The sequence below is a fragment of the Aliiroseovarius sp. genome (genome assembly GCF_030148435.1).
Classification (GTDB): domain Bacteria; phylum Pseudomonadota; class Alphaproteobacteria; order Rhodobacterales; family Rhodobacteraceae; genus JASBTN01.
On the sequence record NZ_JASBTN010000024.1, the window covers coordinates 1 to 101,351 of the forward strand.

Annotated in this window: 101 protein-coding genes; 36 read left to right on the plus strand and 65 right to left on the minus strand. The window is 63.5% G+C overall.

Features of this window, described 5'->3' with window-relative positions; genetic code table 11:
* The coding region (locus tag Q1V43_RS04050) for a heavy metal translocating P-type ATPase (protein ID WP_300514195.1) at positions 1 to 2,481 on the minus strand (2,481 nt) is incomplete at its 3' end.
* A gap of 150 nt (positions 2,482 to 2,631) precedes the next feature.
* On the opposite strand from Q1V43_RS04050, the gene Q1V43_RS04055 reads away from it, so the two are divergent.
* Positions 2,632 to 2,832: a heavy-metal-associated domain-containing protein gene (locus Q1V43_RS04055; RefSeq protein WP_300514198.1), complete on the plus strand. Its 201-nt coding sequence runs from the start codon at positions 2,632 to 2,634 to the stop codon at positions 2,830 to 2,832.
* A 237-nt stretch (positions 2,833 to 3,069) separates the two neighbouring features.
* On the opposite strand, the gene Q1V43_RS04060 is transcribed toward Q1V43_RS04055, so the two are convergent.
* The 8 genes from Q1V43_RS04060 to Q1V43_RS04095 form a co-directional block, all read right to left on the minus strand.
* The gene (locus tag Q1V43_RS04060; protein WP_300514459.1) at positions 3,070 to 3,489 is read right to left on the minus strand and encodes a DUF411 domain-containing protein; all 420 of its coding nucleotides are present in this window, start codon (positions 3,487 to 3,489) and stop codon (positions 3,070 to 3,072) included.
* Between the two features lie 145 nt (positions 3,490 to 3,634).
* Positions 3,635 to 4,114 carry a cytochrome c gene (locus Q1V43_RS04065; protein WP_300514201.1) on the minus strand — a complete coding sequence of 160 codons (480 nt, stop codon included), beginning with the start codon at positions 4,112 to 4,114 and terminating at the stop codon, positions 3,635 to 3,637.
* Positions 4,115 to 4,336: 222 nt separating this feature from the next.
* Positions 4,337 to 4,996 (minus strand): DsbA family protein, encoded by a 660-nt coding sequence (locus tag Q1V43_RS04070; protein ID WP_300514462.1) that lies wholly within the window; start codon positions 4,994 to 4,996, stop codon positions 4,337 to 4,339.
* A gap of 98 nt (positions 4,997 to 5,094) precedes the next feature.
* Positions 5,095 to 6,492 carry a multicopper oxidase family protein gene (locus tag Q1V43_RS04075; RefSeq protein WP_300514203.1) on the minus strand — a complete coding sequence of 466 codons (1,398 nt, stop codon included), beginning with the start codon at positions 6,490 to 6,492 and terminating at the stop codon, positions 5,095 to 5,097.
* A gap of 59 nt (positions 6,493 to 6,551) precedes the next feature.
* Entirely contained in the window at positions 6,552 to 7,451 is a 900-nt protein-coding gene (locus Q1V43_RS04080; protein ID WP_300514206.1) for a cytochrome c, read from the minus strand.
* A 1-nt stretch (position 7,452) separates the two neighbouring features.
* Positions 7,453 to 8,019: a cytochrome c gene (locus Q1V43_RS04085; RefSeq protein ID WP_300514209.1), complete on the minus strand. Its 567-nt coding sequence runs from the start codon at positions 8,017 to 8,019 to the stop codon at positions 7,453 to 7,455.
* A 390-nt stretch (positions 8,020 to 8,409) separates the two neighbouring features.
* Complete coding sequence (locus Q1V43_RS04090; RefSeq protein WP_300514212.1) at positions 8,410 to 8,868, minus strand: cytochrome c; 459 nt, start codon at positions 8,866 to 8,868, stop codon at positions 8,410 to 8,412.
* 36 nt (positions 8,869 to 8,904) lie between these two features.
* Positions 8,905 to 9,486: a L,D-transpeptidase gene (locus tag Q1V43_RS04095; protein WP_300514215.1), complete on the minus strand. Its 582-nt coding sequence runs from the start codon at positions 9,484 to 9,486 to the stop codon at positions 8,905 to 8,907.
* A 164-nt stretch (positions 9,487 to 9,650) separates the two neighbouring features.
* Between Q1V43_RS04095 and Q1V43_RS04100 the strand changes: the two genes are divergently transcribed.
* The 3 genes from Q1V43_RS04100 to Q1V43_RS04110 all read left to right on the plus strand — a co-directional run bounded on the left by Q1V43_RS04100 (position 9,651) and on the right by Q1V43_RS04110 (position 13,297).
* Positions 9,651 to 9,968, plus strand: a complete 318-nt coding sequence (locus Q1V43_RS04100; protein WP_300514217.1) for a DUF2933 domain-containing protein — start codon at positions 9,651 to 9,653, stop codon at positions 9,966 to 9,968.
* Between the two features lie 326 nt (positions 9,969 to 10,294).
* Positions 10,295 to 12,403: a protein-disulfide reductase DsbD domain-containing protein gene (locus tag Q1V43_RS04105; protein ID WP_300514219.1), complete on the plus strand. Its 2,109-nt coding sequence runs from the start codon at positions 10,295 to 10,297 to the stop codon at positions 12,401 to 12,403.
* A 228-nt stretch (positions 12,404 to 12,631) separates the two neighbouring features.
* Positions 12,632 to 13,297: a L,D-transpeptidase gene (locus Q1V43_RS04110; RefSeq protein WP_300514222.1), complete on the plus strand. Its 666-nt coding sequence runs from the start codon at positions 12,632 to 12,634 to the stop codon at positions 13,295 to 13,297.
* A gap of 27 nt (positions 13,298 to 13,324) precedes the next feature.
* On the opposite strand, the gene Q1V43_RS04115 is transcribed toward Q1V43_RS04110, so the two are convergent.
* The 8 genes from Q1V43_RS04115 to Q1V43_RS04150 all read right to left on the minus strand — a co-directional run bounded on the left by Q1V43_RS04115 (position 13,325) and on the right by Q1V43_RS04150 (position 20,427).
* The gene (locus Q1V43_RS04115; protein WP_300514225.1) at positions 13,325 to 13,555 is read right to left on the minus strand and encodes a hypothetical protein; all 231 of its coding nucleotides are present in this window, start codon (positions 13,553 to 13,555) and stop codon (positions 13,325 to 13,327) included.
* A 143-nt stretch (positions 13,556 to 13,698) separates the two neighbouring features.
* Positions 13,699 to 14,859: a c-type cytochrome biogenesis protein CcmI gene (gene ccmI / locus Q1V43_RS04120; RefSeq protein WP_300514228.1), complete on the minus strand. Its 1,161-nt coding sequence runs from the start codon at positions 14,857 to 14,859 to the stop codon at positions 13,699 to 13,701.
* The gene (locus tag Q1V43_RS04125) at positions 14,856 to 15,335 is read right to left on the minus strand and encodes a cytochrome c-type biogenesis protein (protein ID WP_300514231.1); all 480 of its coding nucleotides are present in this window, start codon (positions 15,333 to 15,335) and stop codon (positions 14,856 to 14,858) included. Before Q1V43_RS04125 ends, ccmI begins: the two co-directional genes overlap by 4 nt.
* Complete coding sequence (locus Q1V43_RS04130) at positions 15,335 to 15,898, minus strand: DsbE family thiol:disulfide interchange protein (RefSeq protein WP_300514233.1); 564 nt, start codon at positions 15,896 to 15,898, stop codon at positions 15,335 to 15,337. The genes Q1V43_RS04125 and Q1V43_RS04130 overlap by 1 nt, the downstream gene beginning before the upstream one ends.
* Before the next feature lie 3 nt (positions 15,899 to 15,901).
* Positions 15,902 to 17,902: a heme lyase CcmF/NrfE family subunit gene (locus tag Q1V43_RS04135; RefSeq protein WP_300514235.1), complete on the minus strand. Its 2,001-nt coding sequence runs from the start codon at positions 17,900 to 17,902 to the stop codon at positions 15,902 to 15,904.
* Between the two features lie 80 nt (positions 17,903 to 17,982).
* Positions 17,983 to 18,303: an SHOCT domain-containing protein gene (locus Q1V43_RS04140; protein WP_300514238.1), complete on the minus strand. Its 321-nt coding sequence runs from the start codon at positions 18,301 to 18,303 to the stop codon at positions 17,983 to 17,985.
* Position 18,304: 1 nt separating this feature from the next.
* The gene (locus Q1V43_RS04145) at positions 18,305 to 19,708 is read right to left on the minus strand and encodes an ATP-binding protein (RefSeq protein WP_300514241.1); all 1,404 of its coding nucleotides are present in this window, start codon (positions 19,706 to 19,708) and stop codon (positions 18,305 to 18,307) included.
* A complete protein-coding gene (locus Q1V43_RS04150; protein ID WP_300514244.1) occupies positions 19,705 to 20,427 on the minus strand; it encodes a response regulator in 723 nt (240 codons plus the stop codon). Before Q1V43_RS04150 ends, Q1V43_RS04145 begins: the two co-directional genes overlap by 4 nt.
* Positions 20,428 to 20,593: 166 nt before the next feature.
* Between Q1V43_RS04150 and Q1V43_RS04155 the strand changes: the two genes are divergently transcribed.
* From Q1V43_RS04155 to lgt, 5 genes are all read left to right on the plus strand, one after another.
* A complete protein-coding gene (locus Q1V43_RS04155; RefSeq protein WP_300514247.1) occupies positions 20,594 to 21,427 on the plus strand; it encodes a hypothetical protein in 834 nt (277 codons plus the stop codon).
* A 105-nt stretch (positions 21,428 to 21,532) separates the two neighbouring features.
* Positions 21,533 to 21,919 carry a DUF302 domain-containing protein gene (locus Q1V43_RS04160; RefSeq protein ID WP_300514250.1) on the plus strand — a complete coding sequence of 129 codons (387 nt, stop codon included), beginning with the start codon at positions 21,533 to 21,535 and terminating at the stop codon, positions 21,917 to 21,919.
* A 22-nt stretch (positions 21,920 to 21,941) separates the two neighbouring features.
* On the plus strand, positions 21,942 to 22,412 hold the full coding sequence (locus tag Q1V43_RS04165; RefSeq protein WP_300514253.1) for a rhodanese-like domain-containing protein: 471 nt from the start codon (positions 21,942 to 21,944) through the stop codon (positions 22,410 to 22,412).
* Between the two features lie 339 nt (positions 22,413 to 22,751).
* Positions 22,752 to 23,459, plus strand: coding sequence for a TVP38/TMEM64 family protein (locus Q1V43_RS04170; RefSeq protein WP_300514256.1), 708 nt, complete (start codon positions 22,752 to 22,754; stop codon positions 23,457 to 23,459).
* Positions 23,456 to 24,379: a prolipoprotein diacylglyceryl transferase gene (gene lgt, locus Q1V43_RS04175; protein WP_300514259.1), complete on the plus strand. Its 924-nt coding sequence runs from the start codon at positions 23,456 to 23,458 to the stop codon at positions 24,377 to 24,379. The genes Q1V43_RS04170 and lgt overlap by 4 nt, the downstream gene beginning before the upstream one ends.
* 58 nt (positions 24,380 to 24,437) lie before the next feature.
* Here lgt and Q1V43_RS04180 read toward each other — a convergent pair whose 3' ends face one another.
* Together Q1V43_RS04180 and Q1V43_RS04185 are read right to left on the minus strand one after the other, a co-directional pair.
* Entirely contained in the window at positions 24,438 to 24,692 is a 255-nt protein-coding gene (locus tag Q1V43_RS04180; protein ID WP_300514262.1) for a hypothetical protein, read from the minus strand.
* Positions 24,693 to 24,761: 69 nt separating this feature from the next.
* Complete coding sequence (locus Q1V43_RS04185) at positions 24,762 to 26,582, minus strand: Na/Pi symporter (RefSeq protein WP_300514265.1); 1,821 nt, start codon at positions 26,580 to 26,582, stop codon at positions 24,762 to 24,764.
* Positions 26,583 to 26,848: 266 nt separating this feature from the next.
* Here Q1V43_RS04185 and Q1V43_RS04190 point away from each other — a divergent pair, with 266 nt between their 5' ends.
* On the plus strand, positions 26,849 to 28,249 hold the full coding sequence (locus Q1V43_RS04190) for a Glu/Leu/Phe/Val dehydrogenase (RefSeq protein WP_300514267.1): 1,401 nt from the start codon (positions 26,849 to 26,851) through the stop codon (positions 28,247 to 28,249).
* 11 nt (positions 28,250 to 28,260) lie between these two features.
* Positions 28,261 to 29,163, plus strand: coding sequence for a LysR family transcriptional regulator (locus Q1V43_RS04195; protein WP_300514269.1), 903 nt, complete (start codon positions 28,261 to 28,263; stop codon positions 29,161 to 29,163).
* Between the two features lie 95 nt (positions 29,164 to 29,258).
* Here the strand turns inward: Q1V43_RS04195 and Q1V43_RS04200 are convergent, their stop codons facing one another.
* The 3 genes from Q1V43_RS04200 to Q1V43_RS04210 are packed head-to-tail and all read right to left on the minus strand — an operon-like array spanning position 29,259 to position 31,535.
* Positions 29,259 to 30,224, minus strand: a complete 966-nt coding sequence (locus Q1V43_RS04200) for a glutathione S-transferase family protein (RefSeq protein ID WP_300514272.1) — start codon at positions 30,222 to 30,224, stop codon at positions 29,259 to 29,261.
* A 14-nt stretch (positions 30,225 to 30,238) separates the two neighbouring features.
* Positions 30,239 to 31,060, minus strand: coding sequence for a 4,5-DOPA dioxygenase extradiol (ygiD, locus tag Q1V43_RS04205; RefSeq protein ID WP_300514275.1), 822 nt, complete (start codon positions 31,058 to 31,060; stop codon positions 30,239 to 30,241).
* A gap of 52 nt (positions 31,061 to 31,112) precedes the next feature.
* Positions 31,113 to 31,535: a DoxX family protein gene (locus tag Q1V43_RS04210; RefSeq protein WP_300514278.1), complete on the minus strand. Its 423-nt coding sequence runs from the start codon at positions 31,533 to 31,535 to the stop codon at positions 31,113 to 31,115.
* 148 nt (positions 31,536 to 31,683) lie between these two features.
* Between Q1V43_RS04210 and Q1V43_RS04215 the strand changes: the two genes are divergently transcribed.
* Complete coding sequence (locus Q1V43_RS04215) at positions 31,684 to 32,625, plus strand: LysR family transcriptional regulator (protein WP_300514280.1); 942 nt, start codon at positions 31,684 to 31,686, stop codon at positions 32,623 to 32,625.
* Positions 32,626 to 32,682: 57 nt separating this feature from the next.
* On the opposite strand, the gene Q1V43_RS04220 is transcribed toward Q1V43_RS04215, so the two are convergent.
* Positions 32,683 to 33,147 carry an Lrp/AsnC family transcriptional regulator gene (locus Q1V43_RS04220; protein WP_300514283.1) on the minus strand — a complete coding sequence of 155 codons (465 nt, stop codon included), beginning with the start codon at positions 33,145 to 33,147 and terminating at the stop codon, positions 32,683 to 32,685.
* A gap of 216 nt (positions 33,148 to 33,363) precedes the next feature.
* Between Q1V43_RS04220 and Q1V43_RS04225 the strand changes: the two genes are divergently transcribed.
* From Q1V43_RS04225 to Q1V43_RS04245, 5 genes are all read left to right on the plus strand, one after another.
* Positions 33,364 to 34,599: a 3-methyl-2-oxobutanoate dehydrogenase (2-methylpropanoyl-transferring) subunit alpha gene (locus Q1V43_RS04225; protein ID WP_300514286.1), complete on the plus strand. Its 1,236-nt coding sequence runs from the start codon at positions 33,364 to 33,366 to the stop codon at positions 34,597 to 34,599.
* 3 nt (positions 34,600 to 34,602) lie between these two features.
* Positions 34,603 to 35,616, plus strand: coding sequence for an alpha-ketoacid dehydrogenase subunit beta (locus Q1V43_RS04230; protein ID WP_300514288.1), 1,014 nt, complete (start codon positions 34,603 to 34,605; stop codon positions 35,614 to 35,616).
* Between the two features lie 3 nt (positions 35,617 to 35,619).
* Positions 35,620 to 36,882 carry a dihydrolipoamide acetyltransferase family protein gene (locus Q1V43_RS04235; RefSeq protein ID WP_300514291.1) on the plus strand — a complete coding sequence of 421 codons (1,263 nt, stop codon included), beginning with the start codon at positions 35,620 to 35,622 and terminating at the stop codon, positions 36,880 to 36,882.
* Positions 36,883 to 38,241, plus strand: a complete 1,359-nt coding sequence (lpdA, locus tag Q1V43_RS04240; protein WP_300514294.1) for a dihydrolipoyl dehydrogenase — start codon at positions 36,883 to 36,885, stop codon at positions 38,239 to 38,241.
* 77 nt (positions 38,242 to 38,318) lie between these two features.
* Positions 38,319 to 39,518: an anaerobic sulfatase maturase gene (locus Q1V43_RS04245; protein ID WP_300514297.1), complete on the plus strand. Its 1,200-nt coding sequence runs from the start codon at positions 38,319 to 38,321 to the stop codon at positions 39,516 to 39,518.
* Between the two features lie 30 nt (positions 39,519 to 39,548).
* On the opposite strand, the gene Q1V43_RS04250 is transcribed toward Q1V43_RS04245, so the two are convergent.
* The 6 genes from Q1V43_RS04250 to Q1V43_RS04275 form a co-directional block, all read right to left on the minus strand.
* A complete protein-coding gene (locus tag Q1V43_RS04250) occupies positions 39,549 to 39,917 on the minus strand; it encodes a hypothetical protein (protein ID WP_300514300.1) in 369 nt (122 codons plus the stop codon).
* 22 nt (positions 39,918 to 39,939) lie between these two features.
* Positions 39,940 to 40,245, minus strand: a complete 306-nt coding sequence (locus Q1V43_RS04255; RefSeq protein ID WP_300514303.1) for a hypothetical protein — start codon at positions 40,243 to 40,245, stop codon at positions 39,940 to 39,942.
* A 12-nt stretch (positions 40,246 to 40,257) separates the two neighbouring features.
* Positions 40,258 to 40,671 carry a PH domain-containing protein gene (locus Q1V43_RS04260; RefSeq protein ID WP_300514306.1) on the minus strand — a complete coding sequence of 138 codons (414 nt, stop codon included), beginning with the start codon at positions 40,669 to 40,671 and terminating at the stop codon, positions 40,258 to 40,260.
* A 69-nt stretch (positions 40,672 to 40,740) separates the two neighbouring features.
* Positions 40,741 to 41,727, minus strand: coding sequence for a hypothetical protein (locus Q1V43_RS04265; RefSeq protein ID WP_300514308.1), 987 nt, complete (start codon positions 41,725 to 41,727; stop codon positions 40,741 to 40,743).
* Complete coding sequence (locus Q1V43_RS04270; RefSeq protein ID WP_300514311.1) at positions 41,724 to 44,087, minus strand: RyR domain-containing protein; 2,364 nt, start codon at positions 44,085 to 44,087, stop codon at positions 41,724 to 41,726. The genes Q1V43_RS04265 and Q1V43_RS04270 overlap by 4 nt, the downstream gene beginning before the upstream one ends.
* Before the next feature lie 171 nt (positions 44,088 to 44,258).
* Positions 44,259 to 45,161 (minus strand): LysR family transcriptional regulator, encoded by a 903-nt coding sequence (locus tag Q1V43_RS04275; protein WP_300514314.1) that lies wholly within the window; start codon positions 45,159 to 45,161, stop codon positions 44,259 to 44,261.
* Positions 45,162 to 45,251: 90 nt separating this feature from the next.
* Here Q1V43_RS04275 and Q1V43_RS04280 point away from each other — a divergent pair, with 90 nt between their 5' ends.
* Together Q1V43_RS04280 and Q1V43_RS04285 are read left to right on the plus strand one after the other, a co-directional pair.
* A complete protein-coding gene (locus Q1V43_RS04280; RefSeq protein ID WP_300514317.1) occupies positions 45,252 to 45,719 on the plus strand; it encodes a cytochrome c in 468 nt (155 codons plus the stop codon).
* A 12-nt stretch (positions 45,720 to 45,731) separates the two neighbouring features.
* Positions 45,732 to 46,622 (plus strand): c-type cytochrome, encoded by an 891-nt coding sequence (locus Q1V43_RS04285; RefSeq protein WP_300514321.1) that lies wholly within the window; start codon positions 45,732 to 45,734, stop codon positions 46,620 to 46,622.
* A gap of 65 nt (positions 46,623 to 46,687) precedes the next feature.
* On the opposite strand, the gene Q1V43_RS04290 is transcribed toward Q1V43_RS04285, so the two are convergent.
* The 5 genes from Q1V43_RS04290 to Q1V43_RS04310 form a co-directional block, all read right to left on the minus strand.
* A complete protein-coding gene (locus Q1V43_RS04290; RefSeq protein WP_300514324.1) occupies positions 46,688 to 48,694 on the minus strand; it encodes a hydantoinase/oxoprolinase family protein in 2,007 nt (668 codons plus the stop codon).
* 95 nt (positions 48,695 to 48,789) lie between these two features.
* Positions 48,790 to 49,878 carry a molybdenum ABC transporter ATP-binding protein gene (gene modC, locus Q1V43_RS04295; RefSeq protein WP_300514326.1) on the minus strand — a complete coding sequence of 363 codons (1,089 nt, stop codon included), beginning with the start codon at positions 49,876 to 49,878 and terminating at the stop codon, positions 48,790 to 48,792.
* A complete protein-coding gene (gene modB, locus Q1V43_RS04300; protein WP_300514330.1) occupies positions 49,875 to 50,570 on the minus strand; it encodes a molybdate ABC transporter permease subunit in 696 nt (231 codons plus the stop codon). Before modB ends, modC begins: the two co-directional genes overlap by 4 nt.
* The gene (gene modA / locus Q1V43_RS04305; RefSeq protein ID WP_300514333.1) at positions 50,567 to 51,313 is read right to left on the minus strand and encodes a molybdate ABC transporter substrate-binding protein; all 747 of its coding nucleotides are present in this window, start codon (positions 51,311 to 51,313) and stop codon (positions 50,567 to 50,569) included. The genes modB and modA overlap by 4 nt, the downstream gene beginning before the upstream one ends.
* Positions 51,314 to 51,369: 56 nt before the next feature.
* Positions 51,370 to 51,738 (minus strand): LysR family transcriptional regulator, encoded by a 369-nt coding sequence (locus Q1V43_RS04310; RefSeq protein ID WP_300514336.1) that lies wholly within the window; start codon positions 51,736 to 51,738, stop codon positions 51,370 to 51,372.
* Positions 51,739 to 51,956: 218 nt separating this feature from the next.
* On the opposite strand from Q1V43_RS04310, the gene Q1V43_RS04315 reads away from it, so the two are divergent.
* Both Q1V43_RS04315 and Q1V43_RS04320 read left to right on the plus strand, forming a co-directional pair.
* Positions 51,957 to 52,286: a TfoX/Sxy family protein gene (locus Q1V43_RS04315; protein ID WP_300514339.1), complete on the plus strand. Its 330-nt coding sequence runs from the start codon at positions 51,957 to 51,959 to the stop codon at positions 52,284 to 52,286.
* 48 nt (positions 52,287 to 52,334) lie between these two features.
* Entirely contained in the window at positions 52,335 to 52,754 is a 420-nt protein-coding gene (locus tag Q1V43_RS04320) for a DUF4112 domain-containing protein (RefSeq protein ID WP_300514342.1), read from the plus strand.
* Here the strand turns inward: Q1V43_RS04320 and ndk are convergent.
* The gene (ndk, locus tag Q1V43_RS04325) at positions 52,751 to 53,173 is read right to left on the minus strand and encodes a nucleoside-diphosphate kinase (RefSeq protein WP_300514345.1); all 423 of its coding nucleotides are present in this window, start codon (positions 53,171 to 53,173) and stop codon (positions 52,751 to 52,753) included. The two genes, Q1V43_RS04320 and ndk, sit on opposite strands and share 4 nt — an antisense overlap.
* A gap of 296 nt (positions 53,174 to 53,469) precedes the next feature.
* Here ndk and Q1V43_RS04330 point away from each other — a divergent pair, with 296 nt between their 5' ends.
* From Q1V43_RS04330 to Q1V43_RS04345, 4 genes are all read left to right on the plus strand, one after another.
* Positions 53,470 to 53,718, plus strand: coding sequence for a hypothetical protein (locus tag Q1V43_RS04330; RefSeq protein WP_300514348.1), 249 nt, complete (start codon positions 53,470 to 53,472; stop codon positions 53,716 to 53,718).
* Positions 53,719 to 53,780: 62 nt separating this feature from the next.
* Entirely contained in the window at positions 53,781 to 55,631 is a 1,851-nt protein-coding gene (locus Q1V43_RS04335; RefSeq protein ID WP_300514351.1) for an ABC-F family ATP-binding cassette domain-containing protein, read from the plus strand.
* 95 nt (positions 55,632 to 55,726) lie between these two features.
* Positions 55,727 to 56,356 carry a MarC family protein gene (locus Q1V43_RS04340; RefSeq protein WP_300514354.1) on the plus strand — a complete coding sequence of 210 codons (630 nt, stop codon included), beginning with the start codon at positions 55,727 to 55,729 and terminating at the stop codon, positions 56,354 to 56,356.
* A 74-nt stretch (positions 56,357 to 56,430) separates the two neighbouring features.
* Complete coding sequence (locus tag Q1V43_RS04345) at positions 56,431 to 57,009, plus strand: TIGR02281 family clan AA aspartic protease (protein ID WP_300514357.1); 579 nt, start codon at positions 56,431 to 56,433, stop codon at positions 57,007 to 57,009.
* A 265-nt stretch (positions 57,010 to 57,274) separates the two neighbouring features.
* Here the strand turns inward: Q1V43_RS04345 and Q1V43_RS04350 are convergent, their stop codons facing one another.
* Together Q1V43_RS04350 and Q1V43_RS04355 are read right to left on the minus strand one after the other, a co-directional pair.
* Positions 57,275 to 57,736: a DNA polymerase III subunit chi gene (locus Q1V43_RS04350; protein WP_300514360.1), complete on the minus strand. Its 462-nt coding sequence runs from the start codon at positions 57,734 to 57,736 to the stop codon at positions 57,275 to 57,277.
* A gap of 10 nt (positions 57,737 to 57,746) precedes the next feature.
* Positions 57,747 to 59,222: a leucyl aminopeptidase gene (locus Q1V43_RS04355; protein ID WP_300514363.1), complete on the minus strand. Its 1,476-nt coding sequence runs from the start codon at positions 59,220 to 59,222 to the stop codon at positions 57,747 to 57,749.
* 253 nt (positions 59,223 to 59,475) lie between these two features.
* Here Q1V43_RS04355 and lptF point away from each other — a divergent pair, with 253 nt between their 5' ends.
* The 6 genes from lptF to rsmA are packed head-to-tail and all read left to right on the plus strand — an operon-like array spanning position 59,476 to position 66,978.
* Positions 59,476 to 60,621: an LPS export ABC transporter permease LptF gene (lptF, locus tag Q1V43_RS04360; RefSeq protein ID WP_300514366.1), complete on the plus strand. Its 1,146-nt coding sequence runs from the start codon at positions 59,476 to 59,478 to the stop codon at positions 60,619 to 60,621.
* Positions 60,618 to 61,712, plus strand: coding sequence for an LPS export ABC transporter permease LptG (gene lptG / locus Q1V43_RS04365; protein ID WP_300514368.1), 1,095 nt, complete (start codon positions 60,618 to 60,620; stop codon positions 61,710 to 61,712). Before lptF ends, lptG begins: the two co-directional genes overlap by 4 nt.
* Positions 61,712 to 63,850 (plus strand): LPS assembly protein LptD, encoded by a 2,139-nt coding sequence (gene lptD, locus Q1V43_RS04370; RefSeq protein ID WP_300514371.1) that lies wholly within the window; start codon positions 61,712 to 61,714, stop codon positions 63,848 to 63,850. The genes lptG and lptD overlap by 1 nt, the downstream gene beginning before the upstream one ends.
* Positions 63,851 to 63,866: 16 nt before the next feature.
* Positions 63,867 to 65,150 (plus strand): peptidylprolyl isomerase, encoded by a 1,284-nt coding sequence (locus Q1V43_RS04375; protein ID WP_300514373.1) that lies wholly within the window; start codon positions 63,867 to 63,869, stop codon positions 65,148 to 65,150.
* Between the two features lie 2 nt (positions 65,151 to 65,152).
* On the plus strand, positions 65,153 to 66,142 hold the full coding sequence (gene pdxA / locus Q1V43_RS04380) for a 4-hydroxythreonine-4-phosphate dehydrogenase PdxA (RefSeq protein ID WP_300514465.1): 990 nt from the start codon (positions 65,153 to 65,155) through the stop codon (positions 66,140 to 66,142).
* Positions 66,139 to 66,978 (plus strand): 16S rRNA (adenine(1518)-N(6)/adenine(1519)-N(6))-dimethyltransferase RsmA, encoded by an 840-nt coding sequence (gene rsmA, locus Q1V43_RS04385; protein WP_300514375.1) that lies wholly within the window; start codon positions 66,139 to 66,141, stop codon positions 66,976 to 66,978. The genes pdxA and rsmA overlap by 4 nt, the downstream gene beginning before the upstream one ends.
* Before the next feature lie 120 nt (positions 66,979 to 67,098).
* Here rsmA and Q1V43_RS04390 read toward each other — a convergent pair whose 3' ends face one another.
* Complete coding sequence (locus tag Q1V43_RS04390; protein WP_300514377.1) at positions 67,099 to 68,787, minus strand: chloride channel protein; 1,689 nt, start codon at positions 68,785 to 68,787, stop codon at positions 67,099 to 67,101.
* Between the two features lie 78 nt (positions 68,788 to 68,865).
* On the opposite strand from Q1V43_RS04390, the gene Q1V43_RS04395 reads away from it, so the two are divergent.
* Positions 68,866 to 70,239: an FAD-linked oxidase C-terminal domain-containing protein gene (locus Q1V43_RS04395; RefSeq protein ID WP_300514380.1), complete on the plus strand. Its 1,374-nt coding sequence runs from the start codon at positions 68,866 to 68,868 to the stop codon at positions 70,237 to 70,239.
* The gene (locus Q1V43_RS04400) at positions 70,229 to 70,462 is read left to right on the plus strand and encodes a hypothetical protein (protein WP_300514382.1); all 234 of its coding nucleotides are present in this window, start codon (positions 70,229 to 70,231) and stop codon (positions 70,460 to 70,462) included. Before Q1V43_RS04395 ends, Q1V43_RS04400 begins: the two co-directional genes overlap by 11 nt.
* Before the next feature lie 21 nt (positions 70,463 to 70,483).
* Here Q1V43_RS04400 and recN read toward each other — a convergent pair whose 3' ends face one another.
* From recN to Q1V43_RS04475, 15 genes are all read right to left on the minus strand, one after another.
* Positions 70,484 to 72,136, minus strand: coding sequence for a DNA repair protein RecN (gene recN / locus Q1V43_RS04405; protein ID WP_300514384.1), 1,653 nt, complete (start codon positions 72,134 to 72,136; stop codon positions 70,484 to 70,486).
* A gap of 6 nt (positions 72,137 to 72,142) precedes the next feature.
* Positions 72,143 to 73,066, minus strand: coding sequence for an outer membrane protein assembly factor BamD (locus Q1V43_RS04410; RefSeq protein ID WP_300514386.1), 924 nt, complete (start codon positions 73,064 to 73,066; stop codon positions 72,143 to 72,145).
* A gap of 144 nt (positions 73,067 to 73,210) precedes the next feature.
* The gene (gene lpxC, locus Q1V43_RS04415; RefSeq protein ID WP_300514388.1) at positions 73,211 to 74,134 is read right to left on the minus strand and encodes a UDP-3-O-acyl-N-acetylglucosamine deacetylase; all 924 of its coding nucleotides are present in this window, start codon (positions 74,132 to 74,134) and stop codon (positions 73,211 to 73,213) included.
* 232 nt (positions 74,135 to 74,366) lie between these two features.
* Positions 74,367 to 76,007: a cell division protein FtsZ gene (gene ftsZ, locus Q1V43_RS04420; protein ID WP_300514390.1), complete on the minus strand. Its 1,641-nt coding sequence runs from the start codon at positions 76,005 to 76,007 to the stop codon at positions 74,367 to 74,369.
* A 273-nt stretch (positions 76,008 to 76,280) separates the two neighbouring features.
* Positions 76,281 to 77,615: a cell division protein FtsA gene (ftsA, locus tag Q1V43_RS04425; RefSeq protein WP_300514392.1), complete on the minus strand. Its 1,335-nt coding sequence runs from the start codon at positions 77,613 to 77,615 to the stop codon at positions 76,281 to 76,283.
* A complete protein-coding gene (locus tag Q1V43_RS04430) occupies positions 77,612 to 78,514 on the minus strand; it encodes a cell division protein FtsQ/DivIB (protein ID WP_300514394.1) in 903 nt (300 codons plus the stop codon). The genes ftsA and Q1V43_RS04430 overlap by 4 nt, the downstream gene beginning before the upstream one ends.
* Positions 78,502 to 79,422: a D-alanine--D-alanine ligase gene (locus Q1V43_RS04435; RefSeq protein WP_300514397.1), complete on the minus strand. Its 921-nt coding sequence runs from the start codon at positions 79,420 to 79,422 to the stop codon at positions 78,502 to 78,504. The genes Q1V43_RS04430 and Q1V43_RS04435 overlap by 13 nt, the downstream gene beginning before the upstream one ends.
* Before the next feature lie 136 nt (positions 79,423 to 79,558).
* Complete coding sequence (gene murB / locus Q1V43_RS04440; protein ID WP_300514400.1) at positions 79,559 to 80,488, minus strand: UDP-N-acetylmuramate dehydrogenase; 930 nt, start codon at positions 80,486 to 80,488, stop codon at positions 79,559 to 79,561.
* A gap of 113 nt (positions 80,489 to 80,601) precedes the next feature.
* Positions 80,602 to 80,850, minus strand: a complete 249-nt coding sequence (locus Q1V43_RS04445; protein ID WP_300514403.1) for a DUF2484 family protein — start codon at positions 80,848 to 80,850, stop codon at positions 80,602 to 80,604.
* Complete coding sequence (locus tag Q1V43_RS04450) at positions 80,847 to 81,101, minus strand: DUF2484 family protein (RefSeq protein WP_300514406.1); 255 nt, start codon at positions 81,099 to 81,101, stop codon at positions 80,847 to 80,849. The genes Q1V43_RS04445 and Q1V43_RS04450 overlap by 4 nt, the downstream gene beginning before the upstream one ends.
* A complete protein-coding gene (locus tag Q1V43_RS04455; RefSeq protein ID WP_300514409.1) occupies positions 81,098 to 82,288 on the minus strand; it encodes an APC family permease in 1,191 nt (396 codons plus the stop codon). The genes Q1V43_RS04450 and Q1V43_RS04455 overlap by 4 nt, the downstream gene beginning before the upstream one ends.
* 81 nt (positions 82,289 to 82,369) lie before the next feature.
* Complete coding sequence (gene murC, locus Q1V43_RS04460; protein WP_300514411.1) at positions 82,370 to 83,767, minus strand: UDP-N-acetylmuramate--L-alanine ligase; 1,398 nt, start codon at positions 83,765 to 83,767, stop codon at positions 82,370 to 82,372.
* The gene (locus tag Q1V43_RS04465) at positions 83,768 to 84,874 is read right to left on the minus strand and encodes a UDP-N-acetylglucosamine--N-acetylmuramyl-(pentapeptide) pyrophosphoryl-undecaprenol N-acetylglucosamine transferase (protein ID WP_300514413.1); all 1,107 of its coding nucleotides are present in this window, start codon (positions 84,872 to 84,874) and stop codon (positions 83,768 to 83,770) included.
* On the minus strand, positions 84,871 to 86,040 hold the full coding sequence (gene ftsW, locus Q1V43_RS04470) for a putative lipid II flippase FtsW (RefSeq protein WP_300514416.1): 1,170 nt from the start codon (positions 86,038 to 86,040) through the stop codon (positions 84,871 to 84,873). The genes Q1V43_RS04465 and ftsW overlap by 4 nt, the downstream gene beginning before the upstream one ends.
* Positions 86,041 to 86,197: 157 nt before the next feature.
* A complete protein-coding gene (locus Q1V43_RS04475; protein ID WP_300514419.1) occupies positions 86,198 to 87,124 on the minus strand; it encodes a DMT family transporter in 927 nt (308 codons plus the stop codon).
* A gap of 92 nt (positions 87,125 to 87,216) precedes the next feature.
* On the opposite strand from Q1V43_RS04475, the gene Q1V43_RS04480 reads away from it, so the two are divergent.
* Positions 87,217 to 87,876 carry a pseudouridine synthase gene (locus Q1V43_RS04480; RefSeq protein WP_300514422.1) on the plus strand — a complete coding sequence of 220 codons (660 nt, stop codon included), beginning with the start codon at positions 87,217 to 87,219 and terminating at the stop codon, positions 87,874 to 87,876.
* Positions 87,877 to 87,934: 58 nt separating this feature from the next.
* On the opposite strand, the gene Q1V43_RS04485 is transcribed toward Q1V43_RS04480, so the two are convergent.
* The 3 genes from Q1V43_RS04485 to Q1V43_RS04495 all read right to left on the minus strand — a co-directional run bounded on the left by Q1V43_RS04485 (position 87,935) and on the right by Q1V43_RS04495 (position 91,618).
* Positions 87,935 to 89,392 (minus strand): NAD(P)(+) transhydrogenase (Re/Si-specific) subunit beta, encoded by a 1,458-nt coding sequence (locus Q1V43_RS04485; protein WP_300514425.1) that lies wholly within the window; start codon positions 89,390 to 89,392, stop codon positions 87,935 to 87,937.
* Positions 89,393 to 89,405: 13 nt separating this feature from the next.
* The gene (locus Q1V43_RS04490; protein WP_300514429.1) at positions 89,406 to 90,980 is read right to left on the minus strand and encodes a Re/Si-specific NAD(P)(+) transhydrogenase subunit alpha; all 1,575 of its coding nucleotides are present in this window, start codon (positions 90,978 to 90,980) and stop codon (positions 89,406 to 89,408) included.
* A 179-nt stretch (positions 90,981 to 91,159) separates the two neighbouring features.
* Complete coding sequence (locus tag Q1V43_RS04495) at positions 91,160 to 91,618, minus strand: isoprenylcysteine carboxylmethyltransferase family protein (protein ID WP_300514468.1); 459 nt, start codon at positions 91,616 to 91,618, stop codon at positions 91,160 to 91,162.
* A gap of 184 nt (positions 91,619 to 91,802) precedes the next feature.
* On the opposite strand from Q1V43_RS04495, the gene kynU reads away from it, so the two are divergent.
* Positions 91,803 to 92,993, plus strand: coding sequence for a kynureninase (gene kynU, locus Q1V43_RS04500; protein WP_300514432.1), 1,191 nt, complete (start codon positions 91,803 to 91,805; stop codon positions 92,991 to 92,993).
* Between the two features lie 161 nt (positions 92,994 to 93,154).
* Here the strand turns inward: kynU and Q1V43_RS04505 are convergent, their stop codons facing one another.
* The 9 genes from Q1V43_RS04505 to Q1V43_RS04545 form a co-directional block, all read right to left on the minus strand.
* Positions 93,155 to 93,922 (minus strand): hypothetical protein, encoded by a 768-nt coding sequence (locus tag Q1V43_RS04505; protein WP_300514435.1) that lies wholly within the window; start codon positions 93,920 to 93,922, stop codon positions 93,155 to 93,157.
* Positions 93,916 to 94,740: a sulfite exporter TauE/SafE family protein gene (locus Q1V43_RS04510; protein ID WP_300514438.1), complete on the minus strand. Its 825-nt coding sequence runs from the start codon at positions 94,738 to 94,740 to the stop codon at positions 93,916 to 93,918. The genes Q1V43_RS04505 and Q1V43_RS04510 overlap by 7 nt, the downstream gene beginning before the upstream one ends.
* Before the next feature lie 48 nt (positions 94,741 to 94,788).
* Positions 94,789 to 95,793 (minus strand): tRNA dihydrouridine(20/20a) synthase DusA, encoded by a 1,005-nt coding sequence (dusA, locus tag Q1V43_RS04515; RefSeq protein WP_300514441.1) that lies wholly within the window; start codon positions 95,791 to 95,793, stop codon positions 94,789 to 94,791.
* Positions 95,794 to 96,076: 283 nt separating this feature from the next.
* Entirely contained in the window at positions 96,077 to 96,457 is a 381-nt protein-coding gene (locus Q1V43_RS04520) for a hypothetical protein (RefSeq protein ID WP_300514444.1), read from the minus strand.
* 263 nt (positions 96,458 to 96,720) lie between these two features.
* Entirely contained in the window at positions 96,721 to 97,317 is a 597-nt protein-coding gene (locus Q1V43_RS04525; protein WP_366146204.1) for a PQQ-dependent sugar dehydrogenase, read from the minus strand.
* Positions 97,310 to 98,079, minus strand: a protein-coding gene (locus Q1V43_RS04530; RefSeq protein ID WP_300514447.1) for an IS5 family transposase whose coding sequence is annotated in 2 segments (ribosomal slippage) — positions 97,310 to 97,758 and positions 97,758 to 98,079 — 771 coding nt in all. Because the reading frame shifts where the segments join, the coding sequence is not laid out codon by codon here. Before Q1V43_RS04530 ends, Q1V43_RS04525 begins: the two co-directional genes overlap by 8 nt.
* Positions 98,080 to 98,115: 36 nt before the next feature.
* On the minus strand, positions 98,116 to 99,471 hold the full coding sequence (locus Q1V43_RS04535; protein ID WP_300514450.1) for a PQQ-dependent sugar dehydrogenase: 1,356 nt from the start codon (positions 99,469 to 99,471) through the stop codon (positions 98,116 to 98,118).
* Complete coding sequence (locus tag Q1V43_RS04540) at positions 99,464 to 99,727, minus strand: ribbon-helix-helix domain-containing protein (RefSeq protein WP_300514453.1); 264 nt, start codon at positions 99,725 to 99,727, stop codon at positions 99,464 to 99,466. Before Q1V43_RS04540 ends, Q1V43_RS04535 begins: the two co-directional genes overlap by 8 nt.
* Positions 99,720 to 100,334, minus strand: coding sequence for a ParA family protein (locus tag Q1V43_RS04545; protein ID WP_300514456.1), 615 nt, complete (start codon positions 100,332 to 100,334; stop codon positions 99,720 to 99,722). Before Q1V43_RS04545 ends, Q1V43_RS04540 begins: the two co-directional genes overlap by 8 nt.
* Positions 100,335 to 100,982: 648 nt before the next feature.
* Between Q1V43_RS04545 and Q1V43_RS16610 the strand changes: the two genes are divergently transcribed.
* Entirely contained in the window at positions 100,983 to 101,141 is a 159-nt protein-coding gene (locus tag Q1V43_RS16610) for a pyocin activator PrtN family protein (RefSeq protein ID WP_366146203.1), read from the plus strand.
* Positions 101,142 to 101,351 lie beyond the last annotated feature (210 nt).

Below are 101,351 nucleotides of genomic sequence, written 5' to 3' on the forward strand. Positions count from 1 at the left end.
TGCCGGGCTCTGCTCCGCTGACGCCCCCCCGATGCTGATTACCGGACGGACCCAGCGCAGGCGCAAGGCATTCGACAGGACGAACACGCTGGACAGCGCCATGGCACCCGCGGCCAGCACCGGCGACAGCAGCAGACCGAACGCGGGATAGAGCACCCCGGCGGCCACCGGGATCAGCAGCGTATTGTAGCTGAAGGCCCAGAACAGGTTCTGGTGGATGTTGCGCATGGTCTTTCCCGAGATGTCGAAGGCGTTGACAACGCCGGTGAGCTCGCCGGACATCAGCACCACATCGGCGGCTTCGATGGCCACATCCGTTCCCGTGCCGATGGCAATCCCCACGTCTGCGGTGGCAAGTGCGGGTGCATCGTTGATCCCGTCCCCGACAAAGGCCAGCTTGCCGTGTTCGCGCAGGTTTTCAAGCGCCGCGACCTTGCCCTCGGGCAACACCTCGGCGACGACGTGGTCGATGCCCAGCTCGCGCGCGATGGCATTGGCGGTTCCCTGGTTATCCCCGGTGATCATGGCAACTTTCAGCCCCAGATCGTGCAAGGCGGAAATGGCGGCAGGCGTCGCCGGCTTGATCGGATCCGATACCGCGATCACAGCCGCGATCTTGCCGTCGATGGCGGCATAAAGCGGCGTGCGCCCCTTCTGGCCCAGTTCGGACCCGGTCTCGGCGAAATCACCCATCGCGATCCCCTCGCGGTCCATCAGGCGGTCTGCACCGATCAGAACCTGATGCCCGTCGACCGTGGCCGAAACACCGAAACCGGTGATCGAGGCAAAATCCTCCACCTTTGGCAGGGACAGCCCCCGACCTTCGGCCGCGCGCATGATGGCCTCGGCGATCGGGTGCTCCGATCCGGCTTCGACAGCGGCGACAAGGCGCAGGACCTCCTCGCGATCGAATTCATCGGCCACGATCAGGTCGGTCAGCTCGGGCCGGCCGGCGGTCAGCGTGCCGGTCTTGTCCAGCGCGACAACCTGCGTTTCGCCCAGCATTTGCAGCGCATCGCCTTTGCGGAACAACACCCCCAGCTCGGCGGCGCGGCCCGTGCCGACCATGATCGAGGTTGGCGTGGCCAGGCCCATGGCGCAGGGGCAGGCAATGATCAGCACGGCGACGCCAGCCACAAGAGCATAGCTCAGCGCCGGATCGGGGCCGATGAGGAACCAGGTGGCCACGGTCAGCGCGGCGATGCACATGACCACCGGGACGAACCATGCGGTGATCTTGTCCACCAGACCCTGGATCGGAAGCTTGGCGCCCTGGGCCTGTTCAACCATCTGGATGATCTGCGCAAGCATTGTATCCGCACCCACCTTGGTCGCCCGGAAACGAAGCCCCCCCGTGCCGTTCACCGTGGCGCCGACAACATGGGCGCCTTCGGTTTTCTCAACCGGAATGGGCTCGCCGGTGATCATGCTTTCATCCACATAGGAGCTGCCCGAAATCACCTCGCCATCCACCGCGATCTTTTCGCCGGGGCGCACATGGATCACATCCCCGACAACGATGGAGTCAATCGCAACCTCGGCGACATCGTCCCCCCGCTCGACCCTTGCGGTCTTGGCCTGAAGCCCGACCAGTTTGCGGATCGCTTCGCCGGTGCGCCCCTTGGCGCGCGCCTCCAGAAAGCGGCCCAGCAGGATCAGAACCACGATCACGGCGGCCGCTTCATAGTAGACGTTCACCGTACCTTCCGGCAGCACTTTCGGGGTGAAGGTGGACACCAATGAGAATCCATAGGCGGCTCCGGTGCCCAGCGCGACCAGAGAGTTCATGTCCGGCGCACCCTTGAAGAGGGCCGGAAACCCTTTCGTGTAAAACCTCAGACCGGGGCCAAACAGCACGATGGAGGTCAGCACGAATTGCAGCAGGCGGCTGTTCTGCAAACCGAAGCTGTTCTCGATCCACATGTGCATGGCCGGGATCAGGTGGCCGCCCATTTCGATCACGAAGACCGGCAAGGCCAGGACCGCAGCCATCAGGGTCAACCGTCCCAGGTGTTTGATCTCTGCCAGTTTCCGGGCCGCCTTATCCGGATCGCTGCCGGCCTTGACCTTGGCGGGATAGCCCAGATCGGTCGCAACGCGCGCCAGGTCGGCGGGGGTCACGGCACCCTCCGCATAACTCACCTGTGCGGTCTCTGTCGCCAGGTTGACCTGCGCACTCAGCACGCCGGGCGTGGCCGAGAGCGCCCGTTCGACGCGGCCAACGCAACTGGCGCAGGTCATTGCCTCGACCTCCAGAGTGACCTCGGCCTGCCGTGCGGGATATCCCGTCTGGCCCAGCGTGTCCGTCAACACGTTCAGCGTCACGGGGTCGGTAAACGTAACCTCGGCGCTTTCGGTCGCCAGGTTGACGGCGGCGCCATCGACGCCCGGCAGTGCCTTCAAGGCCTTTTCGACACGCCCCACGCAGGAGGCACAGGACATGCCGTCAACGGACAGGCGGATTTGCGATTGTTTGGACATACAGTCCTCCACGATTCTCATTCTCGGAACATGGTTGAAGGGTTCCAGTATGGGTAGGGTCAAGCGCGAAATTTCACGCATTGTTGAATATTGACCTTCCCCCATGGGAAGCCATACCTGTGTTGCCGAAATCACAAAAGGACCAGTCCAATGAGCACCTTCAACGTCCCCGACATGAGCTGCGGCCACTGCAAGGCCGCGATCGAAAAGGCCGTCCTGGCAGAAGACTCGCAGGCGCAGCTGGGTTTTGACCTCGAATCACGCACGGTCAACGTGACCAGCCGCCTCGAAGATACCGACCTGATCGCGCTTCTCGCCAAGGAAGGTTATCCGGCGACGGTATCCGCATAAGTCGGGGCGCCGTCGCCCCCGTTGCCAGCCCTGGATGACGGGGCTGGTGACGGTTTCAAACCGTCATCGGACCTTCGGCATGGGTGCGCAAGATCGCCCATGTCGGTCCGGCGCTGTCACGGGACCGCAATGCTGACCGCTGTCCGCTCCGTCGCGGAATCTACCCGCAAATTTGTTTTGGTCTCGAACGGGCGGGGTGAATGCCCCGCCCGTCTTTTGTGGGCTGCAAGGCCCTGATCAGGCCGCTTCGTATTGGCTGAACACCTCGGTGCTGCCATCCTTGCGGATCAGAAAGACCGTATAGGCATCCCGTTCGTTTTCCGGCCCCATTCCCGGCGCGCCATAGGGCATGCCGGGTGTCGCCAGACCGACCGCGTCGGGGCGTTCGTCCAGAAGGCGGCGGATATCGGCCGCGGGCACGTGGCCCTCGACGAAATAGCCGTCAACCAGGCCGGTGTGGCAGGACACCATCTCGTCCGGGATACCGTTCGTGGCCTTGTAGCGAGACAGGTTCTCCCAGGTGGTGTCCTGCACCGTCAACTCGAACCCCTCGCGTTGCATGATCTCGATCCAGCCGCCACAGCAGCCGCAGTCGGGATCCTTGAGGACCTCTATCAAGGGCTTAGCGGTGGCCAGGGCCGGGGTTGCCAGGCCCATGCCCGAGGCGCCCAGACCAGCCAAGAAGAGGCGGCGGCGAAGTACGGGGTTGGTCATATCCTTGCCTTTCCATGTAAACTCGGAGGATATGGCTTCTGTGCCAGAAATCCCGCGCCCGTGTCATGACATGGGTCAAGCCCGGGGGTCAGGAGCCGCCCTGCATCTGTTCCGCCTCGGTGCGCGTGGCCTGCATTTCGCGGATACGCTCGGGCCAGTTGGACTTGATGAACGCGAGGATGTCCCAGATCTCCTGATCGGTCAGGCTGTCGCCAAATCCCGGCATCCCGCTGGTAAACCCGCTCACACCGCGCGCTTCCAGGGCTGTCTGGCCGCCCTGCTTGGTGTAGTCGAACAACAGGCCATCACCATGGTGCCAGGTATGGCCGGCCTCGTTGTGGGGCGGTGCGGGCAAGACTCCATCCTCATTTATGGAGCGCCAATCGGCCTGACCTTCCAGATTGGCCCCGTGGCAGGAGGCGCAGGCTTCGGCATACAGGGCCTCGCCCGCCGCGACGTCGGAGTTCTCGGGTTGTTTCGGCGGTTCGGCATTTGCCGGCACCGAGCTTAAAAGAACGGCAACCGCCACGGCTGCGAGACTGGCAGCGGAAGTTTGTTTTCTGGTCATAGGTTGGCTCTCCTTTTTCGGATGCGTAGGGATCTTCTTGTCATGATACTCCAACCCGGGTCGCCATGCCGCCCGCACCGTGGCCGGGCATGTGGCCGAGCATGTGGCCGTGCGCCCTGCCCCGGCACCGGGAAACAGCCGGACCGGCATCCAACGTCCGGGCCTTCGCTTCCTTCCCGGCCAGTCGCGCCAATTCATGTAACGCAGGGCGCAGGCCAGGGATCACTCCGCCGCCTTCCGGTTCGTTTCGACGAGTTCGATCAGTTGGGACTGTTCCACGAAGCCGGGGACAAGGTCGTCTCCGATCACGAAGGAGGGCGTGCCGTTGAACCCGAGCGACTTGGACAGGTCCATTGATGTGACCAGGTGCTCCTGGACCTCGGGCGCTTCCATGTCCCGGCGCAACTGGCCGACATCCAGGCCGATCTCAGCCGCGATGCGCATGACGCTTGCCTCTTCGGCACGGCCGGACATGCCCATCATCGCCCAGTGGAACTCCTCGTACTTACCCTGTTTGCGCGACGCCAGCGCCGCCTTGGCCGCAAACACGGACCCTTCGCCGAGAATCGGCCATTCCCGGTAGACCAGGCGCACGTTCGGGTCGGCCTCGAGAAGCCCCTGAACCTCATCCATGGCCCGGCGGCAGTAGGGACAGTTGTAGTCGAAGAACTCCACGACCGTAACGTCGCCTTCGGGATTTCCCAGAACCGGCGCATTCGGATCCTTTTCCAGGATGTCCCGATTGTTGGACAGCAGATCGGCGCGCGCCAGCTCTGCCGCCGCGACCTGGCGCTGCTCAAGGATGGCGACAGCCTCCATCACGATTCCGGGGTTTTCACGGATGGTTTCGAGCACAAGCTCCTTGATCCTGCTTTCTTCCATGCCATCCGCCAAAGCGGCAAACGGCAGCACGGCGCATGCGGCGAAGGCCCAAGTCGTGCGTTTCAGGTTCATGACGATCTCCTTGTGGTGTTTCATGATCAGGTCACTTCAATCCAGGTTGCCATGCCGGACGCGGTATGCCCCAACATGTGACAGTGGAAAATCCATTTTCCGGCCCCCCCCGCGACGAAGGCGATTTCGCGCACCTCGTCCCCGAACAACAAAAAGGTATCCCTGAGCGGGCCCAGTTCGCCGCCGTCCAGCACTTCGCGGAAGTGCATGCCGTGCAGGTGCATCGCGTGGGGGAACGCCGTGTCGTTGCGTATTTCAACCCTGACGGTTTCCCCGGAGGTCACGGAGGCAAGCGGCGTTTCGGTCATCCCGACGATACCGTTGAACGACCAGAACTGGTTGGCCTCGGCAAGCTGGCGGGAGCTCATCTGCCCGCCTTCGAATTCGGCTGATTGCAACCGCCCCATCGCCCCACCTTCCATGTGGAGCTCGATCCGCCGGGCCTGTTCGATCCCGGGAACCGCCATGTCCGGGTTCGGCGGCAAGGCAACCGGCATGTCGCGGCGCTTGCCGGTCGGGTGCTCGCCGTCGACAGGAAACGCGGCCTGAGAGTAGCCCTCTTCGTCCTCGATCTTGATCAGGTGGGCGACCTCGCCCTCGGCGGCGGTGACGTCCACGAACAGATCCACCCGCTGGCCCGGGGCCAGAAGAAACACATCTTCAACCGTTTGCGGCACATCCAGGGGCATGCCGTCAAAGGCCATGATCCAGCCCTCCAGCCCCGACAGCACCAGTTGGAAGATCCGGGCATTGGCCGCATTGATCAAACGCAGGCGCAGACGCTCGTGCCGCTTGACCGGCAGTTCGGTTTCCGGGGATCCGTTCGTCGCAATATAATTCCCGCGGCGCCCGGCATGGCTGCGGTCGCGCTGGGAGGCAAAGTCCGGATCCAGCTGCACCGTTTCGGGGTTCAGGAGCCAGTCATCAAGGATCAGGATTTCGTCGCGGTCCACATCGACGGGTTCGCTTTCCTCGACGATCAACGGCCCGTAGAGGCCGCGCGCAACCTGTTCCATGGACTTGGTGTGCGCATGGTACCAATAGGTTCCGGCGTCGCGGGCAACAAAGTCGTAGTCGAAGGTCTCACCGGGGGCAACGGCCTGCTGGGTCAACCCTGCCACCCCGTCCATCGCGTTTTCGATACGCATCCCATGCCAATGCACCGAACTTGCCTGGGGCAGCTCGTTCACGAACCGACGGGTGATCCGTTCCCCCTGACGCACACGGATCAAAGTGCCCGGCATCTTGCCGTCATAGCCCCAGATATTCGTCTTCGGGTAGCCCTCCGGCACCAGTTGGACACTCGAGGGTTTCGCCGTGAGCAGAACAGGATCAGCAACGCTTGCGCGCAGCCTGGCAGGCGCCAGAACGCCAAAGCCGAAAGCGGCGCTTGTTCCCAGCATCTCTCGTCGGGTCAGGTTCATGTCTGGTCCTCGTTGCGGGAGGGGGGGGAAGCCCCCCTCCGTTTTGGTTTCATTTCGGCTTAGCCACCCATGTGTTCATCCATGAGGTAGGTTGCCATGGCGCGCCTGTCGGCGTCGGACAGGAAGCTCGTGCCGTACATGACAACTTTTCCCATCGACTCGCCAAAGGCGTCACCGTCGGGTTTGATGCCCGTGCGAAGCGCATAGGCCAGGCTCTCCACCGTCCAGCCGCGCATCTGAAGGGTATCATAGTCGATGCCCGGGGCCTTGCCCCCGCCCGGAAGCGAAGCGCTGCCTTTGAAGTGCTCGGTGTCGGATTTCCGCGCCCCGGCGAGATTGCGCCCGGTGTGGCAAGCCGCGCAATGCGCGGCCCCCTCGACCAGCTCCCGTCCGCGGTTCCAGACAGCGTCGTTTCCTTCCACCGGTTCTGTGCTCGGCGGAGACAGGAACGCCGCCCGCCAGAGTTTCAGCCCCCAACGCTGGTTGAAGGGGAAGGCCATCTCCTGGTCTCTGGAGGGTTCCGCCACGGCGGGAACCGTCTGGAAGGCCGCCCAGAGATCGGCAATGTCCTGATCCGTGAAATTGCTGTAGAAAGGATAGGTGAAGGCCGGATAGTAGGCCTCGCCGCTTGGCGAAATGCCTTGCCGCACGGCCTTGGCGAACTCGTCGATCGTCCAGTCACCGATCCCATGTTCCGGATCCGTGGTGAGGTTGGGCGAATAGAGGGCGCCGAACGGCGTATCCAGCTTGACGCCCCCTGCGAGGGGAACGCCTCCTTCTTCGACGTTGGTATGGCAGGCGATGCACCCGCTTGCGCGGGCCAGGTAGCCCCCCCGGTTCACGTCGCCCGTCAGGGTGATCGACCCGTCAACCTGGCTGATCGGCCATGCGACAAGCGCCCCGACCACACCGGTCCCGAACACCGACGCGACCAGAGCCGTTCTCAATACCCCGCGCATGTTATTTGCCCTCCGCACGGAACTGCGTGTGGCAGGCGGTACAGGCAAAGGCGAGCATCATGTAGGCACCATCCGCCGGCATTTCCGCGATTTGTTCCGCAGTCATACCGCCGCCCATCATGCCGGCACCGCCCCCCATCATGTCTGGGCTGCCACCCATCATCGAGCCCGCGGACATCGTGTCGCCAGCGCCCATCAAGCCGTTGTCTGCCGCCCCGGCCAGCCCTTCGGCGTAAACGCCAAGCTGATCGGCCAACTCCGAAAACTCTTCCCACCTGGTCCAGACCGTCGCCCTGGCCTCTGACGGCGCGCCGCCGGTGCCCTCGGGAAACAGCTCTGTCATTCTCTCGCCTGCATGGCGCGAGAATGTGGCAGCGGCCCGTCGAACGGCATCAGCGTCATAGGCTACCTCGCCGCGCATCATCGGGGTGATGGCCTTGACCGCCTTGCCCATGTCGGCCATGGCATCCATGCGGTCCTTGACGACACCGTTCGCCCCGCCATGGGCGATGGCCGCACCGGCCGTGGAGGTGGCGATTGCTGCCGCAATAATCGTGATCTTCTTCACAGTTCATTCCTTGATCTATCTTTTGTCTTTCTTGCCTAAATCAGGAATGGAGTCGCGGAGGCGGGATTGTCGAAAGGGGTTTCCTGCCCTCGCGTTGAAGGGAGGCAACCGGCACGGCCTTCTGCCTGACATACACCGGTTCCGGGAAAACCGGTGACATGAGGAAAGCGTTGGCGGTAAAGCAATCCAGCGCCGGGTCGCAGTGCCCGGTGATCTCCGCAGACCGATCACCGTGATATTCTGCGATCACAAGGGAGAATTCGGAGCTCTGGGTTTCATGAGCGCCCGAAGTCGCGCGGGCAGATTCGGGAAACACTCCGATGATCACGAACAGGCCGATGACAGCAACGAAGAGAAGTCGAATCGAAAAAGACCCGCGCGTTGCCCGCATCAATTGATCCCGTTCGCGCGCTGCAATTCACGTACATAGCGGGCGATGTATTGAACGTCCCCGCGCGTCAGGCCAGGAACCGGAGGCATGTTTCCAAAATTCCAATGGTGCGCAACAACGCCGCTTTGTGCAGCACGCTGAAACGCCTCGTCGGAATGGTGGCCGGGTTCGTAGATCTTGAGCACCAGAGGCGGAGCCACCCCGTTCTGGCCCGCCGCGTTTTGACCGTGACACGCGGCGCATTTGGCCTCGAAGATCCCCTTCCCGATGGTTCCGTCCGGGGTCAGGCTTGCGGGCAGGATTACCTGCTTGATCGGATCACCCATGGCAATGCCGCTGGTGTCGGGGGGCTCCATGGAGTGCCCTTGCTGTGCCGCCCGGGGCTGAAATGCCTGCCACCCGGCGACGGCAACCCCCGCCAGCAATACGCCACCGACAAAAAGTCCCCAATTGCTCATGTTCTCATCCTCTGGGTTGAGTGGGTCACACTATTCTCAGATCAGCTTGACCTGTGCGCCAACCGGAACACGGTCATAGACTTCTTCGATCTGAACATTGTAAAGGCCGATGCAGCCGTTGGAAGACCGGCGGCCGATCTTGCGCGTGTCCTGGGTGCCGTGAAAGCGATAATACTGCCAGGAAAGGTAAAGGGCACGTGTCCCGAGCGGGTTGGCCGGATCTCCGCCCTTGATATAGGCTGGCCACTCGGGATTGCGCTTGCGCATGGCCGGGGTCGGCGCCCAACCCGGGTTCTTTCGTTTCTCCACGACTTCGGTATAGCCACGACGCGTCAGCTCGTCGCTCAACGGCACCGAGGTCGGATAGATCCGCATCTCGCCATCCGCGGTCCAGTGTTGAAGAACCTTGGTGTTGGTATCGGAAAGAAGGATGCCCCGTCCCAGCCTGTCGAAATGGTCCTGCCATTGGTGCAGGACGAAGGAAGATATGTTGCGGCGCACGATCGGCTCGTCGATATTCGACGGAACCTCCTGGGCCCGGACAATCGCCGGGGTTGCCAAATAGGCCGTCGCTCCGGCCATCATCATGCGTCTGTTGATCGCGTACTTGCCTGCCATGTCGCCTCTCCGTTTTGGTATCGGGCGGATTTGCCAATGCTTACTGGCCCGAAGCGGTGATAGCATCAACCGTTTTCAGGTCCAATAATTGTATCGAAATGTATCCTTGACCTTTGCCAATATGGGGGCTGCATATGGGGACACATTCTGCAAGGGAACTGCCGATGTACGACGATAACGAAACCCAAGCCGACCCGAAACCCAAATCCGGTCACAGTGGTGCGCATCTGGCCATGATGGCCTGCTGCGTTATCATGCTGGTGCCTGTTGCAGGCTTTTTCCTTGCCGGCGGCAAGCTCGGCGCGAGCAGCGCCAACCTGATCGCCTTCGCCCCGTTGCTTCTGTGTGTGGGGTTGCATTTCGTGATGCACAAGTTCATGGGTAAAAGCTGCCATTCCACTGACAAAAAAGAAGAAAACACGACGGATGAACAACCGGTCCAGGACGTGGCATCGACGGTGCCAAGCGTAAGTCGGGGCTGAAACTATGGCAAGGGTCCGCGCCATCCCGGTTCTTCTTGCCGGAGGAATACTCAGCGGATGTGCAACGGTCCCCAGGCAGTGCGAGATACCGGACCAGACAAGCTATGCTTTCAATGGGACAACCGTCACCGCCCCGGAGGGTTGCAGGTTTGTCGGCGGAGAATCCGGCGCCGTTCGGACGCTTTCCTGCGAGGACGGGCGACAGGGTCTGGCAATTGCCGACGTAGCGGGTGTCTCCATCCCGCCCGGTTCGTGATGCCTTGGCTGGCGTCCCGACACACATAAAGGTAGAAACGGCCATGAAGTGCTTCTTTCACCGCGCAGGTATGATCCTGACATTCGTGCTCGCCTGGGTGCTGTTCAACTCCGGGAGCGGTCTCGCGGCATCTTCGGAGGAATTCACGTCAAAGCCCGTCGCGGCGAGGATCATTACGGCCCAGGACGGGGTTCCGCCCGGCGCCGAGACGCTGTCGGCAGGGCTCAGCCTGAAGCTCGCGGACGGCTGGAAGACCTATTGGCGTTCACCGGGCGAAGTCGGCATTCCGCCCAAAATCGACTGGGCCGGCTCCGAAAATGTTGCCGATGTCGAGATGCTCTGGCCGGCGCCCGAGCGGTTCACGGCCTTTGGAATCGAGAACTTCGGCTACCACGAAGAGGTCGTCTTCCCGCTGAATATCACGCTGGAGGAACCCGGCAAACCCGTTGATCTGGCGGGCGCGGTCAAGTTGCTGGTCTGCTCGGAAGTCTGCGTGCCACAGAACTTCGATCTGTCCCTTTCGCTGCCCCTGGGAACGTCGATCGACAGCCTGTCAGCCGGTCGCATCAGCGATTTTCTCGCACGCGTGCCCCTTGAAGGGGATCAGACCGGGATCACCAGGGCCATCGCCTCGGTGGATGTAGATCAGACCGCCCTCACCCTCGAAATGGAAAGCACGACCGCCTTCGAAGCGCCGGATGTCTTTGCCGAACTTGGCGAGGGTACGGCCCTGGGCAAGCCCGACATTCGCCTCGGGGATGGAGGCCGTCGCCTTTGGGCACAGATCCCGATCCTGACCGTGCTCGAGGAAAAGTATCATGACCCGGTCCTGACGGTGACGGACGGACCCGGGCGGGCGCTGACCCTGACGCCACAGCTGGATCCCGTCCCGCCAAAGCCGCCGTTCAATCTGGAACAGCTGGTGCCCGGACTGGACCAGCTGGCCTGGATTGCGATCATCGCCTTTCTGGGCGGGATGATCCTGAATATTATGCCCTGTGTGCTGCCGGTTCTTTCGATAAAACTGTCGTCCGCAATCAAGGCGCACGGCCGCGATACCGGATCCGTGCGCCGCGGTTTTCTGGTCGCCGCAGCCGGGGTCATGGTTTTCATGTGGGCTTTGGCCGCCATTCTCTTTGTCCTGCAACAGTTCGGTTTCGCGGTTGGCTGGGGCCTTCAGTTCCAGAACCCGATTTTCCTGACCCTGATGTTCCTGGTTCTGGCGGTGTTTTCCGCAAACCTGTTCGGCTTGTTCGAGTTTCGCCTGCCTTCCGGTCTGCAGTCGCGGCTTGCCGGTGCGGGCGGATCGTCCGGCTACGGGGCCGATTTTGCGACCGGCTTCTTCGGCGCGGTTCTCGCCACCCCGTGTTCCGCCCCGTTCCTCGGGACGGCAATCGCCTTTGCTCTGGCCGGACGCGGTGTCGATATCCTGATCGTGTTCACTGCCCTTGGTCTGGGGCTGGCAGCCCCCTACCTGTTGGTTGCCGCCTTACCGCGGCTTGTCACGCTGCTGCCCAAACCCGGCCGCTGGATGATCTGGCTGAAACTGGTTTTGGGTTTGCTTCTTCTCGGGACGTCCCTGTGGCTGGCGTGGGTCCTGGTCGGGGTTGCCGGCCCTCAGGCGGCCGCTGCCGTTATCGGTTCCACATTCATCCTGATGGTGATCCTGAGCTCCCGGCCGTCCCCTTCCCTCATGCGCCGGGCGTCCGTGCTTCTGTTCATCGCGCTCCCGCTGCTTTCTGCCGCCTATCTGTCGCGTACCGCTCAACCCGCACAGTCGATTGCGGACAGCGTGATAAACTGGGTCGTGTTTGACCGTGGAGATATCGCCAGAAGGGTCTCGCGCGGGGAGGTGGTGTTCCTTGATGTTACCGCCGACTGGTGCCTGACCTGCAAGGCGAACAAGGCGCTGGTCCTGGAACGCGATCCTGTTCTGACCGCCCTGCGCGGCGATCGAACCGTGGCCATGCAGGCGGACTGGACCCAACCCGATGAGCGCATTGCACGTTTTCTGGAAGCGAACAACCGCTACGGTATTCCGTTCAATGCGGTGTACGGCCCCGGAGCACCGAACGGCATCGTCCTGTCTGAAATCCTGTCTTCACAGGAAGTACTGGCGGCCCTGGAGACCGCGCGCGGATCCGGTGTGCAATCCAGCACGCTTTCGCTCGGACAGTGAAACCGAAGGGCGGTGCCAATATGGACGAGGCGGTATCGGGCGGTTTCAAGCCTACCGACACGGCACCTGCACAGATCTTTTCCAAGGCTTCAGGCCGTGCAAATATGCCATCATCGGATGTCTACCTGCCCGATTCACAAGGATGTGAGCCACTTGTGACGAATTCAGTCGTATCATGGCAGAACTGCCTCAACCATTTGAATGATAAGAAGTGAGGATCTTATACCCATGCTGACCAGACGCCATTTCGTAACCACCGCGACTGCGCTTTTCTCTGCGCCGCTCCCAATGGCCCTCCAGGCGGCGCCAGTATCCAACAGATCGATGTGGTCGACCTGGGATGCCCAGGTGACTCCGGAAAACTATGATCCGGCCACGTCAAATCCCTGGGGGTTGAACCCGCGCTTCCTGCCGCGCCTGGTCGAGGCAAACCCCGACCTGATCCCGGGAGACATCCACGTCGATGCGGTCGCGAGATACCTGTATCACGTCCGCGATGACGGCACCGCGATGCGTTATGGCGTGGCGATTGCGCGCGGAAACCTGTACGAACCCGGAACCTATACGATCAGGCGCAAGACAAAATGGCCCACCTGGACGCCGACGGCTGCGATGATCAAACGGGATCCGGAGCTTTACGAAGAGCATGCTGAAGGCGTGGACGGCGGCCCCACGAACCCGCTGGGATCGCGCGCCTTTTATCTGTTTGTAGGCAACCGGGACACCTATTTGCGCATCCACGGATCCCCCGCGCCCCAGTCGATCGGCGGGCGGGCCAGCTCGGGCTGCGTTCGCATGGTCATGGCGCACATCATCGACCTCTACGAGTTTGTCTCGATAGGGTCGACGGCCTACCTTTATCCCCCGGAAGACGCGATTGCACCCCACAGCTGACCATGGGGTGCGGGCCGGGAGCTACGTTCAGCTTGACGTGCTCCCGGTGCTCCCGGTGCCCTCGACCTCGGCGCGCTGAGTGCAGATCGGTCGTCCGCGTTTCGATCGGAGCGGCAGGAAGGTTGTCTCCACCGGCCCAACGTGACGGTAGACGTAGCACCCGTCCTCCGGGTCAATCCGAACCGCCGTCAAATCCTGATTTGGGGCAACGATCTCCAGCACCGGTTCAGGCAGCTCCATGATAAAGCCGCCGGACATGCTCCCTGCCCCATTCTCGAAATTCTGGCATGAAGCGAGAACTATTCCCGCTCCAACCACGATTGCAGTCTTATTCACCATTCGCTACTTTCCCTCCTGAGCCGTCCAACACGAGACCAACCTGGCCTGCTTCCCACCATTGCCTATTTTTCCATCTCTGACAATGCCTTAGCGACGGCATCACGCCGCGGGTCGTCCGGGCTGAGCGACGCCAGCAATGTCTCGGCCTGCTTCAGGGCAGAGACGGCGTTGGCCTCTTCGCCCAGAACCGAATAGGCGTTCGCCAATCGCAACCAGCCATCCAGATCCTCCGGGTTCTCCTCCAACCGGACGGCCAAACGGTCCACCATGGAACGGATGAACTCGGCCCGATCCTCTACGCTCATTTCACCGGCTGCCGCGACGTCTGCGGCCGTCGGGCCCGCCCCTGCGCCACCAACCTCAGCGAAGTCAGCAACGGTCACGGCATCACGCCCCAGCTTTTCCCCGATCTGGTTGGCCTGGGCGATGAACGTATCCATCCAGGGTGCATAACCCGGTGCCCCATTCAGCATGGACAGCAGCAGATCATGCGCCGTGGCTTCCTCGCCTCTTTGGGCCAATGCCATGGATTTGTAGAAGGACCCGGCCAGGTTGTCCGGATCCAGTTCGACCGCGCGGTCGATTGCTGCCTCCGCCCTGGGTGTCACGATGCCCTGTTCGGCACTGATCAAAGCCTCCGCAAGCATCGAAAACGTCGCAGACCTCGCATCCTCGCGCGCCGTGACGGTTTCATAGGCGGCAATGGCCCGCTCGTACTCGCCCAGGCGGTAAAGGGTCTGTCCCAGCAGCTCCCAGCCTTCCGATGCGCCCCCATCCGGTTCGGCCATCAACCGCGCGTAGAGCTTTTCAGTCAGATCATAGATTTTCTGCTGCTCGGCGCGCTCGGCTTGCCTGTCCGCGTAGGCGAGGCTTGAAATCTCAGGTGAGCCCATGAGCATATAGTATCCGATCGCCAGGACCGGGACGAACAGACCGGCGGCCAACATCAAGCCGTTCCCCTTCCCGGTGGCCGCAGTCTCCTCCGCCGGGGACCGCCTGGACGCCGCCAGGATACGACGTTTGATTTCCAGTTTCGCGGCAGTGGCCTCCGACGCCGAAATGAGCTTTCGGTCGAGGTCACGCTGCACCTCATTCAACTGATCAATTAGAACTGCGGGCGTGGTATCGGCCGCAACCGGCGCGCCATGTCCCCCTCTGATCAGGGGAAACACGACAAAGCCGACGGCGATCACCAGCAGCAGGCCCATCCATGCGAAGATCATGAGATATCTCCCGATTTCTGTTGTTTGATGAACTGTTTGATTTCCTGTTCCTCGGTGTCGCTCAAGGCCGTCACCTCGGATTTCTTCCGTCGGCCGATCACGGTCGCGCCTCCAATGCCCAGGGCTGCCAGCAGCAGGGCCACCGGCGCCAGCCACAGAACATAGGTCTTTCCGTTGAGAGGGGGCTTCAACAGGACATAGTCCCCATAGCGTGCCCGGATGAAGTCGACAGCTTCTTTGTCGCTGTCCCCCGCCACCAGACGTTCGCGGAGCAGAATTCGCAGATCACGCGCCACACCGGCATTGGAACTGTCGATATCCTGGTTGAGGCACACCACGCAGCGAAGCCCCTTCGATATTTCACGCGCCCTTGCCTCCAAAACGGGATCATCGAGCATTTCATCCGGCTCGACCGCAAGTGCGGGCAGCGGCAGCGCAAGCGCCAGAACAAGGCTCAAAACGAAGTTCCGCAACATCACACACCCTCCTGTTTCAGAGCACCGGCCTGGGTCAGCGCCTCGCGGAATTTCGCGACGGCCACCTCACCCACAACCGGGCCCACGTAGCGATAGAGGACCGTTCCATCCGTTCCCACGATGAAAGTTTCCGGCACGCCGGAAAGGCCCCATTCGATCCCGGCACGCCCCGACAGGTCGGATCCGATCCGGGCATATGGGTTGCCGAGTTCGGCAAGCCAACGCGCCGCATCATCCGGCTCGTCCTTGTAGTTGATGCCGAACAGCACAATGCCATCACGCTCCACAAGGCTGGTCAGAACCGCGTGTTCCGCGCGACATGGCACGCACCAGGACGCAAAGACATTCACGACGACCGGTGTCTCGTTTCCAACGAGGTCCGCGCGCGACAACCCGGGGGTTTCAAGTCCGGCCACCGGCTCCAGAGCGAACTCGGGCGCAGGCTGCGAGATCAGAACGGAGGGAACTTCGTTCGGATCCCGTTCGGGGTTCAACCCCCAAAGGAAGAAGCCCCCGAACACCACGGCCACCAGAAGCGGCAGCAAAGCCAACATGCGTGTCATGATCTACTCCGCCGGTGCCGCAACCGCGGGGATTGCGCTTTTTCGTTTCGGTGCACCAATCCGCAACCGTCTGTCGGTCATGGACAGCGCCCCGCCAAGCATCAGCATCGCGGAACCGATCCAGATGAAGTTGACGAGAGGTTCGTAGAGAATACGAAGGGTCCACGCGCCGCTGAGTTCGGCATCTTCCGAAGCCGGTTCCGCGATCGACGCATAGAGGTCGCCGGCCAGTGTGGACCGGATGGCACTTTCGGTCGTCGAGCTTTCGGCGATCGGGTAATATCGCCGTTCGGGATACAGGGTCGTGACGGGCTCACCGTCGCGCATCACCGCCAATGATCCCCGATCTGCGAAGTAGTTGGCCCCCTTGACGCGTTCCACGCCTTCGAATGTCACATCGAACCCCGCAATCTCGATCACGGTCCCGGGGGCGACAAACACGACTTCCTCGGTCTTCCAGGCGCTGGATCCGATGAACCCGAACATTGCCACCGCCATGCCGGCATGTGCAAGCGTCATGCCATGTGCCGCACGCGGCAGGTTGCGAGCGCGCCGCAGCGACTGGGCAAGCGGGATGTCAAACAGGCGGATGCGCATTGTCCACTCGCGCAGGGTGGCAAGGAGCAGCCAGACGGCCAGCAGCACGGAGATATACGCCAGAAGCGGCCCACGTTCCAGCAGGTACCAGACGACCAGCGTGGCGAAGACCGACAGTCCGATGACGAACTTAACCCGTTGCAGCACCCCGGAAAGATCAGCCCGTTTCCAGCTCAGGAAGGGGCCGGCGCCCATCAGCAAAATCAGGGGGAACGCCATCGGAATGAACGTGGCGTTGAAGAAGGGTGCGCCGACCGAGATCTTCTCGCCGGTGACAGCTTCAAGGAACAGCGGATACAAGGTGCCGAACAGAACTGTCCCGGTGGCCGCCCCCAGGATCAGGTTGTTGACCAGAAGCCCGGCCTCGCGGCTGATGGGCCTGAACACGCCGCCGGGTTCCATCAACGGCGCGCGCCAGGCAAAAAGTCCCAGCGATCCGCCGATTGACAGCGTCAGCAGCCCCAGAATGTAAAGCCCCCGTTCAGGATCGACAGCGAAGGCATGAACCGACGTCAGCAGACCGGAACGCACCACGAAAGTGCCCAGAAGGGACAGCGAGAAAGTCAGGATCGCAAGCAAAATGGTCCAGCTTTTGAACGCATCGCGCTTTTCGGTGACGATCGCGGAGTGCAGCAGAGCCGTGCCGAGAAGCCAGGGCATGAAGCTGGAATTCTCGACCGGATCCCAGAACCACCAGCCCCCCCAGCCAAGCTCGTAATAGGCCCACCACGACCCCAGGACGATACCGGCGGTCAGGAACATCCAGGCCGCCAGCGTCCAGGGACGGACCCACCGCGCCCAGGCCGCATCAACCCGACCTTCGAGCAGGGCCGCGACGGCAAAGGAAAACACGATCGAGAAACCGACATAGCCCAGATACAGGAACGGCGGGTGCAGCGCGAGCCCGACATCCTGCAGAAGCGGGTTCAGGTCATTGCCATCGGCAGGCGCAGGGAACACGCGGTCGAAAGGGTTGGAAGTGAACAGCATGAACGAGATGAAGCCGACGCTGATCCAGGCCTGCACGGCCAGGGTACGTGCCTTCATCGATTCGGCAATGTTCGACCCGAAGACAGAGACACCGGCACCGAACAGGGTAAGGATGAGGACCCAGAGAAGCAGCGAGCCCTCGTGGCTACCCCAGGCGCCCGCGACCTTGAAGAGCATCGGTTTGAGCGAATGGGAGTTTGCCGCGACATTGATGACGGTGAAGTCACTGACGACAAAGCTTCTTACAAGAGCGGCAAAGCCGATCGAAACCAGCAGAATCTGGCCGATGGATGTGGTCCTTGCCGAACGCATCCAAAGCAGCTTGCCGCGGTTGGCGCCCACAAGGGGAACAACGCTTTGGATCAGGGCCAGCGCAAGAGCGAGCGCCAGTGCGAAATGTCCTATTTCGGGTATCATGGTATGGTCCAGTCAGTTATCCGAGTGGGGGCGCCAAGACCGCTCCCGCCCGACGGTCGGGTGAGAGCAGATTGGCGGGTTCAGTCTTCGAGTGCAGCCTTGCGTTTGCGGAACTCTTCTTCGTCAAGTTCCCCTCTGGCAAAGCGGGATTTGAGGATGTCCATCGCCTCCGTGGATTTTCCTCGGCCTTGTCCGTCGCCGGACAACCAGCGGACGGCTATCACGATCAGGGCGATGATCACACCCCAAAACACCAGCATCATGAGTCCGCCGAATATTCCGTAGCCTGCGCCCCAGCCCATATGGCCATATCCCCGGCTCCAATCGCTCGCCGGATCAGCATATGCGATTGTTGAACCCAGAAGCACAGCGGCACCGGTTATTGCGAGTCTCAACGCCATATCAGTCTCCTTTCAGTGACTGGCTGTCGGCGAAGGGGATCACGATTGTCGCGCGCAGCCCCCCTTCGCCTCGGTTGGACAGAGATATTTCTCCGCCATGAGCCCGAATGATCGTCCGGGCGATAGAAAGACCGAGGCCATGCCCCCCCGTTTCCAGGGAGCGTGACTTTTCAAGGCGAAAGAACGGATCGAACACCCGCTCGAGCTCGGGTGCCGGGATGCCGGGGCCTTCGTCCTCAACGGAAATCACGAACTCGTCCCTGCGCGCGCGGTGCGCGACCAGGGTGGCCCCGCCGTACCGATGGGCATTCTCGATCACGTTCCGCAAGGCACGGCGCAGGGCTTTGGGGCGAATTCGGGCCTCGTATGAGTTTTCACCCTCGAGCTGAAAGGGAACGACCATGTCGGATTTCAGCTCTTCCAGGAAGTCTCCGACGTTCAGAACCTCGGGTTCCTCCGAACCCGCCAGGCCACGCGCGAAAGTCAGTGTGGCTTCGACCATCGACTGCATTTCCTCGACCGACGCGACGAGGCTTTCACGCGTCTCGTCGTCGTCCACCATTTCCGCGCGGACGCGCATCGCGGTAAGGGGGGATCGTATATCATGTCCAAGCGCGGCAAGCAACCGGGTTCTATCGGCCACAAACCGCGTCAAGCGGTCCTGCATCCGGTTGAACGTCGATGTCAAATCCCTCACCTCGGCCGGTCCGATCATTGGCAAAGCCGCGACATCCTCGCCGCGCCCCAATCGGTCGGCCGCTCCGACCAGTCGACGTAACGGGCCGGTCAATCGGGTCAACAGGAACCAGAAAACGACGATCAGGATGGCGGCGGCCGACAGGGCAAAGGTCAGCATCGAATAGAGCGGCCACTGTATGGGGGGGCGTTCGAACCGTGTCCCGACGTTCAGCCAGCGGCTTCCCTTGACGGCAATCGACAGGTTCATCTCCAATGCCGAAAGCCCGCCCTGCATCATGGCCAAATGCAGATCGGCCATTTCCTGGGACAGGTACGGCAGAGGCAGGATCTGCTCTTCGATCTCATGCAACTCGACCCGGATATCACGGCTGAAATTGTCATTCAGCAGCGTCCGTATGTGGGATTCCACCAGCCCGCCGTCGGAATGGTTCGTTTGTTCCACGTTCGCGACTTCGGACAAATCGAACCGAACAAGAGGGGAATTTGCGGCGCGCAGGATGGACGGGTGAAGCTCGTCCGGCGCTTCCTCGATCAGCCTGGCAACATTGGCCGCCCGACCTGCCGCCTCGAACCCAAGCGCGGCGCGAACGGCCAGGCTGCGTTCATCGGCAAAAAGCCACAGGCTGATCATCTGCGCCGCAGCAAGGGCTGCCACGGTCAACAGCACCAGCTGGAACCGCAAAGTGCCAAGAACTGGCAGAGTCATCCCGTCACCTCCACGTCCACCGAAAGGCAATAGCCCCCGTTTCGGATCGTCTTGATGATTTTCGGGCGTAGGATATCGGGTTCGATCTTGCGCCGCAGACGGCTGATCTGGTTGTCGATGGTTCGGTCGAGCGGACCTGCCGACCGACCCGCTGCAAGGTCCAGAAGCTCGTCGCGGCTGAGAACCACCCGGGGCCGTTCGAGCAGGACGACCAGCAGCTTGAAGTCCGCATTGGTCAAGGCCGTTTCGCTTCCGTCTTCACAGACCAGCACCTGCCGGTCTGCGTCCAGCACGAGATGGGCGAAACGGACATGCTTGCCGGCAAAGTCACCGGCCACGGTTTCCGACTGGGGAATACGCCGCAGCACGGCCTTGATACGGGCGAGCAGCTCCCGCGGGTTGAACGGTTTTGCAAGATAATCGTCCGCGCCGATCTCGAGCCCGACAATGCGGTCGGTTTCCTCGCCGAGCGCCGTCAACATGATGATCGGCATGACCTTCTCTGCCGACAGGCGCTGGCATACGGACAGACCGCTTTCGCCGGGCATCATCACATCCAGAACCATCAGGTCGAAATGCCCCTTGGCCAGTTTCGCATCCATGTCGGTCGCGTCCTTGGCCGATGTCGCGCGCAGCCCGTTCTTCTCGAGGAAGCGGGTCACGCTGTCACGAATCTGCTGGTGATCGTCAACAACAAGGATATGCGGCGGGTTCGTCATGATTTCTTTCTATGTCAACTCCAGGGGGCGGTCAGACCCATTTTTGTCACCGATTGTATCAAGCTCCGGGGATTGCGACACACGGATACAAACCGCCGGATGCGCGCTCTTCCGTTCCGGTTTCTTATGCCGATGTGTATGACGCAACGAAACACGGAGAGCCATAATGTCCAGAACACTCAATACCACACTTGCCCTCGTCCTGTCGGTCGGTACGGCAGGCATTGCGCAGGCGGATGCCGGGCATCAGGGCGCAAAACCCTCCGATAGTTCCGAGGCGCCCGCGCATAGACAGACCGACGGGGCCAACGCGGGCCGGATGGGCGGGCAGGCTGGCATGATGGGCCAGTCGGGCATGATGGGCGGCTCCGGCATGATGGGCCACCCGGGCACGAAGGGTGGCGCTGGAATGATGGGTGGCGCTGGAATGATGGGCGGCTCAGGCATGATGGGTGGCTCCGGCATGATGGGCGGCTCAGGCATGATGGGCCAGCCCGGTATGAAGGGCGGCGCTGGAATGATGGGCGGCGGCCATCCCGCCATGATGCAGGGCATGATGAAGATGATGATGCAGATGCACGGGGGCATGATGGGCGGCGGCATGGGCATGGCTGGTGCCCCGGCGCGAATGGGCATGATGGATAAAGACATATTGAGCCTCATGCGCCGGTCGATGATGGGCGCCCCCGACGCCGACATGAACGGTGATGGAACGGTTTCACCCGACGAGGCACAGGGGCGCATGCAGGCACTGCACGCCGACGCCGACGCGGACGGTGACGGGACGCTCTCGCTGGCCGAATTCGAAGCCCTCCATACCCGGCTGATCCGCGACATTATCGTGGACCGGTTCCAGCATCTGGACGAAGATGGAGATGGCCAGGTCACGCTTGGAGAAATGACCGCACCGGCTGACCGCATGCAAATGCGCCCGACCAGCCCGACGAGCCCGATGAGCCCCGGCATGATGAACACCGACGCGGGCGCCCAGGACAACTGAACCATTCGAATGGACGCGGGTTCTCACCGTAAGCGTCCGTGCCCCGACCGGAAACAAACCATCCCCGGGAACCGGTCGGGGCCATCAGACACGAGGATATTGACTATGAGTTACACCCACAACCGCATGCTTTCCGGGGTTTCCCTGGACGATGCAGACGCGCGCGTCCGCAGCGCACTTGGGGAACACGGTTTTGGGGTTCTGACCGAAATTGACGTGTCGGCGACCATGAAACAGAAGATCGACGTCGACATGGACGGCTACCGCATTCTCGGAGCCTGCAACCCGAACATGGCGCATCAGGCGATCGGCCTTGAGCCGCGCATCGGTGCGATGCTACCGTGCAATGTGATCCTGCGCCAGGTGGAGGGCGGGACCGAGGTCAGCGCGATCGACCCCGTCGCGTCAATGGCGGCGGTTGACAACGACGCGCTGCACATGGTGGCCGGCGAGGTACGCGACATGTTGCGCGCCGCGATCGATACTGCATGAGACCAACACAGGAGCCTCTGAAATGACACTCGACCGACGACACATCCTGGCCCTTCTCGCCGCCCTTCCGGCCCAGGTCATGGCGAACTCGGCCCTTGCGGCCAGCGATGACGTCTGGTCCGCAACCCGGGCATTCGATGCCCTGTTGCAGGATCGCCTGCGGATGCTCGACATCCGTACCCCCGAGGAATGGCGCGAAACCGGTGTCGCACAAGGGGCATGGCCCGTGAACCTTTATGACGAGCGTTTTCCCGAGCGTCTGTTCAAGGCCCGCGAGCTGGCCGAAGGCCGCCCGGTAGCGCTGATATGCCGGACCGGTGGCCGTTCCGGCGGCGTGATGGCAAGCCTGCGCGAGTCTGGCTTTCCGGGTTTCGTCGACGTGTCCGAAGGAATGCTCGGTTCGGCCGCGGGGCCGGGATGGATCAAGACGGGGCTGCCGGTCGTCACGGCGCAAGAAGCCCTGTCCTCCCTGCCCGAGGCCCTGAAAACCTGAGGGGCACGCGATGAACCGTCGCCCTTTCCCGGATGGCCCGGCAACCACGGCTTCTGCGGAAGGGCCCGCGTCCCCGGCGCTTGCGCTGACCGGTATCCAGCCACGTGCGACGCCGGGATATCTGGCTGGCGCGTCATTCGGGAGCGAGTTTCCAAAGGCGCAGACAGGGCGAACAGGCTTGCCTGGTCCGTCCCGCGCCGATGCATGACAACCCGGTCGACCTGACCGCCCCGCACCGAAAAGGCCCACGGGTTCGGAAGGAAGACGATTGGGGTATGCAAGGACAGATTTATGCCCGTTGAAAACCTTCGCCCCTTGCACGGCGACGGGAGTGTCGAGATGAGCCAGGGAAACAATGCCCGAAGGGCCAGGCGAATTCTGGCGGTCGGGGGGGGGCTCCTCCTGTTTCTTGTTGCCGTCTATTGGTTTGCCCCGATGCCGGACTGGGCCCGATTGGACCCTGAAAAGCTCACCCCCTGGATCGCCGGGCTGGGTCCGATCGGCCCCCTCGCGGTCATCGGCCTGATGACCCTTGCCGTGGTTGCCAGCCCGATCCCGAGTGCTCCGATCGCAATCGCCGCCGGGGCCGCGTTCGGACAGGTTGCCGGGTCGATCTACGTGGCCATCGGGGCGGAAACCGGTGCCCTCGTTGCCTTCATGATTGCCCGGAAAGGCGGACGCCGGGCCGTCGAGCGAATGCTGGCAGGCCGCGCGACATCCGGTCTGCTGGGCTCGCAGAATGCGCTGACCCTGGTGGTCTTTGTAAGCCGCCTTATGCCGTTCATTTCCTTCGATGCGATCAGCTACGCCGCCGGGCTGAGCCGCATTCACCTGTGGCGGTTCCTGCTGGCAACGCTTGCAGGCATTCTTCCCGCCAGTTTCGTGCTTGCATTTCTGGGGGCCGAGGCCATGGCGGGCCGGTTCGGCATGGCCGCCTGGGTTGCGATCGGCCTGGGACTAATGACTGCCATTCCGCTTCTGGCTGCGGCTCTGCGCCCCAGGTCCGGCCCCTCCAACCTCCCCCCTTCCGAGAAGGATCCAGAATGATTCTCGCCGCCCTCCCCTTCCCGAACATCTCTCCCGAGCTCTTTTCGATCGAGCTTGGCTCCTTCACCTTTGCCCTGCGCTGGTATGCGCTTGCCTATATCGCGGGTTTCCTCCTGGGATGGCGTCTTTGCACCTGGCTGATCGGACAACCGCGTCTTTGGGCCGGGCAGGCGCCGCCGGCGTCCCCGCGGCAGATAGAAGACCTGCTGACCTGGCTCGTTGTCGGTGTGATCCTTGGCGGGCGTCTGGGCTACGTGGCCTTCTATCAGCCCGGCTACTATGTCGCGAACCCCTGGGAAATCCTGAAGGTCTGGCAAGGCGGCATGTCCTTCCACGGCGGCTTTCTGGGGGTTGTCGTCGCGACTGCGGTATTTGGCAGCTATCACCGGCTTTCCTTGCCGGGTCTGGCCGACCTCCTGGCTCTGGCGGCACCGATCGGGCTGTTCCTGGGGCGGATCGCAAACTTCATCAATGGCGAGCTCTGGGGCCGGCCGACCACCCTTCCCTGGGGCGTGATTTTCCCCGGCGATGCGGCGCAGGCCTGCGCAGGTCTCGTCGGACCCTGTGCACGGCATCCGTCGCAGCTGTACGAAGCCCTGCTCGAAGGACTGCTTTTGGGAACCGTCCTGCTGATCCTTGCGCTGCGGCGGGGCTGGCTCCGCACGCCCTGGGCGATTACAGGCACTTTTCTTGTGGGCTACGGCCTCGCCCGCGGCATCGTCGAGTTCTTCCGCCAACCCGACCTGCAATTCGTCACCGAAGCAAATCCCATCGGCCATGCCCTGCATTTCAATGGCATGGGGCTGACCATGGGACAGCTTCTGTCCCTGCCAATGATCCTGACCGGGGCAGCACTGATCTGGTGGGCACGGAAGGGTCGTGCCGACGCAAAAACGGCAGCCGGCCCCGAAACGCCGTGACCCGCCCCTGCGAACGGCCGGCCCGCCGCCGGGACGGCCTCGTCGCAGGTTTTTCGGGCTAGGACTTGTCGATCTCACTCAACAACCAACGCGCGCGTTCCTGTTGCTCACGAACAAGTTTCAGCTTTCCTTCAAGGCGCTGTTTCTTCTCTGGTTTTTCGGTGTCCGCCAGATCGGCCTGCAAGCTCTGCGCCTTCGCTTCCAGCTTCCCGACAATCTTGTCGACATGGGACGGCTTGATTTTTCGGGCCTTTCCCATCTTGAGGCGCTGGAAATACTTGTCGAGCTTCCCGGTCGCGCTTTCAAGTCCCATGACTTCCCCTTTTCTCCGATGGCACAAGATGCATCGTGGTTGTATTTGCATTATGACATAATCGGCGGGTCACGGCTGCTTTCTCGTAGCTGATCGCGGCGCCAGTTCTTCCAGTTCCTCGTCCTCAAGTGTCAGAATGCGCTCGACCTCGGCCATCGCATCACCGCTTTCGATGTAGTAGGCGCGCGCCGCTTCCAGCAGGTCGCGCATCGCCGCGTAGGCATAGCTGGAGTCGTTCAGGAAAGAGGTCGCGCTTCTGGCGTCGATTTCGCGTTCGCGGATCAGCACGTCGATGCGATTGTTGGTCGCCTGTGCGTCACTGATAACCTGAAGCCGTTCCTGATCAAGCCACAGGCTGGAGCGGTCCTCGGGGTCGGTCAGGTCGAGCTTGTTGATTTCGACCAGAATCCGCGCGACCTCCGTGCGCAGCTGGTCGTACAGGTCGGTGATCTTTCCCTGCGGCGTCTGGGTGTAGCGCGTCGCATTGCGCCTGAGGTGCTTGATCGATTTCACCGCGCGCACGATCCGGTCCGACACATCGCGCAGGGCGTAGATGTTGTCCATGACCCGTTCAGGCATGTCCTGTGGGCCGATCCGCGTGGAGAACTCGACAATCGCGGAATACAGCGTTTTCACCCGCGCCTCGTAGCGTTCGTCGATATCGAACTCGACAGGTTGCCGGCTGCTGGCAACCGTGGCTGCGATGTCCCTGCTTGCAAATAGGTCATGGCGGTGCAGATTGAGGCCGTGCACGATCAACTCGACGGCGTTGTCGTAAAGGTGTTTCACCTCCTGTCGCATGGCATGTTCAACGGTTTGCGGAAAGGCATCCACCGCGATCGAAAGGTAGCGCGGTTTGCTCAGGTCTTCTTCCGGTTGGGCAATGGCGCGTTCGAGAAAGGCGATCAGGCGCTTCATCAGGGGAAGCATGATCACCACCCCCAGGGTGTTGAAGATCGTGTGGAAAACCGCAAGCTTCAGCGCATAGTCGTTGTCGGGGATGCCCACGCTGCCCGAGATAACGTCGACAGCCACCCGTAATGGTCCGATGAAGACCAAGGCCACGCCGGCGGTTATCACGTTGAAGACCAGATGCGCCAGTGCCAGGCGCTTTCCCTGAAAATTGGCCGTTACCGCCCCGATGATCGCCGTGATTGTCGTGCCGATATTCGCGCCGATCGCCAGGGCAAGCGCGTTTTCATACGAGATTTGTCCAGCGGCCAGCGCCGTGATGATCAGTGTCAGCGTGGCGTGGCTCGATTGCATGACCACGGTGGCGGCCGCACCAATCAACGTGTAGACAACCAACCCGGTCACTCCGGTCATCGCGAAACGGCTGAGATCGAACTGGTCGTTGAAGGCTTCAAAGCCTTCTTTCATGTGGTGGATGCCAAGAAACAGAAAGCCAAGCCCTGCCAGGACAAGCCCCGCGCCGCGCAGGTATTTGTTCCTCTGAAAGACCAGAACGATCGAAAAGGCCAGCATCGGCAGCGCGTAGGCGGAGATATTGACCTTCAACCCGAAACCCGCGACCAGCCAGGCCCCGGTCGTGGTGCCGATATTGGCGCCGAAAATGATCCCGACCCCGGCCAGAAGGGACACCAGCCCCGCAGAGAGGAACGAGATGGTGATCACCGACACGAGGGAGCTGGACTGCATGATCGTGGTGGTCAGGATGCCGAACCCAAGGGACTTCGCCACCGAGCCGGTGGCCTTTTCCAGCAGGGATTCAAGAAATCCGCCGCTGAACAACCGGAACCCGTCTTCCAGCATCAGCATGCCGAACAGGAAGATGGCGACACCCGCCGCGATCTCCTGAAAATCCTTGCTGGCCCAGAACCCGAGGGTCAGGATCAACAGGATAACCGGCAGAAGAAGTTTTTTCATCATCGGTCAACAGGGGCAAAGTGGGCGCCGGAATGGAAGAATTCCCGCAATAAGAAGAGGATGGCGGCTCCCGGGCACAAGATCAACATGTATGAAGCAGTCATTGTGAAACGGCGGCAACAGGAACTCACCGGCGCTGCATGGGCGAAAAACCTCTCGCCCTTTGCCATTGGCATGACCGATGCAATATCCGCATTGGACTGTCCCGCCGCAATGGCGTTTCCCTGCGCCCATGTCCCGGCTGGCGGGACGCAAGGAATGAAAGAGACATGAAACAGCAAGAGTTTCTCGACAGTGTCGAACACTTCATCGACACCGCAGCCGCACGCGTGGACCTGCCCGAAGGGCTGGCCGAGCGGATCGCCCAGTGCAACTCGACCTACTCCGTACGATTCGGCGTCAAGCTGCGCGGTCGGGTGCACAGTTTCGAAGGCTGGCGTTCGGTGCACAGCGAACACATCGAACCGGTCAAGGGCGGTATCCGCTACGCCCCCGACGCCAGCCTGGACGAGGTCGAGGCGCTGGCCACGTTGATGAGCCTGAAATGCGCTCTGGTGAACGTGCCCTTCGGCGGCTCCAAGGGGGCGCTGAAGATCAACCCGGCGGATTGGACCGAAGACGAGTTGGAGCGTATCACCCGCCGTTTCACCCAGGAACTGTCGCGCCGTGACCTGATCCATCCGGGCCGCAACGTGCCCGCCCCAGACATGGGCACCGGTGAACGCGAAATGGCCTGGATGGCGGACGAGTTTCGCAAGACAGGGCGTTCGGATGCGATCAACCAGGCCGCCTGTGTGACCGGCAAGCCAGTGGCGCGCGGCGGCATCGAAGGCCGGGTCGAGGCCACCGGGCGCGGCGTGCAATACGCGCTGAACGCTTACCTGACCCACCCCGACACCGCACCGATTGCCGGCCAGAAATCCGTGAAGGGCCTGACCATCGTTGTCCAGGGGTTCGGCAACGTGGGCTTCCACGCCGCCAAGTTCCTGGCCGAGGACGGCGCCCTGATCACCGGCATCGTGGAACACGACTGCGCCATTTTCGATCCCGCGGGCCTTGAGGTCGAAGCGGTCGCCGCCTGGCGTGTGGAAACCGGATCCATCGCCGAATTCCCCGGCGCCGAAACCGTGCCCAGCGACCTGGGGCTGACCCATACGGCTGCGGATGTGCTGATCCCGGCCGCCAAGGAAAACGCCATCACCGCGCAGAACTGCGAGGACATGAAATACGAGCTGATCGTCGAGGCCGCCAACGGTCCGGTCACGGCCGAGGCCGAGGACTGCCTGACCCGGCGGGGCATCGTGGTTCTGCCCGACCTCTACGTGAACGCGGGCGGGGTCGTCGTTTCCTATTTCGAATGGGTCAAGAACATCACCCACCTGCCCTTCGGCCTGATGGACCGGCGCCGCAACGCCAATGCGGGCACGGCGGTTCTTTCCGCGCTGGAGGAAATCGCCGGGCGCCCCCTGAAAGACGATCAGCGCGCCGAGATTGCCCGCTCGACCAGCGAGATCGACCTGGTGCGGTCGGGGCTGGAAGAGATCATGATCCGCGCCTTCGAGGACATCATGGACCGCAAGGCAAACCTCCCCGACGCCACTTTGCGCGTCGCCGCCTATGTGGTAACGATCGCGCGTATTGCCGACTACTACAGGGCCATTGGCCTCTAGGGAGACACAACATGGACGTTCGGTGGCTCGAGGATTTCCTGGCTCTCGTGGAGCTGAGAAATTTCACCCGGGCCGCCGACTTCCGGAATGTCAGCCAGGCCGCGTTTTCCCGGCGCATTCAATCGCTGGAGCAATGGGTGGGCACCGATCTTGTCGTCAAGGGGGCGGTGCCCGTGCGTCTGACCGAGGCCGGTGAACAATTTCGCGAGGACGCCAAGATCGCCGTCGATCGCCTGTTCGAGGCGCGCAGTTCGATCCGTTCGAACCAGTTCGACGTCATGTCCCAGGCGCGCATCGCCATGCCGCAGGTGCTGGCGCGTTCGGAATTCAAACGCGTTCTGGACGTGATCGGGCAGAAGCATAAAAGCTCCTTCTCGGTCATCGTCGGCAATACAAATGACGTGGTGGCCCGGTATCTTGCGGGTGATGCGGACATCCTCTTTTCCCATGACTGCGCGGCGATCCCGACCCATGACAAGCTGGACCGGCACGACCGCCTCGTGATCCGGCAGGACCGGTTCATGCCCTATGCAACCCGTGACCCGGTCAAACGCGAAAAATTCGGATTTCCAGGGCAGCAGAAATCCCCATTCCCCCTGATCGCCTATTCCCAGCGGGCCTATTTCTCGCGCCTGTTCGAACATGTTCTGGAACGCGCAGGACACCCCCTGCCCTACAAGCTGCGGGTGCAATGCGACATGTCCGACGTGCTGAAAGAGGTGATCGTGGCGGGCTATGGCGTGGGCTGGCTGCCACGAAGCGCCGTCGATCGGGCCGCAGCCGAAGAAATTTCTCCCGTCGGCGGGCCGGAATGGGGGATGGACATCGACATCTGTGCCTTCCGCCCTTCGGGCCGGGACGATCCGAAGATCACCGCGATCTGGAAAGCTCTGGCCCCTGCCTCCGCGTCCTGACCGGGCCACTGGCCCGCGCCGCCTTGGCGAATATCATTGAGACGTTGCACCAGAACCGGGGCGCGGAGGCGGCCAGCGGGCATTCCCGCGATCCTTCAGACAACCGATGCCAATAACGCCTTGACATGCGCCGGGCCCTCCGGCCGAATTCCGTTCGGGTTCAGGGCTTTGATCGAGTAGTAACCACGTGTGATATGGTCCATGTTCACCGTGCCGGCAATCCCGGGCAGATGGAAGATACGCCGCATGTAGGCCGATAGGCGCGGGTAGTCTGCAATCTGGCGGCGGTTGGTCTTGAACAACCCGTGGTAGGCCGCATCGAACCGGATCAGGGTAACGAATGTTCGAATGTCCGTCTCGGTCAAACGATCGCCGAACAGGTAATCTCCGGTCAGACGTTCTTCCAACGCGTCCAACGTGGTGAATACACCCTCGACGGCCTCGTCATGGGCCGCCTGTGTCGTGGCGAAACCCGCGCGGTAGACACCGTTGTTGAGCGTCTCGTAGATCCACGCATTCAACGCATCGATTTGAGGTGTCAGATCGGCGGGGCACAGGCGAAGGCTGGACGGGACAATCCCTTCAAAGGCAGTGTCCAGCATCCGCAGGATGTCGGCGCTTTCGTTGTTCACCATCACATTCCGTTTCATGTCCCACAGAACCGGCACGGTCGCGCGGCCGGTATAGGAGGCATCGGCGCGGGTATACAGCTCATGCAGGTAGCGGGCACCGAACAGTTGATCCTCGTCCGCGCCCGGATACCCCCCAAAGGTCCAGCCCTGGTCCGTCAGTTCCGGATTGACAACCGTCACCGGGAGGAGTTTGTCCAACCCTTTCAGCTTGCGGACCATCAAAGTGCGCGAGGCCCAGGGGCAGATCAGCGCGACATAGAGGCGATAGCGCCCCGCCTCGGCCCTGAAGCCCGCGTCACCGGTCGGCCCGGCGCTGCCATCGGGTGTGATCCAGTTGCGAAACTCCGAAACCTGGCGGACGAACCGGCCCGCTTCGTCGGCTTTCTGAACCGGCTGCCAGTCATCAGCCCATTTTCCGTTCACAAGCATGGTGTTGCCCTTTCTCAGGTGTGAAAGACGAAGGACCGCATCGAGACGGAGCCCAGATCAAAACTGTCGTTCAGGAAGCTCAGCGCGTCCCGGTCGTCGGAGGCCCCGGCAATGGTCAGGGCTGGCACGTAATGTTCTGCGGTCGGATGTGCCTGGCGCAGCAGGCTGCCCATGCGCTTTCGATCAGTCAGAGCCCCGAAGTCGCGTTCCGTCAGACGGTCGGTGAACATCGTGTCAAACGCCTGTGCAAAATCGGGTGGCGGGCCTGCCGGGCGCAAGGCATGCAGGTTGTGCACGATGTTGCCCGACCCCAGGATCAGCACCCCGCGGTCGCGCAGCTCCGACAGGGTCCGGCCGATCTCCAGGTGCCACTCGAAATCCTGCGTCATGTCGATCGACAGCTGGAACACGGGCACATCCGCTTTGGGAAACAGGAACTTCAGGACCGTCCATGAGCCATGATCCAGCCCCCAGGTCTCATCCTCCTGCGCCTTGTGGCTGGACAGCAGCGACACCACCTCGCGCGCGACCCCGGGGGCCCCCGACGCAGGGTAGTCCTGATCATAGAGCGCCTTCGGGAACCCGTAGAAATCGTGAATGACCGAGGGCAGATCCGAGACATCGACCAGGGTCGTGCCGCTTGTCACCCAATGGGCCGACACCACCAGGATCGCCTGCGGGCGCGGCAACTGGCGGCCAAGTTCGGTCCAGCCGCGGCTGTAAGCGGTATCCTCGATGGCATTCATCGGGGATCCATGTCCCAGAAAGACGAGCGGCATCCGTGCGGAAGCGGCAAAGCGGTCACGCAGGGACTGGAGGGAACTTAGGGCTTTCATCTCGCGGCTCCTGAAAGGGACGGGGTGCCGCCCAAAGGCGGCACTGGTTTGGTCAGGCGTATTGGCCCAGGGCTTTGTCGACAAACGGCAGTTTCAGCGCGAAGGCACCATTGCCGAGCAGCATAAGCGAGGCTTGTGCAATGGCCCAGAACAGCGGGAACTCCCAGCCGCCGCCTTCATTCGTGAACATCCAGCCTGCACCGGAATGGGCCCAGATGGCGCCCAGCAGCACCGGCAGCACCGCCAGCGACACCAGGCGGGTGGCGACACCCAGGATCAGGGCAACACCGCCACCGATCTCGGCAATGATGGTCAGGTAGGCGAGTATGGCGGGCAGGCCCAGGCTTTCGAAGAAGCCGACGGTGCCGGGGATGGTGAACACCAGCAACTTGGTCAGCCCATGAGCCAGGAACAGGCCGCCGGTCACAAGGCGCAGCGCAAGGGCGGCATAGGGAGCAGTTTTTTGGTCGATCATGGTCTTGGTCCTTTGGTCGGATGCTCCTTTGGTCTCTGCCATCGGAGCTGTTGTTTCGATGGGTACAATCTAGGACTTGCCAACAATCAACAAAATGGCGAATTTATGGAATGACTACCCACACAACGTTCCTAATGGAAAGTCCCGCATGGACCTGATCGATGGGTTGAGAGCCTTTGTAGCCACCGCCCAGACCGGCTCTTTTACCGCTGCAGCAGAGCAGATGGGCATATCGAACCGGCTGACTTCGAAATATGTTGCTGCACTTGAGGATCATTTGGGCGTGCGGCTGTTCCAGCGCACCACGCGCAAGGTCGGGCTTACGGCGGCGGGTGCGGACCTGATCGCCCGCGCGCCTGGCCTGATGGACGAGCTGGAGGACATGCTGGCTGAAGTGACCGAGGACAGGCGCGGCTTTTCCGGAACCATCCGCATCTCGGCGCCCGTGACCTTTGGCGAAATCTACGTGAATGGCATGCTGGGCCGTTTCGCCGCGCGCCACCCGGACCTGTCCATTGACCTGCGCCTGACCGACAGCTTCTCGGACCTCGCCTCCGACGGGATTGACCTGGCTTTTCGCATCGGCAAGTCGGACCGGCTTTCCGTGAAAACACGCAAACTTGGGGCCTTTCCAACCTACGCGGCGGCAAGCCCGGCGTATCTGGCCGACCACGGCCTGCCGCAGCACCCGCAAGATCTTGACCGGCACATCTGTATCCTGGACACCAACCGCCGGGCCGCCAACCGCTGGGTATTCCGCAAGGATGGTGCCGAAGAGGTCGTGAATGTCTCCGGGCGGTTCATGGTCAATTCGGCCCGGGCCGCCTGCGAACTGGCTGCCGCCGGCCACGGGATTGTCTACGGTCCGGGATTTGCCCTGAATGACGCGATTGCCGACGGCAGGCTGATCCGCCTGCTGGCGGGATATGAGGGGGAGGAAAGCCCGATCTCGGCCGTCTACCTCGAAGGTCGCAGCCTGCCCCGCAAGCTGCGTAGCCTGATCGACTTCGCGCAGCAGGATATGAGCCGGGCAAACCTTCACCAGGCGAAAGAGCCAGGGCCGGTCGCCCCCCGACAGTCCACCGCCTGAAAACAATTCCGCAATATCCGGGTTTGTCTGCGGTTTCCCAACCGGACCCGGCGCCCCTCAAGGCAATCGGTGGCGATTGATGAACTTGCGCAGCGCAAACCGGGATTTGACATTCCTGAGCCCCGCGAAGCGCATCAGTTTCGTTTGCAGAAAGGCGTCAAACTCCTCAAGGCTTTCCACCGCGACTTCAAGAAGAAAATCCTGTGCACCGGTCATGAGCGTTCCGGCAACCACCTCGTCGAACAGGGCGACATGGCGTTGGAAATCCGCGATCTGATCGGCGCTGGTGCGGTCCAGCTCGACAGAGACAAAGGCGGTGATGCCAAACCCGGCGACGCTTCGGTCGATGGCAACCGAATAGCCCGAGATCAAACCGGTCTCCTGAAGCCGTGCCACGCGACGCTTGCATGGCGTCGCCGAAAGACCAATCCGCTCGGACAGCTGCACCAGCGAAATGCGACTGTCCTCCTCCAATGCCCGCAAAATCTCCCGATCCAGATGATCAATGGTGATTGAAGCCAAGAAAAACCCCTATCCGTAGTGTATTTCGCTAATTTGGGTCAAATTAGCTGCCAAATCGGGATTAAGCAACTCCCACCTTTCTGATAGTCTGGAAGACATTGAAGCCGCCGCACCGCAGGTCACACGGCGCCCCGATTGGAAGCGATCCGGACCGTCGCGCCTGTGTCCCGGCCCCGCCTGTGTGACCCGCACAGCCCATGCAAAAAAGGGGATCTCATGACCTCTGCCTATGAGCCGCTTTCGCTGAATGTCCCGGAACCAGGTTGCCGCCCGGGTGACACACCTGATTTCTCCGACTTCGAAATCCCGCGCGCAGGGGATGTGAAACGACCGCCGGTGGATGTGGACCCGGACGCGATCCGCGACATGGCATTTTCCATCGTGCGCGTGTTGAACAAGGAAGGCGAAGCCGTGGGCGATTGGGCCGGCGACATGAGCGCCGCGGAGCTGCGTGAGGGCCTGCGCCACATGATGGTCCTGCGCACATTCGATGCGCGCATGCTCACCGCACAGCGCCAGGGCAAGACCAGCTTTTACATGCAGCATCTGGGCGAAGAGGCGGTCAGCTGTGCCTTCGCCCGCGCGCTACAGCCAGGGGACATGAACTTTCCGACCTACCGTCAGGCCGGGCTTCTGGTGGCCAGCGGCTATCCGATGCTGACCATGATGAACCAGATCTATTCCAACGCCGAGGATCCGCTGCACGGGCGCCAGCTGCCGATCCTGTATTCGTCGAAGGAACACGGGTTCTTTTCGGTTTCCGGAAATCTGGGTACGCAGTTCGTGCAGTCGGTCGGCTGGGCCATGGCCTCGGCGATCTCGGGGGATACGAAGATCGCGACCGGATGGATCGGCGACGGGTCAACGGCAGAGAACGATTTCCACGCGGCCATGGTCTTTGCCTCGACCTACAAGGCGCCGGTTGTTCTGAACATCGTCAACAACCAATGGGCCATTTCGACGTTTCAGGGCATTGCGCGCGGCGGCGTCGGAACCTTCGCGGCGCGCGGCCACGGGTTCGGCATCGCGTCGCTGCGGGTTGACGGAAACGACTACCTTGCCGTGCACGCGGTGGCAAAATGGGCCGCCGAACGGGCCCGCCGTGGCTGTGGCCCAACCCTGATCGAACATGTGACCTACCGGGCCGGGGGGCATTCGACCTCGGATGATCCCTCTGTTTATCGGTCCAGACGCGAGGCCGCTGCCTGGCCGCTGGGCGACCCGCTGGAGCGCCTGAAAACCCATCTGATCACCATCGGTGAATGGTCCGAGGAACGCCACGCCCAGGCCGAGGCCGAAATCCTGGCCGAGGTGACGGCGGTGCAGAAACAGGCCGAAGCCGTGGGGACACTGGGCGATGGCAAGGCGCCCAGCCCGCGCGACATGTTTGAAGGGGTCTACGAGACCATGCCGCCGCACCTGGTCCGGCAGCGCCAGGAAGCGGGGTACTGAGCCATGGCACATATGACAATGATCGAAGCCATCCGCGACGCCCATGACGTGGCCATGGCCGCCGATGACCGGGTTGTGGTCTTTGGCGAGGATGTGGGCTTTTTCGGCGGCGTGTTCCGCTGCACCGCAGGCCTGCAGGAAAAATACGGCAAGAGCCGCTGCTTTGACGCACCGATCAATGAAAGCGGTATCGTCGGCACCGCCATTGGCATGGCCGCCTACGGTCTGAAACCGGTGATCGAGATTCAGTTCGCTGATTACGTGTATCCGGCCTATGACCAGATCGCCTCCGAGGCCGCCCGGTTGCGGCACCGCTCCAACGGTGATTTCACCTGCCCGCTGGTCATCCGCATGCCCACCGGCGGCGGAATTTTCGGCGGCCAGACCCACAGCCAGAGCCCCGAGGCTCTGTTCACCCATGTGTCGGGCCTAAAGGTCGTGCTGCCCTCCAACCCGATCGATGCCAAGGGGCTGCTGCTGTCCGCCGTGGCCGATCCCGATCCGGTGATCTTTCTGGAACCCAAGCGCCTGTACAATGGCCCCTTTGACGGTCATCACGACAAGCCGTTGACCTCGTGGAAAAACCACCCGCTGGGGGATGTGCCTGACGGTGACAATGCGATCCCGCTTGGCAAGGCGACGATCACCCGGGACGGCGCAGACGTCACCGTGCTGGCCTATGGCACCATGGTCTATGTGGCCGAAGCCGCCGCAGAAGAAACAGGCGTCGACGCCGAGATCATCGACCTGCGCAGCCTGCTGCCGCTGGATCTGGACGCAATCAGCGCCTCGGTCCGGAAAACCGGCCGCTGCGTGATCGTGCACGAGGCCACCCGCACCAGCGGTTTCGGAGCCGAACTGATGAGCCTGGTGCAGGAAACCTGTTTCTATCACCTGGAGGCGCCGGTCATCCGAGTCACTGGATGGGACACGCCCTACCCGCACGCCCAGGAATGGGAGTATTTCCCCGGCCCCGCCCGCGTTGGCGAAGCGCTGAAAAAAGTCATGGAGGATTGACCCATGGGCATTCACGCAATCCGCCTGCCCGACATCGGCGAGGGCATCACCGAAGCCGAACTGACCGAATGGACGGTCAAGCCCGGCGACATCGTCAAAGAAGACGACGTTCTGGCCATCGTGATGACCGACAAGGCCGCGGTCGAAGTGCCGTCGTCGGTTGACGGAAAGGTCATCGAACTGGGAGGCGAAATCGGCACTTTGATGGCGGTCGGTGCGGTGCTGATCCGCATCGAAGTCGAGGGTGAGGGCAATGAGGCGCAAGCCCCCGTCGACACACCCGCCCCCAAGACCGCAGCGGAGCCGGAGGCCGAGCTTGCCCCGCCCGTTGCCCCTGCCCCGGGGCCGGTCGCCCCATCGGATCCCACCCCCGTACCCGTTGCGCGGACCCTGGGCAGCAAGCCGCTGGCCGCGCCCTCGGTCCGGGCCCGGGCCCGCGAAGAGGGGATCGATCTGCGTCAGGTCCCCGGCTCCGGCCCCGCCGGAAGGATCAGCCACACGGATCTGGATCACTGGGTTGCTTCCGGTGGCATCCAGCAGGGCGGCGTCACCCGCGCAGCCAATACCGGCATCGAGGAAATCCGCGTCATCGGGATGCGCCGCAAGATCGCAGAAAAGATGCAGCTGTCCAAACGCCAGATCCCGCATATCACCATCGTCGAAGAGGTCGAGATGGAGGCGTTGGAGTCTCTGCGCGCCGCGCTGAACGCCAAACACATGGGCGAGCGCCCCAAGCTGACGCTCCTGCCATTTCTGATGCGGGCAATCGTCGAGGCAGTGCGGGAACAGCCCGGGCTGAACGCGCGCTATGACGACGAAGCCGGCGTGATCCACCGCCATGGCGGGGTGCATGTCGGCATCGCCACCCAAACCCCGAACGGCTTGAACGTCCCGGTGGTCCGCCACGCCGAAGCGGGCAGCCTTTGGGACAATGCCGCCGAACTCTCCCGTCTGGCCGAAGCCGCGCGGGAAGGCACGATCCGGATAGACGAACTGCAAGGTGGCACGATCACGATCACCTCTCTGGGGCCGCTCGGGGCCCTGGCCACCACGCCGATCATCAACCACCCGCAGGTGGCCATAGTTGGCGTCAACAAGATGCAGGTGCGCCCGGTCTGGGATGGACAGCAGTTCCGGCCACGCAAGATGATGAACATCTCCTGTTCCTTTGACCACCGGGTGATCGATGGCTGGGACGCGGCGGTGTTCGTGCAGAAACTGAAAACCCTGCTGGAGTCACCGGCCATGCTGTTTGTGGAGGACTAAATGACCGATCTGACCTGCAAGTTGCTGATTATCGGTGCCGGTCCCGGCGGCTATGTCTGCGCCATTCGCGCGGGCCAATTGGGCATAGACACCATCGTGGTGGACGAGGCCGCGCCCGGCGGCACGTGCCTGAATATCGGCTGCATCCCCTCCAAGGCGCTGATCCATGCCGCCGAGGAATTCCACCGCATCGCCACCGTCGCCGATGGACCGCTGGGCATTTCCGCGGCGCAGCCCAGCCTCGACCTGGCCAAAACCGTTGCGTGGAAAGACGGTATCGTCACCCGTCTGACAGGCGGTGTCGCAGGCCTGATGAAACGGGCGGGCGCGCGCTTCGTCGAAGGGCGCGCGCGGTTTATCGACGGCAAGACCATCTCGGTTTCGAAGGGTGAGGAAGTGCTGGAAATCCGCGCCGAACATGTGGTGATCGCCTCGGGTTCGGCGCCGGTGGAGCTGCCCTTCCTGCCCTTTGGCGGCGATATCCTGTCCTCGACCGAGGCGCTATCGCTGACCGAGCTGCCGAAAAGCCTCGCCGTCATCGGCGGTGGCTACATCGGATTGGAGCTGGGCACGGCATTTGCCAAGATGGGAAGCAAGGTGACTGTCGTCGAGGCGACCGATCGCATCCTGCCGACCTACGACAAGGCCTTGACTACACCGGTCGCCGACCACCTGTCGACACTTGGCGTAACGGTCATGACCGATACGACGGCGCAGGGTTTCGAGGCAGGCCGTCTTGCAACCGACAAGGGGCGTATCGACGCCGAAAAGGTGCTGGTCACGGTTGGCCGCCGCCCCCGCACCCATGGCATCGGTGTCGAGGAACTGGCCCTGACCCTGGACGGGCCGTTCATCCGCATAGATCACACCTGCCAGACCTCGATGCGCGGCATCTATGCAATCGGCGATGTGACCGGAGACCCGATGCTGGCCCATCGCGCCATGGCGCAGGGTGAGCTGGTGGCCGAACATGTCGCGGGTCACGCGGTCGAATGGGACAAGCGTGCCATACCGGCGGTCTGTTTCACGGACCCTGAAATCGTCACCTGCGGAGCCCTTCCCGGTGAGGTCGAAGGGACCAAGGCAAGCGACTTTCCTTTCCTGGCCAATGGCCGTGCCATGACCTGCGCGCGCGAAGATGGGTTTGTTCGCGTGGTTTACCGGGAAAGCGACCGGGCCGTTGTCGGGCTGCAAGCGGTCGGGGCCGGCGTTTCGGAACTCTCCGCCGCCTTCTCGCTGGCAATTGAAATGGGCGCCTGCCTGGACGATATCGGCGCGACCATCCATGCCCATCCAACCCAGTCGGAAGCCTTGCAGGAGGCCTGCCTCAGAGCGCTGGGGCATGCGCTCCATATCTAGGCCAGGGCCATCCGGGGCAATTGCATTCCGCGTCGAAACCGGGGCAGAAAGGGGGCAGCACCACCCGGAGACCCCCCATGCAGCCGCAGCCTTTCAACATCATGACCAAACCCATCGGGCCGCGCTGCAATATCGACTGCACCTATTGCTACTACCTTGAAAAGGAAAAGCTCTACCCGTCCGAGAAGAAGTTCCGCATGTCGGATGAGGTGCTTGAAAGCTACATTCGCCAGACAATCGATGCGTCGATCGAGGCCGGGATGCCCGAGGTGAATTTTGCCTGGCAAGGGGGCGAGCCGACCATGTTGGGCGTCGACTATTTCCGCAAGATCGTGTCCTTGCAAACGCAGATGGCACCGGCAGGTACGCGGGTGACAAACGCCTTTCAGACCAACGGGATCCTGCTGGATGATAACTGGGGGGCCTTTTTGGCCGACAACGGGTTCCTGGTCGGGATCAGCATCGATGGCCCCAAGGCGGTTCACGACCGCTATCGCATTGATCGGGCCGGGCGCCCGACCTTTGACGCGGTGATGCGCGGGCTGGAGGTGTTGAAACGCCACGACGTGGAGCATAACGCCCTGACCACGGTTCACCGCGCCAATGGCGGCAAGGGGCGCGAGGTCTACAGGTTCCTCAAACAGCAGGGATTCGAGTTCATCCAGTTCATCCCGATTGCCGAACGCAGCGGCATTGATGGCTTGGCCGGGGCGCCACAGGTGGACATGGCCCCGGGCAATTCGGTCACGGAATGGAGCGTCGCCCCACGCGCCTATGGCAAGTTTCTGTGCGATGTGTTCGACGCCTGGTTCAAATCGGACATCGGCCGCGTTTTCGTGCAGCATTTCGACGTGCAGGTTGCCCTGTGGATGGGGCGCCCGTCACCGCTGTGCGTGTTCGCCGAGACCTGCGGAATGGGGCTCGCGCTGGAACATGACGGCAGCCTTTACAGCTGCGACCACTACGTATACCCGGAATACCGCCTTGGAAACATTACCGAAACCCCGCTGCGCGAGATGCTATGGACGGATCGGCAAGCCGAGTTCGGCCAAGACAAGCTGACCGGCCTGACCGCACAGTGCCAAGCCTGCCAGTTCCGGTTCGCCTGCAACGGGGGCTGCCCGAAACACCGCTTCGCCAAGGCGCGTGACGGCGAGGCCGGGCACAATTACTTCTGCGAAAGCTACACGATGTTCTTCCATCACGCCGGTGCGCGTGTGCGCGAAATGGCCCGGCTGGTGGCACAGGGACGCCCCGCAACCGACGCCATGCGCTGACCTGCCGCGCACGTGCCGGAAACAGGCGCGTCAGCGCCGCGCGAAGGCCCGGATGATGCCGTAGATTATCAGACCGAAGACGAGGTAGAGCAGAACGGCAAGCGGCTCAAACGGGTCGATCGGGCCCATGTTCGGTTCCAGGAAATTGACGATCACGAAGCCGGCAGCCGCGAACCCGGCGGCCAGGGAGACGATCATCGTCAAAAGCTTGGCGAATACGGACCCGCCCCTGGGCTTGTCGTCGGACTGGCCGGTTTCGATGCGAATGTCCTCGTCATTGTTGACGATGACGATCCGGGTGCCCTCGTCGTCACGCTTGCGGCGACGGCGTGCACCATTTCCGAAAATCCCCAGAACGGCGACCGCGACGACCATGATGACGATGACTTCGATGGACATGTTTCGTGCCTTTCAGAAAACCTCAGAAAACCCAGGCGATCAGCACCCAGATCAGGAGGAAGAAGACGAAGAAGGCCGGCAGGGTGAACTGGATCTCTCCGATCAGCCCGTCACCGGCGGTGAGCATCAGCACGACGATCACCACCAGCGTCACCAGGAATGCCGAGATCGCCGCCCCCTTCAGCCCCACCCCGGGCGCCAGGGCGGCGGATACGGACGGGGCAACAAAGACCAGAAGGACCACCACCAGCGCTACGACGACGATCGCAATGATCAGGAACAGCCGGGTCGTTGACTTGCGCTCTTCCAGGTCTCTGTTCGATGGCATGGCGATTGGCTCCTACCCGTCAACGATTTCGCGGATGAGATGCGGATCCGGCATGCCCGCAACGCGGATTTCCGGCTGGTCGCCAGCCGAATAGAACGCGACCTCCGCCACCCCCAGAATCCTCTGAAGAAAGCTCTGGTCGATGCGAATGGACCGGATCGAGGCGAGGCTCATTTCGGTACGGTCCTTCGCCAGCAAACCGTTTACATAGCGCACTTCGTTATCCGTGATCGTCAGGCGGTGTGCCTTTGACAGGACAAAAAGAACGAGCCACCCGAGGATGAGCAAAGCCAGAACCAGCAGGATCAGCTGCGGGGCCTGCCCCGACAGGATCAGCGCCAGCGCGACCGCTATGACGCTGATCACGAAGACCGCGGGATTGTTGCGCAGCACCGGCGGATTCGCGTCATACCTGACCGATTGCATCGTGCGATTACCCCCATTGCTTCCCTGATCGAATGCTACCCGATTTCGTGCGGGTTTCAAAACTCCGCGTCAGAATGGCCACCAGTCGGGCTCGACAATCCAGAACGGGCCTTCCTGGTTGTCAAAGCCCAACATGCCATTGGCCCAGTAAACGTAGCCGAAAAGCCCGACAACAGCAGCGACGATCAGGATGAGAAACAGGTAGAAACGCAAGATCTTGAAGTAAATCAGCGTGACGGACCGACGCGGCCGTTCCACATTCACTCCCAGATCGCCGTAGATTTCCGACAGGGCCACTGCGCTCTGAGCGGCCGTATCGGACGCGGCCAGCCCGGCCCCCACGGCACGGGTGGTCTTCTTGGGAAGGGGTTTGAAATACGGATTCCACTGATTGTCGAAGAACAGAAAACCGACCACCCCCGGGGAGGCGTAGCGCGCCAGGCGGCCCGTCGGCATCGGTGGCAGGTTGAGATCGGCGTTCTCTTGGGCAAGGGCACGAAACCGCTCCCAGGCCTCCGGATCATTGGGCACCATGATCGTCAGGCGGCTGGGGTGCAGGCGGTCACGCACCTGGCGGAGCTCCCAGCCCAGCCCGGGTGTATCGCCACCATAGATCAGGACCAGCCGGGCTTGCCCCAGCAGATCCAGAACGCATTCATGCCAGTTGTCGTCCTCGAGATAGAGCCGCGCCGCGCCAAGCGGAGGCAGCCGTTCGCCTGGCTGACCGATTGCGACAAGCGGTCCGGTGGGGGCGAACATGTCGGCAAATCCCCGTTCCTCGTCGAAAACCGCGGCCTCGTTGGTAAAAGACCTCAGATAGAGGATCGGCGGGCGGGGGTCGTTGGCCATGACCTCCTGGGCCAGAGGCTGCAGATGCCGGCTGCCCCAGCCCCAGAACCAGAACGCCAGCAAGGCCCCAAGGAGCAGAGCGGCCCGCCCCGCGTTGTCGCTGTTCGGGTAGAATTCCTGGGCGGCCACGAAGATCGCGAAACCCGATACGATCCCGACCACACGCAGGAAATACCCGAAGGCTCTGCTTTGTCGCGGTTGCGTCACGTGGCCCTCCCCGCTTCCCGAGTGTTTTGCGAAATCGTCCTGTTGCGCTCGAAGGGCAGGACATGCGCCTGCGCGCGCACAGCGCCGGTCCCGGCCCAGCGGTATTCTTGCGGGACCGATCCGCGCCTGGCCCATGCGGCGACATCGCCTGTTCCGCCCGGCCCGGCAGCAGGCGCACCGTCCCAGACAAGGACAATGTGGTCACAATGCTGCAAAAGCCACGCCCCCAGCGCCGAGAACTGTCGCTGACGTCCTGTTTCTGTCTGGTTGGCGGGATCGAGAAGCGGCAGCTCAAAGACCTGTTCGGCCTCGTTCAACAACTCGTGAAACTCTTTCAGAGAGTTTCGCCGAGCAGGGTCCGCGGCTGCATTGGCTGGCGGAAGGAAATCCGCGCGGTAGATATCGAGCGCAAAGGGCAGCGGCACGATCAAACGCGCGCCCAGGCGCGACATGGACCGTTGCGCCACCACCCTGTCCGCCCCTTCCGCAAGCGGCGAGACCAGTTCGAACACATGTCCCGGGTGGGTGCGGCGGATCTCGTCCAGCGTGGCGTCAATCTTCGAGACCAGCGCCCGGTTCTTCAGCGAAATCCCCGTGTCGCGATGACCGGAAACGCCCAGCCGTGTCACCCGGGCGATCCGCTTGCCCACGCTTTCCACCAGCGCCGGGATTGCCCGGACAAGCGCCATGTCATAGGCCCGGACGGCCTCGGGAAGATCCTGCCATGGCAGAAGGTCCGGGTGGAGCTTGCGTTGATCGTCGCGTGATTCGTCAGGCTGCCACCCCAGGACCAGACGTTCGGCCACCCAGCGATCGTGCTCTGCCCGGGCCATCAGCGCGAACTCGTCCTCCGAAAGCTCCGCAGGCGCATGCGCGGCATTTTCGGACAGGGTGCAGCCGATCAGGTCCAGCTTGGCGCTGATGTGATCGACAAAGGACCTGTTGGAATAGCGGTACTGTTCACCAAGGTCGGCCCAGGGCCGGGCAGCAGGCTTTGACATGGTATCCGGCGAACCGGATCGGGACGCCTCGGCGACATAGGTCTGATGGTTGATGCGCGCCATCCTGTCCTGTTGCTGAGCGACAACCTGGTGCCAGCCAAGCACATTGGGGGAGACGCCGAATGCGGTCACGAGGGTAGATGGATAGGGCCGCGCCGACCCGGCCGTTTCGCTCCATGTCCACCCCATCATCTGCGGGGAGCAGAAGATGGGGGCACAGCCGCCGGGGCGTGACCTGGTGGCCTCGCGCAGCCGCAGGACGAAATCCACGGCCACCCAGTCGTCCTCCATGCAAACGACATATTGGCTGAACGGTTCCGCGCCCGCCACAAGGGTATCCGCGAACGCCGTCTCACCGCGAAAATCGGCAGGGACATGGCCAATCTCGCAAACGGATGCCAGCCGTTCGGCAATCGGAGCAACCCAGGCGGCGTTTTCACAAATCACCGAGATCGCGGGGATCGGTCCGTCGACGGTTTGCGCGTGAATGGCGATCTGATGAATGATCTCCCTTGCAAGAGGCCCCTCCCCGAACAGGGCGATATTGGGCCGATGGCGTCCAAGCCATTTCGCATATCGCCAAGGCGGAAAGCGCAGCACAAACTGCCGCGCGGCCGCCTCTTCCGGGCTGTAGAATTCGATCTTCGGGGCGGGATCTACCGCCAGGGACTGATCTTCGATGACCTGATCGCGAAAGTGCGACGCATTGGCATGGCAAATGATCCGCGGCTGTTTCGCCGTGGCGGAAACGTCCGCTCCGATCTGCGCGGAGATCAGACGCGAGATCGCGATATTCTCGTGATCCCCGCCACAGAACACAATGATTTCCGACGCTCTGGCTGCGCCGGCCTGCCGCAGGGGTTCCGCTGCCCCGGCGTCTCCACCAACGAAGAAAAACCGTCGTGGCCGCGGCACGAACACCCGCGCCATGGTTTCGCCCCGGTCAATCGCAACCACCCGCTTGCCCTGCGCCAGGCTGTCACGGATCAGCGCCTGGCCGCGCGCGCCCATGCCGACCACCACGGTGTGCCCCCTGACCAGACGGCGATGAAAGAAGCGGCTGGCAGCGTCGGCAAGATCACTCCAAACGAGCTGAAGGAACGCAAATATCGTGACAACCGGCGCAAGGAATGCCGCGCTCAACAACGCCCAATGCGCAGAGCCCGGACCACCGGGCAGTTGTTCCAACACGCGCCCCTCGACCACGAACAGCTGAACCACGCCGTAAAGGTCATCCACGAATTCCCTGTCGCCGATGAAGTCGGTCCAGCTGCGCGCGCCTTTCAGCCCGAACAGAGCCATGCCGCTGACAAAGCAGAACAGCAGGATAAGCCATAGCCAGACCGGAAATCTCCGCATCGCCCCTCCCCGCAGGTCCGAACCCTTCGGCCCTATAGCCGATAAACTCACATTATCAGCTTCCTGGCGGACGGTTGAAAATTTTTCCCGGACGGAAACGGGGCGGACCGGTGGGCCGGCTTGAAGCGAAATCGGGACGGCGGTACGCCGGTTGGAAAGGCGATCTCCGGTTCACCGATTGTCCGGCGACCCATTCCCCCGGGAGGGCTCGGAGGACCGACGCTGTTTCAGCCGCTCGAACGCGGATTGCATTTCCTCGGCGATGAAGTTCTGAACCATCTGGATGCGGACATTTCGGCCAACCTCTTCCTGGATGGCGCTCCAGATCGGAACCGAAAGCGCTGGCACGTCTTCGCGAACGCTCTGAATTCGACTGTCCGGGTCTCCCAGGAACCTTGGCAGGAAGGCCCTTCCCAACCCGGCGGCAACCATCTCGCGGACCACAAGAAAACTGTCGGCTTCACAGAGAATACGGCTGTTCGGTATGTTTCTGCCCATCCATTTGGCCGCTGCCGACCGGGTCAGGCCGGCACCAAGACCTATCCACACCTCGGTCCGGGGATCGGCGGTATAGACGCCGAATTCCAGGTCCCCCGCGAAAACGCCAAGCATCCCCTCTTCCAGGCGTGGCGTCGGCCGGATCGCGACATCCGCCGCCAACCGGGACAGGTCATGGTGGGTATTCGCGCTCAACAGGCGGAGTGACAGTTCGGGATAGGTTGCCCGGATTGTCTTCAGAATCGGCGGCAGCACGACCTGAGAAATACTGTCCGTGGACGTAATACGCACCGTTCCCGACAGGGTCTCGTCAGAGCCAAGCACGGCACGATCCACGGAATACACCGCGTCCTCGACATTGCGCGCGGCCAGCAGGATCGCTTCCGCTTCGGGCAGGACGCTATAGCCGGACTGCGACTTGCGAAACACGGGCCGCCCGCAGCGCTGTTCGAAAGCCGCGACACGGCGCATCACCGTCGCATGGGTGACGCCCAGCCGACGCGCGGTCGCGTTCAGCGATCCCTCGTCCGCGACCGCCAGTACGAACTTGATATCATCCCAGTTGCTCTTGTTCATTTTTTAACAGATATCCAAAATTTTCTGCCAGTTGAACGAAAAATTGGGCGTGCTAGGCTCGGCTGCAGTTTTCGTACCAAGGAGTTCTTCATGAAAACCTCTGCCATCCTGTCCGCCGTGAGCCTCGCCGCAACCCTTGTCGCCGGGACCGCTTTTGCCGACGACAGCCGCCACGCGGCCGTAAAGGCCCGCACGGCCATCATGGGGCTCTATGCCAACAACCTTGGCCAGCTCGGCGCCATGGCGAAGGGCGAAGCCGACTACAATGCCGAAGCCGCAACCAAGGCCGCCAACAACCTGGCGCTTCTGGTGCAGCTCGACCAGTCCACCCTGTGGCCACAGGGCTCTGACAACGGCGCCATGGACGGAACACGCGCCCTGCCCGACCTGTGGCAGAATTTCCCCGACGTGATGGCGAAGGGCGAAGCCCTTGGCAAAGCCGTGACCACGATGCAGGGCGCGGCGGGCACCGATCTGGCCTCGCTTCAGGCGGCCATGGGCGGACTCGGCGGAGCATGCAGCGCCTGCCACAAGGCCTACCGCGCGCCCGAGAACTGATCCGGTCCGGTCATGCGTAGATTTTTAGGGGTGGTCCTGATTGCCGGGGCCATCTCCGCAATCACCGGATGGGTTCTCACCGCCCCGGTATCCCTGGATAAAACGGCCCTTGCCGGAATTACGCCCGACCCCGAACGAGGGCGTGCAGTGTTCTTTGCCGGGGGCTGTGCCGCGTGCCATTCCGCCCCCGAAGCCAGCGGAGAGGACAGGCTGCTCCTGGGTGGCGGACGCGGTTTCGCCACGGATTTCGGCACGTTCTATGCGCCCAACATCTCCCCCCACCCGGAAGCGGGGATCGGCCAATGGTCCGTTCTGGAGCTGGCCAATGCGCTGTTGTACGGCACCAGCCCGAACGGGCAGCATTATTATCCCGCCTTTCCCTACACATCCTATGCGCAGATGACGCTTGAAGACGCGGTTTCGCTGCATGCCTTCCTGGGCACCCTGCCCCTGGTCGATACACCGAACCGACCGCATGACGTCAGTTTTCCCTTCAACATCCGGCGCACGCTGGGGGGGTGGAAGCTGCTGTTCAACCGGGGGGGATGGGTCGTGGAAGGCGAACTGACCGAACAGCAGGCGCGCGGGCGCTACCTGGTCGAGGGGCTTGGACATTGCGGTGAGTGCCACACCGCGCGCAACCTGTTGGGAGGGGTCCGTCTTGGCGCCTGGCTGGCCGGTGCACCAAACCCCAATGGCAAAGGGCGCATTCCGGATATCACCGCTGCCGGGCTCGACTGGTCCGAGAGCGACATCGCCGAGTATCTCAAATCCGGCTTCACCCCCGAATTCGATACCGCAGGCGGCGAAATGACCGATGTGATCGAGAACACAAGCCAACTGACCGATGAGGACCGCGCGGCCATTGCAGCCTATCTGAAACGCGTGCCCGGGCTGCCCTGACAAGGCCGCAATACCGGCTGCCCTGTAACGGAGCTGCCGACGTGTGCCGACCGCGGCCGGTGGGCTCAATGCGCGATGCGTGGACGCCCGGCGGCTTCGACATCGACGCGCGCGTCGATGAACATTTCCGCGCCCTCGATCTCTGTCAGTCGCACATCGCGGTCGGCGCGGACGCGGATGCCTTCGGCTCCGGCAGCGCGCGCCTCGAGCTCGGCCTGGCCGCGCAGCGCCGTTTCCAACCTGTCCAGCGCCGGATCAAGCGCCGGGAAATCCTCGGGGCCCTCCTCCAGATGCACCCGGTAAACACCGTTCGAAGGGCTTGTGACCGTGCCCGAATGGCGGATCGTGACCCGCCCCACCACGGCCCCGATCGCATTGGCGACACCGGCATGTTCGGGCAGTTTCATCGGGCAGTGCAGCCTCTCCCCAATCGCCGGGTAATAGGTCGGAGCCGATGCGCCCAGGCCGATCACCGCCAGGTCAAGCCCGGCGTCCAGGCGCATCAGGCCGCGATGCCCGGCAAGCCCCTGCCAGGTCAGAACATGACGGGCAAGCTCCTCGGGGGGCAGGCCGAACCGGTCCTCTGGCTCGGCGGCAAAGGCGGCTTCCAGCAGGGCGACGGCGGTCTGCTTGGTCAGCTGGTCGATCACCTTGCGCGCCATTTCACTGGCACCTGTCGCCAGGAGATGCCCGGATCCCGTACGCTGGTTTGCAAACAATTCCAAGGCCTTGCGCGCAGCTTCGGCGTCCCAACTGTCGCTAAGCCCCAATGCATGCGCCGCGTCCGAGGGCGTTACCCCCGAGACCTGGACCAGCCCGCGGTCCACCAGCCGCGCCAGGGCCAGACGGTCCAGCCGCGTGGTCAACACCGCGCCAAGCGGACGCAGATCGCCTCCGATGCGCTCCAACAGCGCCAGGTCCCGCCCACTGACCCCATGGCGCGCCAGACCCGGCACCGCCTGCACGAAACGTGCATGGTTCTCGTCCCAGATGCCGGTGCGCAACTGATGGTCCAGCACGTCATGCACGACTTCGCGCGCCTGGGCCGCAACCAGAGACACCGGCAGCACCCGGCGCGGACCAAGGCGAATGCTGCCCTCCAGCCCGGCGGCCTCGAAATGCAGCTCGCTGTCGCCGCCCAGACCCGTGGTGCGCATTGCCACGGCCTCGACCATGGTGCGGAACGGGCCGACCCGGGCACCGTCGGGATCAATCGCTGGCCGCCCGTCGCGCAGCACGGCCACATCGGTCGTGGTGCCACCGATATCGCTGACCAGCGCATCGCTCGCCCCGGTCATCCAGCGCGCCCCGACGATCGAGGCCGCCGGGCCGCTCAGGATGGTTTCGATCGGCCGCTCCAGCGCGAAGTCGGCCGAGATCAGCGCACCATCCCCGCGCACCACCATCAGGGGCGCATGCACACCGAGCTCCCCCAGACGGGTTTGCGCGCGTGTGATCAGACGGTTGATCATGCCGATGAGCCGCGCGTTCAGGATCGCCGTGATCGCCCGCTTCGGCCCGTTCAGCTTGGCCGACAGGTGATGCGAGGCACTGACCGGGCGGGCGGTGGCCCGGTGAATGATCTCGGCCACGCGGCGTTCATGTGCGGCGTTGCGGGTGGCGAATTGCGCGGCGACGGCGAAACCCGAGACCTCGCCGCCATGGGCATTGAGCCATGTGCGCAGGCTGTCTTCGTCCAGCGGGTGTTTCTGTTGTCCGGCGTGATCATGACCGCCCGCAATGCAGAGCACCGGATCCCCCGCCATCGCCTCGTCCAGCCCGTGTTTCGCCAGGTCTGCTTCGGAAAAGCCCACCAGCACCAGCGCGACGCGCTCCCCCTGCCCCTCGATCAGCGCGTTGGTCGCAAGCGTGGTGGAGAGCGACGCAAGCGTGACCTCCCCGGGATCGACCATTGCCTCTTCCAGAACCGCCTCGACCGCGCGACCGATGCCCAGCGCCAGATCCTGGCGGGTCGTCAGGGATTTGGCGGAGGCGATCACAACCTCCTCGTCACGGATCAGCACCGCATCCGTATAGGTCCCGCCGGTATCCACCCCAAGCGAAAGCGTCATGTCGTCATCCTCCTGTCGCGCCTGACAGAGGTAAACACCCCGCGCAGACGCCGCCCACCTGTTTTCGACCTGACCATGTCGCTTTCACGCGAATGTCACGCCCCGCCGCCCACATCCCCCGGCGCGATCGAGACCGTCTTGACGATGGCGTGGCAGGCCAGCCCCGGCTTGAGATCCAGCGCGGCAACGGATCGACGCGTCACCCGCGCCAGAACCCGGCCCGCGGGCGTTTTCATCGCAACAACCGCGCCCGGCCCATCCCCGGCCTGCACCTCGTCCACGGTCCCTGACAACACGTTCAGCGCCGAAATCCGACCCGGTGCATCCAGCGACAAGGTCACATCCTGCGCGGCAATACGGACACGAATGGGATGACCCGGCGGTTCGGAAATATGCGGCAGGAACAGGGGCACACCCCCTGCGTCCAGTTCGGTCAGACCGTCGTCGTGATGCAGCCTGACCCGCGCCTCCAGAACCGCACCGATGGCCCGGGGTCCGGCGGGGCGAAACCCCGGATCACTGAACAGTTCGCCCGGCGTCGCCATGCGCGCGACCCGCCCGCGCTCCAGGGCCACGACAGTGGTTGCCAGGCGGGCCACCTCGGCGGGAGAGTGGCTGACATAGAGGATCGGAATGCCCGCCTCGTCCCTGAGACGTTCGAAATAGGGCAGGATCTCTGCCTTGCGCGCCTCGTCCAGCGCCGCCAGGGGCTCGTCCGCCAGGATCAGTCGTGGCTTGGCCAGCAGGGCGCGGCCAATGGCAACCCGCTGCTTTTCCCCGCCCGAAAGCGCCCCCGGGCGGCGGTTCAGCAGCGCGCCGATCCCCAGCATCTCGACCACGCGCGCCATGTCCTCGCCGGGGCCGTGACGACGGGTGAACCAGGCGCCGTAGTGCAGGTTCTGGCGCACGGTCAGATGGGGAAACAAGCGCCCCTCCTGGAAAATGTAGCCAAGGCGTCGTTTGTGTGGCGGCAGGTGCAGGCGCTGCCCGGTATCGCACAGCGCCCAGTCGCCCACCGCGATCCGCGCCCGGTCGGGGCGCGACAGGCCCGCGACCGCATTGACGACCGAGGTCTTGCCGGTCCCCGAAGCGCCGAACAGCGCGGTCAGACCGGGCGGCGCGTCAAAATCGACCTCCAGGTCGAACCCTTCCAGACGCTGGCGTATGTGGACGGACAGGCTCATGCCCCACCCACCCGTTTCGCCAGCCGCCGCGCCAGCAGCTCCGAGGCCAGAAGCGCGCCCATCGCCACCACGACCGAGATCAGCACAAGGCGCAGCGCCGCCCCCTCGCCGCCCGGGACCTGAAGGAAGGCATAGATGGCCGAAGGAAGCGTCTGGGTCTGTCCGGGGATGTTCGAGACAAAGGTGATCGTCGCGCCAAACTCGCCCATCGCCTTGGCAAAGCCCAGAATCGCGCCCGCCAACACGCCGGGCAGGATCAGCGGCAGGGTCACGGTGAAAAAGACCCAGATGCGAGAGGCGCCAAGCGTGGCGGCGGCCTGTTCCAGCTTCGGGTCCACCGCCTCGATCGACAGGCGCATCGCGCGCACCATCAGCGGAAAGCCCATGACACCCGCCGCCAGCGCCGCGCCGGTCCAGCGGAAGGCGAATGTTATGCCGATGGCGTTCAATGCGTCCCCCACAGGCGCTGTCGGATTGAAGGTGAGCAGAAGCAGATAGCCCGTGACCACCGGCGGCAGGACCAATGGCAGATGCACAAGGCCGTTCAGGATCTGCTTGCCGGGAAACTGCCAGCGCGCCAGTGCATGGGCCACGAAGAGCCCCAGGGGCAAAGCCGCCAGCGTCGCCCAGGTTGCGACCTTCAGGGACAGGGCCAGGGCCTGCCATTCCTCGGGGCCGAGCCAGCCGCTCATTCGGGCACCTCGGTAAAGCCTTCTTCGCGCAGGATGGCCCGCGCTTCCGGGGATTGCAGCCAGGCAAGGAACGCCGCTGCCTCGGGACCGGCATTGGTGGTCAGTGCGGCCGGATAGGTGATCGGCGGATGGCTGTCCGCCGGAAAGGTCGCGATCACGTTGACCCGAGGATCGGCCATGGCGTCGGTCGCATAGACCAGGCCCAGGGGAGCGGCGCCCGCTGCAACCAAGGCCAGCGCCGTGCGCGCATTGTCGCTTTGCGCGACCTGCGGGGCGACCGTGTCCCAGAGCCCCAGCCGTTCCAACGCCGCCTTGCCATAGATACCGACCGGAACGGCCTTGACCAGAGCCATGGCGAGGCGGCCATCGCCAAGCCGGGTCAGAAGGTCGAATTCCGGGGAGATTTCAACAGGTTCCCCTGCAACTCGCCCGACCAGAACCAGGCGATTGCCGACCAGGTCGAACCGGCTTTCCGCATCGATCAACCCGCCCTTTTCCAGCGCATCCATCCATCCGGGATTGGCCGAGATGAAGACATCCGCCGGTGCGCCCAACTGTATTTGCCGGGCAAGCACCGAGCTGCCCGCGTGGGAGCGCGTCACACGATGGCCCGTGGCCGTTTCGAACCCGCCCGAGAGGCGATCCAGCGCGGTTTTCATCGAGGCGGCGGCGAAGACCGTGATCTCTCCCGCCCAGAGAGGCGTGGCGAGGCAGATCAGCAGAAGGGCGAGCAGGTTACGCATGGCAGGTCCGTTATTCCCCACAGGACATAACGGACAGGCTCGGGGGCATGCAAGCGTTATTCCCCATCGGAAATATCGCCCAGCATCTGTTGCAGCCGCGCAATATGGTCGGCGCCTGCCTCCTGCGCCACCTCCTCCAGGGCCCGGAACTCGGTCAGCACCACCTGGCCCTCGTCCGTCACCACCGCGCCGCCGCCCCTGGCCCCACCACGGCTGGAGACCACCAGCGGCACGCGGAACATGGCGTTCATTGCCTCGACCAACTGCCAGGCGCGCTTGTAGCTCATGCCCATCTCGCGCCCAGCCGCGGCGATCGAGCCGGTGCGGTCGATACGCTCCAAAAGCTCGGCCTTTCCCGGACCCATCCAGTCGTCGGGGCCGAACACCAGGCGCAGGCGGAAACGGGGATCGGGGGGCGTGCTCATGGGTCGACTGTGCCCTGTGCGCCCGCTGATCTCAAGCGCCACTTCGCGGGCGTTCAGCATGGTTCTGGCGGCAATTGAGTCCCCTACCGGGGATCACGGGCAAGCCGCGACGAAAGCCACCCCTGCGGGCCAAAGCCCGGGCGCCCGCCGCGAACAAGCATAGGCCAGAACGGTTCCGGGGCTGGGCGCGCATGCGGGCCTGCGCTAGACTGAGGGCCATGAGCGCCCCGGTTTCCTCCATCCGCAATCTCGGCCCTGCCTCCGATACAGCCTTTGCCCGCGCCGGCATCCACACGGCCGAAGAGCTGCGTGCACTGGGGGCGGACAAGGCCTATGCCCGCCTGCTGGAAACCGGCACGCGCCCGCATTTCATCGGGTATTACGTGCTGGTCATGGGGCTGCAGGGGCGGCCGTGGAACGACTGCAAGGGCAAGGAAAAGGCCGCGCTGCGGGTAAAGTTCGACGCGCTGAAGGTGGCGCACCAACCCGCGCAAAAGCCTGATTTTGAACGAATACTCGACGAGATTGGCATTCGCGCGGCCGAATAGGCCCTCGCTGGCCTTCCCATTTTCCGCGACTATCCCCATATCAATGTTATGGATGTTAACATTGAAGCCCGCCTGCAGAGGCTCGAAACGCTGGCCTACAGGCTGGAGAACCTGCTGCCCATACCAGGCACGGATCTGCGCTTTGGCGTGGATGCGATATTGGGGTTGGTTCCGGTGGTGGGCGACGTCGTGGCGGTGATCCCGGGCGCCTATATCATGGTCACAGCCCATGACATGGGGGCACCGCGCCGGTTGCTGATCCGCATGGGGCTGAACCTGGCCGTGGACGTGGCGATCGGTCTGGTCCCCGCGATCGGTGATCTGTTCGACATTGCCTGGAATGCAAACACACGCAACGTGGCGCTCCTGCGCCGTCACCTTGAAACGCAAACCGCCCACGCCGAATGGGCGCGGGCGGCAGTAACTTTCGATCCGGCCCCCGTTCGGGACGCCGAAGGGGCGGTTTAGCCCACCAGCTCGAGGCCGGAGAAGAAGAAGGCGATTTCCACGGCGGCGGTTTCCGGGGCGTCGGACCCGTGCACCGAGTTCTCGCCGATCGACAGGGCGAACTCCTTGCGGATGGTGCCCTCGGCGGCTTCAGCCGGGTTGGTGGCGCCCATCACTTCGCGGTTTTTCGCGATGGCGTCTTCACCTTCCAGAACCTGAACCACGATCGGCTCCGAGATCATGAACTCGCACAGTTCGTCGAAGAAGGGACGTTCCTTGTGCACGCCGTAGAATTCCTGCGCCTGGGCCAGGGTCAGCTGGATACGCTTGGAGGCGACGATACGCAGGCCGGCCTCTTCGAATTTTGAAGCGATGACGCCGGTCAGGTTACGCTTGGTGGCGTCGGGTTTGATGATCGAGAAGGTGCGTTGAATGGCCATTTGGGCCTCCTGTCTAGCATGTGTCGTTGGGTTCAGAATTTGGCGCCCCACTAACACGCGTCCACTGTTTTGAAAAGCATCGATTGCATCATGACGACGGCAGCCTTGCCCTCCGCTTCGCAGGGCGTTGGGGCTGGCCGCCTGATGGCACATTAGTATCCGATTATTTTTGTCAGCTTTTTTGGTTGAAGTTTATTCCGAGTCTTTTTATAGGCCTTTACAGACTCAACCTGCCAACTCGGAGCTTCACGATGACCCCTCACTTTTTACACGCAACCGCGTTGACCTTGGGAACCTTGTTCGCAACATCCGCCGCACTGGCGGAGCCGGCCGGATTTCCGTTCACCTACGAAATGTTCGAGCACTCGGTTTCGCACCTGGATCTCGAAGCCTGCCCGGACAGCCTGCCACAGAAAGACACATTCTGCCGAGCCGCCATCCAAAACGAGCAGTTCCATGTTTTCGCCTTTTCCTACGAGGGCGACAGCCCAATGGTGGGCTTTGCGACATTCGAGGCCGAAGGGCTCGACACCCTCCTGAAATAGGCCAGTGGGCGCCGGACGGTTGCTTCTGGCGCCACGCCTGCAGCTCTGGTATGCGCAGGCCCATGTTGCGCATATCCGATATCACCTACGCGGTCGAAGGCCGCCCGCTGTTCGAAGGCGCCGGCGCCACCATCCCCGACGGGCACAAGGTCGGCCTGGTCGGCCGCAACGGCACCGGCAAGACCACGCTCTTTCGCCTGATCCGGGGGGAGCTCAGCCTGGAATCGGGCGATATCACGGTCCCGAAAGGCGCGCGGATCGGCGGCGTGGCGCAAGAGGTGCCGGCCTCCGAGACCTCGCTTCTGGACACGGTGCTGGCCGCCGACACGGAACGCGCCTCGCTGATGGCCGAAGCCGACACCGCCACCGATCCCGCCCGCATTGCCGATATCCAGACGCGGCTGGCCGATATCGACGCCTGGTCGGCGGAGGCGCGCGCCTCCTCGATCCTGAAGGGTCTGGGCTTCGACGACGAACAACACGCCATGCCCTGTTCCGCCTTCTCGGGCGGATGGCGCATGCGGGTCGCCCTGGCCGCCGTTCTGTTCGCGCAGCCCGACCTGTTGCTGCTGGACGAGCCGACCAACTACCTCGACCTGGAGGGGGCGGTGTGGCTGGAACAGTATCTGGTGCGCTACCCGCACACGGTCATCATCATCTCGCACGACCGGGGCCTGCTGAACCGGTCCGTGGGCGCGATCCTGCATTTGGAAGACCGCAAGCTGACGCTCTACCAGGGGCGCTATGACACTTTCGCCGAAACCCGCGCCGCCCGGCTGGCGGTGGCGGAGGCCGAGAACAAGTGTATCGAGGCCCGCCGCGCCCATCTGCAAAGCTTTGTCGACCGGTTCCGCTACAAGGCCTCCAAGGCGGTGCAGGCGCAGTCACGCCTGAAGATGATCGAGCGGTTGAAGCCGATCACCACCCCACAGGAAGCTGCGTTGAGAGCGTTCTCCTTCCCCTCGCCCGAAGAACTGTCGCCGCCGATCATTGCCATCGAAAGCGCGGCGACGGGCTATGACGGAACGCCGGTGCTCTCACGCATGACCCTGCGCATCGACCAGGACGACCGCATCGCACTTCTGGGCAAGAACGGTCAGGGAAAATCCACCCTTTCCAAGATGTTGTCCGGCCGCCTTGAAGTGCTTTCCAGCGGCATGACAACCGCGTCGAAGCTGCGCATCGGGTATTTCGCCCAGCACCAGATGGACGAGCTCTACCCGGATGAAACGCCCATCGACCACCTGCGACGCCTGCGCCCCGGCGAGACCCCCGCCCAGCTGCGCTCGCGCCTGTCGGGCTTCGGGTTGAACGCGGATCAGGCGGAAACGCTGGTCGCGAAACTCTCGGGCGGGCAGAAGGCGCGGCTGACGCTGCTGATCGCCACGATCGACGCGCCGCACCTCTTGATCCTCGACGAACCGACCAACCATCTGGACATGGAAAGCCGCGAGGCGCTGGTCGAGGCGCTGACCGCCTATTCCGGCGCGGTCGTTCTGGTCAGCCACGACATGCACCTGCTGTCGCTTGTGGCCGACCGTCTGTGGCTGGTGAACAAGGGTCGTGTGACACCCTATGAACAGGATCTCGAGGCCTACCGCGCCGAGCTGCTGACCCGGGACGCGGCGGACAAACCGGCCAAGCCCGCCGCTCCCAGGGCAAAACGCCCCGACCGCGACAGGATCCTTGCCCTGCGCGCCGATCTGCGCAAATGCGAAGCCCGGGTCGAGAAGCTGACCGAGATGCGCGAGAAGCTGGATGCGAAACTGGCGGACCCGGCGCTCTATGAGCCCGGCAAGGCAGGCGAAATCGCCCAATGGCAGAAGAAACATGCCGAGGTGATGGAAGGGCTGGACCGCGCCGAAACCCTGTGGATGGATGCCCAGGAGAAGCTGGACGCGGCGGAGGCCTAGCCCCTCGCGGCGAAACCCCGGCGAGGGATTAATTCTGTCGGTGGCTCGCCTCACCGCCTCTTGCCCTGGCCCGCGGCTCCCGCTAACCAGCGCCCATGACCGATCTGCCCGCCCTCATCTCGGCTTTTGCCACGCTTTTCGTAATTATTGACCCGATCGGGCTGATGCCGATCTTCGTGGCCCTGACCAAGGGGGCGACACCCCGGCACCGCCGCACGATCGCCATCCGCGCGCTGGGTATTGCCGCCCTGCTGCTCACGCTCTTCGGCCTGTTGGGTGAGGCGGTGCTGGGCTTTCTCGGCATCTCCATGCCCGCCTTCCGCATCGCCGGCGGGCTGCTTCTGTTCCTGACCGCGCTCGACATGCTGTTCGAACGGCGCACCCAGCGCCGCAAGGACCAGTCCGAGACCGCCATGGATCCCGCCGACGACCCGTCGGTCTTCCCCTTGTCGACCCCGCTGATCGCCGGGCCCGGGGCAATTGCGGCGATGATCCTGCTGACCGGCCAGGCCGAGGGCGCGCTGGGGTTGGCGGCGGTTCTGGGCGTCATGCTGGCGGTGCTGGCCGTGGTCATGGTGTTTTTCCTTGCCGCCGGCGTGCTGGAACGACTATTGCGCGAGACCGGGATCAACGTGCTGACCCGCCTTCTGGGCATGCTGCTGGCGGCCCTCGCCGTCCAGTTCGTACTGGATGGTCTGGCGGATTTCGGCTTCATCACCGGGTAAACCCGTGACATGCCACCGCATTGTAGCAATCCCCTCCTGAACCCCTATATCCTTGTCAGAACACGGGAGTTTCCATGAGCGGCAACGACTACGGACAATTGATCTACCTTGCACTGCTGGGGGCAGCCATTGTCGGATACTTCATCGCCGACAACCGGCAATCGCTGGGCAAGAACCTCCGCATGGCGATCGTCTGGGGGCTGCTGTTTCTGGGGCTGATCGCTGCCTATGGGCTGTGGGACGGTATCAGGTCCGAGGTAATGCCGCGCCAGACCCTGACCTCTTCGGGCCAGATCGAAGTTCCCCGCGGTCTCGGCGGCCATTTCTACCTGGTCCTGCGCCTGAATGGCGAACCGGTCGAATTCATTGTCGACACCGGCGCTTCGGACGTGGTGCTGAGCCGCCAGGACGCTCTGCGTGCCGGCATTGACCTGAACAGCCTTGCCTATCTGGGCCGCGCCTATACTGCAAATGGAGAGGTCCGCACGGCCCCGGCCCGCATCGACACCGTCGAGCTTGGGAATTTCACAGACCATGACCTGCGCGTGGTGGTGAACGAGGGTGAGATGGAGGGATCGCTCCTGGGCATGACCTACCTGCGCCGTTTCGAAAGCCTGGAGATCCGGGGCGACCGGCTGATCCTGACCCGGTAGACGCAGGTCATATCGGGACCGGCACCCGGACGCGGATTAAGTTGGGGGCCAGCCCCCAAACCCCCGGGATATTTCAGGAAAGATGAAAAAAAGGCAGGCACGAGGCCCGCCGGGGCCACAACCTGCCCTTACCTGCGAAAATGTATCCAGCTTTCAGCTTTCCGCAAATATCCCGGGGGAGCGGGTGAAACCCGCGGGGGCAGCGCCCCCACGCGAGCACATCAAGCGTCGCGCAGCGACACAACCTGGCAACACCGGGGGCCATTCACCTGCTTTCGGCCTTCATTTCCCAGTGTCCGCTTTCCTGGCTCCAGTACTTGGCCTTCACGCCCGCCCCGGTGAGTGCCTTCCACTGGGCCCGTGCGTGATCCACAGCCTGGGGATCATTGCCGTCGAACAGGATCATCGCCCGGGTCAGCCCCGCGAGTTCCTCGGCGGTCACATCGGCACCATCAATCGACACCAAGGCCGCCGCGTCATTGGGCAGCGCATCATCTGTGGTCAACAGGATGGGCTGATCCAGGTCATGCGGACCGCCCGCGCGGCCGTGTGGCAGGAACCCCTCTTCGGGCCCAAGCCACAGCTTCTCGTCCAACCAGGCGATGCGCCGCGCCTCCCGCCCCCGAACCACCACCTGCCAGCCGGCCTCCAGCGACTTGCCCAGAAGAAAGGGCAATGTCGCCTCCAGCGGCGCGTGGGTCATGTGGTAGAAGAAAACTTCACTCATCGCCCGATTTTCAGCCTTCCTGCAGGTCGGCGATCAGCCGGTTCAGTGCCAGCACGCCCCAGCCGGTGGCGCCCTTTGGCGCCAGCGGCGTACCCGAGGCCGCCGTGGCGGTGCCAGCGATGTCGAGGTGGATCCAGGGCGTGCCCTCCTTGACGAAGCGCTGCAGGAACTGCGCCGCGGTGATCGACCCGGCCGTCCGGCCGCCCACGTTCTTCATATCCGCCTTGTCCGATTTCAAGAGCTTGTCATAAGCCGCCCCCAACGGCATGCGCCAGGCGCCCTCGCCCTCGACTTCGGCGGCCTTGAGGAAGCTCTTGCACAGCGTGTCGTCGTTCGAAAAGACTCCGGTGTTCTCGTTGCCGAGGCCAATGATGATCGCACCTGTCAGGGTGGCCAGGTCGATCATGCCGGTCGGGTCGAATTTCTCCTGCGCGTACCACATGATGTCACAGAGCACCAAGCGGCCCTCGGCATCGGTATTGATCACCTCGATCGTGTCGCCCTTCATCGAGGCGACGATATCACCGGGACGCTGGGCGCGGCCGTCGGGCATGTTCTCGACCAGGCCAACGATGCCGACCACATTGGCCTTGGCCTTGCGCAGGGCAAGCGCCTTCATTGCCCCGGAAACGGTGCCCGCGCCGCCCATATCCATCGTCATGTCTTCCATGCCGCCCGCCGGTTTCAGGCTGATGCCGCCGGTGTCGAAGACCACCCCCTTGCCGATCAGCGCAAAAGGCCGCGCGCCTTCCTCGCCGCCCTTCCATTCCATCACCACGACTTTGGACGGGCTTTCCGAGCCCTGCCCCACACCCAAAAGCGCACGCATGCCCAGCGCTTCCAGCTCTGGTTCATCCATCACGGTGACGTCCAGCCCGATCGCCTCCATCTCCTTGAGACGGCGGGAAAATTCCGTAGTAGTCAGCACGTTCGACGGTTCGTTTACCAAGTCGCGGGTCATGAATACACCTTCGGCCAGCGCGGCCAGGGTGTCGGCCTTTGCGCTGGCCTCCTCGGGCTTGTTGACGGCCAGGGTCAGGCTGCCCTCCTTGACCTCGCCCGCCTCGCCGGTGCGGTGCGGATTGAACCTGTAGGCGCGCAGCATGGCGCCCAGGGCGAGTTCCTCGCCATGGCGGATGGTGTTGGCAACGACCAGCACCGGTTTGCCCGCCCCCGCCTTGCCGATCACGCCGCCCGCCTTGCGCGCGTCCAGCACCGAGGCGCGGCGATCCAGGCGCACCACCTGCACCGCTTCGGCGGCCATGCCCGACGGCCAGGGCAGTTCGACCGCGTCGCCCGGCTTCATCTTGGCGAAGCCCTCGCTGTCGCGCACCCGCTCCAGCGCGCCGCGGGTCAGCCGGTTCACCCGGCGCGCGCCCTTGTCCAGAGGACCGTCGCCTGACAGGAACACCACCACGCGCCCGGGGGCGGTGGCCAGTGCCTCCAGGTCCAGCTCGACAAACTTGGCTTGGGTCACGGTGGTCATGAATACTCTCCTGTCAGACGGGTCTGCCGCCATTGGTAGCGGTCACGGGCGGATTTGACCAGATGCGCCGGGCGGCCCGGCGGTCGGCAATTTGTCGCCCAGCACCGGGGGCTTTGACACACCTGTTTTGCAAGGAACAACGCCGCCCGGGCAAAATGCCCCGCATATCGGGGGAATTCCGGGCAAAAGCAGTTTTCCCCACACCGTCGATCCGCTAGAACCGAAACACTGCAAAAGCGCTTTGGGGGAAGCATTGGCCAGATTCGACAGATACCTGCTGTCTCAACTGACGGTGCTGTTCGGCTTCTTTGCGCTGGTGCTGGTGCTGATTTACTGGGTGAACCGGGCCGTGCGCCTGTTTGACCAGCTGGTCGCGAATGGTGAGAGCATTCTGGTTTTCCTTGAGTTCACGGCCCTGACCCTGCCGTCGATGATTGCAGCCGTCGTGCCCTTTGCCGCCCTTGCCGCCGCGGTTTTCGTCACCAATCGGCTGAGTTCGGAAAGTGAACTGGTTGTGGTCGAAGCGGCGGGATATTCCCCCTTCCGCCTGGCCCGCCCGGTGCTGGCCTTTGGCCTGATCGCCGGGTTGTTCGTGGCGCTTCTGACCCATGTGCTGGTGCCCTCAAGCCAGCAACGGCTGGCCGAACGCCAGGCCGAGATCGCCCAGAACATTACCGCGCGCTTCCTGTCCCAGGGATCGTTCGAGCACCCGGCGAACGGGATCACGCTCTACATCCGCGAGATTACCCCCGAGGGCGAGCTGCGCGACCTGTTCCTGACCGATACGCGCGACGTCGCACGACATGTGACCTATACCGCCCAGCGCGCCCTTGTCGTGCGGTCCGAAACCGGGCCGAAACTGGTCATGTTCGACGGGCTTGCCCAGGTCCTTTCGACCGGTGACAGCGACCTGATCACCACCACATTCGAGGATTTCACCTATGACCTCGGCGCGCTGATCGATCAGGGCATGATACCGGCGTTGACGCTGCGCACCCTCTCGACCGCAGATCTGTTGGCCGCCACACCGGCGATGCAGCGCGTGCTGAACGCGCCGCGCGCGGTCTTTCTGGCCGAGGCGCATGAGCGCACCGGCCAGGCCGCCATGGTGGTGGTCGCGTCCCTGGTCGGCTTTTCGGTCCTGATGCTTGGCAGCTTCAGCCGGTTCGGACTTTGGCGCCAGATGCTGGGCGCCGCGGTGCTGTTCATCCTGCTTCTGACACTCGACAATACGATGGTGGACACGGCCCGGAGCGATGACAGGGGCTGGGTGTTGATCTATCTGACACCGCTTGTCGGGCTGGTGGTCTGCGCCGCCGTTCTTTGGGTTTCGGCCCGCCCCGCACTGTTTGCCCGCCGAAGCAAGCTGCCCGCTCCCCCCGTGGAGGTGCCGGCATGACGCTGCATTTCTACATTGCGCGCAGGTTCCTGCGGTCATTCGTGATCACCGCGGTGCTTCTGGCCTGTATCTTCATGTTGATGGATATGCTGGAACAGGTGCGCAAGTTTGACAGCACCGAGGTCGGTTTCAGGGAACTTCTCGAGCTGGTCGGCACCAACATGCCGGAATGGATGTACCGGATTCTGCCACTGGTGGTGATCCTGTCGACCCTTGCGATGTTCCTGGGTCTGGCGCGCAGTTCGGAAATGGTGGTCACGCGAGCCGCGGGGCGCTCTGCCCTGATGACGCTGGCCTCGCCGGTGCTGACGGTATTTGCGATCGGCCTTCTGTCGCTGGCGGTGTTGAACCCCTTCGCCGCAGCCACCGCCAAGCAATACGACCAGCTGGAAGCGAAATATGCCGGCACCAGAAGTCAGATCCTGTCGATCTCGGAGGAGGGGCTGTGGCTCAGGCAGGGCAGCGACGCCGGCCAGACCGTGATCCGCGCCCAGCGCTCGGGCGTCACCGGTACGCAGCTTTTTGACGTGACCTTCTACGCATTTGATACGCAGGGGCTCCCGCTGACCCGCATCACCGCGGCCGAGGCCCGGCTGGACGTGGGCCGCTGGGCGTTGCGCGACGCCAAGGTCTGGGATCTGACCCTCGAGAATGCGGAAAGCAAGGCGATCACGCATCGCGTCTACTGGGTCGCCTCGAACCTGACCCAGACCCAGATCGAAGACAGTTTCGGCAACCCGTCGACCATTTCGATCTGGGAGCTGCCCGGCTTTATCGATCAGCTGGAGCAGGCCGGGTTCACCGCGCGGGCGCACCAGGTCTGGCTGCAGATGGAACTGGCCACACCGTTGTTCCTGATCGCCATGGTGCTGATCGGCGCGGGGTTCACCATGCGCCACACGCGGTTCGGCCACACCGGGCTGATGGTGCTGCTGGCGCTGATTTTTGGTTTTGGCATCTATTTCATCCGCAACTTTGCGCAGATACTGGGTGAAAACGGCCAGATTCCGGTCATGGTCGCAGCCTGGACACCTCCGGTGGCGGCTATCCTGATGTCGCTTGGCATCCTACTGCATCTGGAGGACGGATGATGGCATTGCGTCTGCGTTCCCTTCTGGCGACCCTGTCACTGTGCGTGGCCCTGCCGCTAGCCGCCCCCGCCCTGTCGCAAAGCGCGCCCGCCACTCTGGTGGCCGACAGCATGCGCGCCACCGGCCCCGGCCGGATCGAGGCGTCCGGCAATGTGGTGGTGCTCTACCAGAACATGCGCCTTTCCGCCGCGCGTGTCAGCTACGACCGGGCCACGGACAGGCTGGAGATCGAGGGACCGATCACGCTGACCCAGGCCGATGGCTCGATGATTGTTCTCGCCGACTCAGCGGAGCTGTCGACCGACATGGCGGACGGGATCATGCAAAGCGCCCGTGTGGTGCTGGATCAGCAGTTGCAGATCGCCGCGGCCGAACTGAACCGGGTTGGCGGGCGATATACCCAGGCTTCCAAGGTCATCGCGTCATCCTGCGAGGTCTGCCTGGCCCGCCCAACCCCCCTGTGGGAAATCCGGGCCCGCGAGGTGGTGCATGATGCGGTGGAGCGGCAGCTCTATTTCACCAACGCGCAGTTCCGTGTCATGGGCGTGCCGATTTTCTGGCTGCCCCGTCTGCGCCTGCCGGATCCCACCCTGGACCGCGCCACCGGCTTTCTGGCCCCGCGCCTGTCGACCTCGACACGTCTGGGCAAGGGGCTGCGCACCCCCTATTTCATCCGCCTGGGTGATCACGCCGACCTCACCGTGACCCCCTTCCTCACCTCGAAGACGAACACGGTGGAGCTGCGATACCGCCAGGCCTTTACCAAGGGCCGTATCACCCTGAACGGCGCGATCAGCGATGACGAACTGCTGCCCGGCCAGACCCGCTGGTATCTGTTCGGTTCGGGCCAGTTCGAAGTCGGGCGTGATTTCCAGCTGGAGTTCGGCATCGAGCAGGTCTCGGACGCGAGCTACCTGACCGACTACAACTATACCGACGCCGACCGGCTGGAAAGCCACCTCACCCTGTCGCGCACCCGGCGTGACGAGTTCATCCTGGCCGGGCTGACCCAATACGAGACCCTGCGCGCGGACGAAATTGCGAACTCCGGCGAATTGCCTTTTGGCCAGGCCGAGTTTCTCTACGAACGACGCTTCGACGGCGCCCTGGGTGGCGGTGGTTTCTGGCAGGTCTTCGGGGACAGCTATTGGCGAGAAAGCGACAACCCGGTTGGCGGCGCTGGCCGGGATGGCGCGCGGTTGAGCCTTGTCGGCGAATGGCGTCGCGACTGGGTGCTGTCCGGCGGGATCGAGGCAGAACTGCGCGGACGCCTTGACGCGGACAGCTACTGGATCTGGCAGGATGACAGCTTTGACACGAACAACACCCATGTGACCCCCGCTGCCGGGCTGACCCTGCGCTATCCGATGTCGCGCACCACGGGTTCCGGTGCGCTTGAGGTGCTGGAACCGGTGGCGCAACTCGCCTGGTCCGACCGCGTGGGCGCGGGTGTCCCCAACGAGGACAGTACGCTGGTCGAATTCGACGAGACCAACCTGTTCGCGCTGGACCGATTCCCCGGCCAGGACGCCCATGAACGTGGCACCCGGGCGGCGCTTGGCGTGACCTGGACCCGGTTCCTGCCCGGAGACTGGACCTATGCGCTGGCAGCCGGACGGGTCTGGCACCAAAGGGATCTGGGGCAATTCAGCACGGTGTCCGGCCTGTCGGGCAACACTTCGGACTGGCTGGTGGCCGGGCAGGTACAGTTGGCGGACAGGTTTGCGCTGCAAGCCCGTACGCTTCTGGGCGATGACAGCAAGCTTAACAAATCCGAAGTGCTTGCAATGTTCCAAAACGACCGCGTCGCCTTTGCAACCGGACATATCTGGGTCGCCGCCGACCTGGCCGAGGACCGCGACGCGCCGGTAAACGAATGGAGCTGGGATTCGACCTTCCAGATCAACGACAACTGGCAGGCCAGCGCCGATTGGCGCTATGACCTTGGCCTTGATAATTTGACCAAGGCGGGGTTTGGCCTGGAATACAGCAATGAATGCGTGACCATCGACCTTTCCCTCTCGCGTCGCTTCACCTCATCGACTAGTGTGAAGCCGACCACGAATATCGGTTTCGGCGTCTCGCTGAACGGTTTTGGTGGCCGACGCGGGACCCAGAGGTCGACATGCGTGCGATAGAGGACGGACAGATAACGTGGGTAGTTTGAAGATGAAGGCCATTGTTTCTTCGCTGACGCACCGGGCCGGGGCCTGGATCGTTTCAGGGGCGCCGGCGCTCTGCCTGGCATTGGGCTTTGGCCTTGGAACGCCGGCCGCTGGCGTGGCGCAGGAGCTGTTTGCACCCGTGGTGCAAGTGAATGACCGGGTGATTACCGCCTACGAGCTGTCGCAACGCATGGCGCTGATGCGCCTCCTCGGGGCACCGGGCGACCTTGAGGAACTGTCTCTGGACCGCCTGATCGAAGAGCGCCTGCAACAGGATGCGGCGCGCGAGATCGGGGCAGAGGTTGCCGACGAGGCCCTGCAGGCCGGCATGGCGGATTTCGCCGGTCGCGCCAATCTGGAAGTGGACGCCTTCCTGAATGCCCTGGCCCAGGGCGGAGTTGCCGCGGAAACCTTCCGCGACTTCGTCTCTGCAGGCCTGCTCTGGCGCGAAGTCGTGCGGGCCCGGTTCGTCTCACGCGTGCAGATCACCGAGGCCGAGATCGACCGCGCCATTGCGCTGACCCAACCCGGTGCCGGTGTCCGCGTTCTGCTGTCCGAGATCATCCTGCCCGCCAATACGCCCGAAACCCAGCGCGCCAGCATGGCTCGGGCCGAGCGTCTGGCCAATATCGACACCCTGCCCGCTTTCGCCCAGGCGGCGCGCAACTTCTCCGTCGCGCCCTCCAAGGCACGGTCCGGGCGGCTCGACTGGGTCGATCTGTCCGACCTTCCGCCGCAGGTGGCCGCGCAGGTCCTGCCGCTGAGCCCCGGGCAGGTCTCACCTCCGGTTCCCGTGCGCAACGGCATCGCCCTGTTCCAGATGCGCGACATCCAGGAAACCGGCAGTGCCGAACCGGAAGACGTGTCGATCGAATATGCCACCTATTTCCTGCCCGGCGGCGTGAACGCCCAGGCTCAGGCCGCCCGCATCCGCACCGAGGTGGACACCTGTGACGACCTCTATGGCGTGGCCAAGGGTCAGCCGGAAGAACGGCTGGTGATTGATGTTCTGCCAGTGGCCGAGATCCCGGCGGATTATGCCCTGGAACTGGCCCAGCTGGATGACAACGAAATCTCCACCGCCCTGACCACCGCCGATGGGCAGAACCTGGTTTTCCTCATGCTCTGCGGCCGTACCCGGGTTCTGCCCGAAGACGTCTCGCGCGAGGAAGTCTCTGCCCAGCTGCGCAACCAGCGCATCGTGGCCTACGCAGACAGCTATCTGGATGAGCTGAAAGCAGCCGCCCATATCGAGTATCTGGACGAAGAATGACCATGACCGCGCGGGCTGCGCCCATCGCGCTGACCATCGGTGAACCGGCCGGGGTCGGTCCGGACCTGGTGCCCCTGGCCTGGGATGCCCTGCGCGGGGAACTGGATTTCGTCCTGTTGGGTGATCCGACCCACCTGCCGCCCGGCACCGTGTTCGAATGCGTTGACAGCACGGCAGAGGCCGCCCGGGTCATGCCCCGGGCCCTACCCGTCCTGCCCATGGATTTCGGTCCCCCGCGCCAGCCCGGCCAAGCCGTCGCCGCACATGCCCCCCACGTGGTTGCGGCCATTGCCCGCGCGGTGGCGCTGGTGCAGGCAGGCGAGGCGGCGGCGCTCTGCACCGCGCCCATTCACAAGAAGGCGCTGAAGGACGGGGCTGGCTTCGCCTTTCCCGGCCATACCGAATACCTCGCCCACCTGGCCGGTGCCTCCGACGTGGTCATGATGCTGGCCTGCGAGGCCCTGCGTGTGGTGCCCGCGACGATCCACATCCCGCTCTCTGACGTGCCGGGTCGTCTGACCCGCGCGGGCCTGGAACGGTGCATCCGCCTGACCCATACCGATCTGCAATCGCGCTTCGGCATCGGCGCTCCGCGCATCGCGGTGGCGGGGCTGAACCCGCATGCCGGCGAAGGCGGCGCCATGGGCATGGAAGAGATCGAGATGATCTCCCCCCTGCTCGATGATCTGCGTGATCAGGGCTTTGACATCCAGGGGCCCCTGCCCGCCGACACCATGTTCCACCCGGCCGCCCGCGCCCGCTATGACGTGGCGATCTGCATGTATCACGACCAGGCGCTGATCCCGATCAAGACGTTGGATTTCGACCGCGGCGTTAACGTCACCCTGGGCCTGCCCTTCATCCGCACCTCTCCCGATCACGGCACTGCCTTCGATATCGCGGGCACCGGCCGGGCCAACCCCACTTCCCTCATCGCGGCGCTGCGCATGGCTGCCCAGATGGCAAACTCCGTGGCAAAGGCCGACACATGAGCACGATCGACAGCCTCCCCCCCCTGCGCCAGGTGATCGAGGCCCACGGTCTGGTTGCCAAGAAATCGCTGGGCCAGAACTTCCTCCTGGACCTGAACCTGACCTCGAAGATCGCACGCCAGGCCGGAGACCTCAGCGCGTGCGACGTGCTGGAGGTCGGCCCCGGCCCCGGAGGTCTGACCCGGGGACTTCTGGCCGAAGGCGCCCGCAAGGTGCTGGCCGTGGAGAAGGACAGCCGCGCCATGGGCGCCCTGGCCGAAATCGCCGCGGCCTACCCGGGCAAGCTCCAGACGGTCAACGCCGATGCGCTCGACATCAACCCGCTCGAACATCTCACCCCGCCAATCCGCATCGTCGCCAACCTGCCCTATAACGTGGGCACCGAATTGCTGGTGCGCTGGCTGACCCCGAAGGACTGGCCGCCAGCCTGGGAAAGCCTGACCCTGATGTTCCAGCGCGAGGTGGCGCAACGCATCACCGCGCAGCCCGGGTCCAAGGCCTACGGCCGCCTCGCCATCCTCGCCCAATGGCGCACCCAGGCCGGGATCACCATGGAACTCCCGCCCGAGGCCTTCTCCCCGCCGCCCAAGGTGCATTCGGCCGTCGTCCACCTGAAAGCCCTGCCGGAACCGCGTTTTCCGGCCGATGCCCAGAAGCTGCAATCGGTGGTCGCCACAGCGTTCAACCAGCGCCGCAAGATGCTGCGGGCCTCGCTGAAGGGGATCCACCCGGATATCGAAGATGTGCTGACCTCCGTCGGCATAAAACCAACGGCCCGGGCCGAGACCATCGAACTGGAAGCCTGGTGCGCCCTCACCCGCGCCCTGACAGGCTGAACTGGCGGGCCGCCCGCGCACTGCTTTTCATCTTTCCGCAAATATCCCGGGGAGTTTGAGGGGCAGCGCCCCTCATTCCGACCCCTCAGGCGCGCCGCAAGCGCACCTCTTGGCAACCGCTCAACTGTGCTCCTCGGCCGCCGTTTCCGCCAGCGCCCGGTTGAGCGCCTTCAGCGCATCCACCTGAAAGACCGAGCCCCGAAGCTCCGGCGGATCGCCCTCCCCTTTCAGTGTGACAACCGGGATGAACAGCGCGCCCGAACTTTCAAAGATCGGCATCAGTGTTTCCAGCGTCGCATTGCCATCAACATAGACGCCCTGTTCGATCAGCTCCCGACAGATCTCCTTCGGCGCCCCGTTGGCGGCATCGGCCATACGCATGATCTTCGCCACGCGCACCGTCGCCTGAAGATAGGCCTGCGGCCCCGCGGCCAGGTGGATGTTGCGCCGTTCCAGTTGGGTCAGGAAGAAGCTGCGGTCGACCAGGCGGCTGGCCAGGGCAGATGACAGGCTGACCGCCGCCATCACCGCGATGCCGGTCTGCCAGTCGCCGGTCAGCTCGAAGATGATCAGCGTGGTCGAGATCGGCGCGCCCAGCACGGCGGCGGCCACCGCCCCCATGCCGGCAAGCGCATAGATCGTCTCGGAGCCCGAGACATTGGGGAAGACCGCCGTGGCGATGATCCCGAAGGCCAACCCGGTCAGCGCGCCGACCATGAGCGCGGGCGAGAAAACACCCCCGCCCATGCGCCCTGCCATGGTGATCGCTACGGCGATGACCTTGAGCACCGCAAAGATCACCGCGTTCCACAGCACCAGTTCTCCGGTCAGCGCAAGCGAAGTCGTCTCATAGCCCACCCCGATGATATGCGGAAACCAGATCGCCATGGCGCCCAACATCAGCCCGGTCAGCGCCGGGCGCAGGATGCCCGGCAGGCGCAGACGCGATGCCACCACCGAGCCCAGGTCTTCGGCAAAGAAGATCGCCTTCATCAGCACCACGGCGACCACGCCCGACACGAGCCCCAGGATCAGGAACGCGGGCAGTTCGACGTAAAAGGCCAGCGAGCCTTCGGCGGGCAGCACGAATTCGGTCACATCGCCATATTCGATCCGGTTGATCACCGTGCCGGCGACCGAGGCAATGGCGATGGGCGCAAAGGCATGTACTGCGAAATGGCGCAGCACGACCTCGAGCGCAAAAAGAGCCCCCGCGATCGGCGCATTGAAGCTGGCCGAAACCGCGGCCGCCACCGCACAGCCCAGAAGGTCCCGCCCGGTGATCCCATTGGCATTGATCCGGGCCGAGACCCAGGCCGACATCACGGCGGCCATATGCACCACCGGCCCTTCCCGCCCGGTCGAGCCTCCGGTCGACAGGGTGATGAACGAGGCCAGCGCCGAGCCCACGCCCGCGCGCCGTTCCACGCGGCCCTCCCACAGCGCCGAGCCCTCGATCACGTCGGCCACTGATCGCACCCGCCCGTCATGGGTAAACCAGTTCAGCACCGCCCCCACGACCAGACCGCCGATGGCAGGCAGCAACAGCACCCAGTACCAGGGCAATGTGCCCGCCCAGGAATGCAGGTGCGCGATGTCATCGGTTCCATAGAGAAACCCCTGCAACCCCTCTATTCCCTTGCGGAAAAACAGGGCAGCAAATCCCGCTGCCACCCCGATCAGCAGGGCGATCAGCCAGAACTGGACCTGGCTCGGTCCCTTTTCGCGCAGAACCAGCCAGGCATGGCGTGTTTCATGCCGAAACTGCGTGATCCACCGCGAGAGGAACTTTTTTAACGGTTCGCCCATGCCTACCCTGATTCACTGGCCTTCCAACTGCCTCACAGTTGGCTTAAATTCGCCCGGGTAACATGGGGGAATGGTGGCATGACCATCGACACCGCACTTGCCGCGCTGACACCATTGTTAGGCGATCGCCTGAGCCGCTCCAAGTCCGATCTGGAGAGCCATGGCCAATCCGAAAGTCATTTCCCCCCGATCCCGCCGGATGGCGTCGCCTGGCCGGTCTCGACCGAGGAAGTCAGCAGGTTACTGACCATTTGTCATGAGCACGGCTGCCCGGTCATCCCCTTTGGTGCAGGCACATCCCTGGAAGGACACACAAGCGCGATTCGCGGAGGGCTGAGCCTGGATTTTTCGCGTATGAACCGGGTGCTGTCGGCGGATCCCGGCGACATGGTTGCCGTGGTCCAACCGGGCCTGACCCGCCAGGAGTTGAACGAGGAGCTGCGCACCACGGGAATGTTCTTTTCGGTGGACCCCGGCGCCAACGCCACCATCGGCGGCATGGCCGCCACCCGCGCCAGCGGCACCACGACGGTGCGCTATGGTACGATGCGTGACAATATCCTGGCGCTGGAGGTCGTGCTGGCCGATGGGCGGGTGATCCGCACCGGCTCGCGCGCCGCGAAATCCGCGGCGGGCTATGACCTGACCGGGTTGTTCGTAGGCTCCGAAGGCACGCTGGGCGTGATCACCGAACTGACCCTGCGCCTGCAGGGTCAGCCCGAGGCGATCTCGGCGGGTGTCTGCGCTTTCGAGCGGCTTGAAGATGCCGTCGGCGCGGTGCAGCACACGATCCAGATGGGCATTCCCATGGCGCGGATCGAGTTTGTCGACACCATGTCCGTGAAGGCCGTGAATGCCTATTCAGACACCCACATGCCCGAGCTCCCGCATCTTCTGGTGGAGTTCAACGGCTCGGAAGGGGCCGTGGCCGAACAGGCCGAAATGTTCGGAGAAATCGCCCGCGACTTCGGCGCCGTCGGTTTTGAAAGCGCCACCAGGACCGAAGACCGCAATCGCCTGTGGCGCGTACGTCACCAGGCCTATTACGCCTGCCTCGGGCTGCGGCAGGGGGCGCGGGCGATCGTGACCGACATCTGCGTGCCGATCTCGGAACTTGCCCGCGCGGTGGCCGAGACACGCGCCGACATCGACGCAAGCCACATTCCGGGCCCGATCCTGGGCCATGTGGGGGACGGGAATTTCCATGCGATCCTGCTGGTCGATCCCGACAACGAGGTCGAAATGGCCGAAGCACGGCGTCTGGCGGCGCGCATGAGTGAACGCGCCCTCGCCCTGGGCGGCACAGTGACCGGAGAACATGGCGTCGGCATGGGCAAGCGTGGCTATATGGAGGCCGAACATGGGGAGGCCTGGGCGGTCATGGGCGACATCAAGCGCGCGCTGGACCCTACCGGCATCCTGAATCCGGGCAAGCTGGTCCGTGGCAACTGATCCGCGCACAAGGCCGGGCGGATTTCGCCGTGCTTATCGCCGTTTTCTGGCCTGGGTGCGCCTGCGGGTCCCGCCCGGGCTTCGGCTGTTGCTGGGGATCGTGATCGTCCTGGGTGGCGTGTTCGGCTTTCTGCCGGTGCTGGGGTTCTGGATGATCCCGCTGGGCCTTGCCATTGCCGCGCTCGACATCAAACCGCTGATCCACCACTTCTGCGGACGGTAGCCGACCCTGACATCGTTTGGATCAGCCCAGCAGCTCGCGCGCCGCGCCGCGCGCCGCGTCGGTGATCACGTCGCCTGACAGCATGCGCGCCACCTCGTCCACCCGGTCGGCTTCGTCCAATCGCATGACAGTGGACAGTGTCGTGCCCCTGACCACGTTTTTCTGAACCCGCCAGTGATGTGCACCCAGCGCCGCCACCTGGGGGGAATGAGTCACCACAAGCACCTGCCCGCCATCAGAGGCCAGCGCGGCAAGGCGGCGCCCGACCGCATCGGCGGTGGCCCCGCCGACGCCCCTGTCGATTTCGTCAAAGATCATCGTCAGACCCTGGGAATCGCGGGTCAGGCAGACCTTGAGGGCCAGCAGGAAGCGGCTGAGCTCCCCGCCCGAAGCGATCTTGTTCAAGGGCCCAGACGGGGCCCCCGGGTTGGTGGCGACGGTAAACACCACCTCGTCGCGCCCCCCGGACCCATCGGCACCGTGTTCGATTTTCGTAGTGAAAACCGCGCGTTCCATTTTCAGCGGTGCAAGCTCCCCGGCCATCGCCTTGTCGAGCTTCTGTGCCGCGCGGATGCGTTTTGCCGTCAGCGCCCCGGCCGCAATGTCATAGGCCCCACGGGCTTCCGCCAGCGCCGCCGTCAGCGCGGCAATATCCTCGGCGCCGTGGTCAATCGCGGCCAGCCGAGCCCGAAGATCCTCGGCGAAGGTTCCCAGGTCATCCGGTGCCACACCATGTTTGCGCGCTAGGCCGCGAATGGCAAAGAGCCTTTCCTCGACCATTTCCAACTCGGAGGGGTTGAAATGCAGGGATTCCAGCGCGGCTTCGACGCCCGACACCGCCTCATCCAGCTCGATCATCGCGCGCCCCAGGGCGTCCAGCGGCGCGGTCAGCGCCTCGCCTGCCTCGCCTGCCACCCCTTCGAGCCAGCGCATCGCGTCGCCCATGCGCCCCTCGGCCCCCTCGCCGTGCCCCAAAGCCTGGGCGGCTTTCTGAATGTCCTCGCCAATGCGCTCGGCAGCCTGCATCAGCCGCCGGCGGGCGTCCAGTTCTCCATCCTCGCCGGGCTCCGGCGACAGCGCGTCCAGCTCGGCCACCGCGTGACGCAGGAATTCTTCGTCCGCGCGGGCCGTTTCCAGCTTCGCCTGTGACGCTTCCAGGGCTGTCAGCGCGGCTGCCAGCGCCCGCCAGCGTTTCCGGCAGGTTTCCACCGCCCCGTGCAGCCCGCCGAATTCATCCAGCAGCACACGGTGCACACGCGGGTTCAGAAGCCCCCGGTCGTCCTGCTGCCCGTGCAGTTCGATCAATGTATCGGACAGGGCGCGCAGCACGTCGCCCGAGGCACGGCGGTCATTGACCCAGGCGGTTTTGCGACCATCCGCCCGGTTCACCCGGCGCAGGATCAAACTCTCCCCGACCGGGATCCCGGCCTCGTCCAGCACCGCATGGGCCGGGTGGTCGGCGGCCAGGTCGAATTCGGCGACGACCTCGCCCTGATCGGCGCCCGCACGCACCAGATCGGCGCGCCCGCGCCAGCCCAGCACAAAGCCCAGACTGTCCAACAGGATCGACTTGCCCGCCCCGGTTTCCCCGGTCAACACGTTCAGACCTGGTTGGAACTCCAGCTCCAACCGGTCGATGATCAGCATGTCGTGGATTTCAAGCGCGCGCAGCATCGGCGCTTACAGCCATTCGCCTCGGACCAACTGGCGGTAGAGTGTCGCCAACCAGCTGTCACCCTTGGCCTCCGGCGCAAGCCCCCTGGCAGTCAGCAGGCGGTAGCTGTCTTCATACCATTCGGTCGAGCGGAAATTGTGCCCCAGGATCGCCCCGGCGGTCTGCGCTTCCTCGTCCAGCCCCAGGGCCAGATAGGCCTCGACCAGCCGGTGGAGCGCTTCAGGCGTGTGGGTTGTGGTCTGAAACTGTTCGACCACGACGCGGAACCTGTTGATCGCCGAGGTAAAATGGTCGCGTTTCAGGTAGTAGCGCCCGATCTCCATCTCCTTGGCGGCAAGATGGTTGAAGGCCAGATCGAATTTCAGAACCGACGAGCGCGCAAATTCCGTATCCGGGTAGCGCTCGATCACCACGCGCAGTGCCTGGAGCGCCTGATAGGTCAGCCCCTGGTCGCGTCCGATCTCGTCAATCTGGTCATAGTAGCTCAACGCCAGCAGATACTGTGCATAGGCCGCGTCTTCGTCCGCCGGGTAGAAATCCAGGAATCGCTGCGCAGTTGCGCGCGACAGATCATATTCGCGGTTCCGGTGATAGGAAAAGGCCTGCATGATCAGCGCGCGTTTGGCCCATTCCGAATAGGGGTAAAGCCGTTCGACTTCGCCGAACCACTTGGCGGCGTCCTCGAATTCGTTGTTGTTGAGGTCGTATTCCGCGCGTTTGTAAATCTCTTCCGCAGTATATTCTTCGATCGGTTTGCGTTCGACCTGGTTCCTGCGGAAAGCGTTGAAGAATCCGCCGCCACCGCCCGAAGCGCTGGACCCGCCGCCCAGCGAACCGCTGCCGATCGAACCGATCGCGCCGCACCCTGACAAGATGGCAACAACAGCAAGAGAAACAAAAGTTTTCGTAGTGAACCCGTTGCGCGTCATGTGGCGCCCACCCCGTCAATCCATTTCCGCACGGTCAAAGCCGCACCCGATTGCAGTCTCAGTAGCACAGAAAAATTCCGGGCAAAATGGTCTATGGCCGGTTTTTGCAGCCGTTTCCCGCCGGTCGTGGCCCGGGGCCGTCGATCAGGCCGACAGCGGCAGGTCATGCGCCCCTACGCCAACACCCGGAAGGTGGCGCGCGGTCTGCGCGTCACTCACATCCAGCGACCAGTTGGCATCATCCTCGAACAGGGCGCGCAGCAGGGCGTTGGTCATCGCGTGACCGGCCTTGTGGCCCACGTAGCGGCCCAGGATCGGGGCGCCTGCGGTGTAAAGGTCGCCCAGGGCATCCAGCATCTTGTGACGCACCGGTTCGTCGGCACGGCGCAGCCCGCCCGGGCTCAGCACCGTATCGCCGTCTACCACCACCGCGTTATCCAGTGTTCCACCCAGGGCCAGCCCGTTGGCGCGCATCGCGTCGACATCGGCCTGTCGGCAGAAGGTCCGGCAGTCCGACAGTTCGCGCACGAAACTGCCATTGGCCATGTTCAGGCTCAAATCCTGGGAGCCGATGGCCTCATCGGTGAAGTCGATGTGAAAGCGGATCTCGAACCCTTCGGCAGGTTCCAGGCGGGCCCAGGCCTCGCCCTTGCGCACCTCAACCGGCTTCAGCACGCGCAACACCCGTACCGGGCGATCCTGCGCGCGGGTTCCCGCCTCGATCAGGCGGGCGACGAACTTGCTGGAGGAACCGTCCAGGATCGGCACTTCGGCCGCGTCGATGTCGATCAGCGCGTTATGGATGCCACAGCCGGCCAGCGCGGCCATGATGTGTTCGATGGTCGAAAGCGTGACCCCGTCGCCATTGATCAGCCGGGTGCAGAGCGCGGTCTGTTCGACCTGGCGCCAATGCGCCGGCAGGATATTGTCGCGCCCGTCGGTCACATCGGTGCGGCGGAACCGGATGCCATGCCCTGCCGGAGCCGGATTAACGGTCATGCGGACCGGGCGGCCCGAATGCAGACCGGTTCCGGAGAATGTGACAGGGGTCGCAAGGGTTGTCTGCACGACGGATCCATGGGTTGCCTCCCGGACGCAGTTCGCCCGGTTGCGCATGACCTACTGTCACGAAACTGTAATCTCAACTCAAAGATTGTAACGGACTGAAACATCCCGCCAACCAATGGGCAGAACCCCGCCCAAGGGCGGTTTTCACCCTATCAACACCTTGAAACAAAAAAGAAAAGGACCGGATTGAACCGGCCCTTTCCTGATCAGATGTGACCGCTTTTAGCGCGGATCAATTGGCCTGGCGCCGCAGGAATGCGGGGATTTCCACCTTTTCCTGTTCCGGATCGATCGCCTGTTCCGGTTGATGCGCCTGCACCGGCGGCTGCTGGTGGCGGGCCGGCTGGCCCGGCGCCTCGGCCCCGTGGCCGGTCATGCGGTTGATCAGCGAGTTGATCCCGAAGCGCGGCTTGTCAGCAGCCGGTTGCGCCGGTTGAGGTTGCTGCGGCTGTGCGACACCTGCCGCGCGGGGCTGGTTCTGCACTGCCGCCTGCAGGCGGGCCAGCGCCTCAGGCGACGGGGTGCCGGGAGCAGGCGCTTTCGGCGCGACAAACTGGGCCACTTCGGGTTCGTCCTCGTATCCGCCGTCGTAGCCAGCGCCATAGGCGGCAGGGGCAGCGGGGGCAACCGGATCGGGCTGGGCCTGCTGCGGCCGGTAGGCGGGCGGCGGCAGATCACCACCGGCATCTTCGGCCGGGAACACGTTTTCGAGCTGCTCTTCGGCGGCGGCGGCGGTGGCATCCAGGCCATCATCGAACAACGAGGGTTCAGCCGGGCCTTCCTCGATCTTCGCAGCGGCGGCGACGGCGGCGGGGGCCTCGGCCTCCAGTTTCTCTTCGACCTCGGCCGGGCTGTGGAGCGGCTCGGCCAGACGGCGGCGCGGCACCGGGAATTCCTGCGTCACCTCGGCGGCGTCGATGCCGGTCGCCACGACCGAAACACGCATATTGCCGTCGATATTCGGGTCCAGCGTCGACCCGACGATAATGTTGGCGTCCTGATCCACCTCTTCGCGAATGCGGTTGGCGGCCTCGTCCAGTTCGAACAGGGTCAGATCATAGCCGCCAGTGATGTTGATCAGCACGCCTTTCGCGCCGCGCAGCGAGATTTCGTCCAGCAGCGGGTTGGCAATCGCCTTCTCGGCGGCCTGGATCGCACGATCCTCGCCTGCGGCCTCGCCGGTGCCCATCATCGCCTTGCCCATCTCGTCCATCACGGCGCGCACGTCGGCAAAGTCGAGGTTGATCAGCCCCGGACGCACCATCAGGTCGGTCACACCCTTGACGCCCTGATAAAGAACGTCATCGGCCAGGCTGAAGGCCTCGGTAAAGGTGGTTTTCTCATTGGCCAGGCGGAACAGGTTCTGGTTCGGGATAATGATCAGCGTATCGACCATCTTCTGCAGCTGCTCGACACCGTCCTCGGCCTGGCGCATGCGCTTGGCGCCTTCAAACTGGAACGGCTTGGTGACAACGCCGACGGTCAGCACGCCCAGTTCACGGGCGGCCTGCGCGATAATCGGCGCGGCGCCGGTGCCGGTGCCCCCGCCCATCCCGGCGGTGATGAAGCACATGTGGGCGCCGGCCAGGTGGTCGACGATGTCCTCGATGGTCTCCTCGGCGGCGGCGGCGCCGACCGAGGCGCGGGCGCCCGCGCCCAGGCCTTCAGTCACTTTCACCCCCATCTGGATGCGTGAACCAGCCTTCGACTGCTGCAGCGCCTGGGCGTCGGTGTTCGCGACGACGAACTCGACCCCCTCCAGCTCCTTCTCGATCATGTTGTTGACCGCGTTGCCACCCGCGCCACCGACACCGAACACGGTGATCCGGGGTTTCAACTCTTCCTGACCGGGCATGGTGAGGTTCAACGTCATCGCTCTGTCCGCCTGTTACTGTCGCCGGATTTTTCTGGTCCCGTCCCGAACCTTCGGCGTGTTTACCTGTGTTGCCCCCACGGCATGGCGAGGGTCTGCCTATTACAGGCCATATTGGATTATTTCTGTGGTTTCGTCACGCAAAAAACACCGAATCACCGCAAAATGTTGGGTGTTTTCAAAAGGTTTTCAGCAGGATTTCGCCCAAGCCACAAAATCTTGTGGCTGTGGAAAAGCCTGTGGAAAAGGTATCATTTCAGCCTATTCAACGGCTTACCAGTTGTCCTTAAACCACTTGAAGGCGCGCTTGAACGACCGGGCCGGATAGCTGTCTGCGGGGATGTCGAAATCCCACCATTCATCCTGCGGATGGGCAGCAAACAGGCACAGGCCGACTGAGGAGGCGAAGGCCGAACCGGTCACGCTCTGCGGCAGGCCCTGTACGCGCAGAGGCCGGCCGACACGCACCTGCTGGCCCAGGATGCGCGGCGCAAGCCCGTCCAGACCGGGGATCTGGCTGGCCCCGCCGGTCAGCACGATCTGCTGGCTGGGAAGGTGATCGAACCCGGCCACGTCCAGCAGGCTGCGCACCTCTTCCAGGATCTCCTCGACCCGGGGGCGAATGATCGCGATCAGGTCCGATCGTGACACGGTGCGCCGGTCATGTTCCCAATCCCCGGTCTCGCCACCGATCTCGATCATCTCGCGATCGTCCATGCCAGTGGCATGCACCCCGCCATAGAAGGTCTTGATCCGTTCGGCCGTGGCCATGGGCACCTGGAGACCCTTCGAAATATCTGCGGTCACGTGATCGCCGCCAAGCCGCACGACGTCGCCATAGATCATGTGTTTCTTCATGAAGATCGAGAGGCCGGTCGCCCCGCCGCCGAAGTCGATACAGGCCGCGCCGAGTTCCTGTTCATCTTCAACCAGGGCGGACACCGAGGACACATAGGCCGAGCTTGCCAGCCCCGCGACTTCGAGGTCACAGCGTTTGATGCAGTAAAGCAGGTTGCGGATGACCGCGCTGTCCACGGTCAGCACATGCATGTCCACAGACAGGCGGTTGCCGATCTGGCCGCGCGGATCCTTCAGCCCCGAACGGTGATCCAGCGCGAAGTTCACCGGCTGGGCGTGCAGCACCTCGCGGTGCTCGCCGATATCCGGCATGTCGCAGGAGGCCAGCACGCGGGCCACGTCGTTCTCAGACACGCTGCCGCCCTCAAGGTCGACCGAACCGGCCAGCCCGTAGGACCGCGGCGACCCGCCCGAGAAACAGGCAATCACATGATCGACGCGGATATTCGCCATCTTTTGCGCCGCCTGCACGGCGGTGCGAATGGCGCGTTCGGTCTCCTGCATCGCGTCGATCTCGCCGAAGCGCACCCCGCGCGAGCGGGTGGTGGCGGCGCCGATCACCCGGAAGGCGGATTGCCCCGCCATGGTGCCGACGCCGTCGGACTCGCGGAACCGGTCGGGCCCGTCGAAACGCAGAACCAGGCAGCCGATCTTCGAGCTGCCCACGTCCAGAATGGCAATCACACCACGTTGCATCGCGGCTTGTCGCATGGCGCGCATGGCGCGTTGCTGAGAATAAAGATCGGTCATCGTGCGGGGCCTCCCAATTCCAGGCCTTTGATACGGCGCAATTCTTCGGTTGCGGTTTGGCTCATGCGCAGGGTCGGCCGGTCCGGGTTGCGCATGTCGATCACGATCAGGTCGCGGGCCAGAAGGTCCTGCGCCTGGTCCAGGGCGAGCACCTGCTCAAGCGCCTGAACGGGGGTGTCCTCGGGCAGGAGAATGCGTTGATCGCCCTCCAGAACCACGTCCCAGCGGCGTTCTCCCATGCGCACGAGGCCGCGCAGGCGCCCCCTGAGCGGTCCGGCGGCGCGCAGGATCGCCATGGCCTCGGGCACCTGGTCCGAAGCCCCCAGTCCGGCCAGAAGCGGCAAATCGGCGCGGCCCGCCCGCGACGAGATCGTCGCGACCCGGTGGCCGGTGCCGTCCAGCATCTCCAGCGAGGCCGCGGTGCGCCACAGCACCACGGGTTCCCGTTCGCGCACTTCGACCTCCAGCACCCCGCCCGGGCGCACCCGCAGATCGACACGCTCGATCACATCCAGCGCGGCGACTTCGGACTGCATTGCTTCGAGGTCCAGATCGAAACTGGAAATGGGGAAGTCGATCGGCATCAACTGGCGGATCGCGTCATCGACCACGGGGGTCGCGCCTTCGATCACCATCAGCTTGACCATGAATTCCGGGCGCTCCTCGACCGCACGGCGCATGTCCTGAACCGAGGAGAGGATCGCTTCGCGCCGGTCGCTGTCGGCCACGTAGACCCCAGCCGCCATGATCACGGCGAAGACCGGCAGACCGACCCGGGTCATCTGCCGCACGAAGGGGGTCAGCCAGAGCCGATGCGCCTTGTAGGCCACACGCGACGGGGCCGGATCGCGTTTCACCGGCTGGGGCGCGGCAGGACGGGAGGCATTCAGCGGTTGCATGATGCGTCCTCCACCATCCAGCGGCAGATCTCGCCAAAGCTCATCCCAAGATGCGCCGCCTGTTCGGGCACAAGGGAAGTGGGCGTCATGCCGGGCTGGGTATTGACCTCGAGGATGATCAGCCCGTCCAGCCCGCGCACCTCGTCCCAGCGGAAATCGGTGCGCGACACGCCACGGCAGCCCAGCGCCTCATGCGCGCGCAGGGCAAAATCCAGACAGGCGGCTTCGATTTCGGCAGGAATGTCGGCGGGCAGCACGTGGGACGAGCCGCCTTCCTTGTACTTGGCGTCATAGTCGTACCAGCCATCGGTAATGATGTCGGTCACGCCCATCGCCTTGTCGCCCATGACGGCGGTCGTCATCTCGCGCCCCGGCGCGTAGGTTTCAACCATGACCATATCCGGCATGGTGTCGGCCAGTTTCGGCGGGGCAATGGTGCCCTCACTGACGATATAGATACCGACCGAGCTGCCTTCGTTGTTGGGTTTGACCACATAGGGCGGCGCGATCAGGTGACGCGCCTGGGCTTCGGCTTTGCTGGCCAGCACACTGTGCACCACCGGCAGACCCGCCTCGCGGAACACCTGTTTCGAGCGTTCCTTGTCCATCGCAAGCGCCGAGGCCAGCACACCGGAATGCGTGTACGGCAGACCCAGCCATTCCAGAACGCCCTGCACGCAGCCGTCCTCGCCCCAGCGACCGTGGAGCGCGTTGAAGACCACATCCGGTTGAGCCTCCTGGAGGCGCGCCATAAGATCCGCGCCTGCGTCGATTTCGAAAACCTCGAAACCTTCTTCCCGCAAAGCCGTGGCGCATTCGCGCCCGGAGCTCAGGGAGACCTCGCGTTCTGCCGAGGGGCCACCCATCAAGACCGCGACTTTCGGGGCTGTCCTGCTCGACTTGCCCACGTTAGTTGCCTCGTACCAGGGCCGTTTGCCGACCCATGTGCCTCGTTAACGGGCCGGTTTTTCCGACCCTTGATGATTATGTCGGACCGCAGGGGTCCGTTGTTCTGAGTGTACTGCTGCGCTCTTCGTCGAGAGCTTAGTCAACCGCAGGTTCACCGACCCGCTTGATTTCCCATTGTAGCTCTATGCCGCTGTTCTCGTAAACCTTTTTTCTGACCAATTCGCCAAGACCTTCCAGGTCGGCAGCCGAGGCGCCCCCGGTGTTGGTCAGAAAATTCGAATGCATCCGGTTCATCTGCGCCCCACCCAGGGTTGCACCCCGCATCCCCGCGTCGTCGATCACCTTCCAGGCCTTGAGGTCATGCGGGTCATCCGCGCGGCCTGTCGAGCTGAACCCCGCCGGGTTGCGGAACGTGCTGCCGGCCGTGCGGTCCCTTGTGGGCTGGGTTTCGTCGCGTTTGGCAAGCTGTGCGGCCATATGCGCCTCCAGTTCGGCGGGGTCGCCTGCGGGGCCTTCGAAGGTCGCCTCCACCAGCACCCAGCCTTCGGGCAGATCGCTCTGGCGATAGGCAAAGTTCAGATCCCCTGCCGTGAGCGTGACCAGTTGCCCTGCCCGCGTCACCGCTCTGGCCGAGACGAAAACATCGGCCACATAATCGCCGTAGCAGCCCGCGTTCATGCGCACGGCGCCGCCAATCGCGCCGGGGATGGTGCGCAGGAAGGTCAGGTTCACGCCCGCCGCGGCCGCCTTGCGCGCCACATGGGCGTCCAGCGCCGCGACACCTGCGGTCACGGTGGTGGCCTCAATGGATACGCCGTTGAAGCCACGGCCCATGCGGATCACCACGCCGCGAATGCCGCCGTCGCGCACGATCAGGTTCGATCCCACGCCCATCGGGAACACCGGAATGGACGGATCGAGGTTCCCCAGAAAATCCTGCAGGTCCGCGATATCGGCGGGCTGAAACAGCCAGTCCGCCGGCCCGCCGACACGCAGCCAGGTCAGGTCATTCAGGGGACGGTTCTCGGTCAGGGTGCCACGCACCGGGGGCAGATCAAGGCTCATGTCTGCGTCATAGCGGGGTGCCCCGGTCCTGCCAAGGGGCTGCGGGCCGGCATGCCGTCGATCAAGTCGCGTGAACCCGACCTTGGCCTTGGTGCGGCCACGACTGGCCTGCCCTACCGGCTCACCCGCGCACGGACCCAGCGGGTCAGGTAGATCACCGGCCAGCGCAGGACCGACATGCCGGCCGCCGCGACAACGATGGCGATCAGCGGCCCGTTCTCGTAGGTCACGAAACCCAGGATCGGAATGCCCACGGCGATGAGCCCCCACGCGGCGGGCCAGTGTTGCCGACGCGAGGGGAACATCGCGATCACGTTGGCCAGCACGGCCCAGGCGCTGGCAAGGATGAGGGACAGGGTCATTCCCGCGGCTCCGATTGGCGGCCCAGCATACGCCGGGCGAAATAGGTCAATGGACGGCGGAACATGGACAGAAATGCCGCGAGCGCAAGGGCAAAAACAACCGCCCCGTGCTCTTTTGCCAAGAAATACATCAGGATCGGCGCCACGACCAGCAGGAACAGCCCCGGCGCGTATTGCGTGCGCATCGGAAGAAAGGCGACGGCGGTTGCCGCAAGCACCCAAAGGCCGGAGGCAATCAGCACCCAGCTCATGCGAAAGCGCTCCACAGGTTGGCGGCCAGAGCAGCCAGAGCGGCGATCAGCCCCAGCCAGGGGACCACCGGATGGGCGCGGAACGGGGCCTCGGGCGCCTTGCGTTTCAGCGCAATAAGGGTCGTGTTGACCACCGCAAAAACAATCAGCAACACGGTCGAGGTCGCCTCGGCCAAGGTGGCCACCGGCAGGGCCAGAGCAGCCCCGATCAGCCCCCCCCCCAGCAACAGGGTCGCCAGAACCGGCGTGCCGAAGCGTGGATGGGCATGGTTGAACACCGCCAAGGCGGGCTCACGTCGGCCAAGGCCAAAGAGCACACGGGCCGCCATGACGATCTGCGCCAGAACCCCGTTCAACGCGGCGGCGACCGCGATTGCGGACAGGATCACCGGGCTCATCACCGTACCGGCCTGCCAGACCAGCACAAGCGGGCGTTCGGACCCGGCGAGCGCGCCAACCGGCACCGCGCGTACGGCCGCCAGGCTGACCAGTGCATAAAGAAATGTCGTGATCACAAGCGCATAGAGGATCGCGCGCGGGACGGTGCGGGTGGGGTCGCGCGCCTCTTCTGCCATGTTGACCATGTCTTCGAAACCGATGAAGGCAAAGAAGGCGAGCGCGGCGGCGGCGGTCACGCCGGGCCAGACCGGCGGCGGCAGTTCGGCCCACTCCACCAACGGGTAGGCGCTGAACCCCAGCCAGACCACGACCAGCAGCCCCACGACCTCGGCCACGGTAAAGACGGCGGCCAGGGCGAGGCTTTCCAGCACACCGATCAGAGCGACCCCGGTCAGGAACACTCCGATGCCGATCACCGCCCATTCAAACGGCACATCCGCCACGGCGGTCAGATAGCCCACCCCGCCGCGCAACACCGCCGCGGCGGAAATGGTGCCCGCCAGCACGATGGCCAGGCCCACCAGCACGGCCAGCCAGTGCAGGCCCAGGCCCTTCTCGATATAGGCCGCTTCGCCCGAGGCTTCGGGAATGCGCGCGGACAGCTCGGCATAGGAAATCGCCGAGGGTGCGGCGACCAGCCCCGCCAGCAGGAAGGCCAAGGGCGCATAGACCCCGGCCTGCGCAACCACGGCACCGACCAGAACATAAATCCCCGCCCCCACCATGACACCGACGCCATAGGTGGTCAGCAGGCCAAGGCCGAGGCGGCGTTTGAGCTGGTCAGGCATGGGCGGTCCTTTCCGTCGGTTTTCGGAAAGGCGGGGCAGGAACCTCCATGAAGGGGATATGTTTCTGCCAACCGATCACGACTAGCCCAATCGCGCGGGCAGCCCGTTGGCCCAGGCCGAAATGGTTCCTGCCCCCAGACAGACCACCATGTCGCCCGGCCTGGCCTGGTCCTTGACCAGGCGCGTCAGGTCATCTTCGCTGTCGACGTTGCAGGCATGACGGTGGCCGTGGGCGATGAGGCCCGCGACAAGGTCGTCGCGGGTGGCACCTTCGATCGGGGCTTCTCCGGCGGCGAATACCTCGGCGATGCCGACCACGTCGGCCTCGTTGAAACAGGCGCAGAAGTCGTCGAAAAGCGAATGCAGCCGGGTGTAGCGGTGCGGCTGGTGCACGGCGATCACGCGGCCCTCGCAGGCCTGGCGCGCAGCCTTCAGCACGGCGGCGATTTCCACCGGGTGATGGGCGTAGTCGTCAATGATTGTGACGCCACCCGCCTCGCCCACCTTGGTGAAGCGGCGGTTGACGCCGCCGAAGTCGGCAAGGGCCTGGCGAATTTCCTCGCGCTTAAGCCCCAGGTGACGCGACACCGCCACGGCGGCCAGCGCGTTGGAGACATTGTGGTCGCCCGGCATCGGCAGGGTGCAGCCTTCGATCACGGTGCCATCCTGGTGCAGCTCGATGTCGAAATGGGCCACGCCGCCCTTGTAGGTCAGGTTCACCGCGCGCACGTCGGCCTGGGCATTGAAGCCAAAGGTGATGACGCGGCGGTCGGTGATCTTGCCGACCAGGTTCTGCACTTCCGGGTGGTCGGTGCAGCAGATCGCGACGCCGTAGAAGGGGATATTGGACACGAACTCAAGGAAGCCCTTCTTGAGCGTCTCGAAATCGCCCCAGTGCTCCATATGCTCGGGGTCGATATTGGTGACAATGGCAATGGTGGCGGGCAGCCGGTTGAAGGTGCCGTCGCTCTCGTCGGCCTCGACCACCATCCATTCCCCCTGCCCCATGCGCGCATTGGAGCCATAGGCGTGAATGATGCCGCCGTTGATCACGGTCGGGTCGATCCCACCCTTTTCCAAAAGCTCGGCCACCATGGTGGTGGTCGTCGTCTTGCCATGCGTCCCGGCGATGGCGACGTTGGATTTCAGGCGCATGAGTTCGGCCAGCATCTCGGCCCGGCGCACCACGGGAAGGCCGCGCGCGCGGGCGGCATCCAGTTCCGGGTTGCCCGGTTTGATCGCCGAGGAGATCACCACCACCTCGGCGTCCTCCAGATTGTCCGCCGCCTGGCCGATGAAGACCCTGGCCCCCAGCCTTTCCAGCCGCTTGGTGATCTTCGAGCTTTTCAGGTCTGACCCCTGCACCTTGTAGCCGTGGTTCAAAAGCACCTCGGCGATGCCCGACATGCCGATGCCCCCGATGCCGGTGAAGTGGATGTTGCCCATTTCGGTGGGCAGCTTGGTGGCGGCGGCGTTCATCTACTCGTCTACTCCTGTCAGGTCATGCACCATGTCCGCAAGGCGCTGAGTGGCGTCGGGGATGCCCTGTGCCAGCGCGGCGGCGGCCATCAGTCTCGCCCCTTGCGGATTGTCCAATACCGCAGCGATTTGCGCCGAAAGCGTGGGAACGTCAAGCTGGCTTTCCGGGATCAGGATCGCCGCCTGTGCGTCGACCAGCCCACGCGCATTCGCAGTCTGGTGATCCTCGGTCGCATGCGGGTACGGGATCAGGATCGAGGGACGGCCAATCACGCTGATATCCGCCACCGATCCGGCACCTGCGCGCGAGATCACGAGCTGTGCCTCGGACAGGCGGGCGGGCACGTCCGAGAAGAAGGGCTGCACGTCGGCCCGGATGCCGTGGGTGTCATAGAATTCCCTGACCCGTTCACCGTCCTCGTCGCGCGCCTGATGGCTGACCGAGACATGGCGCAGGAGGCGTTCGGGCAGGTCCGCGATGGCGGCGGGCACAGTGTCCGACAGCGCCCGTGCACCCTGGCTGCCGCCGATCACCAGGATCGACATCGGGTAGTCCCCGGGCGTGATATAACCCGCCCCGGCCCGGTCCAGTACAGCGCCGCGCACCGGGTTGCCGGTGTGCACGGCCTCGATACATTCGGGCACCGTGGTGGGCCAGGTGCCGCAGGCAAGCCTGTGCACACGTTTGGCAAAGAGCCTGTTCACCCGACCCAGCACACCGTTCTGTTCGTGGATCATGCGCGGCAGGCGCAAAAGGGTCGCCGCCCCCAGCGCCGGAATGGAGGGATATCCGCCAAACCCCACCACGCAGGCAGGCCGGTCGCGGCGCATGCGCGCGGTCATCGACAGCACGCCGCCCAATACCCTGAAAGGCACGGCAAGCTTTGCCAGCACCCCGCCCCGGGCAAAAGTGGCCGACGAGACCTGCTCGATCTCGACCGCATGGGAGAAACCACCGGTGTAGCGCGCCCCGCGCGCGTCGGTCGACAGCTTTACCCGCCAGCCCTCGCGCAGCATGACCTCGGCCAGAGCCTGGGCCGGAAACATATGGCCGCCGGTTCCCCCGGCGGCGATGACAAGAAGCGGCGGTTTTCGGGGGGTGCTCATCGAAGCCCTCGTTGCAACAGTATGTCGCCGATTTTCCCCTGCGGACGGGTGCGGGTAAAGGCCAGAAGCATTCCCAGGGCCACGCCCCCCGCGATGAGCGACGATCCGCCATAGGAGACGAAGGGAAGCGTCATGCCCTTGGCGGGCAGAAGCCGAACCGCGACCCCCATGTTGATCAGGGCCTGCACACCGAACATGGCAGCCAGGCCGGTGCCGGCCAGACGGATGAACATGTCGCGCTCCTGGATGAGCCGCAGGAAGCTGCGCACCACGATGGTGGCATAAAGCGCGATGATCACCAGTACCAGGATCAGCCCGTATTCCTCGGCCGCAACCGAGATGATGAAATCCGTGTGCGCGTCCGGCAGGGACCATTTCACATGACCCTCCCCCACGCCCACGCCGAAATACCCGCCCTCGCGAATGGCATTGGTGGCATAGCCAAGCTGGGTGGTCGGTTCAACTTCGGGGTTCAGGAAGCCGTCGATGCGGCGGGCGAAGTGCTCGGAGTTGTTATAGGCGAAAACGCCCAAAAGGACGACGGCACCGGCCATGCTAATAAGCAGGATGAAGGGCGCGCCGGCCAGAAAATACATGACTCCCCAGCCGAACAGGATCAGCGCGGATTGACCGAAGTCGGGCTGCATCGCCAGGAAAACCACCACGATGACAGTTATCGCCAGCGACAGGCTCTTGCCCGGCGGTCCGTTGATTTCATTGCTGGCCGCCAACAGCCAGGCACAGACGATGACGAAACCCGGCTTCAGGAATTCAGACGGCTGCAAGCTGGCAAAGCCCAGCGAATACCAGCGTACGGCGCCCTTGCCGAAATCTGTGCCCAGCACGGGCAGGAACGCAAGCGCGATGAAGGCGCCGATAAAGCCCAGAACGCCCAGGCGGCGCACCAGTTTCGGCGGCAGCATGGTGGTGACGAACAGTGTCACCAGCGCCGCGCCACCGAAGATCATCTGCCGCTGGACATAGTGAAACGGGTCCAGCCCGTTGCGCTCGGCCAGCGGCGGCGAGGCCGCGAGCCCCAGGAGCAGCCCGATCCCGAACAGGATCAGCACGCAGGAGATCGACCACTTGTCGACCGTCCGCCACCAACGGGGAAGAATGGGCTCGCCTACTGCCTGCGGGAGCGCACCGTAAACCATCTCGGTCATGAGAATACCGCCTGAAACTGCCTCATAAATTCGCCCGGTTGTCCGGGTCTCGGGGTGATTCTATCGCGGATCGGGGGTTCTGACCAGTGAATTTGTGGACGGCAAGCGCACGGCATCACGCCGGGGCCCACAGGCAACCCTGCCCGGGCGTGTTGCCTCACTGCCCACCCGGGGTCATTGCCTGGCGCCCCTTGCTGCGCTCCAGCCCCAGTTGGCGTTCGCGCCAGATGATCAGGATACCGGCCGCGATCACCAGGGTCGCACCCGCCAGCATCGGCAGGGTCGGCACCTCGGCAAAGATGAAATAGCCGATCGCCAGCGACAACAGGATCGAAGCATAGTCGAACGGCGCGATCACCGAGGCATCCGCATGGCGAAAGGCGGTGGTCAGCAGCCCCTGCGCCACGCCGCCGATCACGCCCGCCAGCACCAGAAACACCATCTCCGCCGGGCTGGGCCAGGCCCACCCGAAGGGAATGGTAAGCGCCGACAGGCAGGTCGCCGTCAGCGAGAAATAGAAGACGATGGTGGCCGGATGTTCGACCCCGACCAGCTTGCGCACGAAAATCTTGGCCAGTGCGGCAAAGGTCGCCGCCATCAGCGCCAGCACCGCGCCGAGCGCCTGCACGGTGCTCAAGTCACCCTCGGAAAAAGCGGTTAGGCGCGGGGACAGGATGATCAGCACCCCGACCAGCCCAAGCCCCACGGCGGTCAGACGAAAGGCGCGCACCTGTTCGCCCAGGAACATCGCGGCGAAGATCACCGTCAGGATCGGGGCGGCAAAGAAGATCGCCGTCACCTCGGGCAGGGGCAGCAGCCCCAGGGCCGAGAAATTCAGCCCCATCGCGGTTGTGCCCAACAGCCCGCGCCACAGATGCCCCAGCGGGTTCGCCGTGCGCAGCCCCCGGCGCAGGTTGCCATCCCAACGCAGCCAGATCAGTATGACCGGGATCGCGAACAGGGACCGAAAGAACACCGCCTGCCCGGGCGGCACACCATCCGAGGCCGCCTTGATCAGTGCCGCCATCGAAACGAACCCCGCCACCGAGGCCAGCTTCAACAGGATTGCACGAGAGGTGTTCATCGGCACATGGGTAACGCTTAACATGTGAATTGCAAGAGGCGCGGCGCAAAGACGGGCTTGGCCCGCGCCGCCCACCGCGCTAAGCCCGTCCCATGACCCGTCTGATCCAGTTCAACAAACCATTCGGCGTGCTGCCGCAGTTCACCGACCGCAAAAGCCCGACTGAACGGCCCACCCTGTCGCTCTATATCGATCTGCCCGGAGTCTACCCGGCGGGCCGGTTGGATCGCGACAGCGAGGGGTTGATGCTGCTCACGGATGATGGCGGGTTGCAGGCGAAAATCTCACACCCGAAGAACAAGATGGAAAAGACATACTGGGTGCAGGTCGAAGGCGACCCGACCGGGCGCGATCTGGAACCGCTGCGCAAGGGGCTGCAGCTCAATGACGGGCCGACCCGACCCGCCCAGGCGCGGCTGATCGAGGCGCCGAAGCTCTGGGAACGCGACCCGCCGGTGCGGTTTCGCAAATCCATCCCCGACCGCTGGCTGGAGATCGTCATCTCCGAAGGCCGCAACCGGCAGGTCCGGCGCATGACGGCGGCGATCGGCCTGCCGACCCTGCGTCTGGTGCGGGTGGGGATCGGGCCGTGGCGGCTGGGCAACCTGCACCCGGGCGAATGGCAAGATGCGCCGATGCACCGGGTGCCGCCGGTCGGTGTCACCCCGAAGGTTCGCCCGGAGCGTGCCCCCGGCGAGCGTCCCCGGCGACCGCGCAAACCGCGAAAGGGCAAGGGGCCGAAACCCGACTGACCAGCAAAGAAAAAGGGCGCCCGGTTGGGCGCCCTTTTCAATTTCTGAAGATCGGCTCTTAGTCGATCATCGTCAGCAGTGTATCCAGCGACTGTTTTGCGTCGCCGTAGAACATGCGTGTGTTCTCCTTGAAGAACAGCGGGTTCTCGATGCCCGAGTAGCCGGCGCCCTGGCCGCGTTTCGACACGAAGACCTGTTTCGCCTTCCAGCATTCCAGCACCGGCATGCCGGCGATGGGGCTGTTCGGGTCGTCCTGGGCGGCCGGGTTCACGATGTCGTTCGAGCCGATGACGATGGCAACGTCGGTCGACGGGAAGTCCTCGTTGATCTCGTCCATCTCCATCACGATGTCGTAAGGCACCTTGGCTTCGGCCAGGAGCACGTTCATGTGCCCGGGCAGACGGCCCGCCACCGGGTGGATGGCAAAGCGCACGGTCTTGCCCTTGGCGCGCAGGCGGCGGGTCAGTTCGGCCACGTTCTGCTGCGCCTGGGCCACCGCCATGCCGTAGCCGGGGATGATGATCACGCTGTCGGCATCCTCGAGCGTGGCGGCCACGCCCTCGGCATCGATGGCGATCTGTTCGCCCTCGATCTCCATCGCCGGGCCCGTGGTGCCGCCGAAGCCGCCCAGGATAACCGAGATGAAGGACCGGTTCATCGCCTTGCACATGATGTAGGACAGGATCGCACCCGACGAGCCCACCAGCGCGCCGACCACGATCAACAGGTCATTGCCCAGCGAGAAGCCGATCGCCGCCGCCGCCCAGCCCGAGTAGCTGTTCAGCATCGACACGACCACCGGCATGTCGGCCCCGCCGATGCCCATGATCAGGTGATAGCCGATGAACAGCGCCATCACGGTCAGGATCAGAAGCGGGAACATGGCGCCCGAGTTCAGGTACCAGATCAGCGCCACCAGCGACAGGCCGGCAGCGCCTGCGTTCAGCACGTGACCACCGGGCAGCTTGGTCGCCGCAGACGTCACCTTGCCCGACAGTTTGCCATAGGCAATCACCGAGCCGGTAAAGGTCACGGCCCCGATCCAAGCGCCCAGCGACAACTCGACCCGCAGGATATTCGCTTCTACCGCCTCTTTCTTGGCCAGAAGCGCAGCAAAGCCTTCAAGACCTTGTCTCAGTTCCTTGGGTAGGGGCAGCGTACCGTCGGGACTCATGGCTAGAACATTGCCTAGTTCGAAATGCGCATTGAAGCCGACGAAGACCGCCGCCAGACCGACCAGGGCGTGCATGCCCGCGACCAGTTCCGGCATCTGGGTCATCTCGACCCGCGAGGCCAGTTGATAGCCGATGACGCCGCCCGCCGCGATCAGCGGGATCGACAGCCACCACAGGCCGGCACCGGGGCCGATCAGCGTGGCGGCCACCGCCAGCGCCATGCCGGTGATGCCGTACCACACGGCGCGTTTGGCGCTTTCCTGGCCCGACAGGCCACCCAGCGACAGGATGAACAGAACAGCTGCAACCACATAGGCTGCCGTCGTGAAACCGAATTCCATTGCAGGGGCCCCCTTACGACTTCTGGAACATGGCGAGCATGCGCCGGGTGACAAGGAAACCGCCGAAGATGTTGATCCCGGCGAAGAACACCGAAATCGCGGCCAGCAGGATCACCAGGAAACTGCCCGAGCCGATCTGGAGCACGGCGCCCAGAATGATGATCGACGAAATGGCATTGGTGACAGCCATCAGCGGAGTATGCAGCGAATGCGAGACATTCCAGATCACCTGGAAGCCGACAAAGACCGCCAGCACGAAGACGATGAAATGCTGCATGAAACTGGCGGGCGCCACCAGGCCCACGCCCAGCAGCAGCACCGCGCCGACACCCAGCAGAGTGACCTGGCTCCTGGTCTGCGCCTTGAACTCGGCAACCTCCTGCGCGCGTTTCTCCTCCGCGGTCAGCTCTTTCGGAGCTTCCTTCTGCGGCTGCGCGGCAATGGCCTGGATCTTCGGCGGCGGCGGCGGGAAGGTGATCTCGCCCTGGTAGGTCACGGTCGCGCCACGGATCACGTCGTCTTCCATGTCATGGTTGACCTGGCCGTCCTTCTCGGGCGTCAGATCGGTCATCATGTGACGGATGTTGTTGGCGTAAAGGCTGGACGACTGGGCGGCCATGCGCGACGGGAAGTCGGTATAGCCGACGATGGTCACGCCGTTCTTGGTGACGACCTTCTCGTCCTTCACGGTGCCCTCGACATTGCCGCCACGTTCGGCGGCGAGGTCGATAATGACCGAGCCGGGCTTCATCGCCGCGACCATGTCCTCGGTCCACAGCTTGGGGGCCGGGCGGTTCGGGATCAGCGCGGTGGTGATGACGATGTCCACCTCGGGGGCCAGTTCGCGGAACTTGGCCAGCTGCGCGTTGCGGAATTCCTCCGACTGAACAGAGGCATAGCCGCCGGTGGCCGCGCCGTCCTGCTGCTCTTCCTCGAAGTCGAGATAGACGAATTCGGCGCCCATGCTTTCGACCTGTTCGGCCACTTCCGGACGCACGTCGAAGGCCAGCGTGATGGCCCCCAGCGAGGTCGAGGTGCCGATCGCGGCCAGACCGGCGACACCGGCGCCGACCACCAGAACCTTGGCGGGCGGCACCTTGCCGGCGGCCGTCACCTGGCCGGTGAAGAACCGGCCGAAGTTGTTGCCCGCCTCGATCACCGCGCGGTAGCCCGCGATATTGGCCATCGAGCTCAGCGCGTCCATCTTCTGGGCCCGCGAGATACGCGGCACCATTTCCATGGCGATCACGTTGGCGCCCGAAGCCTTGGCCTTTTCCATGCCCGCGTCATTGCCGCCCGGGTTGAAGAAGCTGATCAGGGTCTGGCCCTTGCGCAGACGCTTCATCTCCGTGTCATTGGGCTCGCGCACCTTGGCGACAATGTCGGCCGCCTTCCACAGCGCGGCGGCGGTCTTGACCACCTCGACACCGGCCTCCTTGTAAAGCGCATCCGAAAAGCCGGCGTTTTCGCCCGCCTTGGTCTCGATCACGCAATCATAGCCAAGCTTCTGAAGCAACCCGGCAGAATCCGGCGTCATCGCGACACGGTTCTCGCCCTCGAAAACTTCCTTGGGTACACCGATCTTCACGTGTTTCTCCCTCTTTCCCGTTCAGCACGACCGGGGCGGGGAATCCCCTCCCTGATCATGGGTTCAAGTTTCCTATACGCGACGCGCGGTGTATTGCCACCCTATCACGCAACCTTGCGACCTTTTTTCGCGTATTTTCGACATTCCCTTGCCCGGTCCGAACATTTTGTTGCGCTCCGTCACAGCCAGCGCCGCACCTGGGCGGCCCATTCGATGAACTCGTCCCCGAAGGCGGCCAGCAAACCCGCCTCTTCGCCCAGAATGAAGCGTCGCGTGATGAGCGCTGCAAAGGCGGGCACCAGCGGCAGGGCGGCCAGCACATCCCAGCGCAGGATCAGCCCGGCCAGTATCATTGCATCGCCCAGATAGATCGGGTTGCGCGTCAGCCGGTAGATGCCGCGTTTCAGAAAGGCGCTTGGCACCTGGCGCGGGATGAATGTGGTCTTTGCCCTCAGGAACTCCCACAGCGCCAAGCCCATCGCACCGAGGCCGAGTGCGATCAGCCCGTCGCCCAGCACCCGGCTCCAGCTCCAGCCGAAGCCCAGGCCGGGGACGAGCGCATCCAGACCCCAGGCCGCCCCCACGCTCAGCGCAAGCCAGCCCGGCGGAATGTCGATCCAGCGAAAGAATGTCCCCATCACGTTTTGGCCCCTTTGCGATTGCAGCATCATTGCAATTGACGGGCTGAAAGCAAGCCCTTTGTACCGCCCCACCCCTTGCACCTGCGCGTCTGGCGGCTACCGTGGCGGGCGAAGCGGAGACGCAGGGTATTGCGCGCCATCCGCCCCGCACACGGGACCCGCACACAGGAAAGGAACCCGCATGGATTTCACCGCCACCAAAGCGCTTTTCGATCTGCCACCGGGCATGGTCTATCTGGACGGCAATTCCCTGGGCCCCCTGCCCCGAAGCGCGGCAGCCCGGGTGGCAAAGACGATGACCGAGGAATGGGGGCAGATGCTGATCACCGCCTGGAACCGCGCGGGCTGGATGGCGCAGCCGACGGCACTGGGGGATCGCATCGGAAGGCTGATCGGCGCCGGGCCCGGGTCTGTCACCACCGGCGACACCCTGTCGGTCAAGGTCTACCAGGCGCTGGCCGCCGCCCTGTCCTTGCGGCCCGACCGGCGGGTAATCCTGTCCGACACCGGCAACTTTCCCTCGGACCTTTACATGGCGCAGGGGCTGTCCCGCGCGCTGGGGCACGGCCACAAGCTGGTGACTGTTGCCCCCGAGGAGGTGGCCGCGCGGATCGGCCCCGACGTGGCGGTGCTGATGCTGACCGAGGTGGATTATCGCACCGGCCGCCGCCACGACATGCCCGCACTGATCCGGGCCGCCCATGCGGCTGGCGCGCTGGTGATCTGGGATCTGGCGCATTCGGCCGGCGCCCTGCCGGTGGACCTGTCGGGCTCTGGAGTCGATTTCGCCTGCGGATGCACCTACAAGTTCCTCAACGCAGGGCCCGGCGCGCCCGCCTTCATCTATGTCGCGCCGCGTCATCAGGGCGCCGTCGCCCCGGCCCTGTCGGGCTGGCTAGGCCATGAGGCGCCCTTTGCCTTCGACCCGGACTATCGCCCCGGCATGGGGATCGAGCGCATGCGCGTGGGCACGCCGCCTGTATTGCAGATGGCTGCACTGGACGCGGCGCTGGAGATCTGGGACAGGGTCGACATGCAGGTGCTGCGCGCGCGCTCCATCGAGCTGTCCGAACGTTTCATCGCCGGGGTCGAAGCCATCTGCCCCGAACTGCGCCTCGCTTCCCCTCGCGACCCGGAGAAGCGCGGCAGCCAGGTTTCGTTCCATTTCCACGAGGGCTACGCCGCGATGCAAGCGCTGATCGCGCGCGGTGTGGTCGGAGATTTCCGCGCGCCCGACATCATGCGTTTCGGGATCACGCCGCTCTATATCGACGAGGGCGATATCGACCGGGCCGTTGCGGTCATGGGGGAGGTCATGGGCGGGCGGCTTTGGGACCGCGAAGAGTACAGGACGCGTTCGGCTGTGACCTGAGGCGGCTCGCCGACCGGTGGTGGATCGAATGCGCCGCGAGCGGTGCAAGCAATAATATTGAATAGTTTTCACCTGCGGGGCGGTGGCCCACCTGTGGCGGGCGGTCGCTGCGCTCCATTTTCCTGCCTCCGGCGGGGATATTTGGAGAAAGGTGAAAGGGCTCAGAGCCAGGCCGCCACGCCGCCCGGCAGGTCCGGGCGGAAATAGGCGATCATGCGGCCTTCGGGTCCGGCCGTCAGCCCGTCTGCCCAGGGGGCGACCCCGTGCAGCGTGTGGCGGTGCAGCACATAGGCCTGGCCCGGTTTGGCCTCCAGCTCGATCCGGGGGCAACTGTCGAATACCTCGCGCCGAGCCGCCTGGTAGGCACCGGTCACATCATGGGCTTTCATCTTTTCCGGGGCCACTCCCTCGAACGCCTTTCGGAAAGCCGACTGCATGATCCGGTGGCTACCGTCCCAAAGGACAAACGGGCTGGCCGGCGTTTCCGTGAGCGGTACGCCCAGAAGCCAGGCATGCGCCTCGTCCACCCGGCGGCGGCGGTCCGGGCCGAATGGTTTCAACCCGTCCACATGGGCGCTGTCACGCCTGATACGGTAGCGATGTGCGGCCTCGCTCTCCTCCGTGCCCTGGCGCGGGTAGCCCGGGAACATGGTCGACAGCTGCGCCCGGTCAAGGGGCAGGTCGGCAAGGCTGCGGGCAAACCCCATCGCCGCGCCCTCCAGCGCCGGGCCTCCCGTAACACGCCCCTGACCGTCATTTTCCAGCGCATTGACCCCGACAAACCAGGTGTCGTCACAGCGCCACCAGGCAGCATGGGCGGGATCCTTCTGCGCGGCAATTGCCAGCGGGCGCACATGGTCGACCCAGGTCATGACCACCGGATCAAAACCGAATTTCGCCCAGCCGCTGGTCGCAAATTCGCTTACCATCCCAGCGCCTTCCTGAGCATGTTCAGCGCCACCAGTGTCAGGAAGACCGCAAAGACGCGCTTCAGGGGTTTCGGGTCCATCGCATGGGCCAGACGGGCGCCATAGGGGGTGGTGATCAGGGTCATCGCGATGGTCACGGTGAAGGCGGGCAGATTCACCGCTCCCACCGACCAGGGCAGCCGCGCCTCGGGCGCGATCGGCAGAAGCAGGAAACCGGCCACCGAGGGCACGGCAATGATTACGCCAAAGCCCGCCGCCGTGGCCACGGCCCGGTGGATCGCCTGTCCGTAAAGGCTCATCAGCGGCACCCCGAAGGAGCCCCCGCCGATCCCCATCAACACCGACAGAAAACCCAGCACCGGAGACAGGATCACGCGGCGCAGCCCACCCGGCATCTCGGCCCCAAGGCGCCATTCGGCCCGTCCCAGCCCCAGATAGGCCCCGATCGCCAGCCCCAGCACGCCGAAGACGCCCTGCAACACGACCGAACGCAGCCCAGCCGCCACCGCGACACCGACCAGCGCCCCCAGGGCAATCCCCGGTGCCCAGCCGCGCAGGATCGCCCAGTCCACCGCCCCCCTGCGATTGTGGCTTTGCACGGACCGCAGCGAGGTCACGATGATCGTCGCCAGTGACGTGCCCAGACAGATCTGCATCAGCTGGTCGGACCCATAGCCCAGCGCCGAAAACGCATAGAAGAAGGCTGGCACCAGGATGATGCCACCGCCCACGCCCAACAGCCCGGCCATGACACCGGCAAAGGCGCCGATCACCATCAACAGGCCCAGCATCGGCAGAAGGGTTGAGATGTCAGGCATGGTGTGGCTCCCGGCTTTGCCCCTTCCTAGACGATCCGCCGCAGGCCGTCAGCCCTCCACGGGCACGGTCTCGGGCACCGCTGCCAACGCCTCGCGCAAAAGCGGGATGCCGGCACCCGGTCTGGTCGCCCCTTCGGACAGGATACGCCGCCAGGCCCGTGCACCGGGGCGACCGGCAAACAGGCCCAGCATGTGCCGGGTGATCGAATGCAGACGGATCCCTTCGGCCAGGCGCGCCTCGATATAGGGGATCATTTCTTCGCCCACCTGATGCGCGGATTTCGGTGCGTGGTCCGCGCCGAAGATGCGCTGATCCGCCTCCAGCAGGACATCGGCAGGCTGGTGATAGGCGGCGCGGCCGATCATGACACCGTCCATCCGCTGCAGATGCGCCTCGGCTTCGTCCAGCGTGGAAATGCCGCCGTTGATCGACAGGTGCAGATCCGGGAACTCCGCCTTCATGCGATGCACCAAAGGGTAATCCAGCGGCGGGATTTCGCGGTTTTCCTTCGGCGAAAGCCCCTGCAACCAGGCCTTGCGCGCGTGCACGGCGATGCGGGTCACGCCCGCGCCGCGCATCCGGTCCAGGAAGTAGGGCAGCACGTCTTCCGCCACCTGGTCATCCACACCGATGCGGCATTTGACCGTGACCTCGACCCCGTCCGCGGCCTCGCCCATGGCCGCCATACAATCCGCAACCAGCCCCGGCGTCCTCATCAGGACCGCACCGAATGTGCCGGACTGCACCCGGTCCGAGGGGCAGCCCACATTCAGGTTCACCTCGTCATAGCCCCGGTCGACACAGAGCCGCGTGGCCGCCGCCAGCTCCACCGGGTCCGAGCCCCCCAGCTGCACGGCGACCGGGTGTTCCTCGGCATTGAAATCGAGCAGATGTACCGCCCCACCCCGCACCAAAGCAGGGGCCGTCACCATCTCGGTATAAAACAACGTCTCGCGGCTCATCAGCCGGTGGAAATAGCGACAATGGCGGTCGGTCCAGTCCATCATCGGCGCCACGCTTAGGCGGGCGGCCTTTAGTGCGTTGTTTTTCAAAGCCTTAGCCCCACATTACCCTATTACCCATGTAGCACGATTTCCCCTGATTTCCGGTGATTTCGGCGGGTTTTCGGCGGTTTTCGATTCTGAGTTGCTACCGTGTAGCACACCCGAGCCGACAGGACACCGTCCCATCCTGGCGCTCCGCCACCCCCGGAAACCGCCCGCCCTGGATCTCTGATTGAACCGGGAAAATCGGCAATCAAACCCCAGAGTTATTTTCTCCGGGACGAATCGATTTCCTCTTCACCAAAATGAAGAAGAAACTATCCATCATGACTTACATCGCCGACAGCACCAAGAACATGCTCGCCGTGATCACCGCGCAACAAGCTGCCCGCCAAAGCAGGCATTTTGCCGCCCGACCGTTGCTGGGTGCGACGCCACCTGTGAACAACCATGCACAGGCGGCAACGCAGAATAAAGCTGAACCAAGACCTGCCAGGGCCGCAAAGGCAGAAAGTAAGAAAAGGCCACAAACGTGGTCGAGTTCGATAAACCCTACATCGCCGAACGGATCACATCCGGTTGCCGCAAAACCTACAGGGTTCAGATCCGCCGCCGCGTGGACGGAAAACAACGCAGCCTCTGCAAAACCTTCCGCCATCTGAAAAACGCCAAGACATGGCGCAACAAGAAACTGGCGGAAATCGAACTGCATGGGTTTCTTCCGCATACCAGTCAGCTCGGAAACCGTCTGATTTTCCACTGCATACCGGTTTTAGAATGAGGGTGCGACCTTGGCAGGATATGCCGTCTGTTTGCAGGTTCTGTCCGCCCTTCCTCCGCGCCCAAACCTCCCCCCATAAATGGAGTCGGATCGGTCTGGGCGCTTTCCTGAATGCTGGAAAGAACGGTGGCGCTTTTCACCGGTCAGGATTTGCGCAGGGGATATGCACCCACTGAAGTTGACATAATTTTTCACTAACCTTTGAGTTGGTCAATAAGTTCTGCAAGTAGTACATCGTCCAATGGCGGGAGAACCATCGATGTTCCGGGGGCAAATTTTTGGGGATCACGAAGGTAAGCCATGAGCCTGGCCTCATCCCAGACACCGTTGAGCTTTGCCAGAGCAGGCGAATATCTAAATCCTGGCACGGAGGCGATTTCGCGGCCCATCAGTCCAACGAGCGACGGCCCTGCCGGAACGCCGAAGGTCGGCTGGTGACAGCCTGAACAGAAGCGGTTGAACGCCGACAGCTTGGCACTAGGGCGCAGTTCCAGCAGCACACCTCGGTCGACCCACGCCACGATGGCACCATCAGGCAACTCTGCCAGATCACGTATCCTTTCCCCAAGAAACATAGGTTCGGAATAGACAATCCGGTCTCCCACAGGGCGCAGGCGGTACATCCTGTTGCCTCGCAGGGTCGCTAACAGAAGATCGCCTTTCCAACGCTCAAACATAGGCCCTTTGACTTCGATCATCGCCGCTGTCGCGACCGACGGCACGAAACTTAATGCCGGTTCGGAAAAATCGCTGTGGTCAAACCCGTCGACGTTCAGCGGCCAACTAGGCAGCGGACTCGTAAAACTTGCACCATAGCCTGATAGACGCGAGTTTGATCATGGCCATGAAGTTGGCTGAAGTCTTCTCATAGCGTGTCGCGATCCGGCGGAATGAGGCTTTGAGCCGCCCAAAGAACCGCTCGATCTTGTTGCGCTCGCGGTAGATTTCGGCGTCAAATTCTGCGGGCAATTTGCGGTTAGCCTTGGGCGGGATTACGTCGATTGCGCCTTGTTCCCAGATCATCTCGCGGATCCAATCGGCGTCGTAGGCCTTGTCCGCGAGCACGTACTGTCCTGGCTGCAATCCATCCAAGAGCCGCGCGCAGGGCGGGGCGTCATGGGCTTGGCCCGGCGTCAGTTCGTAACGGATCGGCAGGCCGTCTTGATTGGTAAGTGCATGTATCTTTGTTGTTAATCCGCCCCGCGACCGCCCCATGCAACGACGCGTGTCGTTTTTTTGAGCGTCGCGGCAGAGTGATGCACCCGCACCGATGTTCCATCCACCATCACCATGTCCACGTTGTGGGCATCGGCAACCGCTTCCATGATCCGGTCCCAGATGCCTGCATAGGTCCAGCGGTTGAAGCGGTTGTAGATCGTCGTGTAGGGGCCGTATTGCTCGGGCAAATCCCGCCACGGGATGCCCGTGCGCAGGACATAGAAGATGCCATTGATGACGCGTCGGTCATCCACACGTTTCACGCCGCGGCTCTTGTTCGGCAGAACCGCTTTGATGAATTCCCATTCCAAATCGCTCATGTCTGATCGCGCCATGTGACTACTCCCGCCGCTTGTTTGGCGCGAAAGGAATCACAAGTCGTTGGGAATATGAAGCTCTTTGCGGGTACGCTGCCTAGTTGACCCGTAGTTGGTGCCGTACGTCACCAGCGGCCAACCGTAATTTGAGCCTTTACGAATCAGGTTGATTTCATCGCCGCCCTGCGGTCCATGTTCGGACGACCAAATCCGCCCTTCCTGTGTGACCACAAGTCCTTGCGGATTACGGTGTCCGATGCTGACAATTCGCGCAGTCCCGGCTTCTGGATCTATCTGCCATATCTTGCCGTAGGAGTTGTCTTCTTCAGTCTGTGCATACGGCTTTGAACCGTCGAGCCCGCTGAAGCCTGTGTCGCCCAAGGTCAGCAACAGGTCGCCGTCTGGCGCCCATGCAAGCTGACCCCCGGTTTCGCTATCGTCGAAAAGCCCCTCCGCATTCAGACACGGCTGGCTTTCATAGAGCTTCGTCCAGTCGCCCGCCGCTCGTGGCATGGCATCCCAACTCAGCGCAAGAACTGAAACGCGCATCGTGTAGCAGCGCTCTGTCGAGGACCACGCCTGATGCGCTGCAAACAGGCGCGTGGGTTTGTCTCCCGGCACGAATATGACGTCAGTCAGGCGAAGCCTCGGTGCACTTGCAGGACTATCAAAGTCCGCCAGATAAGCTGTTCGGTCAGCGGGTGGAGGCAAATCGAGCTTGAGCGCTGATCGACTACTCAGTTCCCCGGATCCTGCCAACCACTGAAAACTCCCGTCTCCACCGGCCACCAACAGACCCGCGGGCAACACCGCCAAAGCGCCACCATCTGCCGCAGGTGCTGTTACCAGACTCTCGAAGCGTCGCAATTCTAGCGGGTAAAGGGCGGTCCCGACAGTAGCCACCGAATTTTGGCCCGAGCGTGTTGATGTTAATTCAATCAGTAGTCCGAGGGTGCTTACCGCCGCCGAAATTCCGAGTACGGTCAGGCGCCCGCGCCATCCTAAATGTGGGGCCAAAGCTGCAAGCGCTGCGATGACGAGCGCCGTGAACAAGACGGTGCCCCCGGAAGTGAGCCCGATTTTGCGAAGAACCAAATACCCTGCAGCCATCGCCAAGACAGTGAGGGAAACCCAAAGGCCAAGCAGCAACCTTTGTCGTGGTGTTGCCGCGATGATCACCAAAGACAATGCAAGATAAAAGCCGCTGATATACCCTATCAGAAGCCATAAATCGGACGGAGCTCGCCCGGCCCCGAGCGCAACTGCTGCAAGTACGGCAAGCAAAATCGTCACCAAACCATGCCAACTGCCCCAAGCCAATACCGCAGCTAAACTGATCGCAGGGTGTTGCTTTTCAGAATTAATCTCAGACAAATCAATCATCCTATCCCACATTACATAACTACGCATTTGCGCGCTTAAGGTATTCCGCAAGCGCAACTTCCAATATGGCTTGGTGCGTCTGGTCTGTTTCGGCGGCATGAAGCCTCAGGCGCTTGTAGGTCTCGCCATCGAGGGCAAGCGTAAGCCGCTTCTCACCCGGTCGCTTAGTCGGTTTCTTGTCCTGGGTCGCGCCCTGCCCTGCCCAGCGTTGCGGGATGCCGGCATCGGTCGGTCGGCTTTCGGTGTTCAACAGGCCATCGAGGGCCACGGGTTTCTTAGCCATCCAGACTCCCTTTCACGCTATCCCATACGGCGGCAATCTCTGCCCCCGCCTTCTGGTCGGTTGTTTCAGATACCCCGTGCCCGGTCGCGCCGGTTTCGGCATAGGCGACACGTTGCGCGATATTCACCGCGGCAACGCGGCCATGTTGGGCCAGGACACGGGCGGCTTCCTCTGTGATCCGCGCACACGGCGTCTGGGACAGGGCAAAGACAAACGGCACCTTCGCGTCTTTCACTGCGGCAACGGTGGCCCCCACGGCGCGCAGATCGTTCGGTGACGGGCGCACCGGGATCAGCACCAGGCCTGCGGCTGCCAGCGGCTCATTCAGCCATTCCGGGTGAGCTGGCGGGATGTCGATCCTGCAGAGGTCGAATTGCGCCCTGGCGGCGTCCAGTGTGGCGCTTAGCGCATCGGGGGCAGGGTCGCGGTCTAGCATGGCCGGGGTATCCGCCTTCCGGCTTTCCCACCATCCCCTGAGTGAGCCTTGCGGGTCCAAATCGAGGCAAAGCACCCGCTTGCCGTCCAAAGTGGCGGCAACGGACAAATTGCGGGCCAGAGTGGTTTTCCCGGAGCCGCCTTTCTGAGCTGCGTTGAGGATCGTTTTCATGGGGCACTCCAAGGTGAGCACTGTGGCGGTTCGTCGATCGATCTAATGCCGCAAGCTCTTACTTGGCCGGTCATTGCGTCGGCCATCCAGACAGTCCTGTCGCTTGCGGAGATTATGAATGGGCCGTTAGGGGCAAGGGTTTCTGGATGGCTTTTCTCCTCAGAAACAACGATCATTCCGCTTTCATCAAATACAATCCCTGAGGATTGCGCCGACGCCTGCGGCGCGGCTGCAAGGATCAAAAGGGTTATTGTTCTTTTCATCGGCCTACCCACTCGCCGTTTCTTGCGAAGCTACCGCAAATATAAGCAGTCGCAAACGCATAATTTCATATCCATGCACTTGCGGAATTACGTAAATGCGTAAATATATAAGAACACAACGGACGTAGAGAGTTTATACATACCCCATGTCCACTGATCATAAGACCCTCAAGGTAAGGCAGTTTCCAAGCCGACGGTCGCGCAGCCGCGCAAGAAAGAAGCTCTTGGACTCGTTGCCATTGATCGTCGAAATGCATTTGTCGAAGCGGAAACCGCTGACATCAATGAAGCAAAGGCGGTTCGTGGCATCATTGATAAGCGTCTTTCAGACGCGGGCAGCTACATTTCTTCCAGCCCAAAGCCAGAGGACGGCGATCAATGAAATTTGTCACCTATCCGTATCCCCTATTTCAATCTCGAAGACAAAAGCCAGAAAGCTCAGAAGTTTGTCATGCTCCGTGACATAGCCCAGTTGATCGACATTCAGTTTTTCTCCGCACGAGAAAGATTTTCTTCCATCTGGTCGGAGGCCGAGCGAATTTGATCTAACATCAGACAAACAGGAATGGCTCCACATAATGTGGGGCCATTTTCCATTTTTTTTCCTGATTCTCTGAAGTGGTCCCATCTTTTCGGACAGGTTCGCAGCGTTTCTAAGGTGTATCGGTTTTAGGTTTCATGCTGCGTGTCGTTGCTCCAAGCCTGCCCAATATGCGTCGTCCGGTGTCTGCCGATCAAGCGCGGAATGGGGGCG

What these genes read in the sequence shown, in the direction of transcription:
- Q1V43_RS04055 (WP_300514198.1), top strand. Translation starts at nt 2,632, where the DNA reads ATGAGCACCTTCAACGTCCCCGACATGAGCTGCGGCCACTGCAAGGCC.
- Q1V43_RS04060 (WP_300514459.1), bottom strand. Translation starts at nt 3,489, where the DNA reads ATGGGCCTGGCAACCCCGGCCCTGGCCACCGCTAAGCCCTTGATAGAG.
- Q1V43_RS04065 (WP_300514201.1), bottom strand. Translation starts at nt 4,114, where the DNA reads ATGACCAGAAAACAAACTTCCGCTGCCAGTCTCGCAGCCGTGGCGGTT.
- Q1V43_RS04070 (WP_300514462.1), bottom strand. Translation starts at nt 4,996, where the DNA reads ATGGAAGAAAGCAGGATCAAGGAGCTTGTGCTCGAAACCATCCGTGAA.
- Q1V43_RS04075 (WP_300514203.1), bottom strand. Translation starts at nt 6,492, where the DNA reads ATGAACCTGACCCGACGAGAGATGCTGGGAACAAGCGCCGCTTTCGGC.
- Q1V43_RS04080 (WP_300514206.1), bottom strand. Translation starts at nt 7,451, where the DNA reads ATGCGCGGGGTATTGAGAACGGCTCTGGTCGCGTCGGTGTTCGGGACC.
- Q1V43_RS04090 (WP_300514212.1), bottom strand. Translation starts at nt 8,868, where the DNA reads ATGAGCAATTGGGGACTTTTTGTCGGTGGCGTATTGCTGGCGGGGGTT.
- Q1V43_RS04095 (WP_300514215.1), bottom strand. Translation starts at nt 9,486, where the DNA reads ATGGCAGGCAAGTACGCGATCAACAGACGCATGATGATGGCCGGAGCG.
- Q1V43_RS04100 (WP_300514217.1), top strand. Translation starts at nt 9,651, where the DNA reads ATGTACGACGATAACGAAACCCAAGCCGACCCGAAACCCAAATCCGGT.
- Q1V43_RS04105 (WP_300514219.1), top strand. Translation starts at nt 10,295, where the DNA reads ATGATCCTGACATTCGTGCTCGCCTGGGTGCTGTTCAACTCCGGGAGC.
- Q1V43_RS04110 (WP_300514222.1), top strand. Translation starts at nt 12,632, where the DNA reads ATGCTGACCAGACGCCATTTCGTAACCACCGCGACTGCGCTTTTCTCT.
- Q1V43_RS04115 (WP_300514225.1), bottom strand. Translation starts at nt 13,555, where the DNA reads ATGTCCGGCGGCTTTATCATGGAGCTGCCTGAACCGGTGCTGGAGATC.
- ccmI (WP_300514228.1), bottom strand. Translation starts at nt 14,859, where the DNA reads ATGATCTTCGCATGGATGGGCCTGCTGCTGGTGATCGCCGTCGGCTTT.
- Q1V43_RS04125 (WP_300514231.1), bottom strand. Translation starts at nt 15,335, where the DNA reads ATGTTGCGGAACTTCGTTTTGAGCCTTGTTCTGGCGCTTGCGCTGCCG.
- Q1V43_RS04130 (WP_300514233.1), bottom strand. Translation starts at nt 15,898, where the DNA reads ATGACACGCATGTTGGCTTTGCTGCCGCTTCTGGTGGCCGTGGTGTTC.
- Q1V43_RS04135 (WP_300514235.1), bottom strand. Translation starts at nt 17,902, where the DNA reads ATGATACCCGAAATAGGACATTTCGCACTGGCGCTCGCTCTTGCGCTG.
- Q1V43_RS04140 (WP_300514238.1), bottom strand. Translation starts at nt 18,303, where the DNA reads ATGGCGTTGAGACTCGCAATAACCGGTGCCGCTGTGCTTCTGGGTTCA.
- Q1V43_RS04145 (WP_300514241.1), bottom strand. Translation starts at nt 19,708, where the DNA reads ATGACTCTGCCAGTTCTTGGCACTTTGCGGTTCCAGCTGGTGCTGTTG.
- Q1V43_RS04150 (WP_300514244.1), bottom strand. Translation starts at nt 20,427, where the DNA reads ATGACGAACCCGCCGCATATCCTTGTTGTTGACGATCACCAGCAGATT.
- Q1V43_RS04155 (WP_300514247.1), top strand. Translation starts at nt 20,594, where the DNA reads ATGTCCAGAACACTCAATACCACACTTGCCCTCGTCCTGTCGGTCGGT.
- Q1V43_RS04160 (WP_300514250.1), top strand. Translation starts at nt 21,533, where the DNA reads ATGAGTTACACCCACAACCGCATGCTTTCCGGGGTTTCCCTGGACGAT.
- Q1V43_RS04165 (WP_300514253.1), top strand. Translation starts at nt 21,942, where the DNA reads ATGACACTCGACCGACGACACATCCTGGCCCTTCTCGCCGCCCTTCCG.
- Q1V43_RS04170 (WP_300514256.1), top strand. Translation starts at nt 22,752, where the DNA reads ATGAGCCAGGGAAACAATGCCCGAAGGGCCAGGCGAATTCTGGCGGTC.
- lgt (WP_300514259.1), top strand. Translation starts at nt 23,456, where the DNA reads ATGATTCTCGCCGCCCTCCCCTTCCCGAACATCTCTCCCGAGCTCTTT.
- Q1V43_RS04180 (WP_300514262.1), bottom strand. Translation starts at nt 24,692, where the DNA reads ATGGGACTTGAAAGCGCGACCGGGAAGCTCGACAAGTATTTCCAGCGC.
- Q1V43_RS04185 (WP_300514265.1), bottom strand. Translation starts at nt 26,582, where the DNA reads ATGATGAAAAAACTTCTTCTGCCGGTTATCCTGTTGATCCTGACCCTC.
- Q1V43_RS04190 (WP_300514267.1), top strand. Translation starts at nt 26,849, where the DNA reads ATGAAACAGCAAGAGTTTCTCGACAGTGTCGAACACTTCATCGACACC.
- Q1V43_RS04195 (WP_300514269.1), top strand. Translation starts at nt 28,261, where the DNA reads ATGGACGTTCGGTGGCTCGAGGATTTCCTGGCTCTCGTGGAGCTGAGA.
- Q1V43_RS04200 (WP_300514272.1), bottom strand. Translation starts at nt 30,224, where the DNA reads ATGCTTGTGAACGGAAAATGGGCTGATGACTGGCAGCCGGTTCAGAAA.
- ygiD (WP_300514275.1), bottom strand. Translation starts at nt 31,060, where the DNA reads ATGAAAGCCCTAAGTTCCCTCCAGTCCCTGCGTGACCGCTTTGCCGCT.
- Q1V43_RS04210 (WP_300514278.1), bottom strand. Translation starts at nt 31,535, where the DNA reads ATGATCGACCAAAAAACTGCTCCCTATGCCGCCCTTGCGCTGCGCCTT.
- Q1V43_RS04215 (WP_300514280.1), top strand. Translation starts at nt 31,684, where the DNA reads ATGGACCTGATCGATGGGTTGAGAGCCTTTGTAGCCACCGCCCAGACC.
- Q1V43_RS04225 (WP_300514286.1), top strand. Translation starts at nt 33,364, where the DNA reads ATGACCTCTGCCTATGAGCCGCTTTCGCTGAATGTCCCGGAACCAGGT.
- Q1V43_RS04230 (WP_300514288.1), top strand. Translation starts at nt 34,603, where the DNA reads ATGGCACATATGACAATGATCGAAGCCATCCGCGACGCCCATGACGTG.
- Q1V43_RS04235 (WP_300514291.1), top strand. Translation starts at nt 35,620, where the DNA reads ATGGGCATTCACGCAATCCGCCTGCCCGACATCGGCGAGGGCATCACC.
- lpdA (WP_300514294.1), top strand. Translation starts at nt 36,883, where the DNA reads ATGACCGATCTGACCTGCAAGTTGCTGATTATCGGTGCCGGTCCCGGC.
- Q1V43_RS04245 (WP_300514297.1), top strand. Translation starts at nt 38,319, where the DNA reads ATGCAGCCGCAGCCTTTCAACATCATGACCAAACCCATCGGGCCGCGC.
- Q1V43_RS04250 (WP_300514300.1), bottom strand. Translation starts at nt 39,917, where the DNA reads ATGTCCATCGAAGTCATCGTCATCATGGTCGTCGCGGTCGCCGTTCTG.
- Q1V43_RS04255 (WP_300514303.1), bottom strand. Translation starts at nt 40,245, where the DNA reads ATGCCATCGAACAGAGACCTGGAAGAGCGCAAGTCAACGACCCGGCTG.
- Q1V43_RS04260 (WP_300514306.1), bottom strand. Translation starts at nt 40,671, where the DNA reads ATGCAATCGGTCAGGTATGACGCGAATCCGCCGGTGCTGCGCAACAAT.
- Q1V43_RS04270 (WP_300514311.1), bottom strand. Translation starts at nt 44,087, where the DNA reads ATGCGGAGATTTCCGGTCTGGCTATGGCTTATCCTGCTGTTCTGCTTT.
- Q1V43_RS04275 (WP_300514314.1), bottom strand. Translation starts at nt 45,161, where the DNA reads ATGAACAAGAGCAACTGGGATGATATCAAGTTCGTACTGGCGGTCGCG.
- Q1V43_RS04280 (WP_300514317.1), top strand. Translation starts at nt 45,252, where the DNA reads ATGAAAACCTCTGCCATCCTGTCCGCCGTGAGCCTCGCCGCAACCCTT.
- Q1V43_RS04285 (WP_300514321.1), top strand. Translation starts at nt 45,732, where the DNA reads ATGCGTAGATTTTTAGGGGTGGTCCTGATTGCCGGGGCCATCTCCGCA.
- Q1V43_RS04290 (WP_300514324.1), bottom strand. Translation starts at nt 48,694, where the DNA reads ATGACGCTTTCGCTTGGGGTGGATACCGGCGGGACCTATACGGATGCG.
- modC (WP_300514326.1), bottom strand. Translation starts at nt 49,878, where the DNA reads ATGAGCCTGTCCGTCCACATACGCCAGCGTCTGGAAGGGTTCGACCTG.
- modB (WP_300514330.1), bottom strand. Translation starts at nt 50,570, where the DNA reads ATGAGCGGCTGGCTCGGCCCCGAGGAATGGCAGGCCCTGGCCCTGTCC.
- modA (WP_300514333.1), bottom strand. Translation starts at nt 51,313, where the DNA reads ATGCGTAACCTGCTCGCCCTTCTGCTGATCTGCCTCGCCACGCCTCTC.
- Q1V43_RS04310 (WP_300514336.1), bottom strand. Translation starts at nt 51,738, where the DNA reads ATGAGCACGCCCCCCGATCCCCGTTTCCGCCTGCGCCTGGTGTTCGGC.
- Q1V43_RS04315 (WP_300514339.1), top strand. Translation starts at nt 51,957, where the DNA reads ATGAGCGCCCCGGTTTCCTCCATCCGCAATCTCGGCCCTGCCTCCGAT.
- Q1V43_RS04320 (WP_300514342.1), top strand. Translation starts at nt 52,335, where the DNA reads ATGGATGTTAACATTGAAGCCCGCCTGCAGAGGCTCGAAACGCTGGCC.
- ndk (WP_300514345.1), bottom strand. Translation starts at nt 53,173, where the DNA reads ATGGCCATTCAACGCACCTTCTCGATCATCAAACCCGACGCCACCAAG.
- Q1V43_RS04335 (WP_300514351.1), top strand. Translation starts at nt 53,781, where the DNA reads ATGTTGCGCATATCCGATATCACCTACGCGGTCGAAGGCCGCCCGCTG.
- Q1V43_RS04340 (WP_300514354.1), top strand. Translation starts at nt 55,727, where the DNA reads ATGACCGATCTGCCCGCCCTCATCTCGGCTTTTGCCACGCTTTTCGTA.
- Q1V43_RS04345 (WP_300514357.1), top strand. Translation starts at nt 56,431, where the DNA reads ATGAGCGGCAACGACTACGGACAATTGATCTACCTTGCACTGCTGGGG.
- Q1V43_RS04350 (WP_300514360.1), bottom strand. Translation starts at nt 57,736, where the DNA reads ATGAGTGAAGTTTTCTTCTACCACATGACCCACGCGCCGCTGGAGGCG.
- Q1V43_RS04355 (WP_300514363.1), bottom strand. Translation starts at nt 59,222, where the DNA reads ATGACCACCGTGACCCAAGCCAAGTTTGTCGAGCTGGACCTGGAGGCA.
- lptG (WP_300514368.1), top strand. Translation starts at nt 60,618, where the DNA reads ATGACGCTGCATTTCTACATTGCGCGCAGGTTCCTGCGGTCATTCGTG.
- lptD (WP_300514371.1), top strand. Translation starts at nt 61,712, where the DNA reads ATGGCATTGCGTCTGCGTTCCCTTCTGGCGACCCTGTCACTGTGCGTG.
- pdxA (WP_300514465.1), top strand. Translation starts at nt 65,153, where the DNA reads ATGACCGCGCGGGCTGCGCCCATCGCGCTGACCATCGGTGAACCGGCC.
- rsmA (WP_300514375.1), top strand. Translation starts at nt 66,139, where the DNA reads ATGAGCACGATCGACAGCCTCCCCCCCCTGCGCCAGGTGATCGAGGCC.
- Q1V43_RS04390 (WP_300514377.1), bottom strand. Translation starts at nt 68,787, where the DNA reads ATGGGCGAACCGTTAAAAAAGTTCCTCTCGCGGTGGATCACGCAGTTT.
- Q1V43_RS04395 (WP_300514380.1), top strand. Translation starts at nt 68,866, where the DNA reads ATGACCATCGACACCGCACTTGCCGCGCTGACACCATTGTTAGGCGAT.
- recN (WP_300514384.1), bottom strand. Translation starts at nt 72,136, where the DNA reads ATGCTGCGCGCGCTTGAAATCCACGACATGCTGATCATCGACCGGTTG.
- Q1V43_RS04410 (WP_300514386.1), bottom strand. Translation starts at nt 73,066, where the DNA reads ATGACGCGCAACGGGTTCACTACGAAAACTTTTGTTTCTCTTGCTGTT.
- ftsZ (WP_300514390.1), bottom strand. Translation starts at nt 76,007, where the DNA reads ATGACGTTGAACCTCACCATGCCCGGTCAGGAAGAGTTGAAACCCCGG.
- ftsA (WP_300514392.1), bottom strand. Translation starts at nt 77,615, where the DNA reads ATGACCGATCTTTATTCTCAGCAACGCGCCATGCGCGCCATGCGACAA.
- Q1V43_RS04430 (WP_300514394.1), bottom strand. Translation starts at nt 78,514, where the DNA reads ATGCAACCGCTGAATGCCTCCCGTCCTGCCGCGCCCCAGCCGGTGAAA.
- murB (WP_300514400.1), bottom strand. Translation starts at nt 80,488, where the DNA reads ATGAGCCTTGATCTGCCCCCGGTGCGTGGCACCCTGACCGAGAACCGT.
- Q1V43_RS04445 (WP_300514403.1), bottom strand. Translation starts at nt 80,850, where the DNA reads ATGACCCTGTCCCTCATCCTTGCCAGCGCCTGGGCCGTGCTGGCCAAC.
- Q1V43_RS04450 (WP_300514406.1), bottom strand. Translation starts at nt 81,101, where the DNA reads ATGAGCTGGGTGCTGATTGCCTCCGGCCTTTGGGTGCTTGCGGCAACC.
- Q1V43_RS04455 (WP_300514409.1), bottom strand. Translation starts at nt 82,288, where the DNA reads ATGCCTGACCAGCTCAAACGCCGCCTCGGCCTTGGCCTGCTGACCACC.
- murC (WP_300514411.1), bottom strand. Translation starts at nt 83,767, where the DNA reads ATGAACGCCGCCGCCACCAAGCTGCCCACCGAAATGGGCAACATCCAC.
- Q1V43_RS04465 (WP_300514413.1), bottom strand. Translation starts at nt 84,874, where the DNA reads ATGAGCACCCCCCGAAAACCGCCGCTTCTTGTCATCGCCGCCGGGGGA.
- ftsW (WP_300514416.1), bottom strand. Translation starts at nt 86,040, where the DNA reads ATGACCGAGATGGTTTACGGTGCGCTCCCGCAGGCAGTAGGCGAGCCC.
- Q1V43_RS04475 (WP_300514419.1), bottom strand. Translation starts at nt 87,124, where the DNA reads ATGAACACCTCTCGTGCAATCCTGTTGAAGCTGGCCTCGGTGGCGGGG.
- Q1V43_RS04480 (WP_300514422.1), top strand. Translation starts at nt 87,217, where the DNA reads ATGACCCGTCTGATCCAGTTCAACAAACCATTCGGCGTGCTGCCGCAG.
- Q1V43_RS04485 (WP_300514425.1), bottom strand. Translation starts at nt 89,392, where the DNA reads ATGGAATTCGGTTTCACGACGGCAGCCTATGTGGTTGCAGCTGTTCTG.
- Q1V43_RS04495 (WP_300514468.1), bottom strand. Translation starts at nt 91,618, where the DNA reads ATGGGGACATTCTTTCGCTGGATCGACATTCCGCCGGGCTGGCTTGCG.
- kynU (WP_300514432.1), top strand. Translation starts at nt 91,803, where the DNA reads ATGGATTTCACCGCCACCAAAGCGCTTTTCGATCTGCCACCGGGCATG.
- Q1V43_RS04505 (WP_300514435.1), bottom strand. Translation starts at nt 93,922, where the DNA reads ATGGTAAGCGAATTTGCGACCAGCGGCTGGGCGAAATTCGGTTTTGAT.
- Q1V43_RS04510 (WP_300514438.1), bottom strand. Translation starts at nt 94,740, where the DNA reads ATGCCTGACATCTCAACCCTTCTGCCGATGCTGGGCCTGTTGATGGTG.
- Q1V43_RS04520 (WP_300514444.1), bottom strand. Translation starts at nt 96,457, where the DNA reads ATGCAGTTCGATTTCCGCCAGTTTCTTGTTGCGCCATGTCTTGGCGTT.
- Q1V43_RS04535 (WP_300514450.1), bottom strand. Translation starts at nt 99,471, where the DNA reads ATGCGTAGTTATGTAATGTGGGATAGGATGATTGATTTGTCTGAGATT.
- Q1V43_RS04540 (WP_300514453.1), bottom strand. Translation starts at nt 99,727, where the DNA reads ATGGCTAAGAAACCCGTGGCCCTCGATGGCCTGTTGAACACCGAAAGC.
- Q1V43_RS04545 (WP_300514456.1), bottom strand. Translation starts at nt 100,334, where the DNA reads ATGAAAACGATCCTCAACGCAGCTCAGAAAGGCGGCTCCGGGAAAACC.